The 82,806-nt window shown below is 57.8% G+C and carries 78 protein-coding genes, 1 tRNA gene and 3 pseudogenes; 58 read left to right on the forward strand and 24 right to left on the reverse strand.

Features of this window, described 5'->3' with window-relative positions; genetic code table 11:
• Positions 1–359 precede the first annotated feature (359 nt).
• The 4 genes and pseudogenes from HBN61_RS16115 to HBN61_RS23015 all read left to right on the forward strand — a co-directional run.
• Positions 360–695, forward strand: a complete 336-nt coding sequence (locus HBN61_RS16115; RefSeq protein WP_170047180.1) for a hypothetical protein — start codon at positions 360–362, stop codon at positions 693–695.
• Positions 696–766: 71 nt separating this feature from the next.
• The gene (locus tag HBN61_RS16120; RefSeq protein WP_249275339.1) at positions 767–1,012 is read left to right on the forward strand and encodes a hypothetical protein; all 246 of its coding nucleotides are present in this window, start codon (positions 767–769) and stop codon (positions 1,010–1,012) included.
• Positions 1,013–1,164: 152 nt separating this feature from the next.
• A pseudogene (locus HBN61_RS23010) lies at positions 1,165–1,446 on the forward strand (PAS domain-containing protein); the annotation flags it as partial.
• A gap of 318 nt (positions 1,447–1,764) precedes the next feature.
• Positions 1,765–2,751 (forward strand): annotated as a pseudogene (locus tag HBN61_RS23015) (methyl-accepting chemotaxis protein); the annotation flags it as partial.
• A 4-nt stretch (positions 2,752–2,755) separates the two neighbouring features.
• Here HBN61_RS23015 and HBN61_RS16130 read toward each other — a convergent pair.
• The 6 genes from HBN61_RS16130 to norR all read right to left on the reverse strand — a co-directional run bounded on the left by HBN61_RS16130 (position 2,756) and on the right by norR (position 9,159).
• On the reverse strand, positions 2,756–3,232 hold the full coding sequence (locus tag HBN61_RS16130) for a GNAT family N-acetyltransferase (protein ID WP_170047184.1): 477 nt from the start codon (positions 3,230–3,232) through the stop codon (positions 2,756–2,758).
• A gap of 4 nt (positions 3,233–3,236) precedes the next feature.
• Positions 3,237–4,139 carry a chemotaxis protein CheV gene (locus tag HBN61_RS16135; RefSeq protein WP_170047186.1) on the reverse strand — a complete coding sequence of 301 codons (903 nt, stop codon included), beginning with the start codon at positions 4,137–4,139 and terminating at the stop codon, positions 3,237–3,239.
• A 121-nt stretch (positions 4,140–4,260) separates the two neighbouring features.
• Positions 4,261–5,259 carry an asparaginase gene (locus HBN61_RS16140; RefSeq protein WP_170047188.1) on the reverse strand — a complete coding sequence of 333 codons (999 nt, stop codon included), beginning with the start codon at positions 5,257–5,259 and terminating at the stop codon, positions 4,261–4,263.
• Between the two features lie 67 nt (positions 5,260–5,326).
• The gene (locus HBN61_RS16145; protein ID WP_262498785.1) at positions 5,327–6,424 is read right to left on the reverse strand and encodes a hypothetical protein; all 1,098 of its coding nucleotides are present in this window, start codon (positions 6,422–6,424) and stop codon (positions 5,327–5,329) included.
• Positions 6,425–6,536: 112 nt separating this feature from the next.
• Positions 6,537–7,424 carry a nitrilase family protein gene (locus HBN61_RS16150; protein ID WP_170047189.1) on the reverse strand — a complete coding sequence of 296 codons (888 nt, stop codon included), beginning with the start codon at positions 7,422–7,424 and terminating at the stop codon, positions 6,537–6,539.
• 187 nt (positions 7,425–7,611) lie between these two features.
• On the reverse strand, positions 7,612–9,159 hold the full coding sequence (gene norR / locus HBN61_RS16155; RefSeq protein WP_170047191.1) for a nitric oxide reductase transcriptional regulator NorR: 1,548 nt from the start codon (positions 9,157–9,159) through the stop codon (positions 7,612–7,614).
• 162 nt (positions 9,160–9,321) lie between these two features.
• Here norR and hmpA point away from each other — a divergent pair, with 162 nt between their 5' ends.
• From hmpA to HBN61_RS16205, 10 genes are all read left to right on the forward strand, one after another.
• On the forward strand, positions 9,322–10,503 hold the full coding sequence (hmpA, locus tag HBN61_RS16160) for an NO-inducible flavohemoprotein (protein WP_170047193.1): 1,182 nt from the start codon (positions 9,322–9,324) through the stop codon (positions 10,501–10,503).
• 245 nt (positions 10,504–10,748) lie between these two features.
• Positions 10,749–11,258: a disulfide bond formation protein B gene (locus HBN61_RS16165; RefSeq protein ID WP_094993070.1), complete on the forward strand. Its 510-nt coding sequence runs from the start codon at positions 10,749–10,751 to the stop codon at positions 11,256–11,258.
• Between the two features lie 800 nt (positions 11,259–12,058).
• Positions 12,059–12,997: a ubiquinol oxidase subunit II gene (gene cyoA, locus HBN61_RS16170; protein ID WP_047273807.1), complete on the forward strand. Its 939-nt coding sequence runs from the start codon at positions 12,059–12,061 to the stop codon at positions 12,995–12,997.
• 3 nt (positions 12,998–13,000) lie between these two features.
• Positions 13,001–15,025, forward strand: a complete 2,025-nt coding sequence (cyoB, locus tag HBN61_RS16175) for a cytochrome o ubiquinol oxidase subunit I (RefSeq protein ID WP_094993071.1) — start codon at positions 13,001–13,003, stop codon at positions 15,023–15,025.
• A 3-nt stretch (positions 15,026–15,028) separates the two neighbouring features.
• On the forward strand, positions 15,029–15,655 hold the full coding sequence (locus HBN61_RS16180; protein ID WP_094993072.1) for a cytochrome o ubiquinol oxidase subunit III: 627 nt from the start codon (positions 15,029–15,031) through the stop codon (positions 15,653–15,655).
• Positions 15,656–15,982, forward strand: coding sequence for a cytochrome o ubiquinol oxidase subunit IV (gene cyoD / locus HBN61_RS16185; protein WP_047278868.1), 327 nt, complete (start codon positions 15,656–15,658; stop codon positions 15,980–15,982).
• A 10-nt stretch (positions 15,983–15,992) separates the two neighbouring features.
• Positions 15,993–16,880 (forward strand): heme o synthase, encoded by an 888-nt coding sequence (cyoE, locus tag HBN61_RS16190; protein WP_047273811.1) that lies wholly within the window; start codon positions 15,993–15,995, stop codon positions 16,878–16,880.
• A gap of 417 nt (positions 16,881–17,297) precedes the next feature.
• Positions 17,298–18,398, forward strand: coding sequence for a polyamine ABC transporter substrate-binding protein (locus HBN61_RS16195; protein ID WP_170047195.1), 1,101 nt, complete (start codon positions 17,298–17,300; stop codon positions 18,396–18,398).
• 160 nt (positions 18,399–18,558) lie between these two features.
• Positions 18,559–18,879, forward strand: a complete 321-nt coding sequence (locus tag HBN61_RS16200) for a hypothetical protein (protein WP_094993075.1) — start codon at positions 18,559–18,561, stop codon at positions 18,877–18,879.
• 72 nt (positions 18,880–18,951) lie between these two features.
• Positions 18,952–20,502 (forward strand): hypothetical protein, encoded by a 1,551-nt coding sequence (locus tag HBN61_RS16205; RefSeq protein ID WP_170047197.1) that lies wholly within the window; start codon positions 18,952–18,954, stop codon positions 20,500–20,502.
• 26 nt (positions 20,503–20,528) lie between these two features.
• On the opposite strand, the gene HBN61_RS16210 is transcribed toward HBN61_RS16205, so the two are convergent.
• Positions 20,529–20,981, reverse strand: a complete 453-nt coding sequence (locus tag HBN61_RS16210) for an Lrp/AsnC family transcriptional regulator (protein ID WP_047273821.1) — start codon at positions 20,979–20,981, stop codon at positions 20,529–20,531.
• A gap of 159 nt (positions 20,982–21,140) precedes the next feature.
• On the opposite strand from HBN61_RS16210, the gene HBN61_RS16215 reads away from it, so the two are divergent.
• Positions 21,141–21,755, forward strand: coding sequence for a LysE family translocator (locus HBN61_RS16215; protein WP_047273822.1), 615 nt, complete (start codon positions 21,141–21,143; stop codon positions 21,753–21,755).
• A gap of 41 nt (positions 21,756–21,796) precedes the next feature.
• Here HBN61_RS16215 and HBN61_RS16220 read toward each other — a convergent pair whose 3' ends face one another.
• The 3 genes from HBN61_RS16220 to HBN61_RS16230 form a co-directional block, all read right to left on the reverse strand.
• On the reverse strand, positions 21,797–24,229 hold the full coding sequence (locus HBN61_RS16220; protein ID WP_170047198.1) for a TonB-dependent siderophore receptor: 2,433 nt from the start codon (positions 24,227–24,229) through the stop codon (positions 21,797–21,799).
• Positions 24,230–24,328: 99 nt separating this feature from the next.
• On the reverse strand, positions 24,329–25,297 hold the full coding sequence (locus tag HBN61_RS16225; protein ID WP_170047200.1) for a FecR domain-containing protein: 969 nt from the start codon (positions 25,295–25,297) through the stop codon (positions 24,329–24,331).
• Complete coding sequence (locus tag HBN61_RS16230; RefSeq protein WP_094993079.1) at positions 25,294–25,800, reverse strand: sigma-70 family RNA polymerase sigma factor; 507 nt, start codon at positions 25,798–25,800, stop codon at positions 25,294–25,296. The genes HBN61_RS16225 and HBN61_RS16230 overlap by 4 nt, the downstream gene beginning before the upstream one ends.
• Positions 25,801–25,980: 180 nt before the next feature.
• Here HBN61_RS16230 and HBN61_RS16235 point away from each other — a divergent pair, with 180 nt between their 5' ends.
• Complete coding sequence (locus HBN61_RS16235) at positions 25,981–26,376, forward strand: c-type cytochrome (protein WP_170047202.1); 396 nt, start codon at positions 25,981–25,983, stop codon at positions 26,374–26,376.
• Here HBN61_RS16235 and HBN61_RS16240 read toward each other — a convergent pair.
• Positions 26,343–26,699 carry a hypothetical protein gene (locus HBN61_RS16240; RefSeq protein WP_170047204.1) on the reverse strand — a complete coding sequence of 119 codons (357 nt, stop codon included), beginning with the start codon at positions 26,697–26,699 and terminating at the stop codon, positions 26,343–26,345. The genes HBN61_RS16235 and HBN61_RS16240 overlap by 34 nt on opposite strands.
• A 94-nt stretch (positions 26,700–26,793) precedes the next feature.
• A tRNA-Leu gene (locus tag HBN61_RS16245) sits at positions 26,794–26,878 on the reverse strand.
• A 106-nt stretch (positions 26,879–26,984) separates the two neighbouring features.
• Here HBN61_RS16245 and queA point away from each other — a divergent pair.
• From queA to HBN61_RS16275, 6 genes are all read left to right on the forward strand, one after another.
• On the forward strand, positions 26,985–28,046 hold the full coding sequence (gene queA / locus HBN61_RS16250) for a tRNA preQ1(34) S-adenosylmethionine ribosyltransferase-isomerase QueA (protein WP_169963133.1): 1,062 nt from the start codon (positions 26,985–26,987) through the stop codon (positions 28,044–28,046).
• Positions 28,047–28,057: 11 nt separating this feature from the next.
• Entirely contained in the window at positions 28,058–29,173 is a 1,116-nt protein-coding gene (gene tgt, locus HBN61_RS16255; RefSeq protein ID WP_047281236.1) for a tRNA guanosine(34) transglycosylase Tgt, read from the forward strand.
• Between the two features lie 42 nt (positions 29,174–29,215).
• Entirely contained in the window at positions 29,216–29,551 is a 336-nt protein-coding gene (gene yajC, locus HBN61_RS16260; protein ID WP_047273832.1) for a preprotein translocase subunit YajC, read from the forward strand.
• A 67-nt stretch (positions 29,552–29,618) separates the two neighbouring features.
• The gene (gene secD, locus HBN61_RS16265; RefSeq protein ID WP_094993083.1) at positions 29,619–31,487 is read left to right on the forward strand and encodes a protein translocase subunit SecD; all 1,869 of its coding nucleotides are present in this window, start codon (positions 29,619–29,621) and stop codon (positions 31,485–31,487) included.
• A gap of 9 nt (positions 31,488–31,496) precedes the next feature.
• Entirely contained in the window at positions 31,497–32,411 is a 915-nt protein-coding gene (secF, locus tag HBN61_RS16270; RefSeq protein ID WP_170047205.1) for a protein translocase subunit SecF, read from the forward strand.
• 121 nt (positions 32,412–32,532) lie between these two features.
• On the forward strand, positions 32,533–33,060 hold the full coding sequence (locus HBN61_RS16275) for a glycine zipper 2TM domain-containing protein (RefSeq protein WP_094993085.1): 528 nt from the start codon (positions 32,533–32,535) through the stop codon (positions 33,058–33,060).
• A gap of 118 nt (positions 33,061–33,178) precedes the next feature.
• Here HBN61_RS16275 and suhB read toward each other — a convergent pair whose 3' ends face one another.
• On the reverse strand, positions 33,179–33,994 hold the full coding sequence (suhB, locus tag HBN61_RS16280; RefSeq protein WP_094993086.1) for a type III secretion system regulator SuhB: 816 nt from the start codon (positions 33,992–33,994) through the stop codon (positions 33,179–33,181).
• Between the two features lie 143 nt (positions 33,995–34,137).
• On the opposite strand from suhB, the gene trmJ reads away from it, so the two are divergent.
• From trmJ to HBN61_RS16385, 21 genes are all read left to right on the forward strand, one after another.
• The gene (trmJ, locus tag HBN61_RS16285) at positions 34,138–34,908 is read left to right on the forward strand and encodes a tRNA (cytosine(32)/uridine(32)-2'-O)-methyltransferase TrmJ (protein ID WP_170047207.1); all 771 of its coding nucleotides are present in this window, start codon (positions 34,138–34,140) and stop codon (positions 34,906–34,908) included.
• A gap of 2 nt (positions 34,909–34,910) precedes the next feature.
• Positions 34,911–35,687: a serine O-acetyltransferase gene (gene cysE / locus HBN61_RS16290; protein ID WP_094993088.1), complete on the forward strand. Its 777-nt coding sequence runs from the start codon at positions 34,911–34,913 to the stop codon at positions 35,685–35,687.
• A 238-nt stretch (positions 35,688–35,925) separates the two neighbouring features.
• Positions 35,926–36,417, forward strand: a complete 492-nt coding sequence (gene iscR, locus HBN61_RS16295) for a Fe-S cluster assembly transcriptional regulator IscR (protein ID WP_094993089.1) — start codon at positions 35,926–35,928, stop codon at positions 36,415–36,417.
• Between the two features lie 49 nt (positions 36,418–36,466).
• Positions 36,467–37,681, forward strand: a complete 1,215-nt coding sequence (locus HBN61_RS16300; RefSeq protein WP_094993090.1) for an IscS subfamily cysteine desulfurase — start codon at positions 36,467–36,469, stop codon at positions 37,679–37,681.
• A 94-nt stretch (positions 37,682–37,775) separates the two neighbouring features.
• Positions 37,776–38,162, forward strand: coding sequence for a Fe-S cluster assembly scaffold IscU (gene iscU / locus HBN61_RS16305; protein WP_007929523.1), 387 nt, complete (start codon positions 37,776–37,778; stop codon positions 38,160–38,162).
• A 62-nt stretch (positions 38,163–38,224) separates the two neighbouring features.
• Positions 38,225–38,548 (forward strand): iron-sulfur cluster assembly protein IscA, encoded by a 324-nt coding sequence (iscA, locus tag HBN61_RS16310; RefSeq protein ID WP_047273844.1) that lies wholly within the window; start codon positions 38,225–38,227, stop codon positions 38,546–38,548.
• An 8-nt stretch (positions 38,549–38,556) separates the two neighbouring features.
• A complete protein-coding gene (gene hscB, locus HBN61_RS16315; RefSeq protein ID WP_094993091.1) occupies positions 38,557–39,078 on the forward strand; it encodes a co-chaperone HscB in 522 nt (173 codons plus the stop codon).
• A 50-nt stretch (positions 39,079–39,128) separates the two neighbouring features.
• Entirely contained in the window at positions 39,129–40,991 is a 1,863-nt protein-coding gene (gene hscA / locus HBN61_RS16320; protein ID WP_169963141.1) for a Fe-S protein assembly chaperone HscA, read from the forward strand.
• A 3-nt stretch (positions 40,992–40,994) separates the two neighbouring features.
• Positions 40,995–41,336: an ISC system 2Fe-2S type ferredoxin gene (fdx, locus tag HBN61_RS16325; protein WP_094993093.1), complete on the forward strand. Its 342-nt coding sequence runs from the start codon at positions 40,995–40,997 to the stop codon at positions 41,334–41,336.
• A 107-nt stretch (positions 41,337–41,443) separates the two neighbouring features.
• On the forward strand, positions 41,444–41,644 hold the full coding sequence (iscX, locus tag HBN61_RS16330) for a Fe-S cluster assembly protein IscX (RefSeq protein ID WP_003443363.1): 201 nt from the start codon (positions 41,444–41,446) through the stop codon (positions 41,642–41,644).
• Between the two features lie 94 nt (positions 41,645–41,738).
• Positions 41,739–42,164, forward strand: a complete 426-nt coding sequence (ndk, locus tag HBN61_RS16335; protein ID WP_047273854.1) for a nucleoside-diphosphate kinase — start codon at positions 41,739–41,741, stop codon at positions 42,162–42,164.
• A 28-nt stretch (positions 42,165–42,192) separates the two neighbouring features.
• Positions 42,193–43,329 (forward strand): dual-specificity RNA methyltransferase RlmN, encoded by a 1,137-nt coding sequence (gene rlmN / locus HBN61_RS16340; RefSeq protein WP_094993094.1) that lies wholly within the window; start codon positions 42,193–42,195, stop codon positions 43,327–43,329.
• 12 nt (positions 43,330–43,341) lie between these two features.
• Positions 43,342–44,100, forward strand: a complete 759-nt coding sequence (pilW, locus tag HBN61_RS16345) for a type IV pilus biogenesis/stability protein PilW (RefSeq protein WP_170047209.1) — start codon at positions 43,342–43,344, stop codon at positions 44,098–44,100.
• Positions 44,100–45,098 carry a RodZ domain-containing protein gene (locus HBN61_RS16350; RefSeq protein ID WP_169963145.1) on the forward strand — a complete coding sequence of 333 codons (999 nt, stop codon included), beginning with the start codon at positions 44,100–44,102 and terminating at the stop codon, positions 45,096–45,098. The genes pilW and HBN61_RS16350 overlap by 1 nt, the downstream gene beginning before the upstream one ends.
• A 3-nt stretch (positions 45,099–45,101) precedes the next feature.
• Positions 45,102–46,211, forward strand: coding sequence for a flavodoxin-dependent (E)-4-hydroxy-3-methylbut-2-enyl-diphosphate synthase (gene ispG, locus HBN61_RS16355; protein WP_169963147.1), 1,110 nt, complete (start codon positions 45,102–45,104; stop codon positions 46,209–46,211).
• Positions 46,212–46,233: 22 nt separating this feature from the next.
• Positions 46,234–47,523, forward strand: a complete 1,290-nt coding sequence (gene hisS / locus HBN61_RS16360; protein ID WP_047273862.1) for a histidine--tRNA ligase — start codon at positions 46,234–46,236, stop codon at positions 47,521–47,523.
• A gap of 41 nt (positions 47,524–47,564) precedes the next feature.
• The gene (locus tag HBN61_RS16365) at positions 47,565–48,206 is read left to right on the forward strand and encodes a tetratricopeptide repeat protein (protein ID WP_170047211.1); all 642 of its coding nucleotides are present in this window, start codon (positions 47,565–47,567) and stop codon (positions 48,204–48,206) included.
• A complete protein-coding gene (bamB, locus tag HBN61_RS16370) occupies positions 48,199–49,350 on the forward strand; it encodes an outer membrane protein assembly factor BamB (RefSeq protein WP_094993099.1) in 1,152 nt (383 codons plus the stop codon). Before HBN61_RS16365 ends, bamB begins: the two co-directional genes overlap by 8 nt.
• A 139-nt stretch (positions 49,351–49,489) precedes the next feature.
• Positions 49,490–50,959, forward strand: coding sequence for a ribosome biogenesis GTPase Der (gene der, locus HBN61_RS16375; protein ID WP_047273868.1), 1,470 nt, complete (start codon positions 49,490–49,492; stop codon positions 50,957–50,959).
• Positions 50,960–51,082: 123 nt separating this feature from the next.
• Entirely contained in the window at positions 51,083–52,231 is a 1,149-nt protein-coding gene (locus HBN61_RS16380) for a pyridoxal phosphate-dependent aminotransferase (protein ID WP_094993100.1), read from the forward strand.
• A complete protein-coding gene (locus HBN61_RS16385; RefSeq protein WP_094993111.1) occupies positions 52,219–53,013 on the forward strand; it encodes an amidohydrolase in 795 nt (264 codons plus the stop codon). The genes HBN61_RS16380 and HBN61_RS16385 overlap by 13 nt, the downstream gene beginning before the upstream one ends.
• Before the next feature lie 111 nt (positions 53,014–53,124).
• Here the strand turns inward: HBN61_RS16385 and leuA are convergent, their stop codons facing one another.
• The 3 genes from leuA to xseA all read right to left on the reverse strand — a co-directional run bounded on the left by leuA (position 53,125) and on the right by xseA (position 57,341).
• On the reverse strand, positions 53,125–54,804 hold the full coding sequence (gene leuA / locus HBN61_RS16390; RefSeq protein WP_094993101.1) for a 2-isopropylmalate synthase: 1,680 nt from the start codon (positions 54,802–54,804) through the stop codon (positions 53,125–53,127).
• A 329-nt stretch (positions 54,805–55,133) separates the two neighbouring features.
• Positions 55,134–55,958, reverse strand: coding sequence for a M23 family metallopeptidase (locus HBN61_RS16395; protein WP_169963151.1), 825 nt, complete (start codon positions 55,956–55,958; stop codon positions 55,134–55,136).
• A gap of 3 nt (positions 55,959–55,961) precedes the next feature.
• Positions 55,962–57,341, reverse strand: coding sequence for an exodeoxyribonuclease VII large subunit (gene xseA, locus HBN61_RS16400; RefSeq protein WP_170047215.1), 1,380 nt, complete (start codon positions 57,339–57,341; stop codon positions 55,962–55,964).
• A gap of 80 nt (positions 57,342–57,421) precedes the next feature.
• On the opposite strand from xseA, the gene HBN61_RS16405 reads away from it, so the two are divergent.
• From HBN61_RS16405 to guaA, 4 genes are all read left to right on the forward strand, one after another.
• Positions 57,422–58,168 carry a sulfite exporter TauE/SafE family protein gene (locus HBN61_RS16405; RefSeq protein ID WP_170047217.1) on the forward strand — a complete coding sequence of 249 codons (747 nt, stop codon included), beginning with the start codon at positions 57,422–57,424 and terminating at the stop codon, positions 58,166–58,168.
• Between the two features lie 102 nt (positions 58,169–58,270).
• Positions 58,271–58,819, forward strand: a complete 549-nt coding sequence (locus HBN61_RS16410; RefSeq protein WP_094993792.1) for a sugar ABC transporter ATPase — start codon at positions 58,271–58,273, stop codon at positions 58,817–58,819.
• A gap of 150 nt (positions 58,820–58,969) precedes the next feature.
• Positions 58,970–60,439 carry an IMP dehydrogenase gene (gene guaB, locus HBN61_RS16415; protein WP_094993730.1) on the forward strand — a complete coding sequence of 490 codons (1,470 nt, stop codon included), beginning with the start codon at positions 58,970–58,972 and terminating at the stop codon, positions 60,437–60,439.
• Between the two features lie 102 nt (positions 60,440–60,541).
• Positions 60,542–62,119, forward strand: a complete 1,578-nt coding sequence (guaA, locus tag HBN61_RS16420; protein ID WP_169963159.1) for a glutamine-hydrolyzing GMP synthase — start codon at positions 60,542–60,544, stop codon at positions 62,117–62,119.
• A gap of 149 nt (positions 62,120–62,268) precedes the next feature.
• On the opposite strand, the gene treR is transcribed toward guaA, so the two are convergent.
• On the reverse strand, positions 62,269–62,973 hold the full coding sequence (treR, locus tag HBN61_RS16425) for a trehalose operon repressor (protein WP_170047219.1): 705 nt from the start codon (positions 62,971–62,973) through the stop codon (positions 62,269–62,271).
• A 267-nt stretch (positions 62,974–63,240) separates the two neighbouring features.
• On the opposite strand from treR, the gene treP reads away from it, so the two are divergent.
• The 7 genes from treP (at position 63,241) to tadA (ending at position 72,558) form a co-directional block, all read left to right on the forward strand.
• A complete protein-coding gene (treP, locus tag HBN61_RS16430; protein WP_170047221.1) occupies positions 63,241–64,683 on the forward strand; it encodes a PTS system trehalose-specific EIIBC component in 1,443 nt (480 codons plus the stop codon).
• Between the two features lie 48 nt (positions 64,684–64,731).
• Positions 64,732–66,378 carry an alpha,alpha-phosphotrehalase gene (gene treC / locus HBN61_RS16435; protein WP_170047223.1) on the forward strand — a complete coding sequence of 549 codons (1,647 nt, stop codon included), beginning with the start codon at positions 64,732–64,734 and terminating at the stop codon, positions 66,376–66,378.
• 111 nt (positions 66,379–66,489) lie between these two features.
• On the forward strand, positions 66,490–67,713 hold the full coding sequence (locus HBN61_RS16440) for a maltoporin (RefSeq protein ID WP_170047225.1): 1,224 nt from the start codon (positions 66,490–66,492) through the stop codon (positions 67,711–67,713).
• Positions 67,714–67,772: 59 nt separating this feature from the next.
• Positions 67,773–70,295 (forward strand): phosphoenolpyruvate--protein phosphotransferase, encoded by a 2,523-nt coding sequence (gene ptsP / locus HBN61_RS16445; RefSeq protein ID WP_170047226.1) that lies wholly within the window; start codon positions 67,773–67,775, stop codon positions 70,293–70,295.
• Between the two features lie 2 nt (positions 70,296–70,297).
• Positions 70,298–70,564: a PTS transporter subunit EIIB gene (locus HBN61_RS16450; protein WP_094993743.1), complete on the forward strand. Its 267-nt coding sequence runs from the start codon at positions 70,298–70,300 to the stop codon at positions 70,562–70,564.
• Between the two features lie 120 nt (positions 70,565–70,684).
• Positions 70,685–72,061, forward strand: a complete 1,377-nt coding sequence (locus HBN61_RS16455; protein WP_094993744.1) for a multicopper oxidase family protein — start codon at positions 70,685–70,687, stop codon at positions 72,059–72,061.
• On the forward strand, positions 72,061–72,558 hold the full coding sequence (gene tadA, locus HBN61_RS16460; RefSeq protein WP_094993745.1) for a tRNA adenosine(34) deaminase TadA: 498 nt from the start codon (positions 72,061–72,063) through the stop codon (positions 72,556–72,558). The genes HBN61_RS16455 and tadA overlap by 1 nt, the downstream gene beginning before the upstream one ends.
• A 29-nt stretch (positions 72,559–72,587) precedes the next feature.
• Here the strand turns inward: tadA and cmoB are convergent, their stop codons facing one another.
• From cmoB to lon, 7 genes are all read right to left on the reverse strand, one after another.
• Complete coding sequence (cmoB, locus tag HBN61_RS16465) at positions 72,588–73,544, reverse strand: tRNA 5-methoxyuridine(34)/uridine 5-oxyacetic acid(34) synthase CmoB (RefSeq protein WP_094993746.1); 957 nt, start codon at positions 73,542–73,544, stop codon at positions 72,588–72,590.
• On the reverse strand, positions 73,541–74,284 hold the full coding sequence (cmoA, locus tag HBN61_RS16470) for a carboxy-S-adenosyl-L-methionine synthase CmoA (protein WP_094993747.1): 744 nt from the start codon (positions 74,282–74,284) through the stop codon (positions 73,541–73,543). Before cmoA ends, cmoB begins: the two co-directional genes overlap by 4 nt.
• A gap of 111 nt (positions 74,285–74,395) precedes the next feature.
• Positions 74,396–74,905 carry a hypothetical protein gene (locus HBN61_RS16475; RefSeq protein WP_094993748.1) on the reverse strand — a complete coding sequence of 170 codons (510 nt, stop codon included), beginning with the start codon at positions 74,903–74,905 and terminating at the stop codon, positions 74,396–74,398.
• Between the two features lie 90 nt (positions 74,906–74,995).
• Positions 74,996–75,631 (reverse strand): lysoplasmalogenase, encoded by a 636-nt coding sequence (locus HBN61_RS16480; protein WP_170047227.1) that lies wholly within the window; start codon positions 75,629–75,631, stop codon positions 74,996–74,998.
• Position 75,632: 1 nt separating this feature from the next.
• Positions 75,633–76,025 (reverse strand): protease inhibitor I42 family protein, encoded by a 393-nt coding sequence (locus tag HBN61_RS16485; RefSeq protein WP_170047229.1) that lies wholly within the window; start codon positions 76,023–76,025, stop codon positions 75,633–75,635.
• A gap of 89 nt (positions 76,026–76,114) precedes the next feature.
• Positions 76,115–76,615: a hypothetical protein gene (locus HBN61_RS16490; protein ID WP_094993751.1), complete on the reverse strand. Its 501-nt coding sequence runs from the start codon at positions 76,613–76,615 to the stop codon at positions 76,115–76,117.
• A gap of 154 nt (positions 76,616–76,769) precedes the next feature.
• Complete coding sequence (gene lon / locus HBN61_RS16495; RefSeq protein ID WP_094993752.1) at positions 76,770–79,199, reverse strand: endopeptidase La; 2,430 nt, start codon at positions 79,197–79,199, stop codon at positions 76,770–76,772.
• Between the two features lie 400 nt (positions 79,200–79,599).
• Between lon and HBN61_RS16500 the strand changes: the two genes are divergently transcribed.
• From HBN61_RS16500 to HBN61_RS16515, 4 genes and pseudogenes are all read left to right on the forward strand, one after another.
• Positions 79,600–81,942 (forward strand): putative bifunctional diguanylate cyclase/phosphodiesterase, encoded by a 2,343-nt coding sequence (locus tag HBN61_RS16500; RefSeq protein WP_170047231.1) that lies wholly within the window; start codon positions 79,600–79,602, stop codon positions 81,940–81,942.
• 56 nt (positions 81,943–81,998) lie between these two features.
• Positions 81,999–82,187: pseudogene (locus HBN61_RS16505) on the forward strand (transposase); the annotation flags it as partial.
• A gap of 159 nt (positions 82,188–82,346) precedes the next feature.
• A complete protein-coding gene (locus HBN61_RS16510) occupies positions 82,347–82,535 on the forward strand; it encodes a hypothetical protein (RefSeq protein WP_094993754.1) in 189 nt (62 codons plus the stop codon).
• A gap of 83 nt (positions 82,536–82,618) precedes the next feature.
• On the forward strand, positions 82,619–82,806 hold a 188-nt coding region (locus HBN61_RS16515; protein ID WP_524539063.1), incomplete at its 3' end, for a transposase.

Here is an 82,806-nt window from a genome sequence, read left to right on the forward strand (position 1 = left end):
CTCGGCGGGTTTGCTTGCGCTTGCCGGCGTACTCAAAGTCGGAAAAGCTCATCTGGCTCATGGGCGGCTCGGATCAGGTGTTGCGGGGATTCTCGCATAACTGAAGGCTTGTTCGGAGATTCCTTAGGTATACAACGTCACAGCGTAAGTCGGTGTGTACGTGTTCAGTGTGCTCCAGCCTGATCGAGCCTGCCCTTGATTGAGGCCTCATTCAGCAACCTGCTCCCCCGTACGCGAAATTTCTATCACTGACCGTCGTATTAAAATCCTGTCCCTACATATAAAGAAAACAGGTTTTTGGCCGATGCGCTGGTTATTAGAGAGGTGCGTCCCGTGCGTCTCTGGGCCGGGGGCTGTTGATGAAAATATTTGCGCTGGGGTTGGCGGCATGTGTGTTGTTCGGGCTTTCCAATGAGGCTGTGTCTGAAACAGTTGCCATGAGTGGTGTCATCAAGTTTCAAGGCGAGATTGTGGAAGCAGGGTGTGAGCATGGTCGATTGGGGGCTGTGGATTATGGCGACAAAACCCAATTGATCGATGTCGCGCCCAATGTAGTGTTGGCGGTGAATATGGCGAGCAATGCCTGCCGAACGGGGCAGCTACCGTTTGTCGCGTCCTATCAGAAGCTAAACACCCCGGCCTACCGTAAAGAACAAGGGGTGCACAACGGCGTGGTGACTATTTCATACCTCTGAGTGCAACGCGGGGCGAGGATGGCAGGTATACTGCGCGGCTTTCTTCCTACCCCGCATTCTCCGGAGCTTTCATGACTTCCTCTAAACAACTGACGGCTCCAGAAACCGTGGCGGCCGAACAGGCCGAGCTGGAAACAACCGCGAACGCTGCCGACAAACCGGCCGTTCCAGCCTTCAGCTTTCCATTCAACCCTGCGGCATTTGCCCAAGCCAAAAAAGACAACCAGCCCTGGTATCAGAAATCGGGCAAGGGCGGTCACGACAAAACCCCGGGCGCGCCACCCCACGGCACCCGTAAAACCATGGGCAAACGTTAATTTTTGACGTCGAAAAACCGTCGCGAATCGCTGATTTTTAGCGTTTGTACGATTAACTTCGGCGAACCTGCGCCAGATCAGTATTTCGTTAATGGGTGCGCTTAGAGTCGACAGCCCTGCCGACTCCTCCCAATATTCCGAGCGCGCCTGTTATGAAAATCAATCTACCGATTACCGGCCGATCCGTTGATTTTGCACCCGACGCTAATATCCTCTCCACCACCGACCTCGACAGCCGTATCACCTATGCCAACCCTGACTTTATTCAGGTCAGCGGTTATGAGCTGAGTGAGCTGTTGGGCAGCCCCCACAATCTGCTACGCCACCCCGACATGCCTGCCGCGGCCTTCAGCCATATGTGGCAGACGCTCAAGGCCGGACGCTCCTGGATGGGGATGGTGAAAAACCGCTGCAAGAATGGCGACCATTATTGGGTCAGTGCCTACGTCACGCCGGTCATGCAAAACGGTGAAACCGTTGAGTATCAATCTGTGCGCACTTACCCAACCCCTGAGCGCGTTACGGTCGCTGAAGCGTGCTACGCAAGTCTGCGTGCAGGGCGGCTGCCGTTCTGGAAGCGTCTGCCAAGGTTGGGATTGGCCAATAAATTGGCCCTATACGTCAGTGCAATACTAGGTGCTGTCATCGCGATGGGGGCGGTGCTAATGCCACAGTTTGATCCGCAAGCCGGGTTAGGGCTCTGGTTGGCGGGCAGCTTAGTCAGTTCAGCCACCATCATCTGGATGCTCAAGCCTTTGAACGCGTTGACGCGCCGTGCCAAAGACGTGGGCGATAACCCGTTGAGCCAGCAGATCTATACCGGCCGCAGAGACGAGTTCGGGCAGATCGAGTTCGCGCTGGCTATGCTTCAAGCCCAGGTCGGGGCTGTGGTCGGGCGCATCGGTGACGCTTCCCGGCGCTTGGCCGGGCACGCCGGTCAACTGGTCGAGCACCTGCAAAGCAGCCATGACAGCACCTTGCACCAGCAGCTAGAAACAGATCAGGTGGCCACCGCAGTCAACGAGATGGCTGCCAGCGTGGCGCAAGTGGCGAGCAATGCACAGCAGGCATCGCAAGCAGCCGATCGTGTCGAGCAGGAAACCCGTGAAGGCTATGACTTGGTGATCAAAAGTCGCACCTCGGCGCAGCATTTGGCCAGCGAGTTGGTGCGAGCCACTGAAGTGGTTCATCACCTCGAAAACCACAGCAGTGAGATTTCATCGGTGCTGGAGGTGATACGCAGCATCGCGGAGCAAACCAACCTGCTGGCACTCAACGCCGCCATTGAGGCGGCACGTGCGGGCGATCAGGGGCGCGGATTTGCGGTTGTGGCGGACGAAGTGCGCGGCCTTGCGCAGCGCACCCAGCAGTCCACCTGCGAAATTCAGCAGATGATCAGTACCCTGCAAAACGGTGCGCGGGCCGCGGTGCAGGTAATGCAGCAAAGCAGTGAGTATGCGCAAAGCAGTGCTAATCAAGCGCAATTGGCCAGCAGTGCACTGGACGGCATCAGCCTGCAAATCAAGAAAATTACCGAAATGAGCGTGCAGATAGCCTCCGCCGTCGAAGAGCAAAGCGTGGTCAGTGAGGACATCAACCGTAATATCGCCGGGATTCGCAGTGCCTGTGAGGTTACCGTCGACGCCGGGCAGCAAAGTCAGCGTAACTCGGGGGATGTGGCAGATCTGGCGGCAGCCTTGCGCAGCCTCGCTCAGGATTTCTGGCAGTCCCGGCGTTAAGCGGCTAAACCGTTTCGTACTGGACCAGCGCCATGCCGTGGCGGGCGTACATGTCGCGGGCCTTGAGGTTGTGTGCCATGACCTTGAGGTCGACACAGGGTTCGCCGCGCTGCCGGAATATCGCAAACACGTGCTCCAGCAAGGCGCTGCCCAGGCCGCGGCCCTGATACGCGGGATCGATCACCAAGTCCTTGAGGTATGCGCTGGTCCAGGCCAGCGCAACGCCCACCACGCGTGTGGCGTGTAGCAGCACAAAGCACAACGCAGGATCGTATTCGGCATCGTGTGCCAAGGTGTGCTGCCATGCCGCAAAAGAAGACACGCTGCCCTGTCCGGCAGCGTAGCCCTCTACGAGTAAGGCATGCACCGGCTGAGTCAGAGACGCACTCAGGGTGCTCACGGTGTAGCCTTCAGGCCACGGGCGCGCAGGCGGTAAAGGGCCGCGCAAGTCTTTGCGCAGCAGCAGGCACGCCGCGCTCACGGGTTCAATACCCTTGAGCGGCGACGGTGCGGGCGGCTTCAATCAGGCATTTGGTCAGGTCGGGAGACGAGAACTTGGTCAGCACGGCGTTAGCACCTGAGAGGCGCGCTTTTTCGCTGTTCATCGCACTGTTGAGCGAGGTGTGCAGCAGCACATACAAGTGATTGAAGTCAGGGGTTTCGCGCAGGGTACGGGTGAACGCGTATCCATCCATTTCGGACATTTCGATGTCCGACACCACCAGGTTGATCTGATCTTTTGTGCCTTGCAGTTCCAGCAAGCGGTCGATGGCTTCTTTGGCGCTGCGGGCGGTGTGGCACTGCAAACCCAGATTGCGCAGGGTAATGACCGATTGTTGCAGGGCGACCTGACTGTCATCGACCACCAGAATCCGGGCATTGGCCAGTAATTCGGCTTCTTCCATGGTCACGGCGTCCGGGTCCTCGACGATGTGCGAAGGCGCGATGCCGTGAATCACTTTCTCGATGTCCAGCACTTGCACCAGCATGTTGTCGACCCGCGTCACCCCGGTAATGAACGAGCGCGAACCGCCCGAGCCATAGGGTGGCGGGCGGATGTCGGTACTCAGGCAATGAATGATCTTGCTCACCGCCTGCACATGCAGGCCCTGCTTGGAGCGGCTGACATCCGTGACGATCAGGCAACCGCCGTTCGGGTCTTCCAGCGGCTGCTCGCCGATGGCGCGACTCAGGTCGATAACCGCCAGCGAGGCCCCGCGCAGCACGGCAATGCCTTTCACGTGAGGATGCGACTCGGGCATTTTCGTCAGCGGTGGGCAGGGGATGATTTCGCTGACCTTGAGCAAGTTAATCGCCATCAGCTTGCCGCTGCGCAAAGTGAACAGCAGAAGCGAAAGAGAGTCTGCGCGGGCGTTGTGGGAGGACATAAAAACCTTCTGTGTAAAGAAATGCGCGCGGGCTTGAAGCCAACAGCAGCGGGCGATACAGGGTTATCGACCTGATTGGGTCGGTCTTTAACAAAACCCCGGATCAGTACCGGTTTAGGGTTTACGACGTTTGGCAGCCTTGCCCATAGGCGAGAAAATCGTTCAGTTTTGACTGTTGGCCGCATCCGATAACTAGCCACAGTAATAGCCGGGCTTTACGTGGGCAGAGAAACCCGCTCAGGTGCAAACCCTTGCGGATTAAATCGATTTCCCCACCCGTGAATCCGTAAGTGTGGAAAGCCGTTGTCCCGGCACCCGTGCGTGAGCCCACGATGACAGGGAGGTTGATTGCAATCGCCTGTAAAGCAATTGACCACTTTTCACTGACATGGCCAGCACCAAAGCCGGCGATCACCAAGCCTTGATAACCCATCTCCACCAGTTGCTCAAGAATCAGGGTGTCAGCTGATAGCGAGGCCTCCAGTAACGCGACTTTATGCGTGGTGCATGAGGGTATGGGCAAAGTCATGCGGGTAGCCCCGGGGTGCAGAAAGCGGGGCGTGTGTTCAATCATTAACCCCACTGGGCCGCCTGTCGCAGAGGTGAAGGCATTCAAGGCTAGGGTGTGGGTTTTACGAACCGAGAGTGACGCGTGAATCTCGCCATTCATGACCACCAGAACGCCTCTGCCTTTACTCGATGCACTTAGCGCGACACGGCAGGCATCTAGCAGATTGCCAGGGCCGTCAGCGCTTGCCTCGCTGGCTGAACGCATCGCGCCCGTTAATACCAAGGGGGTATCGTGTGGCCACAAGTACTCGAAAAAAGTTGCGGACTCTTCAAGGGTGTCGGTGCCCTGGGTAATGACCACGCCTTGAGCGCCCAGTGTGATCTGGTCATTGGCCCATTCCAGCACCTGCAGCAAAAAATCAAAATTCACTGAGGCGCTGGGCAATAGGCTCAGACTTTTAATCCGTATGTGAGCCAATGCGCCGAGTTCAGGTACAGAGGCCAGTAATTCAGCGCCGCCCAGCGACGGAGTAATTCCTTCACCGGGTTCACCGCGTTGCATGCTGAGGGTGCCGCCCAGTGTTGCGATGGCAATTGTCGGTCGATTCATGCTGTCCTCACTGATACGCAGGTGCGGGTTTCTGAGGTCGAAACCCGCCACGCACGCCGGGCAAAGGTTAGTTTACGAGCCAAAAACGGATGGCTGGAACGATTAGTAAAGTACTGATTGCCATCGACAGGACGTTGCCGATGTAAGGGTGCACATACGTTGGTAACCGCTGAGCAATGGCGCAGGCCAAAGGCGGTGCGATCAAAGCCCCAAAAAAGGCACTGATGATCACCACTGTTGCACTGCCGCCGCAGGTCAGCACAGCTGCCGGGACCACTGAGACCAGCGGGACATACGTGGGATACCAGCCTCTTATCTGCCATTGATGCCGCCACATCGTCACCCCCAGCAAAGAGGTCAGCGCTTGCCCTGCAATCAGCTGCAGCACGAGTCCTGAGCCATAGGCGGGGCTTAGAGGGTTTAGTCCATAGGCGAGCAGCACGCCCAGTAACAAACCCAGGCTCGCCCACTCATTGCCAAAGAAAGGCGCTTCGGAAAAGTCAGCCAGAACGCGGCGTACCGTCCATAGCAGCCCGTAGTCCGGTGTTTTTGTCGCGACAGGTTGAGCACATTCAGGTGCAGATCCAGGCGCGCGACTTACCAGAACAGGTATTGCGCGACACAACATAAAAGCAGCCACGCTACCGAGTGCCATCCCCAGCACATTGCCAATCACCACTGGTAACCCCAAGGGTACGCACAGAAAGTTGACGAACAACAGACAAGCCGGAGTGACGAGTAACGCACCCAGAACGGCCCCGTTAAGGGTTACTTTCCAGCCTCCACCAAAGAATAGGACCATGGCGGCGGGCAATGATACAAATGCAGCGAATGTGGGCTGCCACGTATCGGCGGTCAGGGTCCAGCCCCACAACGCATTGCTCAGTAATAACCCCAATAGGGAGCTGGTCACCAGCCATGGCCACAGTCCGGAGCCGTAACTGATGCTGAAGCCTTGCCACGCCGGTGCGTAACGACTGGTCCAGTAGCCCAAGGCAGCTCCAAGCAGCAAGCCGAATGAAGCCAGTTCATGCTTGTAGAAAGCGACCTCGGTGATGTCTCCGAGTATCCAGCGCAGCCAGGACATCGGGGAAGGCAGCTCAGCCATCATTTCGCTATATCTTGGCCAGTGTCCTGGATTTGAGTCCGTGTAACTCAGCGCCATCCAGATCGAAAACGCCCCGACGGCCAACCCGGCAGCCATGATGATCCCTGACAGGCGGGCAGCCGTGAGTGATGTATTGCGTACAGGTGAGGAGTCCATGGCGGCATCCTCATCAGCGTGGCAGGCAAGGGTGGTAGCAATAGCCGAGCATCGAGTCATACAAGTCAGTACGACGATCCCGGTGCAGATCGTTCAAGTTGTTCCAAATTGGTGCGCTGCGTGCGCTAGCCAGATCAATATCGGCGTAAAGGATGGTTTGCGTATCTGCCGGTGCGACCTCGCCAATGGGCCAGCCATTGGTGCCAGCGATCAGCGAGCAACCCAAATAGCGTTCACCCTGTTCTTCGCCGATACGGTTGGCCGCCGCGATATACACGTTATTGACGTGGGCTGCGGTCATTGTCAGGTAGGAGGCCATGCATTTACCCGACGCATCGAACAGCGGCGGGGGTGTCCAGACCCAGTTGTTCAGGTTACAAATGATGTCGGCGCCTTGCTGGGTCAAGAGACGCGGCACTTCGGGGAACCAGATATCCCAGCAGATCAGCAGGCCAATGCGCCCGATCGGCGTTTCAAACACGGGGAAGCCCAGATTGCCGGGTGTGAACCACAGCTTTTCCCGATTCCATAAGTGGGCCTTACGGTATTTACCGATAAAACCGTCCGGCCCCAGCAACACAGCGGTATCGAACAGCTGCATGCCGTCCCGCTCCGCCAGCCCGGCTACCAGATAAACCTGATGCAACGCGGCAAAATCCATCCAGGCCTGGGTGCTGGGACCATCAGGAAGGATCTCGGCGTGCAGGAAAGCATCCTGCCGATTGGCGAAGAAATAGCCGGTGTTGGCCAGCTCGGGAAGGACAATCAACTCCGCCCCATTCGTAACGGCCTCCATGGCCAGGCGCAGACTGTTGTGCAGATTGTCTTGGCGATGCCGGATGCCGACTTGAGGATCAAATTGCACAACCGCAACGCGCACTTCACTGATGGCTTCGCTCATGACTGACACCTCAGGTAATTGTCACCGGGTTGTCAGTAAGGCGATTTGTAAGGTTGCGGGTCTATCGTCCGCATCCGTTCGGCCTGTAGTTCATTGCTCTGAAATTGGTGGGATCCGTCATTTTTCTTACGTTGCAAAGGGTATTGGCGCAGTGTGCGGCGGGCGCCCATGGCGCGTTGCCCTGCATCTATTTCAACCCCAGTCGCTTGGCCAAGCGCCCCAGATTGGCCCGGTCCAGCCCCAGTTCACGCGCCGCGCTGGCCCAGTTGTGCTGATGGCGTTCCAGGCACGCGCTGATCAAGGTTCGTTGATAGTGCTCTGTCGCTTGACGCAGATCTCCCAAGGCGTCGGGAGCCTGGGCGGGTGTGTCCGGCGCAGCCTTGGTGGCGGGGGTTGAAGGCAGATCAAGGTCGTGTGCCGTCAGTGTCAGGATGCGCGGGCGTGTGGGGCAATTGCCCAAGGCTTTCAAGGCGCTGCGGCCTATCAGGTGTTCCAGTTCGCGCACGTTGCCCGGCCAGTCGTAATGCACCAGCGCGGCCTGTGCGTCTGGGCTCAGGCGCAAGCTGCCAAGGCCCATGCGTGAACGGTTTTGTTCAAGGAAGAAGCCGCTTAGCAGCAGCACGTCGCGCCCGCGTTCGCGCAGGGCGGGCACTTTGAGCGGGTAGACGCTCAGGCGATGGTAAAAGTCGGCGCGGTAGCGACCGCTGCGCACTTCTGCCGCCAGATCGCGGTTGGTGGCGGCAATCAGGCGGACGTCGACGCGATGCTCTTGATCCGAACCCAGGCGTTGTAACTGACCGCTCTGGAGCACGCGTAGCAGTTTGGCCTGCACCGCGAGTGAAAGCTCACCCACTTCGTCGAGGAACAGCGTGCCGCCGTTGGCTAGTTCGAATTTGCCCCGCCGATCCTGGGTGGCCCCGGTGAAGGCGCCGCGCACGTGGCCGAACAGTTCGCTCTCGACGAGCGTGTCGGGTAGCGCCGCGCAATTGAGGCTGATCATCGGTTTGTCGGCCCTGGGCGAGGCGGCATGAATCGCTTGCGCCACCAGCTCCTTGCCGACCCCGGTTTCGCCGGTGATCAGGACCGTCAGGTCACTGCTGCCCACGAGTGCGATCTCATCGAGCAGGCGTTTGTGAACCTTGCTCTGGCCAATCAGCTCTTTGTTGGACGTGCCGTTGGCCTGACGGTACAGCTCGGCTTTCAACTGCTCGTCTTCAACCCGCAAAGCCAGGCGTTCGATGCGCCGGGCAACATTGACGGTGGCGGCCGCAAGGCTGGCGAACGCTTGCAGGGCATCAAGCTCGATCGGCTCGAAACGTTTGGGATCAAGCGCGTCGAGGGTCAGCAAGCCCCAGGGCTTTTCGTCAATGAACAGGGGACAGCCCATGCAGTCGTGGATTTCCAGATGCTCGGCCAGCCCGTCGACCAACCCGTCGTAGGGGTCGGGTAGCTCGCAATTACTGGGGAAACGCGTTGGCCCGCGGCTACTGAGCAGCACCTCAAAGCGCGGGTGCTCGCTGACGTTGAACCGACGCCCCAATGTGTCGAGGCTCAGGCCGTCTACGGCCAAGGGCACCAGCCACTCGCCGTCCAGACGCAGCAAGGCTGCAGCATCGCAAGGCAGCAGGGCGCGCATGGCTTCGAGCAGGCGGCGATAACGCTCGCTTTCTGGCAGATCGCGAGACAGGTCGTCGACCAGTGGCAACAGTGTGGTAAGCAGGAGTTTTGCAGTCATTTTGACCTCGTGTAGTCGTAATGACTATATATCAGATTGAGTCAAAATGACTATTTTGGATTTAAAAGGCTGTTTTTAAAGGGTTTTAAAGTTGGCACGGATTCTGATACCTGAACGCTCATCGAATGTTAGTCAATGCCTACGTGCTCTGGAGTCACCCTTATGCTTACTGCTCAGGATCGTGCCATCGTCAAATCCACTGTGCCGCTGCTGGAAAGCGGCGGTGAAGCTTTAATCACCCATTTCTACCGGATGATGTTGTCGGAATACCCCGAAGTACGCCCGCTGTTCAACCAGGCCAATCAGGCCAGCGGCGATCAGCCCCGTGCCTTGGCCAATGGTGTGCTGATGTACGCACGCCATATTGATCAGCTCGACCAGTTGGGAGACCTTGTAGCCCGCATCATCAACAAGCATGTGGCGCTGCAAATTCTGCCGGAGCATTACCCGATTGTCGGCAAGTGCCTGCTGCGCGCGATTGAAGAAGTGCTGGGCAGTGACATCGCCACCCCTGAAGTGTTGGCAGCGTGGGGGGCGGCGTATGGACAACTGGCCGATATCCTGATCGGTGCCGAAGCGGCCATTTATGACGCAAAAGCTGCTGCACCGGGCGGCTGGCGCGGTGGTCGGGCGTTCAAACTGGCGGCCAGAATCGACGAAAGTGCTGAGATCACATCTTTTTACTTCCGTCCCGTGGACCAGCAACCGATCCTCGACTGTGAGCCGGGCCAGTATATTGGCATCAAGCTGGACATCGACGGTGTGGAAGCGCGTCGTAACTACTCGCTGTCGGCGCTGGCGCAGGTGGGTCGTTACCGCATCAGCGTCAAGCGCGAGGCGGGCGGGGTGGTGTCCAACTACCTGCATGATCGCCTGCAAGTGGGCGACATTGTTGAGCTGTTCCCCCCAGCCGGCGAGTTCACTCTGACCGCCAGTGACAAACCGCTGGTGCTGATCAGTGGCGGCGTCGGCATTACGCCAACCTTGCCGATGCTGGAAAAAGCGTTGACGACTCAACGGCCTATCCACTTTATCCATTGCGCGCGCAATGCCGAGGTGCACGCGTTCCGTGGCTGGGTGGATGAGTTGGCGGCGCAATATCCACAGTTGCAGCGTTTTTACTGCTACGCCGAACAGGATGGGCAGGGAGCGACCGCCGATCACGTGGGGTTGCTGACCGCCGAACTGCTGGATAAATGGTTGCCTGCGGACCGTGATGTCGACGCATACTTCCTGGGCCCCAAGGGTTTCATGAGCGCCATCAAACGTCAGCTCAAGGCGTTGGGTGTTCCTGAACAACAAAGCCGCTACGAGTTTTTCGGCCCCGCTGCTGCATTGGAATAAAGCGGTTCTGGTCATCCGCCTAACCGGCTGATACACCTACGCCCGCAGTGTTCGTCTGCCTCCCGCGCCTTTGAGTGAAAGCGGTCAGAAGAGCACGGCGGGCGTTTTGTTAATCGCGCTTTAATCCCTCCCGTTGTTAATTCCCTTCCTACAACTGCCTTACATCCATGCAGGAGGTCTGGGTGTAAACTGCGCGCTTTGTGACGGCCGGACGGCCCTTGGACAATCAGGCAAAAGGAAACACGATGACGGACGACATGATGCGACTGGGGCGCGAAAAGCGCTTTCTGGTCTTGCTGGGGCTGATCTGCCTCGCCCTCATTGGTGGTGCGCTGTATATGCAAGTGGTGCTGGGGGAGGCGCCTTGCCCGCTGTGCATCCTGCAACGCTATGCGTTACTGCTGATTGCTATTTTTGCTTTCATCGGTGCAGCGATGCGCACCCGGCGCAGTATCACGGTGTTTGAAGGGCTGGTGGTGTTGAGCGCCATTGGTGGGGTGGTCGCGGCGGGGCGCCACGTGTACATCCTGGCGAACCCTGCGGTCAGTTGCGGCCTGGACGCGCTGCAACCAATTGTCGACGGTTTGCCGCTGGCTGCTGTATTCCCGCTGGGTTTTCAAGTCGATGGCTTCTGTTCGACGCCTTACCCGCCTGTGCTTGGCCTGTCGTTGGCGCAATGGGCACTGGTGGCGTTCGTGTTGACGGCCGTGCTGGTACCGTTGGGCATTTACCGCAATCGCAGCAAGCCTGCCTGACACACTGAATCAGGTTGCAACGGCCTCGTTCTTGTGCTCAAGAGCGGGGCTTTTTTTCGCCCACGAAAAATGTGAATAGCATGTGATACGGGGCAGTGAAGGTGCGCTCGGGGCTGCGACATATTGTCACGGAGAAATTGTCACAGGGTATGTTTTCATTTCACAATACACGGCTGAAACGTCTCACTGGTGTCCCCGCTCATGAGGCGTTTTGACGCTGAGGCAGGGCTTGAAAAAGCCGCCGCTAAGCACCATGAAAAACGCTGCAAGCCTTTTTGTTTGGGCGTTTTGGAGTGTTGGCGAAGGTCTGAGCGTGCGCTAAAAAGGGGCGGATACAGCTTGGGGGAAGGGCGTGCTACAAGCGCGTCAGGGAGGGGCTTTAAACGCGGGCCGTAATAATAGTGCGGGATTGTTACCACAGCCGAGATTAATTATTTCGGGATGAGACATGGTTTATAGAGAGCTACCTAACTACAATCGCCCGCACTGAACGTCCAGCCTGCTCATCCCTGAGCCCAAGCGGGAAGTTGAAGGTCGCCTGGGTGGTTGTGACAGGCTTTCCATGCGACTCCCAAGGTACTGGCAACCCTTCTAAGTTCCGCACCAAATGGAATTGGTCTGTGACAAGGCCTTTGACCAAGTATCGAATAAGAAATCACTGCTAACCCAGGAATTGCCCAGTCGCTTCACCGCGATGAAGCAGGCCCTTATTCAATCCGGAAAATTGCCAACCCTTGGCAGGGTGAAGTGTTGGCGGAAAAAACCAACTGCATTGTGCAAGCTGTTTTAGAGGTCGTGAGATGACTAAAAAAAGGTACCCCAGACTCTTTGGCTTATTGCCACTTTTCGGCATGTTGTTGCTGGGAGGCTGCAATATGACGTTGCTCGATCCGGTGGGGCAGATCGGCGTCGATGAAAAGAATCTGATCATCACTGCTACATTGCTGATGCTCTTGGTCGTGGTGCCGGTCATCTTGATGACCCTTGTTTTCGCGTGGAAATATCGCGCGTCGAACAAGAACGCCACCTACGCACCAAAATGGTCGCACTCCACCAAGATTGAAGTTGTGATCTGGACGGTGCCTATCCTGATCATCATCGCGCTGGGTGTGATCACGTATAAGTCGACCCACGCGCTGGACCCGTATCGTCCGATTGAGTCTGACGTCAAGCCAGTCACTATCGAAGTAGTGGCCATGGACTGGAAGTGGCTGTTCATCTACCCGGAACAGGGTATCGCCACCGTCAACAAGATCGTGTTCCCGGCCAACACGCCGGTGAATTTCCGTATCACGTCCGACACGGTCATGAACTCGTTCTTCATTCCTGGCCTGGGCGGTCAGATCTACGCCATGGCCGGTATGCAGACCAAGCTGCATTTGATTGCTAACAAGAACGCCGAGCTCGATGGCATTTCAGCCAACTACAGCGGTGCGGGCTTCACTGGCATGAAATTCAAAGCAATCGCGACTTCCCAGGCTGAGTTCGATGCATGGGTAAGTGAAGTCAAAGCGTCACCTAAACAGCTTGATACAGCTGAATACGAAGCCTTGACCAAGCCAAGTCAGAACAATCCCGTTGAGCTCTACTCCTCGGTCAAACCGAACCTGTTCCAGACCATCATCGACAAGTATGAAGGCATGAAACCAGGCAAGCCGGTGCAGCACGAGAAGAAAGAAGTGGCCGGGACCGAAGGTTTGGACACCAGTTCGCATTCAGCTGCCGGGGCAGAGGAGTAAACGATGTTTGGTAAATTAAGTCTGGACGCCATACCGTTCCACGAGCCGATAGTGATGGTGACCGTCGCTATGATCCTGCTCGGTGGTCTGGCGTTGGTTGCAGCACTCACGTACTACAAAAAGTGGACCTACCTGTGGACCGAATGGCTAACGTCAGTCGACCACAAGAAAATTGGCGTGATGTACATCATCGTTGCCATGATCATGCTGCTGCGCGGCTTTGCCGACGCCGTCATGATGCGTACCCAACTGGCCATGGCCACTGAGGGTTCGCCTGGCTACTTGCCTCCTGAACACTATGACCAGATCTTCACCGCCCACGGTGTGATCATGATCATCTTCATGGCGATGCCATTCTTCACCGGCCTGATGAACCTTGCAGTGCCGCTGCAGATCGGCGCACGTGACGTTGCCTATCCGTTCCTGAACTCCCTGAGCTTCTGGCTCCTGGTGTCGGGCGTGGTACTGGTCAACCTGTCGCTGGGCGTCGGCGAGTTCGCCAAGACCGGCTGGGTTGCGTATCCACCGTTGTCGGGTCTGGCGTACAGTCCGGGCGTGGGTGTGGACTACTACATCTGGGCGCTACAGCTATCGGGGTTAGGTACGACGTTAACCGGGGTTAACTTCCTGGCCACCGTGCTGAAAATGCGTACCCCTGGCATGAAGATCATGGACATGCCGATCTTCACCTGGACCTGCACCTGGGCAAACGTTCTGATCGTGGCTTCGTTCCCGATCCTGACCGCTACCCTGGCGTTGCTGACACTTGACCGCTACTTGGATTTCCACATTTTCACCAACGAACTTGGTGGCAATCCAATGATGTACGTCAACCTGTTCTGGGCGTGGGGTCACCCTGAGGTTTATATCCTCATTCTGCCGGCGTTCGGGATCTTCTCTGAAGTCATCTCGACCTTCACTGGCAAGCGTCTGTTCGGTCACCACTCGATGGTCTACGCCAGCGGCGCGATCTCGATCCTGGGCTTCATGGTTTGGCTGCACCACTTCTTCACCATGGGTTCGGGTGCCAGCGTCAACGCCTTCTTCGGTCTGGCAACGATGCTGATTTCCATCCCGACGGGGGTGAAGCTATTTAACTGGCTATTCACCATCTATCGCGGTCGTCTGCAATTCACCAGCCAGGTGATGTGGACGCTTGGCTTCATGGTGACCTTCGCCATCGGCGGCATGACTGGCGTATTGCTGGCCATCCCGGGTGCTGACTTCGTACTGCACAACAGCCTGTTCGTGATTGCTCACTTCCATAACGTGATCATCGGCGGTGCTGTATTCGGTTACATCGCTGGTTTCAGCTTCTACTTCCCTAAAGCGTTCGGCTTCAAACTGAACGAGAAATGGGGCAAGGCAGCATTCTGGTTCTGGATCACCGGCTTCTTCGTTGCGTTCATGCCGCTCTATGCACTGGGCTTCATGGGCATGACCCGTCGTCTGAACGCCACTACCAACCCTGAGTGGGTGCCTTACCTGTACGTAGCGTGCGTCGGTGCTGCACTGATCGCCGTCGGTATTGCGTGCCAGTTGATCCAGCTGTACGTCAGCATCCGTGACCGCAACAAGCCTGAGAACGCCTGCGAATTCGGCGATCCATGGAATGGTCACACCCTGGAATGGTCGACTTCGTCGCCACCTCCTTTCTACAACTTTGCCGTACTGCCAAAAGCCGACAGCATTGACCCGTTCACTGAGGCCAAGGAAAACGGTACTGCGTACCAGGCTCCTGCCAAGTACGAACCGATCCATATGCCAAACAACACCGCGACTGGTGTGGTGATGGGCGCACTGCTGACCGTATTCGGTTTCGCAATGATCTGGCACATCTGGTGGTTGGCGATCGCCAGCCTGGTTGGCACCGTGGCGTACTTCGCGATCCATGCTGCCCGTGATGACCAGGGCTACATGGTGCCGGTGGAAACCATCGAGCGCATCGAAGCCGAGCAGCATAAGCGTCTGGTAGCAGCTGGCAAGATTCCGGCTACCCGTGTTGAAACCAAGTTGGAACAGGCATAAACCATGTCGAACTTAGCGACTCATGCTGGACACGCCCATGGTCACGACCATGGGCACGATGACCATCACCACGACTCGGGCGAGACAACCGTATTTGGTTTCTGGCTCTACCTGATGACCGACTGCATCTTGTTTGCGTCGATCTTCGCGGTATACGCGGTACTGGTTAACAACGTAGCGGGTGGCCCATCGGGCCACGACATCTTCGAGCTGCCGTACGTGCTGGGTGAAACCGCACTGCTGCTGGTCAGCTCGATCACCTACGGCTTCGCCATGCTGGCGTTGTTCAAGGGCAAGAAAAGTCAGGTGCTGTTCTGGTTGGCCCTGACCTTCCTGTGCGGTGCAGGCTTCATCGCCATGGAAATCAACGAGTTCCACCTGTTGATCTCCGAAGGCTTTGGCCCGAGCCGTTCCGGCTTCCTGTCCGGGTTCTTCACCCTGGTCGGTACCCACGGTCTGCACGTGACCAGCGGTCTGATCTGGATGGCGATCATGATGTATCAGGTCCAGAAAAAGGGCCTGACGGCGACCAACAAGACGCGTCTGAGCTGCCTGAGCCTGTTCTGGCACTTCCTGGACGTGGTGTGGATCTGCGTATTCACCGTTGTTTACCTGATGGGGACTCTGTAAATGGCTAACGCACATTCTGACGGCGCGAACCACGGCAGCGTGAAGTCCTACGTAATCGGCTTCATCTTGTCGGTGATCCTGACCGTCATTCCGTTCGGGCTGGTGATGTACCCAACCCTGCCAAAAATGACCACGCTGGCGATCGTGCTGTTGTTCGCCGTGATTCAAGTGATCGTTCACCTGGTGTATTTCCTGCACTTGGACCGTTCGCCTGCACAACGCAATAACGTCGCCGCGCTAGTGTTCTCGGCGCTGGTTATTGTGCTGTTGGTCGGCCTGTCCCTGTGGATCATGTTCAGCATCCACACTGTAATGATGGCGAAGTGAGGTAAGCCCGATGTCCTTTAAGCACTTTATCCAAATCACCAAACCGGGGATCATTTTCGGTAACGTGCTTTCTGTGGCAGGCGGGTTCTTCCTGGCCTCGAAGGGGCATTTCGATCTGGCCCTGTTCCTGGCCGCGGTGATCGGCACCTCCCTGGTGGTTGCGTCCGGTTGTGTGTTTAACAACTGCATCGACCGTGACATCGACATCAAGATGGACCGCACCAAGAACCGCGTACTGGTGCAAGGCCTGATCTCCCTTAAGGTGGCGTTGGTATACGCCACCTTGCTGGGGGTCGCAGGCCTGGTGCTGCTGTATCGCGTGGCCAACCCGCTGGCGGCATTGTTCGCGGCGATTGGCTTCGTGATCTACGTCGGTCTGTACAGCCTGTATTTCAAGCGCAAGTCGGTTCACGGCACCTTGATTGGCAGTTTGTCGGGTGCAATGCCGCCTGTTATCGGCTACGTGGCTGTGAGTAACAGCTTCGACCTGGCCGCGCTGACATTGCTGGTGATGTTCAGCCTGTGGCAGATGCCGCATTCCTACGCCATCGCGATCTTCCGCTTCAACGATTACCTGGCCGCATCGATTCCGGTGTTGCCTGTGAAGCGCGGGATCAAGGTTGCCAAGAAGCACATCCTGCTTTATATCCTCGCGTTCCTGATCGCGACCCTGATGCTCACCCTCGGCGGTTACGCCGGCATGAGCTACATGGCCGTGGCGGCCGCGATGGGCATGTACTGGCTGTACATGGCGTGGACCGGCTATAAAGCCGTCGACGACAAGGTCTGGGCACGCAAGCTGTTCGTGTTCTCGATCTTCACCATCACCGCGCTGAGCGTCATGATGTCACTGGATTTCAAAGTGCCGACGGAGTTGTTACTGACTTACGCGCACTAAGCGTCCAGCCTAAAAAATCCCCGCCCTTCGAGAGAAGCGCGGGGATTTTTTTATCCCACAGATCTGCCAGCGCAGGGGCGTGTTACGCAAAATTGACGGCTGAAACGAGTTACGCGGGGGTTGAGGTCGATGGCCTGGCGTACTGGCTCATTGCTGTGGAAGGGAGCGATACAGATCAGGGCGTCGTGAGCTTGTTGTTCTGCGGCGCTGACGACTACCAGACGGCGCATTCTCTGTTGTCGCCCAGTGGCCACAATCATCCCCTTTTGGCCTGTCTGCCACTGTGAACCCGAGCGGTGCGCGGCAAGAATCAAAACAGCATCGCTGCCAGGCGTCCCGGCACAACAGCCTGCGCGGGTAACTGCTGTGTACAGAACATAAAAACGATTGCTCTCACGCCATTTGGGGAAATACGTCATGAATGCATTGAAATGCGCACTGAAGACTACCGTCTGCGGGCTGGCGTTAATGGCTGGCGCGACGTTGGCAGATCAACGCGAGCTACGTGTGTACAACTGGGCTGACTACATCCTGCCCTCCGTGCCCAAGGACTTTGCCAAAGAGACGGGCATCAACGTGACGTGGGACACGTTCGACACCAACGAGTCGCTGGAAGCCAAGCTGCTGACAGGTCATTCGGGCTATGACCTTGTAGTGCCGTCGAACCAGTTCCTTGATACCCAGATCAAGGCAGGCGTATTTCAAAAACTGGACCGCAGCAAACTGCCGAATTGGCAGCATCAAGACCCTGAGCTGCTCAAGTTGCTGGATCAAAACGACCCCGGTAATCAGTACGCCATTCCATACATGTACGGAACCGTGTTGATTGGCTTTAACCCGGCGAAGGTTAAAGCGGCGCTGGGCGACAATGCGCCCGTCAACAGTTGGGACTTGGTGTTCAAGCCCGAGAACATGCAGAAGCTCAAGTCCTGTGGCGTGGCCATGCTCGACTCCGCGTCGGAAATCCTGCCCTTGGCCCTGCATTATCTTGGGCTGGACCCCAACAGCCAGAATCCGTCGGACTATGAAAAAGCCAAAGCGTTGATGATGAAAATCCGTCCTTACGTGACTTACTTCAACTCCGCCAAATACATGACCGACATCGCGAACGGGGATATTTGCGTGGCCATTGGCTACTCGGGCAGCTTCTACCAGTTTGGCAACCGAGCCAAGGAGGCTGGCAATGGTGTCGTGGTTGATTGGCGCTTGCCCAAAGAGGGCGCGCCGATCTGGTTTGACACATTCGCCATCCCTAAAAGTGCCAAGAATGTCGACGAAGCCCACGCGTTTATTAACACCTTGCTCGACCCCAACATCATCGCCCCGATCAGTGACTTTCTCGGCTACCCCAATGCCAACAAAGACTCGCTTGCACTGATCAACAAAGACATCACAGGCAACCCCAACCTGACTCCAACTCCCGAGGCCCTTAAAACCCTGTACGTAGTACAACCGCTGCCACAAAAGCTGGAACGGGTGCGCACACGTGTATGGACCAGTATTAAGTCGGATAAGTAATGGTCTGGGGTTTGGCAAGGTGGGGGGGGCTTTGCCGGGTAAGGCGCCAATGCCAGGCAGTATGGGGCGTTCGAGCGGTTCATAATGTTCGGGGTTTTTTGTACGGCGCTTCGAGCGACAGTGGCAGGTGTTACCAACCCCTCATTGAAAGGATAACGTCATGCCTGCTCACGACCATCTTGGCTCCCCTTACGCCTCACAACTCGCTGCCTGTAATGACCATTACCATGCGGTGTGTTCAATCAATAAATTCGGTCCCATCGCTCATACCCATGCGCTTGCGCAGGTTTTTTTGGAGCGCGAATTGGCCGGTGATGAGTGGGAGGCGCTGGAGATGGCGCGCTTGTCGCTCGATCATACTCGCCGCCTGGTGGCAGGTGAAAAGCTCAATAAGCACGCCCATGCCGTGCTTAAGGCCAGGGCCAAGCCGCAATCAGCACAGGTGAATGTTTCAGCGCCAGTGGGCGCAGAGCTTGCTTGAACGCCTCCGTGCGACAAGCGCTCAGCGCTTGTCGTTTTACTGATTGTTTGCTGATTGTTAGAAGGTCTGCGCATGAACATGTCTCAAAAACCCGATAGCCGTACCCGCGATTCTCTGGCCCCGACAATGGCCGACATGCTTACCGTCTCGTTGCAAGAGAGCAAGGCGCTGATAAACAGCGTCACGCTCTATGAGGCTTCCAAGTTGCTGGGGGCTTTTTCTACCAGTGTGGTGGATTACGGCAAAAGCGCGCGCAAATGGCGTGCGCATACGTTGTCACGTTTGCCCATTGATTCCTGGAAGTGCGCAGACGGTTTTTTTTATGTGGAGCCGCTTAAGGAAGCATCGCTCAAGTACATGAGTGCTACTGCACCTGAAGACGCGGATGCGTCAGCCTGGAACCAGCTTGAGAATCGCAGGGCATTGCACAAAGCGCTGGTCGAGGTTTTACCTGCGGACATGCGCCAAACGTACGCCGAGATGCTTGAGTGGACTCAGATCGAGCCTCAATCGCAGACACAACCGGTGTTGGAAGATATGGCGCTGGCTCGCACGGTATATGCTCTGGATTACCTGTTTTATCGGGAGTACGCCGCCTGTGAAGACGAACTGCGGCGTCAGGAGAACTTCCCGGAGCGCGATTCGATCCCTTTTGAATGGATGGGGTGGCTGGCTGACAAGGCTGTACAAAAGGTTAACGCGCACCTGTTTATCTGGGGAGCGCTGCCTCTTCCCTGGCTGGACAAGGATCTTCCTGAAGACGATCCCGTGGATGTCCCGACGCCATGTCAGCCTCCCCATAAGCCTGAGGGTGAACTCACGCTGGAGTTGCTGTGCAATGTGGTGGGTAACCGGGCGTTACTGGAGTCTGCCCGCATTGGGGATTTGGCCGAAGCAGCTGCCCGTGTCAGCGTCGACCTGCTCAGCGCACTGAATCGGCAGCAGGTGGTTAATATCCCCGAACTTCGCAGTTGTGATGACCTCAGGGACACGCTCAAGCAGTGGTTTGGGGATCAAGGTGTGCTGGCGCATGAGCCTGGATTCGAGATGCCCTTGAAGGGCGACAACCTCGAAGTGGTGCTGTACCACACCTTCGAGGTGCAACAGCATTACGTGAAAACCCGCGGATCGATTGCGCAGGATTCGCACAGCAACCCGGAAAACTCATTTATGTTCGCGCTGGCGATGGTGGCCTGTTTCTATGGGCGCATCAGCCTTGACAAAGAATTTTCGGGAAGCACGTATCCCACGTATGCGGTGTTCCCCGCCCAGAACAAGCAGCAGGGTTTGGCGTATCGCTTCAAGCCCTTGGCGCCGCATGCTCGGGAGCTGATCAAAAGTATCTATGGGCAGATATTTTTTGCGAATACCGGCTGGGAGATTCGTGCTGAAGCGATTACGACGTATGCCGAAGGCCTGGCCTTAAAACGTTCCTGCCTGCAGGAACTGACGTTCAACACTTTTAAGCGTACGGCCCCTCATCTTTTGCTGAAACTTCATCAAGCGTTCAACCGAATGGCAGAGCGTAAGAAAGCTGATTGCTTGCAGGGTTTGCCGCAGGGTTCATCGCCTCCCTCAGAGATGGCGTGCATTCAGCTGGCGATTGATGACTTGTTTGCCTAGCCGGTACGGCGGGTGAGATGGCCGGGTTACAGCGGCAACACGCGGTCATGGATGACCCGTTTCATTACCAGTGTCGACACCAGGCGCTGTACGTTGGGCAGCGCGCTGAGGTGTTCGTCGTAGAGCTGCTGGTAGGCGGGCAAATCTTTGGCGATGACGTGCAGCAGATAATCCGGGTCGCCAAACAGCCGTTGGGCTTCGACGATTTGCGGGATGTCTGGCAGCGCGGCCTCGAAGTCGGCTACGGCCTGACGCGTGACTTCGCGCAGGGTCACGAACACCATCGCTGAAAAGTTCAGTCCCAGCTCGCTGGGCGCCAGCACGGCGCGATAGCCCAAAATAACCCCGGCCTCTTCCAATGCCCGCACCCGACGATGGCACGGCGACAGACTGAGACCCACGCGATCAGCCAGTTCAGTGAGAGAAAGCCGGCCGTCGGTGTGCAGTTCAGCAAGAATCTTTCGGTCAATTCGATCCACTGAGAAGAACCTTCTAATTGTGTGGCGCTGGTCGGGGATAAACGCAAAGTAATCCTAGCAGCATTTACTTAATCTTCTATCGGTCGGTTTTGCCATGTGCGGCCCCAGTCGTCTGGCTAGCCCTTTAACCCTGTTTGGCCCCTAGAAGGTGCTTATCTCGTGACTCTCAGTGTTCTGGCCGCGTTCTGGGCGGTGTCGTTCCTGTTCATCATCACCCCTGGCGCAGATTGGGCTTACGCCATTTCGGCAGGGATGCGCGGACGTTGGGTAACGCCTGCAGTCGCAGGTTTGTTGTCGGGGCATCTACTGGCGACGATCATTGTCGCGGCGGGCGTCGGCGGGTTGATGGCCAGCAATCCGATGATTCTTAAGGTGCTGACCGTGGCTGGGTCGCTGTATTTATTCTGGCTTGGCGTGGGGATGCTCAGAAACCCCGCAACCCCGGTGTCCGGAAGCGTTCAGGTGGCGGACTCCTGGTCACGTTGGGCGTGGAAGGGGTTGTGCGTCAGCGGTTTGAATCCGAAGGTGTTTTTGTTGTTTCTGGCGCTGTTGCCGCAGTTCACCGACCCCCTGTCGACATGGCCAGTGCCTGCGCAGATCGTGGCCCTGGGCGGGCTGCATGCGGTCAGTTGCGGCGTTGTGTATTTATTGGTTGGATTCGGTGCCCGCGCGGTGTTGCAAACCCGGCCCGGCGCCGCGCAACGGGTCAGTCAGACCTCGGGCGCCATCATGATCCTGATTGCCCTGATATTGCTGGCCGAGCAGATGCTGTAACCCGTCGCTGCCCGTGTGTCAGGGCAGCGAGGGTGCAGGGCTTAGAAGTCTGCCTTGAGCGACATAACGACGTTACGCGGTTCGCCATAGAAGTTGCCGAACCCTTCAGTGCCGATACTGGCGTAGTAGCGTTTGTCGAACAGGTTGTTGCCATTGAGCGCGACCGACCAGGTGTCATCAATGCGATAGCCAATGCGCCCGTTCCATACCGCGTAACCCGCCTGGCTGACGTCGTTGCCGCTGATGGGCGACACGCGGTAATTGCTGCTCTGCGCGTTGACGCCCGCCCCTAACGTGACGCGCTCCAGGGCGCCCGTCAGTGCGTAATCGGCCCACACCCGCAACAGGTGACGCGGCACGTAAGAGGTGTAGGCCAGGCCTTTCTGATCGGGCTGGGCGTCTTCCAGTACTTTGCTCTGGGTGTAGGTGTAGCCCGCCAGCAGTTGCAGGCGCTCGATAACTTCGCCGCTGATTTCTGCCTCGAAGCCCTGGGCGCGGACTTTGCCGGAGTTCAGTGAGCAACTGCTGTCCGGGCACAACGGATCATCTTGCGCGGCATCGTTTTGCACGGTGCGGAACAGGTTAAAAGCGCTGTTGAGGCGTCCTTCGAACCATTCGCCCTTGATCCCCAGCTCGTAACTTTTGCCGATTAAGGGTTTGAGGCTGCTGCCGTCGATGGTTTTGTAGCCGCCTTGTGGGGTGAAAATGTCGGTATAGCTGGCGTAAGTGGTGAGGTTATCGTTGATGTCGAACAACACGGCGGCAAAGGGGGTGACTTGCCCGCTTTCCCTGGCTTTGGAGCTGACCGGGGTGCCTTCACCGCGCCAGTAGGTGGTGGAGTCGCTGTCCGATGAGTACCAACTGACCCGGCTGCCAACCACAACGGTCAGAGGATCGGCCAGTTTCAGTCGGGCGAGGCTGTAGGCGCCATATTGCTGGATGCGCATGTCCACCGGGCCGCCCCGCGAGGCATTGGCAAGGTAGTAGCCCTCGTCCGGCCGTGGCAGATGGTGATCCGGATTGAAGATGTCCTGGCGCTGGGGCAGGGCCGCCACGGCGTAGAAGTCATCTTTATGCGAGCGACTGGCGTTGGCGCCCACGATCAGTTCGTGCGTTTGGCCGAAGGCATCAAACGTGCCATCGACATAGGCATCGAAGCCGTAGTCGACCTGATCGTAGTCGTAAATGCTCCCCAGCATGAGCGTGTTGGTGTGGGTAGCACCTACGGGAACAGGCCCGCTGGGGAAGGCGTATTCCATGTCCTGGGTATTTTTGGAATACACCCCGGCCACCTTGAGTGCCCAGTCGTCACTGAGGGTGTGGGTCAGGTCACTGAAGACGGTCGTGCGTTTGCTGCGCTGGTTATTCCACGCGGTATTCAGGCAGGTGGAGCGGTTGAGCTTCAAGTCGCTGCCGTTGGCATAGCGCGGCAACCCACCCCAGCACGGGGTGGCATCTACGTCTTCATACGCCAGGCCCAGGCCGAGCGTGGTGTCCGGGGTGAGGTCCAGATCAAGGGCGCCGTAGTAAATCTGGTCGCGGCGTTCAGCGACGTCATAAAAATACTGGCGGGTTTGTTGGGCCATTACGGCGCGGCCTCGCAACGTGCCGGACTCATTCAAGGGCCCGCCGGTGTCCACCAGGCCGCGATAGTTGTCCCATGTGCCCGCCGAGAGCGAGAGTTGCGTGTGCGGCGTGTACCCGCCGCGTTTGCGCACAAAATTGACCCCGCCCGCTGTGCCGCCCGCGCCCTTCATCATGCCGGCGGCACCGCGCAACACCTCAACCCGGTCATAAATTGCCATGTCGCTGTTGAAGCTGTCGGCCTGTACGTAGCTGCTGCCGATGTCCAGCGGCACGCCGTCGTACTGATACTGGCCGCTCATGCGAAATCCGCGCGAGTAAAAGTACTTACCGCCCATGGGGGAGTCGTACACGGTGATTCCGGGGACTTTCTCCATGACTTGATCGATGGTGTTGAGGTTTTGGTCATCGAGCATTTTGCGGGTGATCACGGTGACGGACTGTGGTGTTTCTTTGAGGCTGTGTGAACCTTTGCCGATGGTGACCGCCTGGGCCGTGTAAGACCCGGAACCTTCCGTGGTGGCATCGCGGCTTTGCTCGACGACGCGGGTGACCCCCAATTGCAGTGCATCGCCGTTTTGCGGAGCCGGTTCGACGCTGAAGTTGCCCTGGCCCGTGATGCGCAATTGCAGACGGCTGCCTGCCAGTGCCGCGTCCATCGCCTGCTCGGGCGACATGCGCCCGACCACAGCCGGTGCCTGTTTGCCCTGCACGAGGGCGGGTTCAAGGGAGATGATGTTCCCGCTCTGGCTGGCAATCGAATTGAGGGTAGTGGCCAAGGGGCCAGCCGGAAGGTTGAAATTCACGTCTTGCGCTTGAACCAGTGCAGGGCTCGCCACCGTTGCCAGAGCAACGGCAACGCAGAGGGCGTTGGGCCACGGGTTGATCACAGCATTCTCCTGATCGTGTGAAGGTGTCAGGAGATAGGTGGGATGAGAAATGAAAACCGGACACAAATACGATTAATGTTCAAAAAGAAAACATCACTCTCATCGGGCGCTGATCACGGTCAGCCATGGGCTGTAGTGATCCACGCGAATGGCATGGGTTTCTGCCAGTGCGGCGAATGCCCGCTGGGGATCGTTGAGCGGATACACGCCTTGTACGCGTAATTGCCGTACCTCGGGCGCCACGCGTACGAAGCCACGGGTATAAGGCCTCAACGCATCCACGACCTGCTCCAGCGGATCATCCAGCACGTTCAGCCTGCCGCTTTGCCAGTCGGCGCGCTGGCGTTGTTCACCAGTCGCCGGGGTGATGCGGTCGGCATGCAGCAGCGCTGACTGGCCTTCTTGCAGGTTAAGCGTAGCGCCGTTGGGCAGGCGGGTTTCAACGGCATGCTGCAACACCACGACGCGGCTGACCCCGTGCTCTTGAGACACCAGAAAGCGCGTGCCCAAGGCGCGGACTTCACCCTGCGCCGTACGCACCCGCAAGGGCCGTTGTGGATCGGGCGCTACCTGAATCACCAGTTCGCCGCGGCGCAAGATGAGCAGGCGTTGAGCGGCATCGAAGTGCAGGTCCACGGCGCTGTTGGCATTGAGGCTCAAGTGGCTGCCATCTGCCAGATTGAAGTCTTGACGTTGAGCGCGGCCCGTTGACAGGTCGGCCAGCAAGGAAACACCAGACGGGCTTTTTGCGCCGAGCCATACACCGCCGCCCAGCACTCCCAGCCCTGCAATCATGCGCAAGGCGTCACGCCGCGTGGTGTGGGGTTGAAGCAGGACCTTGCGGGCTTCGCTGGCCTGGCCGGGTACGCGGTTATCCAGTGCGCGCAATGGGTTGAACGAGGCGCCGATGCGGTTTTGCAGCGTGGTCCACGCCTGCTGGTGAGCCGGGTCGTGATTGAGCCAACACGTGAAGCGCTTGAGCAGAGCCGGCGTGGGCGTCTCGGCGCGCAGTTTGACCATCCAGTCAATCGCCTGTTCGCTGATCGGGTCCAGTTGCGGCTTGCTCATTGGCTGGCCTCGCACAGGTAGCACATGCGCAAGGCTTGCTTCATGTAGCGGCTGACGGTGCGTTCTGAAAGCCCCAGCTTTTGAGCGATGGCCACGTAGCTCAAACCGTCGAGCTGGCTGTAAAGGAATGTGGCTTTGACCGCCATCGGCAAGCCGTCGAGCGCGCGGTCAATGGCAATCAGTGCTTCGGTCAGTTGCAGTTGTTCTTCTGGCGAGGGGGCGACGGCTTCCGGCAACAGCGCCAATCGCTCCAGGTAGGCCAGTTCCAGCTGGCGTCGCCGGTGTCGATCGAAGATCAGCCGCCGGGCAATGGTCGAGAGGTAAGCACGGGGTTGCTCAATGCTGTCCGTATCCACCTGGGCCGCCAGCAACTGGCAAAACGTGTCCGCCGCCGTGTCCTGTGCGTCGGCGTGATTACGTAAGCGGCGCTGAATGTGTTGCAGCAACCAGCGATGATGATCGCTGAAAAAGAAACCCAGCTTGCTGGTCGAAGGAGAATGCACCGGTTGGCGTCCAGATGTGAGTGCGAATAGTTCTCAATAGTAGCGGCGAGATGATGGCCACTGCAATCACTGCGTGCGCGGATGCATACACACCGGTGTCGGGTCGTGATTGGAGAGACGCCGCGGGTGCGGGCATAATTGGTCACTGACATTGCTTGCAACATCTGACTGGAGTCGCCCATGAAATCCCCCGTCTTGCCAGGCCTGGCTCTGATTGTCGCTGCCGGAATGATGAGCTCATCGGCCGTCGCAGCGGGGGATGCTGAAGCGGGCGGCAGGTTATTCACGAAAATGTGCGCGGGTTGCCACAGCATCGGCAAAGGCGCCCGGGGCGGTTTTGGCCCACAACTCAATGGTGTGATCGGGCGGCCTGCCGCGGCAACCAAGGACTATCAATACTCTGACGCCATGAAAAATTCAGGCGTGGTGTGGACCAGAGACAAACTGGCGGCCTACATCGAGGCGCCGAAGAAAGTGGTCAGTGGCACGCGCATGATTTTCTGGGGGATTAGCGATCAGGAGAAAATCGACAACCTGCTGGCTTATCTGGAGACCTTCCAGGACGCAGGTCCCTGAATGTCTTTCAAATAACCCCTGAGGTGGGTCAGCGGGGTGCCCATTTGCTCTAGGGTCTGAGCGTGGGCGAAGGCGGTGGCGAGCTTGTGCAGCTCGCGTCCCAATGGCTTCTGTGTGCTGCCTAAAGCGTTCAGTGCCAAGTTCAGGCAATCGGCCATTTTTGCCTGAATGGCAGGCACATCGTCGTTGCGCACCAGCAACGCAAACACTTCGCGCTGATACTCATCCATTACAGGGTCGTCGCGCAGAATCGGACTATGACCGTCGGTCTCATAGACCAACTTGAGAGAGAAAAGGGCGACAGTCTCCAGCGACGATTCCATATAGAGATTTCCTGTTTTAAAGGTGCCGGACGGCAGTGTTCACTTTTCTGCAGGCGAAAAAAAAGACCTTGAATTTCAAGGTCTTTTTTTAAGATGGTGCCCCGAGGGAGACTCGAACTCCCACTTCTTTCGAAAACGGATTTTGAATCCGCCGCGTCTACCAATTCCGCCATCAGGGCTCAATGGCGGCGAAGTATAGAGATGAGATTTAGGTCGGTCAACAACTTATTGGTCTATTTTTGCTAACTCCGTTAAACTCCCCGGCCCTGCTAGACGAAACCTATCATGCGCGTTGCTGACTTTACTTTCGAACTCCCTGATTCGCTCATCGCACGCCATCCTTTGGCGGAGCGCCGCAACAGCCGCCTGCTGACCCTGGATGGGGAGAGCGGGGCGCTGGCTCATCGTCAATTCGCTGATTTGCTTGAACATTTGCAGCCCGGCGATTTGATGGTGTTTAACAATACCCGGGTGATTCCGGCCCGCCTGTTTGGCCAGAAGGCCTCGGGTGGCAAGCTGGAAATCCTCGTTGAGCGCGTGCTCGACAGCCATCGGGTGCTGGCGCATGTGCGCTCCAGCAAGTCGCCGAAACCGGGCTCGAAAATCCTGATCGATGGCGGGGGCGAGGCCGAGATGCTGGCGCGCCACGATGCGTTGTTCGAGCTGGGCTTTGCTGAAGAAGTACTGCCATTGCTGGACCGTGTCGGGCACATGCCATTGCCGCCTTACATTGATCGGCCTGACGAAGGTTCCGACCGTGAGCGTTATCAAACTGTCTACGCTCAACGTCTTGGCGCTGTTGCAGCGCCTACGGCCGGGCTGCATTTCGATGAGCCGCTGATGCAGGCCATCGCCGCCAAAGGTGTTGAGACCGCATTCGTGACGTTGCACGTAGGGGCTGGCACGTTCCAGCCGGTGCGGGTTGAGCGTCTTGAAGATCACCACATGCATACCGAATGGCTAGAAGTGGGCCAGGATGTAGTCGACGCCGTGGCTGCTTGCCGCGCACGGGGTGGTCGCGTGATTGCCGTTGGCACCACCAGTGTGCGGTCGCTTGAGAGTGCGGCGCGCGACGGTACGCTCAAGCCGTTCAGTGGTGACACAGACATTTTTATCTTCCCGGGCCGGCCGTTTCATGTGGTCGATGCGCTGGTAACCAACTTCCATTTGCCGGAATCCACGCTGTTGATGCTGGTTTCGGCGTTCGCCGGTTATCCCGAAACCATGGCGGCCTACAAGGCTGCGGTTGAGCATGGGTACCGCTTCTTTAGTTACGGTGATGCAATGTTCATCACCCGCAATCCTGCGCCGACGGCTCCCGCCCCGGCCCCAGAGGATCAAGCATGAGCAACTGTCGTATGTCCTTCGAGCTGCTGGCCACTGATGGCAAGGCGCGTCGCGGTCGTCTGACCTTCCCGCGTGGTGTGGTGGAAACCCCTGCGTTCATGCCGGTAGGTACTTACGGCACGGTCAAAGGCATGCTGCCGCGCGACATCGAAGCGATTGGCGCGCAGATGATCTTGGGCAACACCTTTCACCTGTGGTTGCGCCCGGGCACTGAAGTCATCAAGAAGCACGGCGACTTGCATGACTTCATGAAGTGGCAAGGGCCAATCCTGACCGACTCGGGCGGCTTTCAGGTGTTCAGCCTTGGCGCCATGCGCAAGATTAAAGAAGAGGGCGTGACTTTCGCTTCCCCGGTCGATGGCGCCAAGGTGTTCATGGGGCCCGAGGAGTCGATGCAGGTCCAGCGTGACCTGGGTTCTGATGTGGTGATGATTTTCGACGAATGCACCCCGTACCCGGCTGATGAAGACGTGGCCCGTGTTTCGATGGAGCTGTCGTTGCGCTGGGCTCAGCGTTCCAAAAACGCCCATGGCGACAACACGGCGGCACTGTTCGGTATCGTTCAGGGCGGCATGCACCAGAACCTGCGCGAGCGTTCGCTGGAGGGGCTGAACAAGATCGGTTTCGATGGTCTGGCTATCGGCGGTCTGTCGGTCGGTGAGCCCAAGCACGAGATGATCAAGGTGCTGGACTACTTGCCCGCCATGATGCCGGCTGACAAACCTCGTTACCTTATGGGGGTTGGCAAGCCTGAAGATCTCGTGGAGGGTGTGCGCCGCGGTGTGGACATGTTCGATTGCGTGATGCCAACCCGTAATGCCCGCAACGGGCATCTGTTTATCGACACTGGTGTGTTGAAGATCCGCAATGCATTTCATCGCCATGATGATTCGCCGCTGGATCCGACCTGTGATTGCTATACCTGCCAGAACTTCTCCCGTGCTTATCTGCACCACCTGGACAAGTGCGGCGAAATGCTGGGCAGCATGCTCAATACCATCCACAATTTGCGCCACTATCAGGTGCTCATGGCTGGTTTGCGCGAGGCTATTCAACAGGGTACATTGGCCGCCTTTGTCGATGCCTTCTATGCCAAGCGCGGGTTGCCTGTACCGCCCCTGGACTGATTTTCGGACCCTAAGAAACACTTTTTGCAACTGGAGTGCTTAATGAGCTTTTTCATCTCTCCCGCTTTCGCGGACGCTGCTGCACCTGCTGCTGGCCCAGCCGGTACTGGTTTTGAGTGGATTTTCCTGGTCGGCTTCCTGGTCATCTTTTACTTGATGATCTGGCGCCCGCAGGCCAAGCGCGCCAAAGAGCAGAAAGCCCTGTTGGGTAACCTGCAAAAAGGCGACGAAGTCGTGACCACTGGCGGTATCGCCGGCAAAATCACCAAAGTGACTGACGCTTTTGTTGTGATTGAAGTGTCTGACACTGTCGAGCTGAAAATTCAGAAGGGCGCTGTAGCCGCCACGTTGCCTAAAGGCACGCTGAAAGCGATCTAAAGTTTCAACTTTTAACAATCGACGGGGCGCGCAAGGCGCCCCGCGTTCTAAGCGGGCGGCGTGATTGATGCTGAACAAATACCCTCTGTGGAAATACGTACTGATCCTGGCGGTGCTGGCGATCGGTTTTATTTATTCCGCTCCCAATCTCTACCCGGATGACCCTGCAATTCAGGTGTCGGGCGCGAGCACGGCGCTGCAAGTCACCGAAGCTGACCTGGAGCGTGCGAGCAAGGCTCTCAAGGATGCTGGTATTGCGGTGAAAGGCGCGACACTGGCCCAAAATGGCAAGGGCGGCTTGTTGCGTCTGGCGAGCAAAGATGATCAGTTGCCGGCCAAGGATGTGGTGCGCAAGGCACTGGGTGACGACTATGTCGTTGCGCTGAACCTGGCTCAGACCACGCCGCAATGGCTGCGTAACCTGGGTGCTCACCCGATGAAACTGGGTCTGGACTTGTCGGGTGGTGTGCATTTCCTGTTGGAAGTGGACATGGACAAGGCCGTTGACGCGCGCATGAAAGTGTACGAAAGCGACGTCAAAAGCCTGTTGCGCAAAGACAAACTGCGCTATCGCAGTCTGCCGCAACTCAATGGCGCCATTCAGTTGGGCTTTGCCGACGAGGCAACCCGTGAGCAAGCACGTAGCCTGATTCGCAAAAACTTCAACGACTTCGACATTACCGCTGCCGATCTCAATGGTCAGCCGGTGCTGCGTCTGGCGATGACCCCGGCCAAGCTGGCGGAAATCCGTGAATATTCCATCAAGCAAAACCTGACAACTGTCCGTAACCGGGTCAACGAGTTGGGTGTTGCCGAGCCTTTGGTTCAGCGTCAGGGTGCCAACCGCATCGTGGTCGAGCTGCCGGGCGTGCAAGACACCGCCGAAGCCAAGCGTATTCTGGGCAAGACGGCCAACCTTGAGTTCCGTCTGGCGGCAGAGCCGGGCGCTTCCAAAGCCACTTCCGAGACGTTCGAATTCCGTGAGGGTAATCGTCCTTCCGCGCAAATTGAGCGTGGTCTGATCATTACCGGTGATCAGGTAACGGATGCGCAGGCAGGTTTTGATGAGCATGGCCGTCCACAGGTGAACATCAAGCTTGATGGTCACGGTGGCGAGTTGATGAGTCGTTCCACTCGCAGTAACGTCGGTCGCAGCATGGCGGTGATCTTCATCGAGCAGAAGCCGGTGACGACTTATACCAAGCAAGTGGTTGATGGTGTCGAGAAAGAAGTGCCGGTTCAGGCCTTCAAGGAAGAGAAAAAGATCATCAGTCTGGCCACTATTCAGTCACCGCTGGGCAGTCAGTTCCGGATTACCGGTTTGAACGGTCAGGGTGAGGCTTCTGAATTGGCGCTGCTGTTGCGTGCCGGTGGTCTGGCTGCGCCGATGTACTTCGCTGAAGAGCGCACCATTGGCCCGAGCCTGGGTGCCGACAACATCACCAAGGGTATTGATGCGTCGCTGTGGGGCATGCTGTTCGTGTCCATCTTCATCATCGCGATCTATCGTTTCTTCGGTGTGATTGCGACGGTGGCGCTGGCGGGCAACATGGTCTTGCTGCTGGCCTTGATGTCGTTGCTGGGCGCAACACTGACCCTGCCGGGTATCGCCGGTATCGTGTTGACGATGGGTATGGCGGTCGACGCCAACGTGCTGATCTTCTCGCGCATTCGCGAGGAAATTGCCAATGGCATGACGCCGCAGCGGGCGATCAATGAAGGCTTCAATCGTGCGTTCACGGCGATTGTCGACTCCAACCTGACAACCCTGTTGGTCGGCGGGATTCTGTTTGCCATGGGTACCGGGCCGGTCAAAGGCTTTGCGGTGACCATGTCCCTCGGGATCTTTACCTCGATGTTCACGGCCATCATGGTGACCCGCGCGTTGGTCAACCTGGTATACGGCGGTCGGGACTTCAAGAAGTTGTGGATTTAAGGGGCTGCCATGTTACGTACAATCAACTTCATGGGCGTTCGCAACGTTGCGTTCGGCGTCACTGTGCTGCTTACCGTGCTGGCCTTGTTCAGCATGTTCCACAAAGGCATGAACTACGGCCTGGACTTCACTGGCGGTACGCTCATCGAGCTGACCTACGAGAAGCCGGCTGATCTGACGAAAGTGCGCAACGAGCTGGTGACCGCGGGTTTTCACGATGCGGTAGTGCAGAGCTTCGGCGCGACCACTGACTTGCTGGTGCGCATGCCGGGTGATGATCCGTTGCTGGGCAACAAGGTGGCTGCGGCATTGGGGCAGGCGGATACCGATAACCCGGCCGTGATCAAGCGTGTCGAGTTCGTGGGACCGCAAGTGGGTGAAGAGCTGCGCGACCAGGGTGGTCTGGGCATGCTCATGGCCTTGGGTGGCATCATGCTTTACCTCGCGTTCCGCTTTCAGTGGAAGTTCGCGGTCGGTGCCATTGTTTCGCTGGTGCACGACGTGATCGTGACCATGGGTGTGTTGTCGTGGTTTCAAATCACGTTTGACCTGACAGTGTTGGCGGCAGTGCTCGCGATCATTGGTTACTCGCTCAATGACACCATCGTCGTGTTTGACCGTGTGCGGGAGAACTTCCGTGTGCTGCGCAAGGCGAGCCTGATCGAGAACATCAACATCTCGACCACGCAGACCCTGCTGCGGACCATGGCGACCTCGATCTCCACGTTGCTGGCGATTGCGGCATTGCTGATCTTCGGTGGTGACAATCTGTGGGGCTTCTCGATTGCCCTGTTCGTTGGGGTTCTGGCGGGTACTTACTCGTCGATCTACATCGCCAACGTGGTGCTGATCTGGCTGAACCTCAATGCTGAGGACCTGATTCCGCCAGTGGCGAGTGAGAAGGAAATCGACGACCGTCCATGACAGTTAGTTGATGGCCAATGGTCACTAAAAAGGCGCGAGTATTGAACTCGCGCCTTTTTTTATGCTCCAAGGCTGGGATTAGCGCGGGATTGTTCCTGCGTAGAAAGGCCTGGAGGTTCACGTGAATAAATCTTTGCTGGTAGGTGCTGTTTTGGGTGCTGTCGGTGTGACTGCCGGTGGTGCTGTTGCTACTTACAGCTTGGTTAAAGCCCCTGAGTCTGCGCAGGTGCTGGCTGTTCAGCCGGTCAAGCAACAGATTAAAACCCCTCGTGAGGTGTGTAAGGATGTGACTGTCACCCGCCGCGCAGCGGTTAAGGACGAGCATCAAATCGTTGGTAGTGTTATTGGCGCTGTAGCGGGTGGTTTGTTGGGTAATCAGGTGGGCGGTGGTAACGGCAAGAAGATTGCGACCGTTGCTGGTGCTGTAGGTGGTGGCTATGCTGGCAACAAGGTTCAGGAAGGCATGCAGAACCGTGATACCTACACCACGACTCAGACCCGCTGTAACACTGTCAATGACATCAGCGATAAGGTTGTCGGCTACGACGTGCGTTACGTGCTGGATGGCAAGGAAGGCAAGGTGCGGATGGATCGCGAGCCTGGCAGTGAAATTGCCGTCGACAAGCAGGGCAAGCTGATACTGAATTAAGGTCGCTGGCAAGGCTGTGGAGTTGATCGCAGCTTCGTTGCTTCACAGAATAGGGCTGTTGGAAACAATGGCCAAAAAAAAGCACCCGACAGGGTGCTTTTTTATTTGCGCGGTTCGCTTAACGCTTCAGCGAGGCTGGCAAGTGCGGCTGGATAGCGGTCAGTACAGCTTTGAAGCATTTGGTGTTACCGGCAACGATGTGGCCTTTTTCAAGGAAATCGTGGCTGCCAGTGAAATCGCTGACCAAGCCGCCCGCTTCTTGGATCAGCAGGGCGCCTGCAGCCATGTCCCACTCAGACAGGCCCGACTCCCAGAATGCGTCGAAACGACCGGCGGCGACGTAAGCCAGGTCGAGGCTTGCAGCGCCAGCGCGACGAATGCCTGCGGTCTGGCCAACCAGGCTGCGGAACATGCCCAGGTAGTTGTCCAGGTTGTCCATCTGGTTGTCACGAAACGGGAAGCCGGTGCCCAACAGGGCGCCTTCCAGGCTGGTGCGGCCGCTGACACGCAGGCGGCGACCATTCAATTGTGCGCCACGACCACGGCTGGCGGTGAATTCTTCCTGGCGTACCGGGTCAAGTACTACGGCGTGTTCGAGGCGGCCGCGGTATTTGCAGGCGATGCTGACAGCGAAGTGCGGAACGCCGCGCAGGAAGTTGGTGGTGCCATCGAGCGGGTCGATGATCCACAAATAGTCGGCGCCTTCGCCGCTGCCTGCGTGCATACCGGTTTCTTCACCGAGAATGCCGTGTGTCGGATAAGCCTTGCGCAAGGCGTCGATGATTTTCTGTTCGGCAGCACGATCGACTTCAGAGACGTAATCCTTGGCGTCTTTTTCGTCAACCTTGATGGTATCCAGGCGCTCGATGGAGCGGAAAATCAATTCACTGGCGCTGCGGGCGGCGCGCAGCGCGATATTCAGCATGGGCTGCATGGACGTTTCACCTAGGTCGTTAAAGAAAGCCGAACATTCTAGCAGAAAAGTTTGGCATATGAAGGTTTGCATTAGCTTTCGTGGCGTAAGGTGATGGGCTTAGGTAAGATTTGCACCCTCTTAACGGTCTGTGAGCGCTTCCATTGCTGTCAAATATTCGTGTCGTTCTGGTCAATACCAGTCATCCCGGCAATATCGGCGGTGCTGCGCGTGCCATGAAAAACATGGGCTTGTCGCGACTGGTTCTGGTTGAGCCAAGACTGTTTCCTCATCACGAAGCCGATGCGCGTGCTTCGGGGGCGGGTGACATCCTCGAAAATGCTCAAGTGGTAGCGACCCTTGAAGATGCATTGGTTGGATGCAATCTGGTGCTGGGCACCAGTGCACGCGACCGTCGGATTCCATGGCCGCTGCTTGATCCGCGCGAATGCGGGCAAAAGGTTGTGGAGGAGGCGACTCAGGGGGCGGAAATTGCGTTGGTTTTCGGGCGCGAGGATTCCGGTCTGACCAATGAGGAACTGCAACGCTGCCATTACCACGTGCACATTCCGTCGGATCCTGAGTTCAGCTCCCTGAACCTGGGGGCGGCTGTGCAGGTGCTGAGTTATGAGATTCGCATGTCCTGGCTCGCCGCTCAGGGGCAGCCAAGCAAGGTTGAGAAAGATGAAGTGGCCTCCACTAAAAGTGGCGAGTTGGCCACCATGGACGAGCTTGAGCGTTTTTACGAGCACCTTGAGCAGACCCTCGTGGCGATCGAGTTTCTCGATCCTGAGAAGCCGCGTCATCTGATGGCGCGCCTGCGCCGCTTCTATGGTCGCAGCGCGGTAAGTCGTGCCGAGATGAATATTTTGCGTGGCATTCTGACCGAAACCCAAAAAGCCGCCCGCGGCGAGTTGCTAAAGCGCAAGGATTAATGATGTTTGAGCGTCTGCGTGAAGATATCCAGAGTGTGTTTCATCGTGATCCTGCTGCGCGCAATGCTTTTGAGGTCTTGACCTGTTACCCGGGCATGCATGCCATTTGGCTGCATCGGTTGTCCGGGTGGCTGTGGAATGCCGGTTGGAAGTGGATGGCGCGTCTGGTCTCTAACTTCGGGCGCTGGATGACGGGGATTGAAATACACCCGGGGGCCAAGGTAGGGCGTCGTTTCTTCATTGATCACGGTATGGGAATTGTCATCGGCGAAACTGCTGAGATCGGTGACGATGTCACGCTTTATCAGGGGGTCACGCTGGGCGGCACGAGTTGGAATAAAGGCAAGCGCCATCCGACCCTGGAGAATGGTGTGGTCGTGGGTGCGGGTGCCAAAGTGCTGGGCCCGTTTACGGTGGGTGCGGGTGCCAAGGTGGGCTCAAATGCTGTGGTCACCAAGCCGGTGCCGGCTGGCGCAACGGTGGTGGGTATTCCGGGGCGAATCATCATTAAGGCTGATGGCGATGTGGAGGCCAGGCGCAAGGCAATGGCTGAAAAAATTGGGTTCGATGCTTATGGTGTCAGCGAAGACATGCCTGATCCTGTGGCGCGCGCTATTGCTCAATTGCTGGATCACTTGCAGGCAGTCGATGGCAAGCTGGACGGTATGTGCGGGGCACTGAAGGATCTCGGGAGTCCGTACTGCGCCAAGGATTTGCCGGCGTTGCGCGAGGAAGACTTCGCTTGTGTTCAGGGTAAGGAAGAGATTAAACCGGACTAGCGTAGTAGTCGCTTTTTGTACCGGCGAGCGGGAGCTGTGCAAGCCGCTTTTCTCAATCCTTGACGTGTAGGTGCATGAGCAAACGCTGTGTTGCTCATGTGCCATTACGACGCAGACCCTGCTACAATGCGCGCGCTGTTTTGCGGGTAATCCCGACTAAAGTACTAGGTCTAATAGTTGACTTAAATACTCGGGAATAGCATACTCGCCCCCATTCCGAATTCCGTGGTACCTGTCCATGAGACTGACTACAAAAGGCCGTTACGCCGTAACTGCAATGCTCGATTTGGCGTTGCACGCACAGCACGGGCCGGTGTCCCTGGCCGATATTTCCGAACGCCAGGGCATTTCCCTTTCTTACCTTGAGCAACTGTTCGCCAAATTGCGCCGCAGCAGCCTGGTTTCCAGTGTGCGTGGTCCAGGCGGCGGCTATCAGCTATCGCGCGACATGCAAGGTATTCAGGTTGCCCAGGTAATCGATGCAGTCAACGAATCTGTCGATGCGACACGTTGCCAGGGCCTGGGTGATTGCCATGCTGGCGATACATGCCTGACCCACCACCTCTGGTGCGACCTGAGCCTGCAAATCCACGAGTTTCTCAGCGGTATCAGCTTGGCTGATCTTGTCACTCGCCGTGAGGTACAAGAAGTAGCCCAGCGTCAGGATCAGCGCCGCTGTAATGGCAAGGCGCAGTACCTGGATAAGATCGAAGCGTCCGCCGTCGAGTGATTGCATAAAAACGACGGTGCGCCAGCCAGCCTGATTTAGGAGATAGTCCATGAAATTGCCGATTTACCTTGATTACTCAGCCACCACCCCGGTTGATCCGCGTGTTGCTCAAAAGATGAGTGACTGCCTGCTGGTTGACGGGAACTTCGGTAACCCGGCTTCGCGCTCCCACGTATTCGGCTGGAAGGCGGAAGAAGCAGTTGAAAACGCCCGCCGCCAGGTAGCCGATCTGGTAAACGCCGATCCGCGTGAAATTGTCTGGACCTCCGGCGCGACCGAAGCCAACAACCTTGCTATCAAGGGCGCTGCGCACTTCTATGCGTCCAAGGGCAAGCACCTGATCACCGACAAGATTGAACACAAAGCCGTGCTCGACACCATGCGTCAGCTGGAGCGTGAAGGCTTTGAAGTGACCTACATTGAGCCGGGTGAAGACGGTCTGGTAACGCCAGCGATGGTTGAAGCCGCCATGCGTGAAGACACCATCCTGGTCTCGGTCATGCACGTGAACAACGAGATCGGCACCATCAACGACATCGCTGCCATTGGTGAGCTGACTCGCTCGCGCGGCGTGTTGTTCCACGTTGACGCCGCTCAGTCCACCGGCAAGGTAGACATCGACCTGGCCAAGCTCAAAGTCGACCTGATGTCCTTCTCGGCGCACAAGACCTATGGCCCTAAAGGTATCGGCGCGTTGTATGTCAGCCGCAAACCTCGTGTACGAATTGAAGCGACCATGCACGGCGGTGGTCACGAGCGCGGTATGCGTTCAGGCACGCTGGCTACCCACCAGATCGTGGGCATGGGTGAGGCATTCCAGATCGCCAAAGAAGAAATGGCAGCTGAAAACGTGCGCATCAAGGCGTTGAGCGATCGTTTCTTCAAGCAGGTTGAACACCTCGAAGAGCTGTACGTGAACGGCAGCATGACCGCTCGCGTGCCGCACAACCTGAACCTGAGCTTCAACTATGTTGAAGGCGAGTCGCTGATCATGGCGCTCAAGGATCTGGCTGTCTCTTCCGGTTCCGCCTGTACCTCGGCTTCCCTTGAGCCGTCTTATGTATTGCGCGCTCTGGGACGTAACGATGAATTGGCCCACAGTTCGATTCGCTTCACGTTCGGGCGTTTCACCACTGAAGAAGAAATCGATTACGCCGCGCAGAAAGTGTGCGAGGCGGTGACCAAGTTGCGCGCTCTGTCGCCACTGTGGGACATGTACAAAGACGGTGTCGACATCTCGAAAATCGAGTGGGCGGCGCACTGATATTTCAAGTCGCCGCCAATAACCGCTGTAAATGCCGCAATAGCAGCGTTCCAGCGGTTCCAGAGCGACTCTCTGATGAGTGAGGATTAGTACCATGGCTTACAGCGAAAAGGTCATTGACCACTACGAGAACCCGCGTAACGTCGGCAAGATGAACGCGGAAGACCCGGATGTCGGTACCGGCATGGTCGGCGCCCCGGCTTGCGGCGATGTAATGCGCTTGCAGATCAAGGTGAACGAACAGGGCATCATCGAAGATGCCAAGTTCAAAACCTACGGCTGCGGTTCGGCCATTGCTTCAAGCTCCTTGGCAACCGAGTGGATGAAAGGCAAAACTCTGGATGAAGCAGAGACCATCAAAAACACTCAGTTGGCTGAAGAACTGGCGCTGCCGCCTGTGAAGATTCACTGCTCGGTACTGGCTGAAGACGCTATCAAGGCTGCAGTCCGCGACTATAAGCAGAAGAAAGGTTTGATCTGATCCATTGCGCCCTTATATGGCGCCTATGTGGTGAAGAAACTGGCACGAGGTAAGGAGTCACGATGGCTATCAGCATGACAGAAGCGGCTGCCCGACATATTCGCCGCTCCCTTGACGGGCGCGGCAAAGGTGAGGGGATTCGTCTGGGTGTTCGCACCACAGGCTGCTCCGGCCTCGCCTATGTGCTGGAGTTTGTCGATGAAGTGGGCGAAGACGATCAGGTTTTCGAAACCCATGGCGAAAAAGTGATCATTGATCCAAAGAGCCTGACCTACCTGGACGGCACCGAGCTGGATTTCGTCAAGGAAGGCCTGAACGAAGGCTTCAAGTTCAATAATCCTAACGTACGTGGCGAATGTGGCTGCGGCGAGAGCTTCAACATTTGAGGCCAGTCGTGGGTACTCCTTGTCATTTTGCTTTGTTTGAACTGCAACCGAGCTTCAATCTGGATCTCGATCAGTTGGCTGCGCGCTACCGTGAGTTGGCGCGCGGAGTTCACCCGGATCGTTTTGCCGATGCTTCCGAGCGACAGCAGCGTCTGGCGCTGGAGCAGTCCGCTAGCCTTAACGAGGCCTACCAGACCCTCAAAACGCCATCCAGACGTGCGCGTTATTTACTCGAACTCAAGGGTAATGAGGTGCCTCTGGAAGCAACGGTGCATGATCCCGAGTTTTTGATGCAGCAGATGCAGTGGCGCGAAGAACTTGAAGATCTGCGCGACAGCGCCGACATGGCGGGTATTGCAGCTTTCAAGCGTCGACTGAAACTCGATCAGCAATCATTGAACGACAGCTTCGCTGCTTGTTGGGATGACGTGGCGCAACGTGAACAGGCAGAACGCCTGATGCGGCGCATGCAGTTCCTCGACAAGCTCACTTACGAAGTGCGCCAGTTAGAAGAGCGCCTCGACGATTAACTCCGTGCTTTTCCCATTGCACGCCTGATTACAGATAAGTCCTGATAACGATGGCCCTACTGCAGATCGCCGAACCCGGCCAAAGTCCTCAACCGCACCAGCGCCGTCTGGCTGTGGGGATTGACTTGGGCACTACCAATTCGTTGGTCGCTGCATTGCGCAGTGGCCTTTCCGAGCCTTTGGCTGACGCGAACGGCAACGTCATTTTGCCTTCTGCTGTGCGCTATCACCCTGATCGTATTGAGGTGGGTGAATCCGCCCGCCTGGCGGCTTGCGCCGACCCGTTCAATACAGTGCTGTCGGTCAAGCGCCTGATGGGGCGAGGCTTGTCCGACGTCAAGCAGCTGGGTGAGCAATTGCCTTATCGCTTTGTCGGTGGTGAGTCGCACATGCCGTTCATCGAGACGGTGCAAGGACCTAAAAGCCCGGTCGAGGTGTCGGCGGACATACTCAAGGTGCTGCGCGAGCGTGCCGAGAAAACCCTGGGTGGAGAATTGGTCGGTGCCGTGATTACGGTTCCCGCTTACTTTGACGATGCTCAGCGTCAGGCCACTAAAGATGCGGCCAAACTGGCCGGTCTGAATGTCTTGCGTTTGCTCAATGAGCCGACGGCTGCGGCGGTGGCTTACGGCCTTGACCAGTCGGCGGAAGGCGTTGTTGCTATCTATGACTTGGGTGGCGGTACGTTTGACATTTCTATCCTGCGTCTGACCGGTGGTGTGTTCGAAGTGTTGGCCACCGGCGGCGACAGCGCGCTGGGCGGCGACGATTTCGACCACGCAATCGCCAACTGGATGGTTGCCCAGGCAGGTTTGTCGGCCAATCTGGATCCCGGCACCCAGCGTCAATTGCTGCAAGCCGCCTGCGCGGCCAAAGAAGCGCTGACTGACGCACCAAGCGTGACTGTTACGTTTGGTCAATGGTCAGCCCAATTGAGCCGTGAAGCCTTCGATGCACTGATAGAACCCATGGTCGCCCGCAGCCTCAAAGCCTGTCGTCGTGCCGTGCGCGACGCCAATATTGAAGTAGAAGACGTACAAGCCGTAGTTATGGTGGGTGGATCGACCCGTGTCCCGCGGGTGCGTGAAGCGGTTGCTGAAATGTTTGGTCGTCAGCCGTTGACGGATATCGACCCGGATCAAGTGGTTGCCATTGGTGCAGCGATTCAGGCCGATACCCTGGCGGGTAACAAGCGCGATGGTGGCGAGTTGCTGTTGCTGGACGTTATCCCGTTGTCCCTGGGGCTTGAGACCATGGGCGGCCTGATGGAGAAAGTCATCCCGCGCAATACCACGATCCCGGTGGCGCGTGCACAAGACTTTACCACTTACAAAGATGGCCAAACGGCCATGATGATCCATGTGTTGCAGGGTGAGCGCGAGCTGATCAGCGACTGCCGTTCACTGGCCCGTTTCGAGTTGCGTGGGATCCCGCCCATGGTGGCTGGAGCTGCAAAAATTCGCGTGACCTTTCAAGTGGATGCGGATGGTTTGCTCAGCGTGTCGGCCCGCGAAATGGGATCGGGCGTTGAAGCCAGTATTCAGGTAAAACCGTCCTACGGCCTGACCGACGGCGAAATTGCCAAAATGCTCAAGGATTCGTTCCAGTACGCCGGTGACGACAAGGTTGCGCGTGTGTTGCGCGAGCAGCAAGTCGATGCACAGCGTCTGATTGAAGCCGTGCAGGCCGCTCTTGAGGTAGATGGCGATCGTCTGCTGGATGCCGAGGAGCGCATGGTCATCGAACTGCAAATGCAGGCCTTGTCCGAATTGTTGAAAGGCACCGATGGTTACGCCATCGAGCAGCAGACTAAACGTCTGTCGCAAGTGACCGATGCCTTTGCTGCCCGCCGTATGGACTTGACTGTCAAGGCCGCTCTGGCAGGCCGCAACCTGAACGAAATCGAGGAATAACTGATGCCGCAGATCATTTTTCTGCCACACGCCGAGCATTGCCCGGACGGTATGGTTGTCGAAGCCGAGACCGGTAAGTCTATTCTCGAAGTGGCGCACGAAAACCATATTGAAATCGAAAGCGCCTGTGGCGGTGTCTGCGCTTGTACGACGTGCCACTGCATCATTCGCGAGGGTTTTGATTCGCTGGAAGAGGCTGACGAGCTGGAAGAAGACTACCTTGATCGTGCCTGGGGTCTTGAGGCGCAATCGCGGCTGAGCTGTCAGGCCAAGGTCGGGACTGAAGACCTGACTGTCGAGATACCGAAATACTCGCTCAACCATGCTGCCGAAGCGCCGCATTGATAATGATGCACGCCCTGCCTTGGCATGCCGGCTGTGTCAGGCAAACCTGATATACAGTCGCCCCACGGTTTGGGACAGCATCAGTATTTGCTTATAAAGGAAGTCTCATGAGCCTTAAATGGGTTGATGTGCAGGAAATCGCGATTCAGCTGGCTGAAGCTCACCCAGATGTAGACCCGCTCACGGTCAACTTCGTCAAGCTGCGCAATCTGGTGATGGCACTGCCAGAGTTCGATGACATTCCTGATCGCGGAGGGGAAAAGGTCCTCGAAGCCATTCAGGGGTTGTGGATCGAAGAAGCTGACTAAGCCTGCAACGCACGCAATTATGCAATACCCCGGAACCCGCGTATAATTCGCGGGTTTAATTTTTCGCTTCAATCACTGTTTCTGGAGTTACACCATGGCTGTTCAACGTACTTTTTCCATCATCAAGCCTGACGCCGTTGCTAAAAACGTTATCGGTAAGATCGTTACTCGTTTCGAAGACGCTGGCCTGCGCGTTGTTGCTTCGAAAATGAAGCAATTGTCCAAAGCCGAAGCTGAAGGTTTCTACGCTGAGCACAGCGAACGTGGTTTCTTCGGTGATCTGGTTGCTTTCATGACTTCCGGCCCTGTTGTTGTTCAGGTTCTGGAAGGCGAAAACGCTATCGCTCGTAACCGTGAGCTGATGGGCGCTACCAACCCTAAAGAAGCAGCTGCTGGCACTATCCGTGCTGACTTCGCTGAATCCATCGACGCTAACGCTGTTCACGGTTCCGACTCCGAAGCAGCCGCTGCTCGCGAAATCGCTTACTTTTTCGCAGCTACTGAAGTAACCACTCGATAAGCATCGGCTTGTGAGTGAGGGTGAAGACATGATTGCAACGACTGGCAAAACTAACCTGTTGGGTCTGACTCAGCCGGAAATGGAGAAATTCTTCGACTCAATCGGGGAGAAGCGTTTCCGTGCCGGTCAGGTCATGAAGTGGATTCACCACTTTGGCGTCGATGATTTCGACGCCATGACGAACGTCAGCAAGGCCTTGCGCGACAAGCTCAAGGCCATTGCTGAAGTTCGCGGTCCTGAAGTCGTCAGCGAGGACATCTCCACCGACGGTACCCGTAAATGGGTCGTGCGTGTGGCGTCCGGCAGCTGCGTCGAGACCGTTTACATTCCCCAGGGCAAACGTGGCACTTTGTGCGTTTCGTCCCAGGCTGGCTGTGCCCTGGACTGCAGCTTCTGCTCCACCGGCAAGCAAGGTTTCAATAGCAACCTCACTGCCGCCGAAGTAATTGGCCAAGTGTGGATTGCCAACAAATCCTTTGGCAGCGTACCGGCAACCATCGACCGCGCCATCACCAACGTGGTGATGATGGGCATGGGCGAACCGCTGCTGAACTTCGACAACGTCATTTCTGCCATGCATTTGATGATGGACGACCTGGGCTATGGCATCTCCAAGCGCCGGGTAACCCTGTCCACTTCTGGCGTAGTACCGATGATCGATGAGCTGGCCAAGCACATCGACGTGTCGCTGGCGTTGTCGCTGCACGCACCCAATGACGAGCTACGCAGTCAATTGGTGCCAATCAACAAAAAGTACCCGCTTAAAATGCTGCTTGAGTCTTGCCGTCGCTACATGGCGACCCTGGGTGAAAAGCGCGTTCTGACCGTTGAGTACACCTTGCTCAAAGACGTGAACGACCACGTTGATCACGCGCGTGAAATGATCGAGCTGCTCAAAGACACGCCGTGCAAGATCAACTTGATCCCGTTCAACCCGTTCCCGCATTCCGGCTACGAGCGACCAAGCAACAATGCGATTCGCCGCTTCCAGGAACTGCTGCAAAACGCGGGTTACAACGTAACAGTACGCACTACCCGCGGTGAAGACATTGACGCGGCATGCGGGCAACTCGTCGGCCAGGTCAATGACCGCACACGTCGCAGCGAACGTCATATTGCTTCGATTGAAGCCGATCTGGCGCTTAACGCTGCTGCCCGACCTTAAGAGAGGAACGCTATGACCCTGCGCGTGGCGCTTTGTGTGGTGTTGGTCAGCGTGTTGGCTGGCTGCGTTTCATCGGGTGGATCAAACCCGTTGAGCACCGACAAGGGTCGCGATGCAGCGCGTCAGGCGTATGTGCAACTGGGGCTCGGCTATTTGCAGCAAGGTTTGGCCGAGCAGGCAAAGATCCCCCTGGGTAAAGCGCTCGAGCTCGACAAGCATGACCCGGACACCCACGCTGCACTGGCTTTGCTGTATCAGTCCGAAATGGAACCCGAGCTTGCAGAGAACAGTTACCGTCAATCACTGAGTGCCCGCGCGCACGATGCGCGCACGCTCAATAACTACGGTAGCTTCCTGTTCGAGCAGCAACGCTATCAAGAGGCCTTTGCGCAGTTTCAGAAAGCCTCGACCGATAATCTTTATCCCGAACGCTCCCGTCTTTACGAAAATTTGGGTATAACGGCGCTCAAGCTTGGGCAACCTGATGTGGCTCGCAAGTACCTGGTAAAAGCGCTACGCCTGAATCCAAACCAGCCGCGAGCCTTGCTGGAGATGGCCGAATTGTCGTATCAGGACAAGCAATATGTGCCAGCACGTGAGTATTACGATCGTTTTAGCCTGCTTAGTGGGCAAAATGCACGTAGTCTATTGCTCGGCGCGCGGCTGGCTACTGTCTTCGATGATCGCGCCACACCTGCAACGTTCGGCCAGCAACTAAAACGACTTTATCCCGGCACGCCGGAATATCAGCAATACCTGTCGGAGCAATGATGAAAGCGGCGCAACCCGAAGTTCCAGCAGCGACTCGAGTCAATCCCGGTGAGACCTTGCGTCAGGCCCGTGAGAACAATGGATGGACATTGGCCGAAGTCGCCTTGAAGCTCAATCTCACGGTCAGCTCCCTGAGTAATCTTGAGGCGGGCGCATTCGACAAATTGCCCGGTCATACGTTTGCCCGTGGCTACATCCGGGCTTATGCCAAATTGCTGGGCATGGACCAGGCTGCGCTGGTGCATGAATTTGACGTCTACACAGGGACGGATTCGACCGGCAGCAGCGTTCACAGCCTTGGCCGTATCGAAGAGCCCGTACGTGTTTCGCATACCATCTTGCGTATCGTCAGCCTGATACTGCTGCTGGCTGTAATCGGTGGCGGCTTTCTCTGGTGGCAGGACCAGACATCCATGCGCACAAAGGACCTGATCGGTCTCACGCCTGAACACGTTGAAGTCGAAGGCGCGGACGGTACAACCCAGATCCATCCGCTGGACGAGCCGGAAGATCAAGCCGTCGCTGAAGCGAAAACGGAAGGTGACGCGGCTGTCCCCGTCGAACCTGCAGGCGACCAGACCGGGGCGACAGCTTTAACGCTCCCGGCAGCGCCTGAAGCGGCCGTTGCTGTTGCCCCGGCGCCGGCTATTCCTGCGCCAGTGGCTCAAGCTGCGCCAACGCCGGTTGCTCCAGTAGCGCCTGCCTCTGCGGTCGCTCCCGCCGCGCCAGTGACTGAAACAGCCCCCGCAGTGGCGGGTGCTGGCAAGGTGGGCGTGCAGTACACCGCTGATTGCTGGACTCAGGTCACCGATGCGAATGGCAAAGTGCTATTTGGCGGCCTGAAGCGCAAGGGCGAAAATCTTGAAGTGAGCGGCAAGCCTCCACTAAGCCTGCGTCTGGGTTATGCCCGGGGTGCGCAAGTGACCTACAACGGTCAGGCAGTGGATGTGGCTCCTTTCACCAGTGGCGAGACTGCTCGCCTGAAGCTAGGTCAATAAGTCATGCACGGCGAATCACCAATCAAACGTCGCGAATCGCGCAAAATCTGGGTCGGCTCTGTGCCGGTAGGTGGCGATGCCCCTATCGCGGTTCAAAGCATGACCAACAGTGACACCAATGATGTTGCAGCTACCGTTGCGCAGATCAATCGCCTTGAAGCCGCAGGCGTCGATATCGTGCGCGTTTCTGTACCAGACATGGATGCTGCCGAAGCGTTTGGTCGCATCAAGCAACTGGTCAAGGTGCCATTGGTTGCCGATATTCACTTTGACTACCGCATCGCGTTGCGTGTCGCCGAGCTGGGCGTGGACTGCCTGCGTATCAACCCCGGAAACATCGGTCGCGAAGACCGTGTCCGTGCGGTTGTGGATGCAGCACGTGATCGGGGTATCCCAATCCGTATTGGCGTGAATGCCGGCTCCCTCGAAAAGGATCTGCAAAAGAAATACGGCGAACCGACACCTGCCGCGCTGGTCGAGTCGGCACTGCGTCACGTGGAACACCTTGAGCGCCTGAATTTCCAGGACTTCAAGGTCAGCGTGAAGGCGTCCGATGTGTTCATGGCCGTAGAAGCCTATCGCTTGCTGGCCAAAGAAATCGTACAGCCCTTGCACTTGGGGATCACCGAGGCGGGCGGATTGCGCTCCGGCACAGTGAAATCTGCAGTGGGCCTAGGTATGCTGCTCGCCGAAGGCATCGGCGATACCATCCGTATCTCGCTGGCGGCCGACCCGGTGGAAGAAGTGAAAGTCGGTTACGACATTCTCAAATCCCTGCGTTTGCGTTCCCGCGGGATCAACTTCATCGCGTGCCCGAGCTGTTCGCGCCAGAACTTCGACGTGGTAAAAACCATGAACGAGCTGGAAGGGCGCCTTGAAGATTTGTTGGTCCCCCTGGATGTTGCTGTGATCGGCTGTGTGGTAAATGGCCCCGGCGAAGCCAAGGAAGCCCACGTGGGCCTGACCGGCGGTACGCCAAACCTGATTTATATCGACGGTAAGCCGTCGCAGAAGTTAACGAATGAAAATCTGGTGGATGAGCTCGAAAAACTGATCCGCCAGAAAGCGGCCGAAAAGGTCGAAGCCGACGCAGCTGTCATTGCGCGCGGCTAATCAAACGAATTAAGGATTTTTTGTGAGCAAGTCACTGCAAGCCATTCGTGGCATGAACGACATCCTGCCCGAGCAGACGCCCCTGTGGCGTTTCTTTGAGGGCAAGGTCGCGCGGCTGTTGGATAACTACGGTTACAAACAAATCCGCATGCCGATCGTTGAGTTCACCGAGCTGTTCAAACGCTCAATCGGTGAAGTGACCGACATTGTCGAAAAAGAGATGTACACCTTCGAAGACCGCAACGGCGATTCGCTGACCTTGCGTCCCGAAGGCACCGCGGCCTGCGTGCGTGCTGTACTAGAGCACGGCATCACGGGCGGTGGTCAGGTTCAAAAACTGTGGTACGTCGGTCCGATGTTTCGCCACGAGCGTCCTCAAAAAGGCCGTTATCGCCAGTTCCATCAGGTGGGTGTCGAGGTGTTCAACCTTGACGGTCCGGACATTGATGCCGAGCTGATCGTGCTGACCTGGCGCCTGTGGGGCGAGCTGGGTATTCGTGACGCAGTCAAACTTGAGCTCAACAGTCTGGGCACCAGCGAAGCCCGTGCCCGTTATCGTGCCGCCCTGGTTGAATACCTGACGTCGCGCCTGAGCGAACTGGACGAAGACAGTCAGCGCCGTCTCAAATCCAATCCGCTGCGTGTTCTGGATACCAAGAATGCGGATACACAGGCAGTTCTGGTTGACGCTCCCAAGCTGGTGGACTACCTCGACGAAGAGTCCCGCGTGCACTTTGAAGGCCTCAAGGCGCGTCTCGATGCGGCAGGCATACCTTACGTCATCAACCCGAAACTGGTTCGCGGGCTTGATTACTACAGCAAAACCGTATTCGAGTGGGTCACTGACAAACTCGGCGCTCAGGGCACCGTCTGTGCTGGTGGCCGCTATGACGGCCTGGTTGAGCAAATGGGTGGCAAACCCACCTCGGGTGTTGGTTTCGCCATGGGTATCGAGCGCCTGATCCTGATGCTGGAAACCCTTGAGCAAATCCCTGAAGAAATCTCGCGTCAGGTCGATGTGTACCTGTGCGCCTTCGGTGAAGCTGCTGAATTGGCCGCACTGGCCTTGAGCGAACGTGTTCGCGATCAGTTGCCGAACCTGCGCCTGCAAGTCAATGCCGGCGCGGGCAGCTTTAAAAGCCAGTTCAAGAAGGCCGACAAGAGCGGCGCGTTGTATGCGCTGATCCTGGGCGACGACGAATTGGCCCGGCAAGTGGTAGGTGTCAAACCCCTGCGTGGCCAGGGCGAACAACAAACTATTGCCTGGGATGCTCTTTCAGAGCACTTGGCCACCTGCGTCGTGCAGGGTTGAAGCTGTAAAAACAGCCGATTTATCGAATAAGGAGTGTTGGGGTGTCGAGTAACGATGATGATCAGCTGGGCGAGTTGAAAGACTGGTGGCAGCGCAACGGCAAACCCCTGGTCACTGGCGGCTTGCTGGCGCTGGTGGTGGTGTTCGGCTGGCAGGCTTGGCACAAATATCAGAGCAATCAGTCGCAGGGTGCGTCGATTCTCTACCAACAACTGCTTGAAACCACATTGACGCCCAATGACCAGCCTGACGCTGCGCAAGTTGCGGATCTGGCCAACAAGCTGAAGAGCCAGTACGGCGGCAGCGCATACGCGCAATTTGGCGGTCTGTTTGTGGCCAAGGTCGCGGTTGACAGCGGCAAGCTGGATGACGCGGCCAATGAGCTGAAAATTATCGTCGACAAGCCTGCCAATGCCACGTTGGGCGAAGTGGCGCGTCAGCGTCTGGCCCAGGTTCTGGCTGCACAGAACAAGGTGGATGAAGCCTTGAAGCTGCTGGAAGGTGATTCGGACAAAGCATTCCTGGCCAGCCGTGAAGAGCTCAAGGGCGACCTGCTGGTTCAGCAGGGCCGTACTGATGACGCACGTGCAGCCTACGAAAAAGCCAAGGCGGCGCTCTCGGATGAGGCGGCAGTCGGCGGCTTACAAATCAAGCTCGACGACCTGGCCAAAGGGGATGCGTAACGTGATTCGTTGGAAACATGCAGCATTGCTGGCTCTGGCCATTTTGGCCGCGGGTTGCAGCAGCAACAGCAAAAAAGAACTGCCACCGGCCGCGCTGACCGACTTCAAAGAAGAAGTCGTTTTGCAAAAGCAGTGGAGCCGTTCGATTGGCGATGGCCAGGGCAAAACCTACAACATGCTGGTGCCAGCCGTTGAAGGTAATACCCTGTACGCCGCCGATGTAACGGGTGTCGTGATGGCGCTGGACCGTATGAACGGCGACGTCAAATGGAAAAAGGACCTGGAACTGCCTGTGTCCGGCGCTGTTGGCGCCGGTTATGGCCTGGTCCTGCTGGGTACCCTGCAAGGTGAAGTGGTTGCGCTTGACGCCAGTTCTGGCGAAGAAAAATGGCGCTCCCGTGTTACCAGCGAAGTCCTGGCTCCGCCTGCAACCAACGGCGACGTGGTTGTGGTTCAAACCCAGGACGATCGTCTGATCGGCCTCGATGCCTCGACCGGCGACCAGCGCTGGACCTACGACAGCACGCCGGGTGTTCTGACCCTGCGTGGAACGGGTGCCCCCGTGGTGACCAATCACTTGGCGGTGGCAGGTCTTTCCACCGGTAAAGTGGTGGCGCTGGACACCCGTAATGGCGTACCGGTATGGGAACAGCGTGTTGCCATCCCGCAAGGCCGTTCCGAGCTGGAGCGCATAGTTGACATCGACGGTGGTCTGCTACTGTCCGGTGGCACGCTGTATGTCGCCAGCTATCAGGGCCGCATGGCTGCACTGGAACTTGAAAGCGGCCGTGTGCTGTGGCAGCGCGATGCATCCAGTTATGCCGGTGTCGCACAAGGTTTTGGCAGCGTCTATGTCAGCCTGGCGTCCGGCACTGTTGAAGGCGTCGACGAGCGTTCGACCACCGCTTTGTGGAGCAACGAATCTCTGGCCCGCCGTCAGCTGTCGGCACCGGAAGTGTTCTCCAGCTATGTAGCGGTCGGCGACATGGAAGGCTATCTGCACCTGCTGAGCCAGGTCGATGGGCGTTTTGTAGGCCGTACCCGCATTGACAGCGATGGCCTGCGGGCACGTCCGCTGGTGGTCGGTGACATGATTTACGTGTTTGGTAACAGCGGCAAACTGGAAGCCCTGACCATTCGCTAAGGCGTCTATGCTTGAGGCTCTAGGGCCTCAGGCAGCCTTGCTCTGGCAAGGTTTGCGGCACATTTTGTGCTGTTCCGAACTCTGGCCGCTGCCCTGCAGCGGCTTTTGTATTTTTTGAAATAACGAAGTGGAGAGCCGCATGGTTCCCGTAATCGCCCTGGTGGGCCGACCAAACGTCGGCAAGTCCACCTTGTTCAACCGCCTGACCAGGACTCGCGACGCCATCGTCGGCGACTTGTCCGGTCTGACCCGTGATCGCCAATACGGTGAGGCCAAGTGGCAAGGGCGTTCCTACATTCTGGTCGACACCGGTGGTATCTCCGGTGACGAGCACGGTATGGACGAAAAGATGGCCGAGCAGTCACTGCTGGCTATTGAAGAAGCAGATGTGGTGCTGTTCCTGGTAGATGCCAAGGCGGGTTTCACTGCCGCTGACCAGATGATCGGCGAACACTTGCGCAAACGAAACAAGCGTTCCTACGTGGTAGCTAACAAGGTCGATAACATCGACCCGGACATGGCACGCGCAGAATTCGCACCGTTGGGCATGGGCGACGCAATCCCTATCGCCGGTGCACACGGCCGCGGTATCTCGCAGTTGCTCGAAGTGGCGTTGTCCTCCTTCCCGCGTGACGAGGATGATGCCGAAGAAGGCGAACCTGAAATCGTTCTCGAAGGCGAGGAAGCCAAGCGCATTCCGGGTCCGGGCGAAAAAGACGGTATCAAGATCGCGATCATCGGTCGTCCGAATGTCGGCAAATCGACACTGGTCAACCGCATGCTCGGTGAAGACCGTGTAATCGTGTACGACCAGCCAGGCACTACCCGAGACAGTATTTACATCCCGTTTGAGCGTAACGACGAAAAGTACACGCTGATCGACACGGCTGGTGTTCGCAAACGCGGCAAGATCCACGAAGAAGTTGAAAAATTCTCCGTGGTCAAAACGCTGCAAGCGATTAAAGACGCCAACGTGGTGATCTTTGTCATGGACGCGCGCGAAGGCGTAGTGGATCACGACCTGAACCTGTTGGGCTTTGCACTGGAGGCCGGTCGCGCTCTGGTCATCGCAATCAACAAATGGGACGGCATGACCCCAAGCGAACGCGACTACGTCAAGACCGAGCTGCAGCGCCGCCTGTTCTTCGTTGACTTTGCCGACATCCACTTCATCTCGGCGCTGCACGGCACGGGCGTGGGTAACCTGTACCAGTCGGTGCAGAACTCCTTCAAGTCTGCGGTGACACGCTGGCCGACCAACCGCCTGACTCAGATCCTTGAAGATGCGGTAGGCGAGCACGCGCCGCCGATGGTCAACAACCGCCGTATCAAGCTGCGTTATGCCCACTTGGGTGGTGCTAACCCGCCGATTATCGTGATTCACGGTAACCAGGTTGAGAAGGTGCCGAAGTCTTACGTCCGTTACCTTGAAAACACCTACCGCCGTGTCTTGAAACTGGTCGGTACGCCGATCCGCATCGAGTTCAAAGGTGGCGAGAACCCGTACGAGGCGAACAAAAACTCGTTGACCGACCGTCAGGTCAACAAGAAGCGCCGCATGATGTCGCACCACAAGAAAGCCGAGAAAAAACGCAAAGACAAGCGCTGATAGCGCAACGTCGACGCGTAATGAGAAAGGGTCCCAACGGGCCCTTTTTCGTGCCGGGTGTTTGGGCTATCCTCGGTGAGTCCTGTGCCGCAGTCAGTGCCGGGAACTCAACAGGGAACGGCCATGATAACCAGCAAGTTGCCGAACGTCGGCACTACTATCTTCACGCGCATGTCGCAGCTCGCGACGGAAACCGGCGCACTCAACTTGTCTCAGGGCTTCCCTGACTTTGATGGCCCGCAAGCGTTGCGTGATGCCGTCGGTCAACACATTGCCAGTGGCCACAATCAATATTCCCCGATGACCGGTTTACCCGCGCTGCGTCAGCAAGTGGCTGCCAAAATAAGCCGCAGCTATGGCGTTAAAGTGGATGCGGACGCTGAAGTCACCATCACGCCGGGTGCGACCCAAGCCATTTTCTGTGCCATTCAGGCCGTGATCCATGCGGGTGACGAAGTCATCGTGTTCGACCCGTGTTATGACAGTTACGAGCCTTCAGTCGAACTGGCCGGTGGCCGTTGCGTTCATGTGCCGCTGGCACTGGATGATTTCTCCATCGATTGGCAAAGACTCAGTGAGGCCCTTAGCCCACGCACGCGGATGATTATTCTCAACAGTCCTCACAACCCGAGTGGCGCGCTAATCAGCCGTCGGGAACTGGACCAGTTGGCGAAACTTATCGAAAACCGTGACATCTACCTCATCAGCGATGAGGTGTATGAACATTTGGTGTTCGACGGGGTGCCCCACGTCAGTGTTTTGTCACATCCCGAGTTGTACCATCGCGCATTCGTTGTCAGTTCTTTCGGCAAGACATACCACGTCACGGGCTGGAAAACCGGCTATGTGGTTGCGCCGCCCGCCTTGACGGCAGAGCTGCGTAAAGTGCACCAATACGTCAGTTTTTGCGGGGTGACGCCGCTGCAATATGCGCTGGCCGATTTTATGGCAGCCTGCCCGCAGCATGTCGAAGAACTGCCCGCTTTTTACCAGGCCAAGCGTGACCTGTTTTGTGATTTGTTAAACCCATCGCGCTTTACCTTCAAGCCGGTGGCAGGGACTTACTTTCAATTGGTTGATTACTCCCTTATTCGTCCGGACCTTAATGATGTCGACATGGCCGTGTGGCTGACCCGCGAGCATGGCGTGGCGACAATCCCGGTTTCGGTGTTCTACCAGACCCCGCCCGAAGGGCAGCGGCTGGTTCGCCTATGTTTTGCGAAACGCGAGGAGACGCTGCGTGAAGCAGCAGAAAAACTATGCGTGATCTAAGTGGTTTACCCGATTTAACTGTGGCGCTGGTCCAGACCACACTGGCCTGGCATGACCGTCAGGCCAATTTCGATCATTTCGATGAGCTGTTGCAGCAGGCCGCGGGCGCGGACCTGGTAGTGCTGCCTGAAATGTTCACCACCGGTTTCAGCATGGACTCCAAAGCCCTGGCTGAAGCAGAAAATGGCCCAACTACCCAGTGGTTGCGCGATCAGGCCAAAAAACTCAATGCCGTCGTGACTGGCAGCGTCATTATTGAAGCGGCTGATGGCAGCCATCGCAATCGACTGCTGTGGGCCCGTCCGGATGGTGTCGTGCTGCACTACGACAAGCGTCACCTGTTCCGTATGGTGGGCGAGCACGAACACTTTACCCCCGGTGAGCGTCAGGTTCAGTTTGAAGTGAAGGGCTGGCGAATCAGGCCGTTGATTTGTTACGACCTGCGCTTCCCGGTCTGGAGTTGCGATCCCCATGACACCGATCTGTTGCTTTACACCGCCAACTGGCCGGGGGCGCGGCGTCTTCACTGGAATCGCCTGCTGCCTGCACGCGCCATTGAAAACCTCTGTTACGTCGCTGCAGTGAATCGGGTCGGGGCGGATGGGAAAGGGCTGGTGTACACGGGTGACAGCCATATTCTCGATTTTCAGGGCGAGTCGCTGCTCAGTGCGGGTGAGGCAGATGGTGTGTTTCAAGTCAGCTTGAATGCCGGTGAACTCGCTGCTTACCGTGAGCGTTTTCCGGCTGATCTCGATGCGGATGAGTTCGAGCTGAAAGTCTGAGGGCAACCCCCGGCCTGCCTGCGCAACCGGGCGGCGAGGGTGTTGAGTATGTGGCGTGCAAAAAAGCCCCCATGGCGTTCACCATGGGGGCTTTTGTGTAGCTGGCGTGCGTTACGCGGCTTTTGCCTCGGCTTCGCTCAGTGCGCGGTTCAGTGCGCTGAACAGGGCTTTGAAGCTGGCTGTGGTGATGTTTTCATCGATGCCCACGCCATGCACGGCACGCTCGCCGTTGACACGCAGTTCAATGTAGGCCGCCGCTTTGGCATTGGTGCCCGCCCCGATTGCATGCTCGTTGTAATCCATGATCTCGGCCTTGACCGGTAAGCCCGCTACCAGCGCCTCCAGAGCGCCATTGCCTTTGCCGCTCCAACGCAGGTTGGTTTCGCCCGCGCCCTTGGCGGACACCTCGACGTCGACGGCGCTGTGGCCATTCTCTTCTTGCAACCGATGGCTCACCAACGCGTAAGGCGTGTTGGCTTGCAGGTATTCGCTGTGCAACAGGCTGTGAATCTGCTGCGCGGTCATCTCCAGGCCCAGACGGTCGGTTTCGCGTTGCACGACCTGACTGAACTCGATTTGCATGCGGCGCGGCAAGCTGATGCCGTATTCCTGCTCGAGCAGGTAGGCAATACCGCCTTTGCCGGATTGGCTGTTCACACGAATCACTGCTTCGTAGCTGCGACCGATGTCAGCCGGGTCGATAGGCAAGTAGGGGACTTCCCACAATGCGTCCGGTTTCTGCTGCGCGAAGCCTTTGCGGATAGCGTCCTGGTGCGAGCCGGAGAAGGCCGTATGCACAAGATCGCCCACATACGGGTGACGCGGGTGGACCGGAATCTGGTTGCACTCTTCGACGACTTTGCGCACGCCATCGATGTCCGAGAAGTCCAGTTGCGGGTCCAGGCCCTGTGTGTACATGTTCAATGCCACCGTCACCAAGTCGACGTTGCCGGTGCGCTCGCCGTTACCAAAGAGGCAACCTTCGACACGGTCAGCGCCCGCCAACAGGCCCAGTTCGGTGGCCGCTACGCCGGTGCCCCGGTCGTTGTGGGTGTGCAGGCTGATGATGACGCTGTCGCGACGATTGATATGGCGACCGAACCATTCGATCTGGTCGGCATAAATATTCGGCGTGGCGCATTCAACCGTGGCAGGCAGGTTGAGAATCATCTTGTGCTCCGGGGTCGGGTTCCAGACCTCGATCACGGCGTCACAGACTTCTTTGGCAAACTCCAGCTCAGTGGCGCTGAAGGTTTCGGGCGAGTATTCAAAGGTCCACTGGGTTTCGGGCTGTTGCGCGGCGTATTTGACGAACAGCTTGGCTGCGCTGACGGCGATCTCCTTGATGCCGTCCTTGTCCTGATTGAACACGATTCGGCGGAAGGCCGGGCAGGTCGCGTTGTACAAGTGAACGATGGCCTTTTTTGCTCCGCGCAATGATTCAAACGTGCGCGCGATCAAGTCTTCACGGCCCTGGGTCAAGACCTGAATGGTCGTGTCATCCGGTATATGGCCGTCTTCAATCAAGGTGCGCACAAAGTCGAAATCGGTTTGTGAAGCGGCCGGGAACGACGCTTCAATCTCTTTCACGCCCACACTCACCAGCGTCTTCCAGAAGCGCAGCTTCTTGGTGGCATCCATCGGTTCGATCAGTGACTGGTTGCCGTCGCGCAGATCGGAACTGCACCAGATAGGTGCTTGAGTGATGGTTTTCGACGGCCAGGTCCGGTCAGGCAAATCAATGACAGGGAACGGCCGGTACTTCGAAGACGGGTTTTTGAGCATGGTCATCAGGCAATCCTTATTGTACGAGCCGAAAAAAGGCGGCTAACCGGAGATACAAAGCAGAGGGGCGAGGCACCGCAATCAGCTTTGCAGTCGTGCGCTGACGAGGCAAAGGCTGCGATGTTGACGTTGCAGAATGAGGGTGTGAGAGGTTTTCATGGCCTCAACCCTAACCATTGGCAGGGAGGATGGCAAGCGGCCAAAAAACTTTGAGAGAAATGCTCTTAAATGACATTTTTTCGAAGGTAAATAGCGCAATCTAATTTTTTTGTTGCTGTGGATTGCGCCGCATAAAGAGTCGTCGACGTTTTGTGCTGTGTGGCTGTGTGCAAATGTTACGGCTGGAAAGCGCCAATGAAAATCGCCGGATCGACGCGCGCATCATTCAGGCTGACGTTCCAGTGCATGTGCGGTCCAGTGGCGCGGCCGGTTGATCCAACCCTGCCCACGACATCACCCCGTGCCAGTTGCTGCCCGACCTGGGTGTCAACCTTCGACATGTGACAAAACATGCTGATGAAGCCCTGGCCGTGATCGACAAACACCGTATTGCCATTGAAGAAATAATTGCCGATCAAAATCACCTTGCCTGCGGCGGGCGTTTTGATCGGCGTACCTGCAGGCACGGCAAAATCCAGACCCGCGTGTGGGTTACGTTCTTCGCCATTAAAGAAACGTCGCACCCCGAACTTGCTCGACAGGGGGCCAGTAACCGGTTTATCGAGCAGCAGGTTGCTCGGCGTATTAGGGCTGAACGTGCGGTAGGCCTTGATCTGAATGGCCAGCTCGTTGTCGATGCGTTTGATGTCAGCGGGGTTCGGGTTGACCTGACGCTGATTTTTCAGCGTGATCCGTTGCTCGGGGTATTTTTTGTGGCCAACAGTGAAATTCAGGTCTTGGCCTCCCGTGCTGATGGACTGAGTACCGGGTTTGACGGTTAACGGGATACCAACGATGGCACGCCAGGTGTCCTGTTCCTTGACCACCAGCACCGGTTTGCCCTGGTAGGTGGCTTTGGGCGCCTGTACGCCGTTGCCCAGTTCAATTACGGCCACGCCCCCTGGCACCGGTTTATTGAGTAGGCGGGTGATGTAACTGTCAGCCGCGTGCGCGTTGACAGTCAGGCATAGCAACAAAAAGGCAGAAGCGAAACGCAGCATCGATCAATCCAATAGTGAAAGGGTGACAGGCGTGAGGTGATTATCCTCGACGCGCACGTGGAGTTCGCCTTCACCGAGCTTGGCTTTCAGGCGTTGGCCATTGTGGGTTTGTTCGGCACTGCGGATGGCGTTGCCTCGCTCGTCAAGCAGAATGCTGTAACCGCGGCCCAAAGTAGCCAGCGGGCTGACCACATTCAGCGTCTGCATCTGACTGTGCAACTGCAGGCGACGGGCTTTCAAGCCTTCACGCATGGCCCGCGGCAAACGTTCGGCCAAGCTGTCGAGGCGTTGACGCAAGAGGGCCAACTGACGGCCGGGATGCTGGCCTGCCAGACGAGTTTCCAGACGAATCAAGCGTTCGCGACGCGTATTGAGGCTGCGTTCAAAGGCCCGTCGCATGCGCATATCCAGGTCATCCAGACGTTGCGCTTGCTGGCGCAGACGTTCCCCCGGGTGACGCAAGCGGCGCGCGAGCCCGTCAAGGCGCAGGCGTTCGCGCATCAAGCGATCACGCATACGCATCATCAGACGCCTGTGCAGGCTTTCAATACGGTGCTGCAAGTCGCTGGAATCCGGGGCCAGCAATTCGGCGGCGGCAGACGGTGTAGGCGCGCGCACATCGGCCACGAAGTCACTGATCGAGACATCGGTCTCGTGACCGACAGCGCTCACAATCGGGGTTACACAGGCATCGATGGCGCGGGCCACGGCCTCTTCGTTGAAACACCACAAGTCTTCCAGGGAGCCGCCGCCACGGGCCAGGATCAGCGCATCAAAGCCGCGCGCGTCGGCCATTTTCAACGCGCGCACGATCTGCGCAGTGGCTTCGCGTCCTTGGACGGCGGTAGGAATCAGGGTCAGCTCGACGTGAGGTGCGCGCCGGCGAAATACGCTGATGATGTCGCGAATCACCGCGCCGGTGGGCGAACTGACAATCCCGATACGCTGCGGGTGGGCGGGCAGGGCAACCTTGCGTTCAGCGCTGAACAGGCCTTCGGCGCTGAGCTTTTCTTTCAGTGCCTCAAAGGCCAACCGCAGCGCGCCGTCACCCGCGGGTTCAACGGTATCGAGGATCAGTTGGTAATCGCCCCGGCCTTCGAATAACGACACCTTGCCGCGCACCTTGACCGCCAGGCCGTCTTTTAATGCTTGGCGCACGCGGGCAGCATTGTTGCGAAACAGCGCGCAGCGCACCTGAGCGCCGCTGTCTTTGAGTGTGAAATACACGTGGCCGGACGCCGGGCGGGCGAGGTTGGAGATTTCGCCTTCGACCCAGATGTTGCTGAACACGTCTTCGAGCAACACCCGGGCTCGGCCGTTGAGCTGGCTGACGGTCAGGACTTCGCGGTCGAGATTGAGTCTTGCAAAGGGGTCTTTAATCATGTCGGCCATCATAAGGGCGGATTGTTATGACTGCACGTATCTGGTTACAGTCCGCGCACTAAAAACAAGGAAGTTGCCCCATGGATCTGCCTTATACCGGGAGCGAGTGGCTGTTGCTGGAGCTGGCCATTGCACTGGCGTACATCGTGTTTGGCGTAGCCGGGTTCGGCACGGCGCTGGTGGCGGGACCGCTGTTGATCCTGTGTCTTCCCCTGTCGAAAATAATCCCGCTACTGGTGTTGCTTGATTGTGTAGCGGCATTTGGCAATTGGTTGCCTGCGCGTCGCGACGTGGCGCGTCGCGAACTTTTACGTTTACTCCCTTGTATGGCGTTGGGTTGTGTTGTCGGGGTGGTGTTTCTGCTGAACCTCAAGTCAGATTTATTACTGCTGCTGATGGGAATATTCATCAGCGCGTATGCGGTTTATAGCTTGGCCGTGAAGGTACGGCCGAAGCACGTGCCTGCCGGTTGGGCGATTCCGACCGGCACCGTGGGCGGATTATTTGGTGCATTGTTTGGCAGCGGTGGCTTTTTGTATGCGCTGTACCTCAATGCGCGTTTGCCCAAAGAGGCGGCGCGGGCCACGCAAAGTGCGTTGATCAGTTGCAGCACGGTGGTGCGCCTGAGCTTGTTTGTGATTGCCGGGGTGTACGCCGATGGCGCTCTGCTGCTATTGGCCGTGTGTCTGTTACCGGCAATGGCGCTTGGGCTATGGGCAGGGCGACGACTGACGCGCAAATTGTCCCGCGAGGCCTTTGTGCGACTGGTGACATGGCTGGTGCTGGCCAGCGGCATCGCGCTGATCGTCCGCTACTTGAGCGCTTGACCTCAGGGGATCAGGCTTTAAGCTGCGCCCCCTGAGACCCAGCAGCCTGCGCCAGTGTTTACACTTTTGGCTTTGTTTTCTTTTTTATACGTGTCGTTTGTCATGAATTCGCAAAGCATCATCGTCCCCAAAATCTCCACCTTGCCGGTTCATGAGCCGCGCGCCCGCGCGATCGTGCGCTGGTTGGTGCGCAAGAACATCATTGAAGAAGCCCTGACCACGTGCGGCCGCACCGGCAACGGCATGGCCCATGCGATCGCGCCGGGGGCTGCCGACGTCGTGCTTCATCCCGAGGCGCTGCCGTTCGCGGAGCCGGTCAATGGCCTGGAAATCATTACCAAGCGCTGCATCTATACCCCGGCCAAGGGGTTTCTTGAAGAGGCCGGATGCGCCGAGTGCCGCAAGGAAGTCGGTGAGGCGCTGTTCGAAAGCCTTGAAGACTGGATGCCGGGGCGTACAGACAACTTCACGTGCCCGTTATGTGGTCATGAAGATGACATCAATGGCTTCCTGTTCTTGCAGCCGTGCGCGTTCTCCAATCTGGGGTTCATCTTTAATAATTGGGCCGAAGCGGGTTTCAAGCAGAGCTTCCTGGATGAATTTGCCGACTGGCTGGATCAGCCGGTGGCGTGGGTGAAGGTGGAGCTTTAACGCTTGTGCCGGTGCCAGGGCGTTTTTCTGCCTTGGGAGTCAGCAAATCATTGACCCTTAGCGTAAAACTCTCTAAAGGTTTCCGTTGAGCCGCACAGGTGTTTTAAGTACAATGGCGCGCTTCCATTTTCCCGCTCGGGAGCCCCAGCGATGCTGCGTATCAGCCAAGAAGCACTCACCTTCGATGACATCCTTCTCGTCCCCGGTTATTCCGAGGTTCTCCCGAACGAAGTCAGCCTCAAGACTCGTTTGACCCGTGGCATTGAACTGAATATTCCGCTGGTTTCCGCCGCAATGGACACCGTAACTGAAGCCCGTCTGGCAATCGCCATGGCTCAGGAAGGCGGTATCGGTATCATCCACAAGAACATGACCATCGAGCAGCAAGCTCACGAAGTCCGCAAGGTCAAGCGCTTCGAAGCCGGTGTGGTTAAAGAGCCCATCACGATCGAGGCAGATGCAACCGTCCGTGAGTTGCTCGAACTGACCCGTCAGCACAACATCTCCGGCGTTCCGGTCCTGCAAAATGGCGACCTGGTCGGTATCGTGACCTCCCGTGACGTGCGCTTTGAAAACCGTCTGGAAGCCTCCGTACGCGATGTGATGACGCCTAAAGAGCGTCTGGTCACCGTCAAGGAAGGTGCCGACAAAGAAGAAGCCCGCGAGCTGTTGCACAAGCACCGCATCGAGCGCGTCCTGATCGTTGACGACAAATTTGCCCTCAAAGGCATGATGACCGTTAACGACATCGAAAAAGCCAAGGCTTACCCGTTGGCCAGCAAGGACGATCAAGGTCGTCTGCGTGTGGGCGCTGCGGTCGGCACCGGCAAAGACACCGCCGATCGCGTTGCAGCGCTGGTTGCTGCCGGCGTTGACGTTGTCGTTGTTGATACCGCGCACGGTCACTCCAAAGGTGTGATCGACCGCGTACGTTGGGTCAAGCAGAACTTCCCTGAGGTTCAGGTGATTGGCGGCAACATCGCCACCGGCGCTGCGGCGCTGGCGCTGGCCGAAGCGGGCGCTGACGCGGTCAAGGTCGGTATCGGCCCAGGCTCGATCTGCACCACCCGTATCGTGGCCGGTGTTGGCGTTCCGCAAATCAGCGCGATTGCCAATGTGGCTGCTGCCCTTGAAGGCACTGGCGTTCCCCTGATCGCCGATGGCGGCATCCGTTTCTCGGGTGACCTGTCCAAGGCCATCGTGGCCGGTGCGTCCTGCGTGATGATGGGTTCGATGTTTGCCGGTACTGAAGAAGCACCGGGCGAGATCGAGCTGTTCCAGGGTCGCTCGTACAAGGCCTATCGCGGCATGGGTTCGCTGGGTGCGATGTCGCAGTCCCAGGGTTCGTCTGACCGTTACTTCCAGGACTCTTCTGCGGGTGCCGAGAAGCTGGTGCCGGAAGGCATCGAAGGTCGCGTACCGTACAAAGGCTCGCTGACAGCGATCATTCACCAACTGATGGGCGGTCTGCGTTCTTCGATGGGTTACACCGGCAGCGCCGACATCGAGCAAATGCGTACCAAGCCAGAGTTCGTGCGTATCACAGGTGCCGGCATGGCTGAATCTCACGTCCATGACGTGCAGATCACCAAGGAAGCGCCAAACTATCGCGTAGGTTGATAGTGATCGCACCTAGGCCAGTGCCGGGTGCGATGCGAATTAAGTAACCGGGGCTGTTTGATTCAGCCCCGTGTCGTTTCTGAAATTAATCGAGATTTTGTCATGGCCCTCGACATTCACGCTCACCGCATCCTGATCCTGGACTTCGGTTCCCAGTACACCCAGCTGATTGCCCGCCGCGTGCGCGAGATCGGTGTTTACTGCGAACTGCACCCGTTCGACATGGACGACGCCGCGATCCGCGAGTTCGCCCCAAAAGGCATCATCCTGGCAGGCGGCCCGGAGTCGGTTCACGAAGCCAACAGCCCGCGCGCACCGCAGGCCGTGTTCGATCTGGGCGTACCGGTATTCGGCATCTGCTACGGCATGCAGACCATGGCCGAGCAACTGGGCGGCAAGGTTGAAGGTTCCGAGCTGCGTGAGTTCGGTTATGCCCGTGTAGACGTAGTCGGTAAAAGCCGCCTGCTCGACGGCATTGAAGACCACATCGACTCCGACGGCCTGTTCGGCCTGGACGTATGGATGAGCCACGGTGACAAAGTCACCAAAATGCCTTCTGACTTCCACATTCTGGCCAGCACCCCGAGCTGCCCGATTGCCGGTATGTTCAACGACGAACGCGGCTACTACGGCGTTCAGTTCCACCCGGAAGTGACCCACACCAAGCAGGGCGGCCGCATCCTGTCGCGCTTCATCCTCGACATCTGCGGCTGTGAAGCCCTGTGGACGCCGTCGAAGATCGCTGAAGACGCCATCGCCAACATCCGTGCCCAGGTAGGCTCCGACAACGTGTTGCTCGGTCTGTCGGGCGGCGTGGACTCCTCGGTCGTGGCGGCCTTGCTGCATAAGGCCATTGGCGACCAACTGACCTGTGTGTTCGTCGACAACGGCCTGCTGCGCCTGCACGAAGGCGAGCAAGTGATGGCCATGTTCGCAGAGAACATGGGCGTCAAAGTGATTCGCGCCAACGCTGAAGACCAGTTCCTCAACAACCTGGCTGGCGAATCCGATCCTGAGAAAAAGCGCAAGATCATCGGCCGTACCTTTATCGACGTGTTCGATGCCGAATCCTGCAAGCTGGACAACATCAAGTACCTGGCCCAAGGCACCATCTACCCGGACGTGATCGAGTCGGCTGGCGCCAAAAGCGGCAAGGCACACGTCATCAAGTCGCACCACAACGTGGGCGGCCTGCCGGAAGAAATGAACCTCAAGCTGGTTGAACCTCTGCGCGAGCTGTTCAAGGACGAAGTGCGTCGTCTGGGGCTGGAACTGGGCCTGCCGTACGACATGGTCTACCGTCACCCGTTCCCGGGCCCGGGCCTGGGTGTGCGCATCCTGGGTGAAGTGAAGAAGGAATACGCCGACATCCTGCGTCGTGCTGACCACATCTTCATCGAAGAACTGCGCAAGGCCGACTGGTATCACAAAGTCAGCCAGGCATTCGTGGTGTTCCAGCCAGTGAAGTCGGTAGGTGTTGTGGGCGACGGCCGTCGTTACGCCTGGGTTGTGGCCCTGCGTGCGGTAGAAACCATCGACTTCATGACCGCGCGTTGGGCGCACCTGCCTTACGAACTGCTGGAAACCGTAAGCGGTCGCATCATCAACGAAATCGAAGGCATCTCCCGCGTCACCTACGACGTGTCGAGCAAGCCGCCGGCAACGATTGAGTGGGAATAAGTCTGGCCGGTTAACCGGTTCGATGTGAAAAAGGCGGTCAACACTCAGTGTTGGCCGCCTTTTTTGTTTCTCCGGGTTGTCACTGTTCGGCTGTCCGGGGCCTGGTCATTGAGGAGAGCAAGCCTGCGCGCAACCAGTGAGTGAACGACCTAGCGCCGCGCCACATCGGAAAAGTAAAACTTGTCCAGCGTGTGCCGCGACTCGGTGTACTCAAACTGCCGGCCGTCCTGCAAAAACGTCTGGTTGCTGACCACGATCACATGGCTTTGGCCGTCCATGTCCAGGTGTTGCTGATCGTCCTGGCTGCGCGGCACGGCTTCGATGGTGCGCTGGGCGTAGCTGATTTGCAGCTTCAGTTGCTGTTCGATATAGGCATAAATCGAGTGCTGGGCGATGCCTTCGTCCAGCCCCGGGATCAGGTCGGTCACGAAGTGGTTGATGTCCAGAATCACGCGTTTGCCATCGATGCGCCTGACCCGTTTGATGCGGGTGATGGCGCTACCTGCCTCGGCATCAATGTGCTTGTGCAGGGCTCCTTCGAGGGCAACCTGGCTGAACTCGACGACATCGGTGCTGACGTTTTCACCCAGCCGCGGCCAGGTTTCTTGAAAGCTGACGATGCCCCCCAGTTGAAATTCAATCGGGCTGGAAGACAGTACAAACGTCCCTTTGCCATGCACCTTGTGCGCAAAACCGCGCTCCTGCAGTTGCTCAATCGCTTTGCGCACCGTGCCGCGACTGGCGTCGTAGGTGCTCATCAGCTCTGCTTCCGAGGGCAGGCGGGCACCGCGTTGCAGCCGCTCGGTGGTAATGCTGGCAAGCAGATCGCTATAGATCTGGTTGTATTTGGTCATGGCGATGGCTCTATGCCGATGGGTGCTCAGGGCCCGAACCTTAAGGGCAGGGCTCAGGCAGCGCAAGTCTCATAAAGGATTGGGAGTCTTCATACGCAGTTTTCAGAACGTCCTCTCAGACTCAATCCTGTGCCCGCGAATGAAAAATAAAATAACTCAACTCGTCTGTACCAGTTATTGATTTAACTGGTACAGACGAGTATTTTTCGTTTCAGCGTGCTGCCTCAACGACGCGCCATAAAAATAATGACAAGCGGGAGATACGGCATGAGCCACGATTACTCATCCATCGCCAGCGAGCTGCTCAAAAGCCTCGGTGGTGCCGACAACATCGAACAGGCTGCGCACTGCGTCACGCGTCTGCGCCTGGCGCTAAAAGACGTGAATCGGGTCGACAGTGCAGCGCTCAATCAGATCGATCTGGTCAAGGGGTCTTTCTTCAACGGCGGGTTGTTTCAAATCGTGATCGGCCCCGGCGACGTCGAAAAGGTGTATGCCGCCTTACGCGAGCAAACCGGGCTGGCGGCTGCCATCCTGGCTGACGTCAAACAAAAGGGCGTCGACAAGGCCAACGCCATGCAGCGTCTGGTACGGGTGTTTTCGGAGGTGTTCATGCCGATTCTCCCCGCGCTGATCATTGCCGGCCTGTTGATGGGCATCAACAACCTGATCGGCGCCAAGGGCATGTTCATCGAAGGTCAGACCTTGCTTGAGGCCTACCCCAAGCTGGACGGGCTGTGGAGCCTGATCAACATGATGGCCAATACCTCCTTTGTATTTCTGCCCGCGCTGGTCGGCTGGTCGGCAGCCAAACGATTTGGCGGCAGTGAAATCCTGGGCATTGTGCTGGGCCTGATGCTGGTCCACCCCGACCTGCTCAATGCCTGGAACTATGGCAAGGCCGTGGCCGGGCTGGAGGGTCAAAGCCTTCCCTACTTCGACATTTTTGGTCTGTTCCAGATCGAGAGGGTCGGCTATCAAGGGCAAATCCTGCCGATCCTGCTGGCCGCCTATGTGATGAGCGTGATCGAGAAATGGTTGCGTGCGCGGGTGCCCAATGCCATTCAATTACTGGTCGTGCCGATAACGACCATCGTCATTACCGGTGTGCTGGCGCTGGCAATCATCGGCCCGGTAACGCGGCACCTGGGTATTTTGATCACCGAGGGCGTGGTCACGCTGTTCAATCTGGCCCCCCTGATCGGCGGCCTGATTTTTGGCCTGCTGTATGCCCCTATGGTGATTACCGGCATGCACCACATGTTCCTCGCGGTCGACTTGCAGTTGATCTCCACGCAGGGCGGCACCTTTATCTGGCCGATGATTGTGATGTCCAACCTGGCGCAAGGCAGCGCGGCACTCGGGGTTTTCTACATGAGCCGCAATGTGCGTGAGCGCAGCATGGCCTCCACCTCGGCAGTCTCGGCCTATTTCGGAATCACCGAACCGGCCATGTTCGGCATCAACTTGCGTTACAAATTCCCGTTTTATGCGGCGCTCACAGGCTCGGCACTGGGCAGCATTTTCCTGTCGTTAAATCAGGTCCAGGCTTCGGCAATAGGTGTCGGCGGCTTGCCCGGTTTTATCTCGATCATCCCTCAACACATCCCCATGTTCGTGATCGGGATGCTCGTGGCCATCGTGGTGCCGTTCGTCCTGACCTGTGTCCTGAACATGAAAATCATCCGCCCCGGTTTCCGCGTGGCCTGACTTCCGTCATTTGCCGGCAATGACGCAGAGCAAAGCAAGGAACTTGATATGCACGACTGGCAGCGTTCGGTGATCTACCAGATCTACCCCAAGAGTTTTTACAGCCACGCCGGCAATGCCACGGGCGATTTGCTGGGGGTGGTCGACAAGCTCGATTATCTGCAATGGCTGGGGGTCGATTACCTGTGGCTGACGCCGTTTCTGCGTTCGCCCCAGCGGGACAATGGCTACGACATCAGCGACTACTACGCCATTGATCCGAGCTACGGCAGCATGGCCGATTGCGAGCTGCTGATTCTCGAAGCCCGTGCCCGGGGCATCAAGTTGATGCTCGATATTGTGGTCAATCACACCTCCACGGAACACCCCTGGTTTCAGCAAGCCCGCAGCAGCCTCGACAACCCGTATCGAGACTTTTATATCTGGCGCGACCAGCCAAACAATTGGCATTCCAAGTTTGGCGGGTCAGCGTGGGAGTACGAAGCGCAGACTGGCCAGTACTACCTGCACCTGTTTGACCACACCCAGGCCGACCTCAATTGGGACAACCCCACGGTGCGCGCCGAGGTCTATAAATTGATGCGCTTCTGGCGCGACAAAGGCGTGGGCGGTTTCCGTCTGGACGTCATCAACCTGATCTCCAAGCCCGCCGATTTTGCCCAGGATGACAGCGACGGCCGCCGTTTTTACACCGATGGCCCGCGTGTGCACGCTTACCTGCAAGAGATGCACCGCGAGGTGTTCGCCGGGCACGATCTGGTCAGCGTCGGCGAGATGTCTTCGACCTCCCTGCAACACTGCATCCGTTACTCGAATCCGCAGAGCCGTGAGCTGTCGATGACGTTCAATTTTCATCACTTGAAGGTGGACTACCCAAACCAACAAAAGTGGGTGCACGGCGACGTCGATTTCCTGGAGCTCAAACGCATTCTCTCTGACTGGCAGCAGGGCATGCAGGCCGGTGGTGGCTGGAATGCGCTGTTCTGGTGTAACCACGATCAGCCCCGCGCCGTTTCGCGCTTTGGTAATGACGGCGAGTACCGCGTGCTGTCGGCCAAAATGCTGGCCACCGCCCTGCATGGCTTGCAAGGCACACCCTTTGTCTATCAGGGTGAAGAAATAGGCATGACCAACCCGGGCTTCGAGCACATCGAACAGTACCGCGACGTCGAAACCTTGAACATCTACCGCCTCAAGCGCGACGCAGGCGAGTCCCATGCCGGGTGCATGGCCGCGATCATGCAAAAGTCGCGGGACAACGGCCGCACCCCGATGCAATGGGACCATCAGCCGAATGCGGGTTTCAGCAGCGCCCGGCCCTGGATAGACCTGCCTGACAATGCCGCCCGCATCACGGTCCAAGACCAGCGCAATGACCCGTCTTCGGTGTTGCACCACTACCGCCACCTGATTGCCTTACGTCGCGCTGAGCCGTTACTGCAACACGGCAAATATCGCCCGTTATTGTTGGAGCACCCGCACGTCTGGGCCTACCTGCGCGAGGGCGATGACGAGCGATTACTGGTGCTCAACAACTTTTACGGCATGCCCTGCGATATCGAATTGCCTGCTGAGGTCATCAGCGAGCACATGCCGCAGCGTGTACTCATCAGCAACTACGACGACTGCCCGCAGCGAACGCGACGCATCACGTTAAGGCCCTACGAATCGTTCGTCCTGCACGTGCAGTCCTGAAGCGCATTCAGCCTTGCAGGCCGCGTTGTGCGGTCTCAAGCAGCCTGTTGCAGCGGCGACAGGCGTTTTGCCCGCAGCGTTTTACCCATAAAAATAAAAAAAGGTGGATGTATGAACTCAACACTCAACCGCAGCGTAATCGCCGCGTGCTTAGGCTTGCTTGCGCCCTTGCCATCACAGGCCCTGGAGTTCTCGGGCTACCTGCGCAGTGGCGTTGGCAACGCGCTCAACGGTGGAAAACAAACCTGTTTCAAGCTCCCCGGCGCTGAAACCAAATACCGGCTGGGCAACGAGTGCGAGCAGTACGCGGAGCTGGAACTTCGCCAGGACATTTTGACCCTCGATGACGGCTCGGTGCTCAGCGTCGACGGCATGGCGTCGTTTTATAACCGGTATAACCGCCAGCTCACCTTCCAGGGGGAGAACGGTTCGGTGCGCATGCCCCAGCTGTATGCACAATGGTCGAACCTGCCGAGTCTCAATGGCGGTTCGCTGTGGGCCGGGCGCCGTTACTACAAACGTAACGACATCCACATCTCTGATTTCTACTACTGGAACCAGAGCGCCACAGGCGGGGGCATCGAAGATGTACTGATCGGCGGCCTGAAATACAGCTACGCCTTGTCCCGCAAAGACAGCCTGTATCAAAAAGACCCTGTCACCCGTCACGACGTTAACGTGGCCGGATTCAAGGTCAATCCCGGGGGCGAGCTGGAGTTTGGTCTGACCTACCTGGAAAAGCCTTCGCGCAGCAATGCCCACAGCGGTTGGGCGATCACCGCCCAGCATGTGCAAAACGACTTTTTGGGCGGCCGCAACAAGTTCGCAGTGCAGTACGGCGAAGGGGCGGGCACGGGACTCGGTTACACCGGCAATACTCAACTGGACAACAGCAGCAAACGCTATCGCCTGGTTGAGTTTTTCGACTGGCAAGTGACACCGCGTTTTGGCGGCCAAATCGAAGCGGTCTACCAAAAGGACGTTCGTCCCCAGGGTGGCAATCAGCACTGGACGTCGCTTGGCGTACGCCCGGCCTACGCGATCAGTGAGCAATTCAAACTGGTGACGGAGCTGGGCCACGATCAAGTCAGGGCCGCAGACGGCACCCGCACCCTGAGCAAATTCACCTTCGCGCCCACCTGGTCGCCCAAGGGGCCCGGCTTTTGGGAGCGCCCCGAAATTCGCCTGTATTACACCTATGCCCGCTGGAACAAAGCTGCGCAGCTCGCCGCCAATCAATTGGACGCCGGTTCGGCGTTATCTGACAGCGGCGCGTTTGGCAGGGCGCGGCATGGTTCAAACATGGGGTTGCAGGTCGAGTACTGGTGGAAATAAGCGACGCTGCCGGGGCTCGCACGCCATCGGCACTCAAACTCTCTATTGCAGGTGAAGTCATGGTTACACCCTCACAACTGGAACTGCTGGCGCCCCTGTCGGGAATCGTGCGTGCACTTGATGATGTCCCCGACCCGGTGTTTTCCAGTCGCCTGATGGGCGACGGCGTGTGCATCGATCCAACGTCGCAGATGTTGTGCGCCCCGCTGGCGGGCGTCGTCACTAACGTGCAGCACACCGGGCATGCCCTGAGCATCACCCATGACAGCGGCGTGCAGGTGCTGCTGCACATTGGCCTGGACACGGTGAACCTTCAAGGCAAAGGTTTCATCGCGCAGGTGGAAGACGGCCAGCGTGTTGAGGCCGGGCAACCGTTGATCGAGTTTGATGCCGATTACCTGGCGCTTCATGCGCGCAGTTTGCTGACGTTGATGCTGGTCATCAGCGGCGAAGCGATTCAGTCGCTGGCGCAATGCGGGGTGAAGGTCGAGACCGGTCAGCCTGTGTTGCACGTGCACGTGAAAACAGGGACGCAACCTGCGTCCGCCAGCCATGAAGATCGTCCAGTGTTGCATTCGCAGGCCGTGTTGCTGCCCAACCCCAACGGCCTGCATGCGCGTCCGGCTGCGGTTTTGGCTCAGGCTGCAAAAGGTTTTGCTGCGCGTGTTCAACTGCATCGCCAGCACGACAGCGCCAACGCCAAGTCGCTGGTAGCGATCATGGCGTTGCAAACCGCGTATGCAGACAGCGTTTACCTCAGTGCTGCGGGGCCGGATGCCGACGCGGCCATCCGTGAGCTGTCCGAGTTGCTGGCACAAGGATGCGGCGAAGAGGTTGAGTTTGTGGTGTTGGCTCCTGACCCGCAACCCGTCGCCAATGATGAGGTGTCAGATGTGCTGCGCGGGGTGTGCGCCTCCACGGGGTCGGCGTATGGGTATGTGGTGCACGTGGCGCAAAGCGCGCTGGAAGTGGTCGAACAGGCCAGCGAGGCACAACGCGAACATGCGGCGCTGCAACACGCGCTGGACCGTGCGGCCATTGAGCTGCAAGGCTTGCGCGATGACGCAGCAAGTCCGGCGCAGAGTGAGATCTTTCGGGCTCATCAGCAGCTGTTGCAAGACCCGAGTTTGGTGGAGCATGCCGCTGAACTGATCAACTCCGGCAAAAGTGCGGCCTTCGCTTGGCGCAATGCCACCGAAGCCACCGGGGCGTTATTCAAAGGGTTGGGCAGTCCGTTACTGGCGGAGCGGGCGCTGGATCTCGAAGACGTGGGGCTGCGCGTGCTGAAACGGATTCTCGGCGTGGATGACAGTGCGCTGGCATTGCCCGATCAGGCGATATTGGTGGCGGAACAACTGACGCCCTCGCAAACGGCCAGGCTGGATACCCGCAAAGTCGTGGGATTTGCCACCGTGGGCGGAGGGGCTACCAGCCATGTCGCCATTTTGGCCCGTGCCCTGGGCATCCCGGCGTTGTGTGGGGTGTCACCTCAGGTGCTGGCGCTGGCCAGCGGCTTGCCGGTTTTGTTGGATGCCGATGCGGGTCAGTTGCACTTGCAGCCCGATATCAAACAGGTAGAGCGGCTGGGTGAGCAGCGCGCACTGCGTCAGGACCGGCACCAGCGGGATTTGCAACACGCGTCCTTGGCCGCCTGCACCCGCGACGGGCACCCGGTTGAGATCACGGCCAACATTGCCTCGCGGGCAGAAGCTGAACACGCGATGACGCTGGGCGCCCACGGTGTCGGGCTGCTGCGCTCGGAGTTTTTGTACCTGGATCGCAACCGCGCCCCTTCCCATGACGAACAAGTGGCGACTTACAGCGAGATTGCTCGCTCCGTAGGCCTTGACCGCCCGTTAGTCGTGCGCACGCTGGATGTGGGCGGCGACAAGCCGCTGGCCTACGTGCCGATGACCAGTGAAATCAACCCGTTTCTGGGCATGCGCGGGATCCGTTTATGCCTTGAACGCCCTCAATTGTTGCGCGACCAATTGCGCGCCATTCTGAGCTGTGCCGGGCTAACACAGTTGCACATCATGCTGCCGATGGTGACGAATCTGTCGGAGCTTCGAATTGCACGGCAAATGGTGCAGGAGGAGGCGCAACGGTTGGGGCTCGCCCACTTGCCCAAGCTGGGCATCATGATCGAAGTGCCCGCCGCTGCCTTGATGGCCGATCTGTTTGCACCGGAGGTGGATTTCTTCTCGATTGGCACCAACGACCTGACTCAATACACCTTGGCCATGGACCGCGATCATCCGCGTCTGGCCCGTCAGGCCGACAGCTTGCACCCGGCAGTGCTGCGTTTGATCGCTCACACGGTCCGGGCAGCCCACGCCCACGGCAAGTGGGTGGGCGTCTGTGGCGCCTTGGCGTCCGAGCCGTTGGCGGTGCCGGTGCTGCTGGGCCTGGGAGTGGATGAGCTGTCGGTCAGCGTGCCGCTGATCCCGGCGATCAAGGGGCGGGTGCGCGAGATCGATTTCAAGGCCTGTAAGGTTTTGGCAGAAAAGGTGCTGGCGCTTGAAAGTGCCGAGCATGTACGAGCCACCTTGCAGCCTCAATCTGTGGGTGTGGAGTTCTGAATATGTTTGAAAAAATGCGTCAGGCGCTCTGGAAAGCGCTGAGCCCGGATCTGGTGCCCGATGCGGCCAGTGCTGCCTCATCCTTGCTGGACAGCGCTGTGTTGGCGGCCTTGGGCGGGGCCGATAACGTTAAATCCGAACAAAAAGTCGCACTGACCCGCGTGCGTGTCGAAGTGTGCGATGCCTCGAAAATGGCCGCGCATGTGCAGGCCTTACCCAACGTCATGGTCTTTGCCAATGGCGTGGTGCATGTGCTCGACGGCAGTTAACCCACGTTTCGGGGTGCGGCCCTTCGCCACCCCGGCCTTACTGTTTCTCAACTGCAGGTGTATCGTATTCGCCTTTTGCGGGCCTTGAGCCTGTTTACGATACGAGAGGTAGTTGAGCCCATGTCCTTTACCCGTCGACAAATACTCGGTGGTTTGGCCGGCCTGGTCGTGGTGGGTGTCGGGGCGGGTGGCGCTTCGCGCTACTGGCTGGGAAAAATGGCGGACGCCGAGGCGGGCCACGATTACGAACTGATTGCCGCGCCGCTGGACGTTGAGCTGGTGCCCGGCCACCAAACCGAAGCCTGGGCCTTTGGTCCTTCGGCGCCGGGCACCGAGCTGCGGGTGCGCCAGGGCGAATGGCTGCGGGTACGCTTTATCAACCACCTGCCAGTGCCCACCACCATTCACTGGCACGGTATCCGCCTGCCGCTGGAAATGGACGGCGTGCCTTATGTTTCCCAGTTGCCGGTATTGCCGGGCGAATACTTCGACTACAAATTCCGGGTGCCGGACGCTGGCAGCTACTGGTATCACCCACACGTCAACAGTAGCGAAGAACTGGGCCGCGGGCTGGTGGGGCCGCTGATTGTCGAGGAGCGCGAGTCAACCGGCTTTGAGCACGAGCGCACGTTGAGCATCAAAAACTGGCACGTGGATGAGGAGGGCGGATTCATGCCATTCAGCATCACCCGCGAAGCCGCACGCGGCGGGACGGCCGGGCGCCTGTCCACGATCAACGGCAGCCACGTGCCGACTATCGAACTGCCTGCCGGGCAAATCACCCGTGTGCGCCTGCTTAACCTCGATAACACCTTGACCTACCGCATTAACATTCCGGGGGTGGAGGCCAAAATCTACGCGCTGGACGGCAACCCCATCGCACCAAGGCCGCTGGGCAAGGAGTACTGGCTGGGCCCCGGCATGCGCATTTGCCTGGCAATCAAGGCGCCTGCCGAAGGCGAAGAATTGTCCCTGCGTGACGGGCCTGTGCGCCTAGGCACGTTGCGTGCGGTCGCCAGCCCCGGTTCAGCAACGCAATGGCCGCCCGCACTGCCTGCCAATCCGATCGCCGAGCCGGACGTGGCGAACGCCGAAAAACTCAATTTCAACTTTGAATGGGTAGGGTCGGTGTCGGTCAATCAAAGCGGCGATCAACCCCCGAGCCTGTGGCAAATCAACGGCGTTGCCTGGGACATCAAGGACAAGACCTGCGCTGATCGGCCGATCGCCAAACTCAAATTGGGGCAAAGCTACATCTTCGAATTGAAGAACATGACCCAGTACCAGCATCCGATCCATTTGCACGGCATGACCTTTAAGGTGCTGGCGTCCAATCGCAAAAAAATCACCCCGTATTTCACCGACACCTATTTGTTGGGTAAAAACGAGCGTGCCCGCGTGGCGTTGGTGGCGGATAATCCCGGCGTGTGGATGTTCCACTGCCATGTGATTGACCACATGGAAACGGGCCTGATGGCCGCTATTGAGGTTTCCTGATGCGACAAGGGCGTCAACCCCGGATCATCGACCGCAGCCGCGATCAAGACTACATGCGAGAAGCGCTGGCCCTCGCGGCCCAGGGCGCGGCCCTGGGTGAAGTACCCGTGGGGGCAGTGCTGGTGCAAAACGGCGAGATTATCGGGCGCGGTTTCAACTGCCCGATCAGCGGTCACGACCCCAGCGCCCATGCTGAAATGGTCGCCATCCGTGCCGCAGCCGCTTCGGCCTGCAACTACCGCCTGCCGGGCAGCACGCTGTACGTCACGCTGGAGCCGTGCAGCATGTGCGCGGGCCTGATCGTGCATTCGCGGGTGTCACGCGTGGTGTATGGCGCGCTGGAGCCCAAGGCCGGGATTGTGCAGAGTCAGGGGCAGTTCTTCACCCAGGGCTTTCTCAACCACCGGGTGCTGTTTGAAGGCGGGGTGCTTGCCGACGAATGCGGCGCGATCCTGAGCGATTTTTTCAAGGCCCGTCGCGCCAAACCGCCGTTGTAGCGGCTGACGCGTCGCGGGTTAGCGGCGGATCACTTGCGGGCAACAATCACTGCGCGCATCGGCGCAGGCAAACCCTCGATGGTTTTGCTGTGGTCGTTGGGGTCGAGGTAGTCGCTCAACGACTGGAACTTCATCCACTCCGTCGCCCGCTGCTCCTGGACGGTGGTAATGCTCACGTCCACACAGCGCACATCGCTGAAACCGGCGCGCCGCAACCAACGCTCCAGCGCCGGAATCGACGGCAGGAACCACACGTTGCGCATCTGTGCGTAGCGGTCTTCCGGCACCAGCACTTGATTCTCGTCGCCTTCAATCACCAAGGTTTCCAGCACCAGCTCGCCGCCCTTGACCAGGCAGTCCTTGAGCGCCAGCAAATGCTCGATGGGTGAGCGGCGGTGGTAGAACACGCCCATGGAAAACACGGTATCGAAGCCTTCAAGGTTCGGTGGCAGGTCTTCGAACGGGAAGGGCAAATGCCACGCGGCGTCTTGCTGCAAGAAGCGCTGCACGGCCTGGAACTGACAGAAAAACAGCCAGTTCGGGTCAACGCCGATGACGCTGTGGGCACCTGCGCCCAGCATGCGCCACATGTAGTAGCCGTTGCCGCAGCCCACATCGAGGATGCGTTTACCGTTGAGATCGATGTGCGGCGCGACCCGCGACCATTTCCAGTCCGAGTGCCATTCGGTGTCGACATGCACACCGAACAGGTCAAACGGGCCTTTACGCCACGGCGACAGGCCCATCAGTGCCTGACGCATCCGCGCGCGGGTTTCGTCGTCGCAGTCGGTGTCGAGGGTCAGCCCGTTGAGCAAGTCGATTTCGGTGGGCTTGACGTCAGGTAACGCGTCCAGGGCGCTCTGCCAGCGTTCAAGGTCGCCATGGCCTTTTTCCATTTTGATGTCGAGCTGAGCTTGCAGGGTGTTGGCCCATTCAGCCAGGGGCGTACCGGCCAGACGCCGGGCAAGAGGGGAAAGATCAATCATGGCAAGGCAATCAACGAGGCAAAGTTAAGACACTGGAACCACGGCACGACTTTCGAGAACCCGGCCGCGAGCAAGCGTTCACGGTGTTCTTCGAGGCTGTCGGGCTTCATGACGTTTTCGATGGCGCTGCGTTTTTGCGCGATCTCCAGATCGCTGTAGCCATTGGCGCGTTTGAAGGCAATGTGCAAGTCAGTGAGCAGGGCATGTTCTTCGGCGTCATTGAAGCGCAGCTTCTCCGACAGAATCAGCGCGCCGCCCGGCAACAGCGATTGGCGGATGCGCCCGAGTAAAGCCAGCCGTTGCTCGGGGGCTATGAATTGCAGGGTGAAGTTCAGCGCAACCACCGAAGCGGGTTCGAACGCCAGCGCCAGAATGTCGCCTTCGATCACCTCAACCGGCAACAGCTCCTGAAACATCGAGTTTTGCCCGTTCAGGTATTCGCGGCAGCGTTCGACCATCGCCGCCGAGTTGTCCACCGCAATGACCTTGCACCCTTCGCTGCGCACATGGCGGCGTAACGCCTGCGTCACCGCACCCAGCGAGCTGCCCAGGTCATAAAGGACACTGTTTGGTTGGGCGAATTGCGCAGCCAGCACACCGAGGTTTTCCACAATGGTCGGGTAACCGGGCACCGAGCGTTTGATCATGTCCGGGAACACCCGCACCACGTCTTCGTTAAAGGCGAAGTCCGGCACCTGGGCCAGGGGCTGGGCGAAAATACGGTCGGGTTCTTTGCTCACGAGGGTTCCGGCGATGGAAATTTAAAAGGGGCGGCATTTTAGCCAAGTTGGCGCCGGAGTGCGCGGTCTGTCTGATAAACCGCGCAGCATTCTGAACATGCCTACACAGTGTCAGGGGCATTCACACAATGATGACGAGACACTCACGTGGCCGGTCAGGGTGATGTTCTTCTGCTCGCTGTCCTGCGCGGTGAACGTGAACTCACGGATGTAATACGCGTGGTCGATGATGTCCAGCGTCAAGGCGCCGCTTATCCCTTCGCAGTTGTAATAGATTTCATTGCCACCGACGACAGCGAACTCCACATACGACAAGCCCTGAATCGGTCCGGGTTCACCCTGTTTGAACGTGTGTGTTCCGCTTTCAATACCCAGGTCAACAATGAAATTAATTACCCGGTATTCGTACGAACCAAAGGTTGCAGCTGAGGCTGCAATGGAAAGGGTGTTGAGGCCGCTGCCTAACATGATGTCATCGGCTTTGAAATCAGCGCGGTCAGTAATGGTGGCCGACGCGTCGCTGATCAGTGCCTGTTTATGGCGTGGCGAATGCTTGGGGCTTGGCTTGAGTGTGCCTTTGACTCTGTCTTTGCCGCGGGTAGAAAAGTGATTGGCCATCATCGAACCCTCGCTGACTGATTGGGTGTACGGAGACGGTATTAATGATGGCTGCGGGCATGGCGTCTACTGTCATAAATAACACTTGAGGGGTCAGCGTTTGCCCTGGCTGAACGCCGATGCGGCAATGCCCCATTGGCCGAGCCAGTAGCTGAGAATAATCAGGTACGGCGCCGCACCGAACTTAACCACGAAGCGGTCAATTCCGATCAGGCTGTCGGAGACCACAAACGCCAGTGCGCCGCCCGCTGCCAGCCACGTCGAGCGTGCAGGTACATCAGTCCCCACGCGGGCGAAGGCGCGCCACAGCATGGCGCTGATCGTGAAGGCGTAGACAAAAACTGGAATCAGCATCTCCCCCAGGCCATGGCTGGCCATGACGCTCAACAAACCGGCACCGGCTGCCAGCGCCAGTATCAGGGGCAGTGCTGCGAGACGGCGGCAATCGGCCAGATAGGCCTTGAGGTAAGCCAAATGGGCCAGCAGAAACGCCCCGAGGCCAAACACAAACAAGTCCACGGGCCAAGCCAGCAGCAGGTCACCGAGCAACGAAAACAGCAAACCGATACTGATCCAGCGCCGGTAAAGGCTGGGCGGCGCATCTTGCAGCCAGCCGAGCAATGCCAGCACGGGCAGGGGTTTGCTCAGCAGGCACAACAGCGTGGAGTGCATGTTCACGCCGTACAGATACGCGGCGGCCCCCATGACAGCGAGGATCAGCCATGGCATGTCAGTTCACCGTAACAGGGCAGTCAAACACGTGAGCGGGTTCGGCCTCAGGCTCCCAAGGCTGTTGATACGTCAGGCGCAGGCGACCGGTGCCCGGGGCAAATGCTTGAAAGCGCCAGGTGGATTGCCCGCCGCTGCCCAGTAACTGGCCACTGTCGGCGCTTTTGTAGACTTCTGGGCCGAGGCTGCGTAACACGCCGCCTGCCGAATCCTGAATGGCCCAGCGGTAACCGGTCGTGGGGTTACTGGGCAGGGTCAGCGTCAGGTTTTGCCCCGTGTGCAATTGCATCGGGCAGTCACTTTGTTCTTCCACAATCACGTTATGTGCCGGTTGCTGAGCGCAAGCTGTCAGCAAGGTGAAACTGAGCAAGGGGATCAGACGCGCGGGGGACATTGAAGGCTCCGTCGGGACAATAACAAGCGCGCAGCATAACCCAAGACGGCTATCGGGCTATGCCACGCGGTCAAAGTCGCGAGCGGGCCTTAATAATTGAATGAGGCGTGAGGAGGGGTCACCGTGAAGTCGCCGCAGACCTCAAAAGGGTCGGTCAGATGGTCTGTACCTTCAAAGGTGAACAGGCGTGCGCTGTAGCAGCTCTCGATCACAGACAAGTGCAGGGTGCCCACCTCGGCCTGAGTCAGGTGATACACCAGGTCGCCATTTTTCTCGATGCATTCTGTGTAAGACATATCTCTGACCGGACCCTGCTGCCCGCGTTTGTACAGGTAAATGCCGGACTGGATATTGACGTCCAGAGTCAAGGACACGCAACGATACTGCGGCGATCCGAAGTCTTCGAATTCTGCGGTAATCACAATCTTTTTTTGGCTGCTGGCAAAGGTGATTTCCTGCGCTTCGAACAGATGGCGGCAAGACACCTCGGCCCTCATCTCACCCGTTGTTCTGGGATGGAACAGCGGTGTGCCCAAAGCCTTCTGCCATATAACAGCAGGGTTTCCATATCCAGGGTGTTGCAGTGCCATGATCTAAGCCCATCCAGCGCTAACGGTTCTGGGCCTATTAGTGACGGGATTGGATTTTGTGTCTACTGACAGAATTGACAGGGGGTTTGAGATGAAGATGTGACAGCGCCGCCGCTGTGGGGCGGCGGCGCTGTCATCGGGAACGTTCTACGGTTTAAAACAGCACTTTGGCCACGTCATTGAACCGTTTGGCAAAGTGCACGGTGATGCCTTCTTTCAAGTAGTCCGGCAGTTCCTCGAAATGGCCCCGGTTGGCTTCGGGCAGGATCAATTCATGGATTTTCTGCCGACGTGCCGCGATGACTTTCTCACGCACGCCACCAATCGGGAGTACGTGCCCGGTGAGGGTCAGCTCGCCGGTCATGGCGATGCCCTTTTTCGGCGGCTGGTTGCGTGCCAGCGACAGCAGTGCGCTGGCCATGGTCACACCGGCGCTTGGGCCATCTTTGGGTGTGGCGCCTTCGGGCACGTGCAAATGCACGAACGCTTCATCGAAGAACTTGGGGTCGCCGCCAAACTGCTTGAGATTGGAGCTGACATAGCTGTAGGCGATCTCTGCCGACTCTTTCATCACATCCCCTAGCTGCCCGGTCAGCTTGAACCCGCGATTGAGGGTATGGATGCGCGTCGCTTCGATTGGCAGGGTCGCGCCGCCCATGCTGGTCCAGGCCAACCCGGTAATCACGCCCGTACCGCTGATGACTTGTTCATTGCGGAACACCGGCATGCCCAACGAAGCTTCGAGGTCTTTGGGGCCGATTTTGATCACCGCCTTCGGGTCTTCCAGCAATTTGACCACGGCCTTACGCACCAGTTTGCCGAGCTGCTTCTCCAACTGACGCACCCCGGCTTCGCGGGCATAGCCATCGATCACGGCGCGTAAGGCGCTGTCGCTGATGCTCAGGCTGTTTTTGGAAACACCGGCTTTCTCCAACTGTTTGGGCCACAGATGGCGCTTGGCAATTGCCACCTTTTCTTCCGTGATGTAACCCGACAGGCGAATCACCTCCATCCGGTCAAGCAACGGCCCCGGAATGGAATCCAGCGTGTTGGCGGTGCAGACGAACAGCACCTTGGACAGGTCCAGGCGTAAATCCAGATAGTGGTCGAGGAAATCGACGTTCTGTTCCGGATCAAGGGTTTCGAGCAGGGCGGACGCGGGGTCGCCCTGGAAGCTCTGGCCCATCTTGTCGATCTCGTCGAGCATGATGACCGGGTTCATCACTTCGACGTCTTTGAGGGCCTGCACCAGCTTGCCCGGCTGGGCACCGATGTACGTGCGACGATGGCCTTTGATCTCGGCTTCGTCACGCATGCCGCCGACACTGAAGCGGTAGAACGGCCGCCCCAGGGACTCGGCGATCGATTTGCCGACGCTGGTTTTACCCACGCCCGGCGGGCCAACCAGCAACACGATCGAACCACTTACCGAACCCTTGTAGGCGCCGACCGCCAGAAATTCGAGGATACGGTTTTTGATGTCATCCAGCCCCGCATGGTGGGCGTCGAGCACCTTGCGGGCATGCTTGAGGTCGAGTTTGTCTTGCCCGAACACACCCCAGGGCAGCGATGTTGCCCAATCCAGATAGTTGCGGGTGACCGCGTATTCCGGTGAGCCGGTTTCCAGAATCGACAGTTTGTTCAGTTCCTCGTCGATGCGCTTTTGCGCCTGAGCCGTCAGGGTCTTGCCTTCCAGACGCTGCTTGAACTGTTCGATGTCCGCGCTGCGGTCGTCTTTGGTCAGACCCAGTTCCTGCTGGATCACCTTGAGCTGTTCCTTCAGAAAGAACTCACGCTGGTGCTCGCCGATTTTCAAGTTCACTTCGGCGGAGATTTCTTTTTGCAGGCGCGCAACTTCAACTTCCTTGCGCAGCATTGGCAGGACTTTCTCCATGCGTTTGAGCATGGGCACGCAATCGAGCACTTCTTGCAGCTCATTGCCGGTTGCCGACGTCAGCGCGGCCGCGAAATCGGTTAGCGGCGACGGATCGTTAGGGCTGAAGCGATTGAGGTAGTTTTTCAACTCTTCGCTGTACAGCGGGTTGAGCGGCAACAGCTCCTTGATGGCATTGATCAGCGCCATGCCATAAGCCTTCACCTCATCGGTGGGCTCCTTGGGCTGCTGCGGGTATTCGACTTCCACCAGATACGGCGGGCGGTGATGTTTGAGCCACATGCTGATGCGCACACGGGTCAGGCCTTGGGCCACAAATTGCAATTTGCCGTTTTCGCGGCTGGCGTGATGCACTTTTACCAGCGTGCCGTATTCCGGGAGGCTGGACGTGTCGAAGTGGCGAGGGTCATCCGGTGGCGTATCGACAAAAAACAGGGCCAGCGAGTGATGGGGTGATTTGCTGACCAGCTCCAGTGTTTCGGCCCACGGCTCTTCATTGACGATGACCGGCAGCACTTGTGCCGGGAAGAACGGGCGGTTGTGAATCGGGATGATGTAAACCTTGTCGGGCAGATTCTGCTCCGGCAACGCCAGTTCAGTTCCGGCCGAGTGGGGTGTGTGTACGGATTCCGTGTGTTCTATGTCTGCGTATTCAGGGGTGTTATCCGGGAAATCTTGCTGGTCGCTCATGGGGCACCTGCGCAATGGGGTATGGGGGTTAGATGGGGCGCGGTGTCAGTGGTTTCAATGGTGAAACGTTTTTCATGCGCTCGCCGCTGCCAAAGCTTCGCCGTGGAGCGTAGACGATGAGCACCTGAGCACGGATGAGTGCATGCGATTGAACGGCGCAAAGCGCCTGCTGGTGATTGATAAAACCTTGCGCGAGGTTCGCGTTCGCTAGGCCTTTGTCGCCAACAACTTGACGGTAGACGGCCCGAAATTATTAGGCGATCTTCTGCTGAGCGACAGTTACGACTTATAACAATAAAGATGGAGCAAGCGGCCACCTGGCAGGCTGCCTGCAAGGCGCACAAGGAGCGCGTATGCCTCAGGGAATCAGCGCAATGACGCGGTGTGCCGAGGGCGTGGCATGAAGCTGCGCAACAGTTTTCAGGCGCGCATCAGCCTGTTTTTGGCGATGCTCCTGCTGTTGGTCATTGGCGCGGTGTATTTCGCGGTCAAAGCCGTCACGATCACGGTGGCCCGCGATCAGGCCGAAGAACAACTGCGTACCGGCACACGGGTGTTCGAGCGGTTCATGGATTTGCGTTGGCGACGCATCCAGTACGGCCTCAACTGGCTGACCAATGACTCGGACTTCCGTCAGGCTGCACTCAATGGTAATCGCGCTCAAATCAACGCCGCGCTGCAAGAGTTTGAGCCGAGCATCCGGGGCAGTGAACTGTTCGTGCTGGATCTGCAGGGCAACATCATCACCAGCACCCTCAAAGCGTTACCGGCGGGGCAGCCCTTTCCCTACGCCAAAGCCTTGAGGCTGGCGCGCCGACATTCTCAATCGATGGTCATTGGCGTGCTGGATGATCGCCCGTACATGATGGTGCAAAGCGTGGTACTGGCACCGTTGCCCGTGGTGCGCGTGGTGTCGGGCATGCCGATGGACGACGTGTTTGCTCACGAGTTGCGCTCACTGAGCAACCTTGAAGTGTCATTCATGACCATCAAACAGGGCGATAACGGCGTGCTCAGCAGCACCCAGCCTGACGTCATGAACGCCAGCATCGAGCAGTTTTTGAGCGATCACGCGCCCGGTATGAAGGTTCACTTCAGCGTATTTCATGGCAAGCGTTTTCTCGGGCAGCTACTGCAACTGGCCAATTCTGGGGACCCGGCCAACGGGCAAGTGCTCGCGCTTCTGCAAAGCCCGCTGGACCAGACCATGCACGCATTCAACGCCCTGGATCGCAAGTTTCTGTGGATATCCCTTGGCGCGTTGCTGCTGTCTTTGTTCGGGGCCTTATGGCTGGCGCGCGCGGTGTCGCGTCCGGTCAGTTTGCTGGCCGAGGCCGCTCAGCGAATCGGGCGCGGCAACTACGAGGTTCCGGTAGAACTCAAGCGTAAGGATGAACTGGGCTTTTTGGCCAAGGCGATCAACGCGATGCAGAGCGGAATCGCGCTGCGCGAGCAGCAACTGGCACATAACGCGCTGCACGACGCACTGACCGGCTTGCCCAACCGCGCACTCGCCATGGAGCGATTGGGCAGCGCCATCAGTGCGCGAAGGGGGGTGGTGCTGATTTATCTGGGCGTCGAAAACTACCGGGTTATCAACGAAAGTTTCGGCCAGGACGGCATGGAATTGATCATGCGCGAAATCAGCCGCGTCATGCTCGACACGTTGCACACGCGGGACACCGCTGCGCGCATCACCGGCAATGAATTTTTACTGCTACTGGAAAGCACCCTGGTCGATGCCGCGGTGGCCGTGGCCGACAGGCTCTACCGGCTGTTGAATCGACCGCTGAGCATCGACGGGCATGAGGTGTCGCTGGAAATCTGCATGGGCATTGCGGCCTATCCGATTAATGGGCAAAGCGTCGAAGAGCTGATCAGCCGCGCCGCGCTTGCCCGACGGGATGCCGCTGCGCTGCCGGGTTACTTGCAGGTTTACCAGCAGGACCGCGACCTGGCCCATCAACGGCAAATCCAGTTGATACGCGACGTGCGCAGCGCGGCAAGCGAGGGCGAGCTGTTTTTGCTCTACCAGCCCAAGCTGGATATCCGCAGCGGCCAAGTGCATCAGGCGGAAGCGCTACTGCGCTGGCGCCATCCGGAGCTGGGCGTGGTGTCGCCTGCCGAATTCATCCCGCTGGCCGAACGCACTGGCAGCATGCCGTTGCTCACGCAATGGGTCATTGAGGAGGGCGTGCGCCAATTGGCCGAGTGGAACCGCAAAGGGCTGCACCTGCAACTTTCACTCAACATATCGGCGGCGGATTTACAGGGCGAAGACTTGCTGTTGAGCGTCGAAGCCTTGCTCTCGCGCTATCAAGTGTCGGCCGGGCAATTGATTTTCGAAATCACCGAAAGTGCGGTCATGCGCGACCCGGAGCATTCACTCAGCGTGCTGGAAAAACTGCGCGAGGGCGGCATTGGCCTGTCGGTGGACGATTTCGGCACCGGCTATTCGTCACTGGCGCACCTCAAACGGCTACCGGTACAAGAGTTGAAAATCGACCAGTCATTTATTCGTAACCTTGACGAGCGCAGTGAAGACGCGGTCATCGTGCGTTCGACCCTGGAGATGAGCCATAACCTGGGGTTAAAGGTCGTGGCCGAAGGCGTGGAATACCAGCACACCCTTGACCTTCTGCAGCGCTGGCAATGCGACACGGCCCAGGGTTACCTGATCAGTCGCCCGTTGGAGGTTTCAGCGTTTGAAACATGGCTGTCGCGACTGGAGGAAACGGCCTGAAAATACGTTTTGCGACGGGCTTCGTGGCGGCATTAACTTTCCAGAGTCCATGCCGCTATACCGGTGTCGAGAAGCGCGAAGAGCATGCTGGGCGCCACGTCATCTGGCAGATTGCATCCCTGCGCAGTACCTACAAGGTTGAGCATCCATTTCGAGTGATCAAGCGTGAGTTTGGTTATACGAAAGTGCGTTTGCGAGGCTTGGTGAGAAACACTGCTCAGAGGATGACGCTGTTCGTCCTGTAGAGCCTTTGGATGGCGCGTCGATATTTACTCTCCAGCGCAGGAGAGGTGCGTCCGTAATGAGGGAGATAGTTGCTGCGAGGAGCGTTCAGCGGCAAACTTGGATGGAAGAGGTGGCAGACTTGATCGGTTTTGAACGGCTGCCGTTTATTGAAAGCACCTATGGCTCAGCAGTCGAAAGATAACGGCCTACTTCAGACCATCCTTAAGGCTATTACAAGAAAAGTAGCTAAACTTAGGCAGGCTTTGCGTTTAATTGAGCGTGAACCTGATGAGCTAACTGATGAAATCGAAATAGGCTGGAGCAACACGGTACGGCCATGGTGGGGATTGAGAATTTATTACAAATAAGTCGTAACTAAATACATCTAAGGAATCTCCGAACAAGCCTTCAGTTATGCGAGAATCCCCGCAACACCTGATCCGAGCCGCCCATGAGCCAGATGAGCTTTTCCGACTTTGAGTACGCCGGCAAGCGCAAGCAAACCCGCCGAGAGCGCTTCCTCGCCGAAATGGATCAGGTGGTGCCCTGGGCAGGCCTGCTGGAGCTGATCGAACCGTTCTACCCCAAGGCCGGCGGCGGTAGAAAACCCTATCCTCTGGAAACCATGCTGCGCATCCA

Source organism: Pseudomonas sp. WS 5071 (assembly GCF_012985765.1).
GTDB classification, from domain to species: Bacteria; Pseudomonadota; Gammaproteobacteria; order Pseudomonadales; family Pseudomonadaceae; genus Aquipseudomonas; species Aquipseudomonas lundensis_A.

Excerpts from the sequence above, each read along its gene's own strand:
- HBN61_RS16115 (WP_170047180.1), top strand. The coding sequence starts at position 360 with ATGAAAATATTTGCGCTGGGGTTGGCGGCATGTGTGTTGTTCGGGCTT.
- HBN61_RS16120 (WP_249275339.1), top strand. The coding sequence starts at position 767 with ATGACTTCCTCTAAACAACTGACGGCTCCAGAAACCGTGGCGGCCGAA.
- HBN61_RS16135 (WP_170047186.1), bottom strand. The coding sequence starts at position 4,139 with ATGTCCTCCCACAACGCCCGCGCAGACTCTCTTTCGCTTCTGCTGTTC.
- HBN61_RS16140 (WP_170047188.1), bottom strand. The coding sequence starts at position 5,259 with ATGAATCGACCGACAATTGCCATCGCAACACTGGGCGGCACCCTCAGC.
- HBN61_RS16145 (WP_262498785.1), bottom strand. The coding sequence starts at position 6,424 with ATGGCGCTGAGTTACACGGACTCAAATCCAGGACACTGGCCAAGATAT.
- HBN61_RS16150 (WP_170047189.1), bottom strand. The coding sequence starts at position 7,424 with ATGAGCGAAGCCATCAGTGAAGTGCGCGTTGCGGTTGTGCAATTTGAT.
- norR (WP_170047191.1), bottom strand. The coding sequence starts at position 9,159 with ATGACTGCAAAACTCCTGCTTACCACACTGTTGCCACTGGTCGACGAC.
- hmpA (WP_170047193.1), top strand. The coding sequence starts at position 9,322 with ATGCTTACTGCTCAGGATCGTGCCATCGTCAAATCCACTGTGCCGCTG.
- HBN61_RS16165 (WP_094993070.1), top strand. The coding sequence starts at position 10,749 with ATGACGGACGACATGATGCGACTGGGGCGCGAAAAGCGCTTTCTGGTC.
- cyoA (WP_047273807.1), top strand. The coding sequence starts at position 12,059 with ATGACTAAAAAAAGGTACCCCAGACTCTTTGGCTTATTGCCACTTTTC.
- cyoB (WP_094993071.1), top strand. The coding sequence starts at position 13,001 with ATGTTTGGTAAATTAAGTCTGGACGCCATACCGTTCCACGAGCCGATA.
- HBN61_RS16180 (WP_094993072.1), top strand. The coding sequence starts at position 15,029 with ATGTCGAACTTAGCGACTCATGCTGGACACGCCCATGGTCACGACCAT.
- cyoD (WP_047278868.1), top strand. The coding sequence starts at position 15,656 with ATGGCTAACGCACATTCTGACGGCGCGAACCACGGCAGCGTGAAGTCC.
- cyoE (WP_047273811.1), top strand. The coding sequence starts at position 15,993 with ATGTCCTTTAAGCACTTTATCCAAATCACCAAACCGGGGATCATTTTC.
- HBN61_RS16195 (WP_170047195.1), top strand. The coding sequence starts at position 17,298 with ATGAATGCATTGAAATGCGCACTGAAGACTACCGTCTGCGGGCTGGCG.
- HBN61_RS16200 (WP_094993075.1), top strand. The coding sequence starts at position 18,559 with ATGCCTGCTCACGACCATCTTGGCTCCCCTTACGCCTCACAACTCGCT.
- HBN61_RS16205 (WP_170047197.1), top strand. The coding sequence starts at position 18,952 with ATGAACATGTCTCAAAAACCCGATAGCCGTACCCGCGATTCTCTGGCC.
- HBN61_RS16225 (WP_170047200.1), bottom strand. The coding sequence starts at position 25,297 with ATGAGCAAGCCGCAACTGGACCCGATCAGCGAACAGGCGATTGACTGG.
- HBN61_RS16235 (WP_170047202.1), top strand. The coding sequence starts at position 25,981 with ATGAAATCCCCCGTCTTGCCAGGCCTGGCTCTGATTGTCGCTGCCGGA.
- HBN61_RS16240 (WP_170047204.1), bottom strand. The coding sequence starts at position 26,699 with ATGGAATCGTCGCTGGAGACTGTCGCCCTTTTCTCTCTCAAGTTGGTC.
- queA (WP_169963133.1), top strand. The coding sequence starts at position 26,985 with ATGCGCGTTGCTGACTTTACTTTCGAACTCCCTGATTCGCTCATCGCA.
- tgt (WP_047281236.1), top strand. The coding sequence starts at position 28,058 with ATGTCCTTCGAGCTGCTGGCCACTGATGGCAAGGCGCGTCGCGGTCGT.
- yajC (WP_047273832.1), top strand. The coding sequence starts at position 29,216 with ATGAGCTTTTTCATCTCTCCCGCTTTCGCGGACGCTGCTGCACCTGCT.
- secD (WP_094993083.1), top strand. The coding sequence starts at position 29,619 with ATGCTGAACAAATACCCTCTGTGGAAATACGTACTGATCCTGGCGGTG.
- secF (WP_170047205.1), top strand. The coding sequence starts at position 31,497 with ATGTTACGTACAATCAACTTCATGGGCGTTCGCAACGTTGCGTTCGGC.
- suhB (WP_094993086.1), bottom strand. The coding sequence starts at position 33,994 with ATGCAGCCCATGCTGAATATCGCGCTGCGCGCCGCCCGCAGCGCCAGT.
- cysE (WP_094993088.1), top strand. The coding sequence starts at position 34,911 with ATGTTTGAGCGTCTGCGTGAAGATATCCAGAGTGTGTTTCATCGTGAT.
- iscR (WP_094993089.1), top strand. The coding sequence starts at position 35,926 with ATGAGACTGACTACAAAAGGCCGTTACGCCGTAACTGCAATGCTCGAT.
- HBN61_RS16300 (WP_094993090.1), top strand. The coding sequence starts at position 36,467 with ATGAAATTGCCGATTTACCTTGATTACTCAGCCACCACCCCGGTTGAT.
- iscU (WP_007929523.1), top strand. The coding sequence starts at position 37,776 with ATGGCTTACAGCGAAAAGGTCATTGACCACTACGAGAACCCGCGTAAC.
- iscA (WP_047273844.1), top strand. The coding sequence starts at position 38,225 with ATGGCTATCAGCATGACAGAAGCGGCTGCCCGACATATTCGCCGCTCC.
- hscA (WP_169963141.1), top strand. The coding sequence starts at position 39,129 with ATGGCCCTACTGCAGATCGCCGAACCCGGCCAAAGTCCTCAACCGCAC.
- fdx (WP_094993093.1), top strand. The coding sequence starts at position 40,995 with ATGCCGCAGATCATTTTTCTGCCACACGCCGAGCATTGCCCGGACGGT.
- iscX (WP_003443363.1), top strand. The coding sequence starts at position 41,444 with ATGAGCCTTAAATGGGTTGATGTGCAGGAAATCGCGATTCAGCTGGCT.
- ndk (WP_047273854.1), top strand. The coding sequence starts at position 41,739 with ATGGCTGTTCAACGTACTTTTTCCATCATCAAGCCTGACGCCGTTGCT.
- rlmN (WP_094993094.1), top strand. The coding sequence starts at position 42,193 with ATGATTGCAACGACTGGCAAAACTAACCTGTTGGGTCTGACTCAGCCG.
- pilW (WP_170047209.1), top strand. The coding sequence starts at position 43,342 with ATGACCCTGCGCGTGGCGCTTTGTGTGGTGTTGGTCAGCGTGTTGGCT.
- HBN61_RS16350 (WP_169963145.1), top strand. The coding sequence starts at position 44,100 with ATGAAAGCGGCGCAACCCGAAGTTCCAGCAGCGACTCGAGTCAATCCC.
- ispG (WP_169963147.1), top strand. The coding sequence starts at position 45,102 with ATGCACGGCGAATCACCAATCAAACGTCGCGAATCGCGCAAAATCTGG.
- bamB (WP_094993099.1), top strand. The coding sequence starts at position 48,199 with ATGCGTAACGTGATTCGTTGGAAACATGCAGCATTGCTGGCTCTGGCC.
- der (WP_047273868.1), top strand. The coding sequence starts at position 49,490 with ATGGTTCCCGTAATCGCCCTGGTGGGCCGACCAAACGTCGGCAAGTCC.
- HBN61_RS16380 (WP_094993100.1), top strand. The coding sequence starts at position 51,083 with ATGATAACCAGCAAGTTGCCGAACGTCGGCACTACTATCTTCACGCGC.
- HBN61_RS16385 (WP_094993111.1), top strand. The coding sequence starts at position 52,219 with ATGCGTGATCTAAGTGGTTTACCCGATTTAACTGTGGCGCTGGTCCAG.
- leuA (WP_094993101.1), bottom strand. The coding sequence starts at position 54,804 with ATGACCATGCTCAAAAACCCGTCTTCGAAGTACCGGCCGTTCCCTGTC.
- HBN61_RS16395 (WP_169963151.1), bottom strand. The coding sequence starts at position 55,958 with ATGCTGCGTTTCGCTTCTGCCTTTTTGTTGCTATGCCTGACTGTCAAC.
- xseA (WP_170047215.1), bottom strand. The coding sequence starts at position 57,341 with ATGATTAAAGACCCCTTTGCAAGACTCAATCTCGACCGCGAAGTCCTG.
- HBN61_RS16405 (WP_170047217.1), top strand. The coding sequence starts at position 57,422 with ATGGATCTGCCTTATACCGGGAGCGAGTGGCTGTTGCTGGAGCTGGCC.
- HBN61_RS16410 (WP_094993792.1), top strand. The coding sequence starts at position 58,271 with ATGAATTCGCAAAGCATCATCGTCCCCAAAATCTCCACCTTGCCGGTT.
- guaB (WP_094993730.1), top strand. The coding sequence starts at position 58,970 with ATGCTGCGTATCAGCCAAGAAGCACTCACCTTCGATGACATCCTTCTC.
- guaA (WP_169963159.1), top strand. The coding sequence starts at position 60,542 with ATGGCCCTCGACATTCACGCTCACCGCATCCTGATCCTGGACTTCGGT.
- treR (WP_170047219.1), bottom strand. The coding sequence starts at position 62,973 with ATGACCAAATACAACCAGATCTATAGCGATCTGCTTGCCAGCATTACC.
- treP (WP_170047221.1), top strand. The coding sequence starts at position 63,241 with ATGAGCCACGATTACTCATCCATCGCCAGCGAGCTGCTCAAAAGCCTC.
- treC (WP_170047223.1), top strand. The coding sequence starts at position 64,732 with ATGCACGACTGGCAGCGTTCGGTGATCTACCAGATCTACCCCAAGAGT.
- HBN61_RS16440 (WP_170047225.1), top strand. The coding sequence starts at position 66,490 with ATGAACTCAACACTCAACCGCAGCGTAATCGCCGCGTGCTTAGGCTTG.
- ptsP (WP_170047226.1), top strand. The coding sequence starts at position 67,773 with ATGGTTACACCCTCACAACTGGAACTGCTGGCGCCCCTGTCGGGAATC.
- HBN61_RS16450 (WP_094993743.1), top strand. The coding sequence starts at position 70,298 with ATGTTTGAAAAAATGCGTCAGGCGCTCTGGAAAGCGCTGAGCCCGGAT.
- HBN61_RS16455 (WP_094993744.1), top strand. The coding sequence starts at position 70,685 with ATGTCCTTTACCCGTCGACAAATACTCGGTGGTTTGGCCGGCCTGGTC.
- tadA (WP_094993745.1), top strand. The coding sequence starts at position 72,061 with ATGCGACAAGGGCGTCAACCCCGGATCATCGACCGCAGCCGCGATCAA.
- cmoB (WP_094993746.1), bottom strand. The coding sequence starts at position 73,544 with ATGATTGATCTTTCCCCTCTTGCCCGGCGTCTGGCCGGTACGCCCCTG.
- HBN61_RS16475 (WP_094993748.1), bottom strand. The coding sequence starts at position 74,905 with ATGATGGCCAATCACTTTTCTACCCGCGGCAAAGACAGAGTCAAAGGC.
- HBN61_RS16480 (WP_170047227.1), bottom strand. The coding sequence starts at position 75,631 with ATGCCATGGCTGATCCTCGCTGTCATGGGGGCCGCCGCGTATCTGTAC.
- HBN61_RS16485 (WP_170047229.1), bottom strand. The coding sequence starts at position 76,025 with ATGTCCCCCGCGCGTCTGATCCCCTTGCTCAGTTTCACCTTGCTGACA.
- HBN61_RS16490 (WP_094993751.1), bottom strand. The coding sequence starts at position 76,615 with ATGGCACTGCAACACCCTGGATATGGAAACCCTGCTGTTATATGGCAG.
- lon (WP_094993752.1), bottom strand. The coding sequence starts at position 79,199 with ATGAGCGACCAGCAAGATTTCCCGGATAACACCCCTGAATACGCAGAC.
- HBN61_RS16500 (WP_170047231.1), top strand. The coding sequence starts at position 79,600 with ATGAAGCTGCGCAACAGTTTTCAGGCGCGCATCAGCCTGTTTTTGGCG.
- HBN61_RS16510 (WP_094993754.1), top strand. The coding sequence starts at position 82,347 with ATGGCTCAGCAGTCGAAAGATAACGGCCTACTTCAGACCATCCTTAAG.